The sequence below is a fragment of the Lentzea alba genome (genome assembly GCF_011067745.1).
Classification (GTDB): domain Bacteria; phylum Actinomycetota; class Actinomycetes; order Mycobacteriales; family Pseudonocardiaceae; genus Lentzea; species Lentzea alba.
In genome coordinates this window covers 172,661-288,003 of sequence record NZ_JAAMPJ010000010.1, presented here as the reverse complement: position 1 = coordinate 288,003, position 115,343 = coordinate 172,661, and the positions used below count along the sequence as shown (strand labels likewise).

The 115,343-nt window shown below is 69.1% G+C and carries 95 protein-coding genes and 2 pseudogenes (2 of these 97 running past the window's edge); 45 read left to right on the top strand and 52 right to left on the bottom strand.

The window, feature by feature from the left end; all coding sequences use genetic code 11:
• On the bottom strand, nucleotides 1-1,259 hold the start of the coding sequence (locus tag G7043_RS32475; RefSeq protein ID WP_166052230.1) for a tachylectin-related carbohydrate-binding protein. It extends 1,519 nt beyond the left edge of the window; the window shows 1,259 of its 2,778 coding nt (coding positions 1-1,259); it begins with the start codon at nucleotides 1,257-1,259; the stop codon falls past the left edge of the window.
• Nucleotides 1,260-1,557: 298 nt separating this feature from the next.
• On the opposite strand from G7043_RS32475, the gene G7043_RS32470 reads away from it, so the two are divergent.
• Together G7043_RS32470 and G7043_RS32465 are read left to right on the top strand one after the other, a co-directional pair.
• Nucleotides 1,558-11,265, top strand: a complete 9,708-nt coding sequence (locus G7043_RS32470) for a LamG-like jellyroll fold domain-containing protein (protein WP_166052228.1) — start codon at nucleotides 1,558-1,560, stop codon at nucleotides 11,263-11,265.
• Complete coding sequence (locus G7043_RS32465) at nucleotides 11,262-11,666, top strand: hypothetical protein (RefSeq protein WP_166052227.1); 405 nt, start codon at nucleotides 11,262-11,264, stop codon at nucleotides 11,664-11,666. Before G7043_RS32470 ends, G7043_RS32465 begins: the two co-directional genes overlap by 4 nt.
• An 82-nt stretch (nucleotides 11,667-11,748) precedes the next feature.
• Here the strand turns inward: G7043_RS32465 and G7043_RS32460 are convergent, their stop codons facing one another.
• From G7043_RS32460 to G7043_RS32435, 6 genes are read right to left on the bottom strand one after another with little or no spacing between them, the layout of a single operon-like run.
• A complete protein-coding gene (locus tag G7043_RS32460) occupies nucleotides 11,749-12,615 on the bottom strand; it encodes an NYN domain-containing protein (RefSeq protein WP_166052225.1) in 867 nt (288 codons plus the stop codon).
• A gap of 31 nt (nucleotides 12,616-12,646) precedes the next feature.
• Nucleotides 12,647-12,994, bottom strand: a complete 348-nt coding sequence (locus G7043_RS32455; RefSeq protein WP_166052223.1) for a DUF4279 domain-containing protein — start codon at nucleotides 12,992-12,994, stop codon at nucleotides 12,647-12,649.
• Between the two features lie 34 nt (nucleotides 12,995-13,028).
• A complete protein-coding gene (locus tag G7043_RS32450; RefSeq protein ID WP_166052221.1) occupies nucleotides 13,029-13,547 on the bottom strand; it encodes a hypothetical protein in 519 nt (172 codons plus the stop codon).
• Nucleotides 13,540-14,637 (bottom strand): hypothetical protein, encoded by a 1,098-nt coding sequence (locus G7043_RS32445; RefSeq protein ID WP_166052219.1) that lies wholly within the window; start codon nucleotides 14,635-14,637, stop codon nucleotides 13,540-13,542. The genes G7043_RS32450 and G7043_RS32445 overlap by 8 nt, the downstream gene beginning before the upstream one ends.
• Nucleotides 14,638-14,650: 13 nt before the next feature.
• The gene (locus G7043_RS32440; RefSeq protein ID WP_313888182.1) at nucleotides 14,651-15,037 is read right to left on the bottom strand and encodes a FixH family protein; all 387 of its coding nucleotides are present in this window, start codon (nucleotides 15,035-15,037) and stop codon (nucleotides 14,651-14,653) included.
• The gene (locus tag G7043_RS32435) at nucleotides 15,034-16,371 is read right to left on the bottom strand and encodes a hypothetical protein (protein WP_207312008.1); all 1,338 of its coding nucleotides are present in this window, start codon (nucleotides 16,369-16,371) and stop codon (nucleotides 15,034-15,036) included. Before G7043_RS32435 ends, G7043_RS32440 begins: the two co-directional genes overlap by 4 nt.
• 136 nt (nucleotides 16,372-16,507) lie before the next feature.
• Here G7043_RS32435 and G7043_RS32430 point away from each other — a divergent pair, with 136 nt between their 5' ends.
• From G7043_RS32430 to G7043_RS32420, 3 genes are all read left to right on the top strand, one after another.
• Nucleotides 16,508-17,644, top strand: a complete 1,137-nt coding sequence (locus tag G7043_RS32430) for a sensor histidine kinase (protein ID WP_166052217.1) — start codon at nucleotides 16,508-16,510, stop codon at nucleotides 17,642-17,644.
• A complete protein-coding gene (locus G7043_RS32425; RefSeq protein WP_166052214.1) occupies nucleotides 17,641-18,309 on the top strand; it encodes a response regulator in 669 nt (222 codons plus the stop codon). The genes G7043_RS32430 and G7043_RS32425 overlap by 4 nt, the downstream gene beginning before the upstream one ends.
• 140 nt (nucleotides 18,310-18,449) lie before the next feature.
• The gene (locus tag G7043_RS32420; protein WP_166052212.1) at nucleotides 18,450-20,798 is read left to right on the top strand and encodes an ATP-binding protein; all 2,349 of its coding nucleotides are present in this window, start codon (nucleotides 18,450-18,452) and stop codon (nucleotides 20,796-20,798) included.
• Nucleotides 20,799-20,815: 17 nt separating this feature from the next.
• Here the strand turns inward: G7043_RS32420 and G7043_RS32415 are convergent, their stop codons facing one another.
• The 5 genes from G7043_RS32415 to G7043_RS32395 all read right to left on the bottom strand — a co-directional run bounded on the left by G7043_RS32415 (nucleotide 20,816) and on the right by G7043_RS32395 (nucleotide 28,509).
• Nucleotides 20,816-23,902 carry a PA14 domain-containing protein gene (locus G7043_RS32415; RefSeq protein ID WP_166052210.1) on the bottom strand — a complete coding sequence of 1,029 codons (3,087 nt, stop codon included), beginning with the start codon at nucleotides 23,900-23,902 and terminating at the stop codon, nucleotides 20,816-20,818.
• Between the two features lie 126 nt (nucleotides 23,903-24,028).
• Nucleotides 24,029-26,614 carry an EAL domain-containing protein gene (locus G7043_RS32410; RefSeq protein ID WP_166052208.1) on the bottom strand — a complete coding sequence of 862 codons (2,586 nt, stop codon included), beginning with the start codon at nucleotides 26,612-26,614 and terminating at the stop codon, nucleotides 24,029-24,031.
• Nucleotides 26,615-26,922: 308 nt separating this feature from the next.
• Complete coding sequence (locus G7043_RS32405; protein WP_166052206.1) at nucleotides 26,923-27,186, bottom strand: DUF6510 family protein; 264 nt, start codon at nucleotides 27,184-27,186, stop codon at nucleotides 26,923-26,925.
• Between the two features lie 13 nt (nucleotides 27,187-27,199).
• Nucleotides 27,200-27,940 (bottom strand): ferredoxin reductase, encoded by a 741-nt coding sequence (locus G7043_RS32400; protein WP_166052204.1) that lies wholly within the window; start codon nucleotides 27,938-27,940, stop codon nucleotides 27,200-27,202.
• A complete protein-coding gene (locus tag G7043_RS32395) occupies nucleotides 27,910-28,509 on the bottom strand; it encodes a sulfite oxidase-like oxidoreductase (protein ID WP_166052202.1) in 600 nt (199 codons plus the stop codon). Before G7043_RS32395 ends, G7043_RS32400 begins: the two co-directional genes overlap by 31 nt.
• Before the next feature lie 50 nt (nucleotides 28,510-28,559).
• On the opposite strand from G7043_RS32395, the pseudogene G7043_RS32390 reads away from it, so the two are divergent.
• Nucleotides 28,560-29,341: pseudogene (locus G7043_RS32390) on the top strand (crotonase/enoyl-CoA hydratase family protein).
• Between the two features lie 50 nt (nucleotides 29,342-29,391).
• Here the strand turns inward: G7043_RS32390 and G7043_RS32385 are convergent.
• The gene (locus tag G7043_RS32385) at nucleotides 29,392-32,649 is read right to left on the bottom strand and encodes an NACHT domain-containing protein (RefSeq protein WP_166052200.1); all 3,258 of its coding nucleotides are present in this window, start codon (nucleotides 32,647-32,649) and stop codon (nucleotides 29,392-29,394) included.
• An 81-nt stretch (nucleotides 32,650-32,730) separates the two neighbouring features.
• Between G7043_RS32385 and G7043_RS32380 the strand changes: the two genes are divergently transcribed.
• The 6 genes from G7043_RS32380 to G7043_RS32355 all read left to right on the top strand — a co-directional run bounded on the left by G7043_RS32380 (nucleotide 32,731) and on the right by G7043_RS32355 (nucleotide 38,731).
• Entirely contained in the window at nucleotides 32,731-33,534 is an 804-nt protein-coding gene (locus G7043_RS32380; RefSeq protein WP_166052198.1) for an IclR family transcriptional regulator domain-containing protein, read from the top strand.
• A gap of 89 nt (nucleotides 33,535-33,623) precedes the next feature.
• Complete coding sequence (locus tag G7043_RS32375; protein WP_166052197.1) at nucleotides 33,624-35,054, top strand: amidohydrolase family protein; 1,431 nt, start codon at nucleotides 33,624-33,626, stop codon at nucleotides 35,052-35,054.
• Nucleotides 35,054-36,181 carry a CaiB/BaiF CoA transferase family protein gene (locus G7043_RS32370; protein WP_166052195.1) on the top strand — a complete coding sequence of 376 codons (1,128 nt, stop codon included), beginning with the start codon at nucleotides 35,054-35,056 and terminating at the stop codon, nucleotides 36,179-36,181. Before G7043_RS32375 ends, G7043_RS32370 begins: the two co-directional genes overlap by 1 nt.
• Nucleotides 36,178-36,951 (top strand): citryl-CoA lyase, encoded by a 774-nt coding sequence (locus tag G7043_RS32365; protein WP_313888181.1) that lies wholly within the window; start codon nucleotides 36,178-36,180, stop codon nucleotides 36,949-36,951. Before G7043_RS32370 ends, G7043_RS32365 begins: the two co-directional genes overlap by 4 nt.
• 2 nt (nucleotides 36,952-36,953) lie before the next feature.
• Nucleotides 36,954-37,820, top strand: a complete 867-nt coding sequence (locus G7043_RS32360) for a dioxygenase family protein (RefSeq protein WP_166052191.1) — start codon at nucleotides 36,954-36,956, stop codon at nucleotides 37,818-37,820.
• Complete coding sequence (locus G7043_RS32355) at nucleotides 37,805-38,731, top strand: quinone oxidoreductase family protein (protein ID WP_166052189.1); 927 nt, start codon at nucleotides 37,805-37,807, stop codon at nucleotides 38,729-38,731. The genes G7043_RS32360 and G7043_RS32355 overlap by 16 nt, the downstream gene beginning before the upstream one ends.
• Here G7043_RS32355 and G7043_RS32350 read toward each other — a convergent pair.
• From G7043_RS32350 to G7043_RS32340, 3 genes are read right to left on the bottom strand one after another with little or no spacing between them, the layout of a single operon-like run.
• Nucleotides 38,721-40,880, bottom strand: coding sequence for a penicillin acylase family protein (locus G7043_RS32350; protein WP_166052187.1), 2,160 nt, complete (start codon nucleotides 40,878-40,880; stop codon nucleotides 38,721-38,723). The two genes, G7043_RS32355 and G7043_RS32350, sit on opposite strands and share 11 nt — an antisense overlap.
• Before the next feature lie 16 nt (nucleotides 40,881-40,896).
• Nucleotides 40,897-43,203 carry an ABC transporter permease gene (locus G7043_RS47765; protein ID WP_166052185.1) on the bottom strand — a complete coding sequence of 769 codons (2,307 nt, stop codon included), beginning with the start codon at nucleotides 43,201-43,203 and terminating at the stop codon, nucleotides 40,897-40,899.
• A complete protein-coding gene (locus tag G7043_RS32340; protein ID WP_207312007.1) occupies nucleotides 43,200-43,895 on the bottom strand; it encodes an ABC transporter ATP-binding protein in 696 nt (231 codons plus the stop codon). The genes G7043_RS47765 and G7043_RS32340 overlap by 4 nt, the downstream gene beginning before the upstream one ends.
• Before the next feature lie 102 nt (nucleotides 43,896-43,997).
• On the opposite strand from G7043_RS32340, the gene G7043_RS32335 reads away from it, so the two are divergent.
• Both G7043_RS32335 and G7043_RS32330 read left to right on the top strand, forming a co-directional pair.
• Nucleotides 43,998-44,816, top strand: a complete 819-nt coding sequence (locus G7043_RS32335; RefSeq protein WP_166052181.1) for a sensor histidine kinase — start codon at nucleotides 43,998-44,000, stop codon at nucleotides 44,814-44,816.
• A complete protein-coding gene (locus G7043_RS32330) occupies nucleotides 44,813-45,472 on the top strand; it encodes a response regulator transcription factor (protein ID WP_166052179.1) in 660 nt (219 codons plus the stop codon). The genes G7043_RS32335 and G7043_RS32330 overlap by 4 nt, the downstream gene beginning before the upstream one ends.
• Before the next feature lie 54 nt (nucleotides 45,473-45,526).
• Here the strand turns inward: G7043_RS32330 and lgt are convergent, their stop codons facing one another.
• From lgt to G7043_RS32310, 4 genes are all read right to left on the bottom strand, one after another.
• Nucleotides 45,527-46,414, bottom strand: a complete 888-nt coding sequence (gene lgt / locus G7043_RS32325) for a prolipoprotein diacylglyceryl transferase (protein ID WP_166052176.1) — start codon at nucleotides 46,412-46,414, stop codon at nucleotides 45,527-45,529.
• An 81-nt stretch (nucleotides 46,415-46,495) separates the two neighbouring features.
• On the bottom strand, nucleotides 46,496-48,271 hold the full coding sequence (locus tag G7043_RS32320) for a CocE/NonD family hydrolase (RefSeq protein WP_166052174.1): 1,776 nt from the start codon (nucleotides 48,269-48,271) through the stop codon (nucleotides 46,496-46,498).
• Between the two features lie 122 nt (nucleotides 48,272-48,393).
• A complete protein-coding gene (locus tag G7043_RS32315) occupies nucleotides 48,394-49,506 on the bottom strand; it encodes a fatty acid desaturase family protein (protein WP_166052172.1) in 1,113 nt (370 codons plus the stop codon).
• Between the two features lie 70 nt (nucleotides 49,507-49,576).
• A complete protein-coding gene (locus G7043_RS32310) occupies nucleotides 49,577-50,632 on the bottom strand; it encodes a ferredoxin reductase (protein WP_166052170.1) in 1,056 nt (351 codons plus the stop codon).
• Between the two features lie 98 nt (nucleotides 50,633-50,730).
• On the opposite strand from G7043_RS32310, the gene G7043_RS32305 reads away from it, so the two are divergent.
• Nucleotides 50,731-51,858, top strand: a complete 1,128-nt coding sequence (locus G7043_RS32305; RefSeq protein ID WP_207312006.1) for a PucR family transcriptional regulator — start codon at nucleotides 50,731-50,733, stop codon at nucleotides 51,856-51,858.
• Nucleotides 51,859-52,194: 336 nt separating this feature from the next.
• Here the strand turns inward: G7043_RS32305 and G7043_RS32300 are convergent, their stop codons facing one another.
• Nucleotides 52,195-52,872, bottom strand: coding sequence for a hypothetical protein (locus G7043_RS32300; protein ID WP_166052166.1), 678 nt, complete (start codon nucleotides 52,870-52,872; stop codon nucleotides 52,195-52,197).
• A 63-nt stretch (nucleotides 52,873-52,935) separates the two neighbouring features.
• Between G7043_RS32300 and G7043_RS32295 the strand changes: the two genes are divergently transcribed.
• Nucleotides 52,936-54,363 carry an FAD-binding oxidoreductase gene (locus tag G7043_RS32295; RefSeq protein WP_166052164.1) on the top strand — a complete coding sequence of 476 codons (1,428 nt, stop codon included), beginning with the start codon at nucleotides 52,936-52,938 and terminating at the stop codon, nucleotides 54,361-54,363.
• Here the strand turns inward: G7043_RS32295 and G7043_RS32290 are convergent.
• A complete protein-coding gene (locus G7043_RS32290; RefSeq protein ID WP_166052162.1) occupies nucleotides 54,349-55,626 on the bottom strand; it encodes a lanthionine synthetase LanC family protein in 1,278 nt (425 codons plus the stop codon). The two genes, G7043_RS32295 and G7043_RS32290, sit on opposite strands and share 15 nt — an antisense overlap.
• 42 nt (nucleotides 55,627-55,668) lie before the next feature.
• Here G7043_RS32290 and G7043_RS32285 point away from each other — a divergent pair, with 42 nt between their 5' ends.
• Nucleotides 55,669-58,728: a BTAD domain-containing putative transcriptional regulator gene (locus tag G7043_RS32285; protein WP_313888180.1), complete on the top strand. Its 3,060-nt coding sequence runs from the start codon at nucleotides 55,669-55,671 to the stop codon at nucleotides 58,726-58,728.
• Between the two features lie 13 nt (nucleotides 58,729-58,741).
• Here the strand turns inward: G7043_RS32285 and G7043_RS32280 are convergent, their stop codons facing one another.
• The 4 genes from G7043_RS32280 to G7043_RS32265 all read right to left on the bottom strand — a co-directional run bounded on the left by G7043_RS32280 (nucleotide 58,742) and on the right by G7043_RS32265 (nucleotide 63,238).
• Complete coding sequence (locus G7043_RS32280; protein WP_166052160.1) at nucleotides 58,742-59,515, bottom strand: ABC transporter permease; 774 nt, start codon at nucleotides 59,513-59,515, stop codon at nucleotides 58,742-58,744.
• On the bottom strand, nucleotides 59,512-60,459 hold the full coding sequence (locus G7043_RS32275) for an ATP-binding cassette domain-containing protein (protein ID WP_166052158.1): 948 nt from the start codon (nucleotides 60,457-60,459) through the stop codon (nucleotides 59,512-59,514). The genes G7043_RS32280 and G7043_RS32275 overlap by 4 nt, the downstream gene beginning before the upstream one ends.
• Nucleotides 60,460-60,527: 68 nt before the next feature.
• A complete protein-coding gene (locus G7043_RS32270) occupies nucleotides 60,528-61,646 on the bottom strand; it encodes a MalY/PatB family protein (protein WP_166052155.1) in 1,119 nt (372 codons plus the stop codon).
• 110 nt (nucleotides 61,647-61,756) lie between these two features.
• Entirely contained in the window at nucleotides 61,757-63,238 is a 1,482-nt protein-coding gene (locus G7043_RS32265; protein WP_242642901.1) for an alpha/beta hydrolase, read from the bottom strand.
• A 127-nt stretch (nucleotides 63,239-63,365) separates the two neighbouring features.
• On the opposite strand from G7043_RS32265, the gene G7043_RS32260 reads away from it, so the two are divergent.
• Entirely contained in the window at nucleotides 63,366-64,409 is a 1,044-nt protein-coding gene (locus G7043_RS32260) for a hypothetical protein (RefSeq protein ID WP_166052152.1), read from the top strand.
• On the opposite strand, the gene G7043_RS32255 is transcribed toward G7043_RS32260, so the two are convergent.
• The 5 genes from G7043_RS32255 to G7043_RS32235 all read right to left on the bottom strand — a co-directional run bounded on the left by G7043_RS32255 (nucleotide 64,399) and on the right by G7043_RS32235 (nucleotide 68,890).
• Entirely contained in the window at nucleotides 64,399-65,148 is a 750-nt protein-coding gene (locus tag G7043_RS32255; RefSeq protein WP_166052150.1) for a glucose 1-dehydrogenase, read from the bottom strand. The genes G7043_RS32260 and G7043_RS32255 overlap by 11 nt on opposite strands.
• Entirely contained in the window at nucleotides 65,149-66,654 is a 1,506-nt protein-coding gene (locus G7043_RS32250; RefSeq protein ID WP_166052148.1) for an aldehyde dehydrogenase family protein, read from the bottom strand.
• A gap of 8 nt (nucleotides 66,655-66,662) precedes the next feature.
• On the bottom strand, nucleotides 66,663-67,511 hold the full coding sequence (locus G7043_RS32245; protein WP_166052147.1) for a 3-oxoacyl-ACP reductase: 849 nt from the start codon (nucleotides 67,509-67,511) through the stop codon (nucleotides 66,663-66,665).
• A gap of 23 nt (nucleotides 67,512-67,534) precedes the next feature.
• Nucleotides 67,535-68,620: a Zn-dependent alcohol dehydrogenase gene (locus G7043_RS50060; protein WP_166052145.1), complete on the bottom strand. Its 1,086-nt coding sequence runs from the start codon at nucleotides 68,618-68,620 to the stop codon at nucleotides 67,535-67,537.
• Nucleotides 68,621-68,698: 78 nt separating this feature from the next.
• The gene (locus tag G7043_RS32235) at nucleotides 68,699-68,890 is read right to left on the bottom strand and encodes a ferredoxin (RefSeq protein WP_166052143.1); all 192 of its coding nucleotides are present in this window, start codon (nucleotides 68,888-68,890) and stop codon (nucleotides 68,699-68,701) included.
• A gap of 45 nt (nucleotides 68,891-68,935) precedes the next feature.
• Here G7043_RS32235 and G7043_RS32230 point away from each other — a divergent pair, with 45 nt between their 5' ends.
• Together G7043_RS32230 and G7043_RS32225 are read left to right on the top strand one after the other, a co-directional pair.
• Nucleotides 68,936-70,096 (top strand): acyl-CoA dehydrogenase family protein, encoded by a 1,161-nt coding sequence (locus G7043_RS32230; RefSeq protein ID WP_166052141.1) that lies wholly within the window; start codon nucleotides 68,936-68,938, stop codon nucleotides 70,094-70,096.
• A 12-nt stretch (nucleotides 70,097-70,108) separates the two neighbouring features.
• Nucleotides 70,109-71,026: an acyl-CoA dehydrogenase family protein gene (locus G7043_RS32225; RefSeq protein WP_166052139.1), complete on the top strand. Its 918-nt coding sequence runs from the start codon at nucleotides 70,109-70,111 to the stop codon at nucleotides 71,024-71,026.
• Here G7043_RS32225 and G7043_RS32220 read toward each other — a convergent pair whose 3' ends face one another.
• Both G7043_RS32220 and G7043_RS32215 read right to left on the bottom strand, forming a co-directional pair.
• Nucleotides 71,027-72,115 (bottom strand): NAD(P)H-dependent flavin oxidoreductase, encoded by a 1,089-nt coding sequence (locus tag G7043_RS32220; protein WP_166052137.1) that lies wholly within the window; start codon nucleotides 72,113-72,115, stop codon nucleotides 71,027-71,029.
• Nucleotides 72,096-73,682, bottom strand: a complete 1,587-nt coding sequence (locus G7043_RS32215; RefSeq protein WP_166052135.1) for an acyl-CoA synthetase — start codon at nucleotides 73,680-73,682, stop codon at nucleotides 72,096-72,098. Before G7043_RS32215 ends, G7043_RS32220 begins: the two co-directional genes overlap by 20 nt.
• A 75-nt stretch (nucleotides 73,683-73,757) precedes the next feature.
• Here G7043_RS32215 and G7043_RS32210 point away from each other — a divergent pair, with 75 nt between their 5' ends.
• On the top strand, nucleotides 73,758-74,549 hold the full coding sequence (locus G7043_RS32210) for a crotonase/enoyl-CoA hydratase family protein (RefSeq protein ID WP_166052133.1): 792 nt from the start codon (nucleotides 73,758-73,760) through the stop codon (nucleotides 74,547-74,549).
• A gap of 26 nt (nucleotides 74,550-74,575) precedes the next feature.
• On the opposite strand, the pseudogene G7043_RS32205 reads toward G7043_RS32210, so the two are convergent.
• Nucleotides 74,576-75,458 (bottom strand): annotated as a pseudogene (locus G7043_RS32205) (IS5 family transposase).
• A 168-nt stretch (nucleotides 75,459-75,626) separates the two neighbouring features.
• Between G7043_RS32205 and G7043_RS32200 the strand changes: the two are divergent.
• A complete protein-coding gene (locus G7043_RS32200; RefSeq protein ID WP_166052131.1) occupies nucleotides 75,627-76,619 on the top strand; it encodes an IS481 family transposase in 993 nt (330 codons plus the stop codon).
• On the opposite strand, the gene G7043_RS32195 is transcribed toward G7043_RS32200, so the two are convergent.
• From G7043_RS32195 to G7043_RS32180, 4 genes are read right to left on the bottom strand one after another with little or no spacing between them, the layout of a single operon-like run.
• Nucleotides 76,616-77,266: a M15 family metallopeptidase gene (locus G7043_RS32195; protein ID WP_166052129.1), complete on the bottom strand. Its 651-nt coding sequence runs from the start codon at nucleotides 77,264-77,266 to the stop codon at nucleotides 76,616-76,618. The two genes, G7043_RS32200 and G7043_RS32195, sit on opposite strands and share 4 nt — an antisense overlap.
• A gap of 56 nt (nucleotides 77,267-77,322) precedes the next feature.
• Nucleotides 77,323-79,029, bottom strand: a complete 1,707-nt coding sequence (gene kstD, locus G7043_RS32190; protein WP_166052127.1) for a 3-oxosteroid 1-dehydrogenase — start codon at nucleotides 79,027-79,029, stop codon at nucleotides 77,323-77,325.
• A 30-nt stretch (nucleotides 79,030-79,059) separates the two neighbouring features.
• On the bottom strand, nucleotides 79,060-80,592 hold the full coding sequence (locus tag G7043_RS32185; protein ID WP_166052125.1) for an acyl-CoA synthetase: 1,533 nt from the start codon (nucleotides 80,590-80,592) through the stop codon (nucleotides 79,060-79,062).
• 25 nt (nucleotides 80,593-80,617) lie between these two features.
• A complete protein-coding gene (locus tag G7043_RS32180; RefSeq protein WP_166052123.1) occupies nucleotides 80,618-81,646 on the bottom strand; it encodes an LLM class F420-dependent oxidoreductase in 1,029 nt (342 codons plus the stop codon).
• A gap of 45 nt (nucleotides 81,647-81,691) precedes the next feature.
• On the opposite strand from G7043_RS32180, the gene G7043_RS32175 reads away from it, so the two are divergent.
• The 6 genes from G7043_RS32175 to G7043_RS32150 all read left to right on the top strand — a co-directional run bounded on the left by G7043_RS32175 (nucleotide 81,692) and on the right by G7043_RS32150 (nucleotide 89,123).
• Entirely contained in the window at nucleotides 81,692-82,636 is a 945-nt protein-coding gene (locus tag G7043_RS32175) for a Zn-ribbon domain-containing OB-fold protein (protein WP_166052121.1), read from the top strand.
• 7 nt (nucleotides 82,637-82,643) lie between these two features.
• Nucleotides 82,644-83,696 (top strand): thiolase domain-containing protein, encoded by a 1,053-nt coding sequence (locus G7043_RS32170; RefSeq protein WP_166052119.1) that lies wholly within the window; start codon nucleotides 82,644-82,646, stop codon nucleotides 83,694-83,696.
• On the top strand, nucleotides 83,697-84,839 hold the full coding sequence (locus tag G7043_RS32165) for a thiolase domain-containing protein (protein WP_166052117.1): 1,143 nt from the start codon (nucleotides 83,697-83,699) through the stop codon (nucleotides 84,837-84,839). It abuts the gene before it with no gap.
• Nucleotides 84,836-85,696, top strand: a complete 861-nt coding sequence (locus G7043_RS32160) for a TIGR03619 family F420-dependent LLM class oxidoreductase (RefSeq protein WP_166052115.1) — start codon at nucleotides 84,836-84,838, stop codon at nucleotides 85,694-85,696. The genes G7043_RS32165 and G7043_RS32160 overlap by 4 nt, the downstream gene beginning before the upstream one ends.
• A complete protein-coding gene (locus G7043_RS32155) occupies nucleotides 85,693-86,133 on the top strand; it encodes a nuclear transport factor 2 family protein (protein ID WP_166052113.1) in 441 nt (146 codons plus the stop codon). Before G7043_RS32160 ends, G7043_RS32155 begins: the two co-directional genes overlap by 4 nt.
• 251 nt (nucleotides 86,134-86,384) lie before the next feature.
• Nucleotides 86,385-89,123, top strand: a complete 2,739-nt coding sequence (locus G7043_RS32150) for an AfsR/SARP family transcriptional regulator (protein WP_166052111.1) — start codon at nucleotides 86,385-86,387, stop codon at nucleotides 89,121-89,123.
• Here G7043_RS32150 and G7043_RS32145 read toward each other — a convergent pair.
• Complete coding sequence (locus tag G7043_RS32145; protein ID WP_166052108.1) at nucleotides 89,110-90,336, bottom strand: cytochrome P450; 1,227 nt, start codon at nucleotides 90,334-90,336, stop codon at nucleotides 89,110-89,112. The two genes, G7043_RS32150 and G7043_RS32145, sit on opposite strands and share 14 nt — an antisense overlap.
• 128 nt (nucleotides 90,337-90,464) lie before the next feature.
• On the opposite strand from G7043_RS32145, the gene G7043_RS32140 reads away from it, so the two are divergent.
• A complete protein-coding gene (locus tag G7043_RS32140; RefSeq protein ID WP_166052105.1) occupies nucleotides 90,465-91,592 on the top strand; it encodes a steroid 3-ketoacyl-CoA thiolase in 1,128 nt (375 codons plus the stop codon).
• Here the strand turns inward: G7043_RS32140 and G7043_RS32135 are convergent.
• From G7043_RS32135 to G7043_RS32125, 3 genes are read right to left on the bottom strand one after another with little or no spacing between them, the layout of a single operon-like run.
• Nucleotides 91,576-92,526, bottom strand: coding sequence for a protein kinase family protein (locus G7043_RS32135; protein WP_166052103.1), 951 nt, complete (start codon nucleotides 92,524-92,526; stop codon nucleotides 91,576-91,578). The genes G7043_RS32140 and G7043_RS32135 overlap by 17 nt on opposite strands.
• Before the next feature lie 10 nt (nucleotides 92,527-92,536).
• Nucleotides 92,537-93,391, bottom strand: a complete 855-nt coding sequence (locus tag G7043_RS32130) for an SDR family oxidoreductase (RefSeq protein ID WP_166052101.1) — start codon at nucleotides 93,389-93,391, stop codon at nucleotides 92,537-92,539.
• On the bottom strand, nucleotides 93,388-94,155 hold the full coding sequence (locus G7043_RS32125) for an SDR family oxidoreductase (RefSeq protein WP_313888179.1): 768 nt from the start codon (nucleotides 94,153-94,155) through the stop codon (nucleotides 93,388-93,390). The genes G7043_RS32130 and G7043_RS32125 overlap by 4 nt, the downstream gene beginning before the upstream one ends.
• 63 nt (nucleotides 94,156-94,218) lie before the next feature.
• Between G7043_RS32125 and G7043_RS32120 the strand changes: the two genes are divergently transcribed.
• Genes G7043_RS32120 through G7043_RS32105 form a run of 4 tightly spaced genes read left to right on the top strand, consistent with a single transcriptional unit; the run spans nucleotide 94,219 to nucleotide 97,514 of the window.
• Nucleotides 94,219-94,986, top strand: a complete 768-nt coding sequence (locus G7043_RS32120; protein ID WP_166052099.1) for an enoyl-CoA hydratase family protein — start codon at nucleotides 94,219-94,221, stop codon at nucleotides 94,984-94,986.
• Nucleotides 94,961-95,758 carry a CoA transferase subunit A gene (locus G7043_RS32115; protein ID WP_166052097.1) on the top strand — a complete coding sequence of 266 codons (798 nt, stop codon included), beginning with the start codon at nucleotides 94,961-94,963 and terminating at the stop codon, nucleotides 95,756-95,758. Before G7043_RS32120 ends, G7043_RS32115 begins: the two co-directional genes overlap by 26 nt.
• Nucleotides 95,755-96,468 carry a CoA-transferase subunit beta gene (locus G7043_RS32110; protein ID WP_207312003.1) on the top strand — a complete coding sequence of 238 codons (714 nt, stop codon included), beginning with the start codon at nucleotides 95,755-95,757 and terminating at the stop codon, nucleotides 96,466-96,468. Before G7043_RS32115 ends, G7043_RS32110 begins: the two co-directional genes overlap by 4 nt.
• Nucleotides 96,465-97,514, top strand: a complete 1,050-nt coding sequence (locus G7043_RS32105) for an NAD(P)H-dependent flavin oxidoreductase (protein ID WP_166052093.1) — start codon at nucleotides 96,465-96,467, stop codon at nucleotides 97,512-97,514. The genes G7043_RS32110 and G7043_RS32105 overlap by 4 nt, the downstream gene beginning before the upstream one ends.
• On the opposite strand, the gene G7043_RS32100 is transcribed toward G7043_RS32105, so the two are convergent.
• The 4 genes from G7043_RS32100 to G7043_RS32085 are packed head-to-tail and all read right to left on the bottom strand — an operon-like array spanning nucleotide 97,498 to nucleotide 101,107.
• Nucleotides 97,498-98,643 carry an acetyl-CoA C-acetyltransferase gene (locus tag G7043_RS32100; RefSeq protein WP_166052091.1) on the bottom strand — a complete coding sequence of 382 codons (1,146 nt, stop codon included), beginning with the start codon at nucleotides 98,641-98,643 and terminating at the stop codon, nucleotides 97,498-97,500. The two genes, G7043_RS32105 and G7043_RS32100, sit on opposite strands and share 17 nt — an antisense overlap.
• 12 nt (nucleotides 98,644-98,655) lie before the next feature.
• Nucleotides 98,656-99,285 (bottom strand): TetR/AcrR family transcriptional regulator, encoded by a 630-nt coding sequence (locus G7043_RS32095; RefSeq protein WP_166052089.1) that lies wholly within the window; start codon nucleotides 99,283-99,285, stop codon nucleotides 98,656-98,658.
• Nucleotides 99,282-100,025 (bottom strand): SDR family oxidoreductase, encoded by a 744-nt coding sequence (locus G7043_RS32090; RefSeq protein WP_166052087.1) that lies wholly within the window; start codon nucleotides 100,023-100,025, stop codon nucleotides 99,282-99,284. Before G7043_RS32090 ends, G7043_RS32095 begins: the two co-directional genes overlap by 4 nt.
• Nucleotides 100,022-101,107 carry an acyl-CoA dehydrogenase family protein gene (locus tag G7043_RS32085; protein WP_166052085.1) on the bottom strand — a complete coding sequence of 362 codons (1,086 nt, stop codon included), beginning with the start codon at nucleotides 101,105-101,107 and terminating at the stop codon, nucleotides 100,022-100,024. The genes G7043_RS32090 and G7043_RS32085 overlap by 4 nt, the downstream gene beginning before the upstream one ends.
• Nucleotides 101,108-101,167: 60 nt before the next feature.
• Between G7043_RS32085 and G7043_RS32080 the strand changes: the two genes are divergently transcribed.
• The 11 genes from G7043_RS32080 to G7043_RS32030 are packed head-to-tail and all read left to right on the top strand — an operon-like array spanning nucleotide 101,168 to nucleotide 110,037.
• On the top strand, nucleotides 101,168-102,637 hold the full coding sequence (locus G7043_RS32080) for a FadD3 family acyl-CoA ligase (protein WP_166052083.1): 1,470 nt from the start codon (nucleotides 101,168-101,170) through the stop codon (nucleotides 102,635-102,637).
• Nucleotides 102,634-103,464 carry an enoyl-CoA hydratase gene (locus G7043_RS32075; RefSeq protein ID WP_166052081.1) on the top strand — a complete coding sequence of 277 codons (831 nt, stop codon included), beginning with the start codon at nucleotides 102,634-102,636 and terminating at the stop codon, nucleotides 103,462-103,464. The genes G7043_RS32080 and G7043_RS32075 overlap by 4 nt, the downstream gene beginning before the upstream one ends.
• Nucleotides 103,464-104,555, top strand: coding sequence for an acyl-CoA dehydrogenase family protein (locus G7043_RS32070; RefSeq protein ID WP_166052080.1), 1,092 nt, complete (start codon nucleotides 103,464-103,466; stop codon nucleotides 104,553-104,555). Before G7043_RS32075 ends, G7043_RS32070 begins: the two co-directional genes overlap by 1 nt.
• Nucleotides 104,552-105,355 carry an acyl-CoA dehydrogenase family protein gene (locus G7043_RS48710; protein ID WP_166052078.1) on the top strand — a complete coding sequence of 268 codons (804 nt, stop codon included), beginning with the start codon at nucleotides 104,552-104,554 and terminating at the stop codon, nucleotides 105,353-105,355. The genes G7043_RS32070 and G7043_RS48710 overlap by 4 nt, the downstream gene beginning before the upstream one ends.
• Nucleotides 105,352-106,326, top strand: a complete 975-nt coding sequence (locus G7043_RS32060; protein WP_166052076.1) for an acyl-CoA dehydrogenase family protein — start codon at nucleotides 105,352-105,354, stop codon at nucleotides 106,324-106,326. Before G7043_RS48710 ends, G7043_RS32060 begins: the two co-directional genes overlap by 4 nt.
• Before the next feature lie 27 nt (nucleotides 106,327-106,353).
• On the top strand, nucleotides 106,354-106,806 hold the full coding sequence (locus tag G7043_RS32055; protein WP_166052074.1) for a YbaB/EbfC family nucleoid-associated protein: 453 nt from the start codon (nucleotides 106,354-106,356) through the stop codon (nucleotides 106,804-106,806).
• Complete coding sequence (locus G7043_RS32050; RefSeq protein ID WP_313888177.1) at nucleotides 106,803-107,117, top strand: type VII secretion target; 315 nt, start codon at nucleotides 106,803-106,805, stop codon at nucleotides 107,115-107,117. Before G7043_RS32055 ends, G7043_RS32050 begins: the two co-directional genes overlap by 4 nt.
• On the top strand, nucleotides 107,114-107,815 hold the full coding sequence (locus G7043_RS32045; protein WP_166052072.1) for a WXG100 family type VII secretion target: 702 nt from the start codon (nucleotides 107,114-107,116) through the stop codon (nucleotides 107,813-107,815). The genes G7043_RS32050 and G7043_RS32045 overlap by 4 nt, the downstream gene beginning before the upstream one ends.
• Nucleotides 107,816-107,821: 6 nt before the next feature.
• The gene (locus G7043_RS32040; RefSeq protein ID WP_166052070.1) at nucleotides 107,822-108,610 is read left to right on the top strand and encodes an EndoU domain-containing protein; all 789 of its coding nucleotides are present in this window, start codon (nucleotides 107,822-107,824) and stop codon (nucleotides 108,608-108,610) included.
• Nucleotides 108,607-109,209: a hypothetical protein gene (locus G7043_RS32035; RefSeq protein WP_242642900.1), complete on the top strand. Its 603-nt coding sequence runs from the start codon at nucleotides 108,607-108,609 to the stop codon at nucleotides 109,207-109,209. The genes G7043_RS32040 and G7043_RS32035 overlap by 4 nt, the downstream gene beginning before the upstream one ends.
• Nucleotides 109,210-109,212: 3 nt before the next feature.
• Nucleotides 109,213-110,037, top strand: coding sequence for an SCO6745 family protein (locus tag G7043_RS32030; RefSeq protein WP_166052068.1), 825 nt, complete (start codon nucleotides 109,213-109,215; stop codon nucleotides 110,035-110,037).
• A gap of 3 nt (nucleotides 110,038-110,040) precedes the next feature.
• Here the strand turns inward: G7043_RS32030 and G7043_RS32025 are convergent, their stop codons facing one another.
• Complete coding sequence (locus G7043_RS32025) at nucleotides 110,041-110,421, bottom strand: helix-turn-helix domain-containing protein (protein WP_166052066.1); 381 nt, start codon at nucleotides 110,419-110,421, stop codon at nucleotides 110,041-110,043.
• Between the two features lie 42 nt (nucleotides 110,422-110,463).
• Between G7043_RS32025 and G7043_RS32020 the strand changes: the two genes are divergently transcribed.
• Nucleotides 110,464-111,273 carry a class I SAM-dependent methyltransferase gene (locus G7043_RS32020; RefSeq protein WP_166052064.1) on the top strand — a complete coding sequence of 270 codons (810 nt, stop codon included), beginning with the start codon at nucleotides 110,464-110,466 and terminating at the stop codon, nucleotides 111,271-111,273.
• On the opposite strand, the gene hsaB is transcribed toward G7043_RS32020, so the two are convergent.
• The 5 genes in view from hsaB to dmpG are tightly spaced (at most 10 nt apart) and all read right to left on the bottom strand, a layout consistent with a single transcriptional unit that may run on beyond the window.
• Nucleotides 111,259-111,807, bottom strand: a complete 549-nt coding sequence (hsaB, locus tag G7043_RS32015; RefSeq protein WP_313888176.1) for a 3-hydroxy-9,10-secoandrosta-1,3,5(10)-triene-9,17-dione monooxygenase reductase subunit — start codon at nucleotides 111,805-111,807, stop codon at nucleotides 111,259-111,261. The genes G7043_RS32020 and hsaB overlap by 15 nt on opposite strands.
• Entirely contained in the window at nucleotides 111,807-112,709 is a 903-nt protein-coding gene (gene hsaC, locus G7043_RS32010; protein WP_166052061.1) for an iron-dependent extradiol dioxygenase HsaC, read from the bottom strand. Before hsaC ends, hsaB begins: the two co-directional genes overlap by 1 nt.
• Nucleotides 112,709-113,530, bottom strand: a complete 822-nt coding sequence (hsaD, locus tag G7043_RS32005; RefSeq protein ID WP_166052059.1) for a 4,5:9,10-diseco-3-hydroxy-5,9,17-trioxoandrosta-1(10),2-diene-4-oate hydrolase — start codon at nucleotides 113,528-113,530, stop codon at nucleotides 112,709-112,711. Before hsaD ends, hsaC begins: the two co-directional genes overlap by 1 nt.
• A 10-nt stretch (nucleotides 113,531-113,540) precedes the next feature.
• Nucleotides 113,541-114,707 carry a 3-hydroxy-9,10-secoandrosta-1,3,5(10)-triene-9,17-dione monooxygenase oxygenase subunit gene (gene hsaA / locus G7043_RS32000; RefSeq protein ID WP_166052057.1) on the bottom strand — a complete coding sequence of 389 codons (1,167 nt, stop codon included), beginning with the start codon at nucleotides 114,705-114,707 and terminating at the stop codon, nucleotides 113,541-113,543.
• Nucleotides 114,704-115,343: the 3' portion of a 4-hydroxy-2-oxovalerate aldolase gene (dmpG, locus tag G7043_RS31995; RefSeq protein ID WP_166052055.1), read on the bottom strand. Its footprint extends 371 nt past the window's final position; 640 of the gene's 1,011 nt are visible here — the last part of the coding sequence; the start codon falls outside the window, past its right edge — the gene reads right to left on this strand; it ends in the stop codon at nucleotides 114,704-114,706. The genes hsaA and dmpG overlap by 4 nt, the downstream gene beginning before the upstream one ends.

Below are 115,343 nucleotides of genomic sequence, written 5' to 3'. Positions count from 1 at the left end.
TCCAGCTGGCCGTTGGCCAGCGCGGCGTAGACGTGGTTGTTGCTGTCGACCGTCACGCGGTTGTGATAAGCCGGGTTGTCCCAGCCGACCCAGCCGGTCTCGGCCACCTGACTGATGCCGCCGTTGTCCCAGTAACCCGGCTGTCCCTGGGGTTCCATCCAGCGGTGGAAGCGGAACTCACCGTTCGGCTGGATGAAGAACTTGTACCCCTTGGCTCCCGCCATGAAGCGCCAGCTGTTCCAGCCGTTGCCGAGGTGCTGCGGCTTCTGCCAGCTGTTCACGCCGGTCTCGGGCTCGTTGAGGGCACGCATCCAGAGCTGGTCGTTGTTCTGCGAACCCCAGAGCTTCGCGTTGACCGCACAGTCCACATCGGTCGCGTAGTCGCCGAGCGTGCAGGAGTCGATCGCGGGCGCGATCTCGTCCACGTTGTTCCAGGTCGTGATCTGCGACTTCCAGTCACCGCTGGCGTTGAGCCCCTCTTTGCCCTCCTTCGGCAGGTAGCGGTACCACCAGGTCTCACCACCTGGGAAGGTGCCGTAGATGATGTCGCCGCCCGGAGAGCTGAGCTGCTTGTAGCCGTTCCAGCCGGTACCGATCGAGCGGCCCCACGGCTCGGCCTGCCACGCCTTGGCGTCGTAGTTGAACCACTGGTTGGTGTCGGGGTTGTACTTGAAGCGGTAGAGCGTGCCATCGTTGATGTTCCGGTCACGCGCGTAGATGACGCCGTCGCCCGCCGCGAAGATCTGGTCGTACCTGTTCCAGCCGGTCGCGATCACCTTGCGCGGCAAGGTCTTCGTGGCCTCGTCGTACTTGTGGAAGGTCAGCTCGCCACTCGCCTCGGCGGCGTAGATGTTGTTCTTCTGGTCCACGGTGACGCGGAAGTGGTAGGCCGCCTGGTCCCAGCCGACCCAGCCGCTCGCGATCAGCTCGCTGATGCCGCCGTTGGCCCAGCCGCTACCGGTCCACTGGTGCCGGCGCAGCTCGCCGTCAGTCTCGATGAACCACAGATAACCGTTGGGGCCGCTCATGAAGCGTTCGTTCCAGCCCCAGCCGATGCCGTCGTCGGAAACCCAGTTGGGATAACCGTCCGCCGGGTAGGTCATCTTGCGCAGCCGGAAGTCGTTGCTGTTCGCGATGCCGACGTACACGTTCGCGGTCTGCGCGCACGACACCGTCTCGACAGCGTTCGCGACGTTGTTGGCGCTGTTCAGCACGGGCAGGCCGACGATTCCGATGGCCGCCGCGAGTGAGATCTGCACCAGTCGTCTCCACGACCGGCGCGCGGGTCTGCTCATAGCTCGAAGGCCCCCCAATCCGGACACGCCAAAACACGCGCGGTTCGCGCGTCCGGTAGTAGCTGACATCCCCCACAGGATGCTGACGGAAGGGTTTGTACCAGACGAAACAGCCCAAGTGGAATCCTGCGGCCGCACCTCTCACTCGGCACTTTCGTTACACAAAGTGACCAGGCGCACATGTCTTGTGAAGTCGGCGTTTAGGACTTTATGCTCCGGACCGCCTGCACGTTGGGGCCTCACTGCCTGGGGGAAGATCACTATGGTCGGCCGGAGAGCCGGGCGCTTCCGCGCGCCCAAATACTTGGTGCCGTTGCTGGGACTGTTGCTGACCGTGACGCTCGTCGTCGGTGTCGCCGGCCCCGGGTTCACGTCGTTGCTGCCGTGGTTCGGCTCCGCCGCGAAGGAGCTCGAGAAGCAGCTCGAGAACGCCCGCGGACTGGCCGCCAAACAAGACGGAAGCAGCCCCGACGGACTCGCGTCCGAAAGCGACAGACGCGAGGGCAACCGCGGCATGCCCGTCTCGGAGCAGTCCAAGTACAGCTCTCCCGAGTACAAAAAGGCCGGTGACGGCGCGCGCAACGTCGCGAAGATCGTCACCGGGCCCACCACGCGCACCGGGTTCGACGCCAAGACGAGCGTCGAGGTCCCCGAGCAGCGCGGCCGGCACGAGACCACCTACCGCAACGCGGACGGCACGCTGACCACGCAGTTCAGCGACGGCCCCCTCAACTTCCAGCTCCCGGACGGCAAGTGGGCGCCCGTCGACCCGGCCCTGGTCGCGGAGAACGGGCAGTGGCACAACAAGGCCGACAGCGTCGACGTGCGGCTCGCCGGTGCCGCGAACGCCGCAGACCTGGTCAAGGTCAAGCTCGACGACGACCACGAGTTCGCCTACGGCCTCGCGGGCGCCCGCAACGTCGCCGGCCGGCAGAACGGCACGACCGTCACCTACCCCGGTGTCGCCGACCACACCGACCTGCGGGTCGAGTCGGCTCCCGGCGGTGCCAAGGAAATCCTCGTCCTGCACGACCGGGCCGCCGCCCGCACGTGGAACTTCCCGTTGCGGCTCAAGGGACTCAGCGCCAAGGTCGTCGACGGCGCGGTGACGCTCACCGACCAGAGCGGCCGTGAACGCCTGCGCATCCCGGCCGGCTTCATGACCGACTCGGCCGGACGCGCGGAGGGCGCGGAGGCGTCGCAGTCCCACGGTGTGCGCTACGAGATCGTGGACAGCGGCCGCACTTTGCGAGTGTCGCTCGATTCCGCGTGGCTCGACGACCCGGCGCGCGTCTACCCGGTTCTGGTCGATCCCAGCGTGTTCGAGGGCGGTGCCACCGAGAGCAAGCGGATCCGGACCGGCGGCGGTGCGCCCGGCGCGAGCGAGCTCCACATCGGACGGGACACCGGCGGCGGCAACAACACCGCGCTCATCAAGTTCCCGACCGTCGCCCAGCGCCTGGCGAACCACAAGATCTTCGGCGCCTCGCTGCAGGTCGTGAACTACGACTCGACCACCTGCAAGCCGACGCCGATGACCGTGCACCAGGTCGCTGCGGGCTGGTCCAGCACCAACGGCCCCGACGGCGCCCCGCCGCTCGGCCCGGCCATCGGTGGCGCGTCGTTCTCGCACGGCTACATGTCGACCGGCCAGACCCGTTCGGCCTGCCCCGCGGCGCCCGAGCTGATCACCCTGGGCGACGGCGGCACGGACATGGTGCAGTCGTGGGTCCGCGGTGGCCCGGACAACGGCATCGCACTGCGCGCGGGCACGTACGCGAACACCAGTGGCTTCAAGAAGTTCACCGGCACGGCGTCGGCCAACCCGCCGAAGCTGTACGTGACGCACAGCCCGTACGACGCGAAGTACGAGATCAGCCAGCCGATCCCGGACCCGCCGGTGACGAGCCAGCTCGACGGCAAGATCAAGGTCAAGGTCACCAACACCGGCGCGAACACCTGGGACTCCGGCTACAACCTCGCGTACAAGATCTTCAACACGAAGAAGAACAACCAGCACGAGGGCACACCCCAAGCCGCGCCGCTGCCGCGCACCATCGCGCGCAACGAGTCGGTCGAGCTCGAGGCGACGATCGGCAAGCTGCCGATCGGCAGCTACATCCTCGAGTTCACGATGCGCCACGGCACCAAGACCTTCACCGACGAACAGGTCGCACCGGCGCGGATCACGCTGGAGGTCTTCAACATCCCGCCGGTCGTCACCGGCCAGTACCCGCTCGCCGGGCACAGCACCGAGACCCTGCAGCCGCAGCTGTGGGCCAAGGCGGAAGACCACGAGAACGACCCGCTCACCTACAAGTTCCAGGTCTGCGAGCAGGACGAGGCGGGCAACCCGGTCCGCTGCTTCGACTCCGGTGTGCAGCCGAACGTCTACTGGACCGTTCCCGCGGGCAAGCTGCGCTGGGACCGCGTCTACTACTGGCGCACCTTCGCCTACGACACCGCCGGCGGCGAGAGCGAACCCATCAAGTTCTCCGCGCTGATCACCTCGGTGCCGCAGCCGGAGGTCACCTCGCGGATGGGCAACGCGCCGTACACCGGCAACGGTCTCGGCTTCGACCCGATGGTCGGCAACTACACCACCGCCGCCGTCGACGCGGCGGCCGCGACCGTCGGCCCCGAGCTCAACGTGGCCCGCACCTACAACAGCCTCGACCCGCGCGCCGACCTGACGTTCGGCAGCGGCTGGTCGTCGCGCTACGACATGCGGGTCGTGCCGGACGCGGACGGTTCCGGCAACGTCGTCGTCACCTACCCGGACGGCCAGCAGGTCCGCTTCGGACAGAACCCGGACGGCAGCTACACCGCGCCGCCCGGCCGGGCCGCGACGCTCACCAGAGTGGACGCGGACTGGAAGCTGATCGACAAGGACCGCACGGTCTACACGTTCCGCTTCGACGGCGCGCTGGTGTCCATCAAGGACAGTGCCGGTCGGCTGGTCGACCTCACGCACGACACCGAGGGCAGGCTGTGGAAGGCGATCAGCCGAACCAGCAACCGCACCCTGACGTTCGCGTGGACCGCTGACGGCAAGCACGTCGAGTACGTCCGCACCGAACCGGTGGACGGCTCCGCGCTGGAGTGGAAGTACGTCTACGACAACGACCGGCTGCTGGAGGCCTGCAACCCGACCGGCAAGTGCACCCGTTACACCTACGAAGACGGCTCGCACTACCGCAGCACGGTGCTCGACTCGCGGCCGGACTCGTACTGGCGTCTCGGTGAGGCCGGCGGCGCCGACGCGAACAGCCAGATCGGCGTCAAGCTCGGCAAGGACGTGGCGAAGTTCGTCGGTGTCGACGCTTCGAACTACTACAAGTCGGGTGCACTGGGCGGCAGCGACGACCGCGCGGTCCACCTGAACGGCAACAGCTTCGTGCAGCTGCCGGAGAAGAACGTCAACAAGCACCGCGACCTGTCGATCGAGCTGTGGTTCAAGGGCACGTCCGCCGGACCGCTGTTCGCCTACCACGACAAGGCGGTCGACCAGTCGCCGGGCGCGGGTGTGCCCGTGCTGTACGTCGGCTCGGACGGCAAGCTGCGCGGCCAGTTCTGGAACGGCGTGATCGACCCGATCACCTCGTCCGCGGCGGTCAACGACGGCAACTGGCACCACGTGGTGCTCTCCGGTTCGCTTGCCACCCAGACGATGTACCTCGACGGCAAGGAGGTCGCCAGCCGCCAGGGCGTGATCGACCACCCGCGCCTCGAGTACGCCTACGTCGGCACCGCGTTCACCGTCGGCTCGTTCCCGGCGATCAGCGGTGGCCGCACGCACTTCAGCGGTGACGTCGACGAGCTCGCGTTCTACGCGCGCCCGCTCGGCCCGAACCAGGTGCGCACGCACTGGGAAGCGCGCAACCCCGGCGACCAGATCACGTCGGTGCGCCTGCCGAGCCAGCGGGTCACGGCGACCGTCAGCTACGACCACGTCCACGACCGCATGCGGGAGTACGTCGACAGCGACGGTGGTCGCTGGCAGCTCGGCGTGCCCACGGTCGGCGGCGACGAGCGCAACATCATCCGCTCGGTCCGCATCGTCGATCCGGGCGGCCGCCCGCAGTACTTCGACTTCGACGGCCTCAAGGGCCGGATCCTGCGCCAGGTCACGCCACTCGGCGCCGCGACGAGGCCGGAAGACATCGTCGGCCGCGACTGCACCACGAACGCCGACGGCTTCGTCACCTGCTCCGGTCTCGTGGTCGCGCTCGGCGTCCGGCTGTTCGACTACGACGAGTCGGGCTTCCAGCAGAAGATCATCGACGAGAACGGCGAGACGGCCACCCTCGTCCACGACGACCGCGGCAACCTCTCCCGCAAGATCAGCTGCCGGGAGGAGAACAACTGCCAGACGACCTACTACACCTACCAGGCACCGACGGCCGACCCGACCGACCCGAAGACCGACAAGCTGATCGAAACCCGGGACGCGCGGTCGTCCGGGCCGACCGACGACACGTACCTGACCAGGTCCGTCTACACCGACTTCGGTGACCTCCAGCAGGAGACGAACCCGGACGGCGGGTCGACGTTCCACACCTACACCGACGGCAGCACGCTGGCGTACGGCAGCACGACGGCGAAGGAACCGGCGCGACTGCTGAAGTCGACCTCCGACCCGCGCGGTGCGGCGACGATCAACAAGTACTACGCCAACGGTGACCTCGCGGAGACGACGTCCCCGTCCGGTCTGCGCACCGTCTTCACCTACGACGTGCTGGGCCGCAAGAAGACCGCGACCGAGTTCTCGGACGCGCAGCCGCAGGGCGTCCGGACGTCGTACACCTACGACAAGCTCGGCCGCGTCACCGAGGTGACCTACCCGTCGACGAAGAACGCGGTCTCGGGTGCCACGCACACCGAGACGGCGAAGACCTCGTACGACGACGACGGCAACACCTTGTCCGCCGAGCTGGTCGACTCGGCCGACCCCACCAACCCGCGCAAGTCGACGTTCGAGTTCGACGAGTTCGGCCGGATGACCAAGACCGTCGGGCCGGAGGGCAACGAGGCCTCCTTCGGTTACGACAACTTCGGCAACCGCACGTGGGCGGTCGACGCGAACGGCGTGAAGACCGTCTACACCTACACCGCCCGCAACAAGGTGGCGCAGGTGCGGCTGGTCGGCTGGCACGGCAAGGCGATCACGCCGGGTGCCACCGGGTTCGAGCCGCTCGACCCGGACGACCCGCTGCCGGACCTGGTGCTGGAGTCGAACCAGTACGAGCACAACGGCAGGCTGCTGATCCAGGCCGACTCGATGGGCCGGCGCACCGAGTACACCTACTACCGCGACGGCCTGGTCAAGGAGATCAAGGCCAGGGCGGACGGCGGCATCGAGACCGACCCGGTCACGATCCAGCAGAACACCTACGACGCCGCGGGCAACCTGATCCGTCAGGTCGGCCTGGGCGGCAAGGTCACCGTGCACGAGGTCGACGCGACCGGTCGCCTGAAGTCGACCACGCAGGAACCGGACACCCTGCGCCGCCGCACCGACTACAGCTACGACCTGAGCGGCAACATCACCCAGGTCGTCCGGACCGGCAAGCACTCGAACACCGGGCCGTTCGGCGCGGCGTTCGGTGAGACCGTCGAGTTCGAGTACGACGCGCACGGCCGGCAGATCAGGGAGACCCTGAAGGGCGCCAACGGCCCTGTCACCACGCGCAAGTCCTACGACCAGCGCGACCTGGTCACGGCCGTGACCGCGCCGCGCGGCAACGTGAGCGGCGCTACCGTGGCCGACCACACCACGGACTACCGCTACGACGAGCGCGGACGGGTCACGTCCGTCCTCTCGCCGCCGGTGATGACCGAGGAGCACGACACGGCGCCGTCGGTGAAGAGGCCGACGACGACCACGGGGTACAACGCGTTCGGTGACGTGACCGAGGTGCGCAACCCGGCCGGTGGCGTCATGAAGATGGCGTACGACAAGGCGGGCCGCACGGTCCGCACCGAGTCGCCGGGCTACCAGGCACCGGGTTCCAGCCAGACGACCACCGCGACCGTGCTCGCCGAGTACGACGCGATGGGCCACCCCGTCAAGACGACCGACCCGTCCGGCGCGACCATCTGGATGTACTACGACCAGCGCGGCCGCCTGGTGGAGAAGCGCGACCCGAACCCGGAGGCACCGGGCGAGGCCGGTGGCAGCTGGCGGTACAGCTACACCCACAACGGCGAGCTGCTGTCCACAACGGACCCGACGGGCGGCGAGAACCGGCGCACGTACGACCAGTTCAGCAGGCCGATCACGCAGACCGTGCTCGAACTGCGCCCGCAGCCGGCGGCGTACGAGACGAAGCTCGGCTACGACGCGGCGGGCAACCTGTCGACCGTCACGTCGCCGAAGAACGAGATCACCCGGATCGGGTACGACCAGCTGGGGCAGAAGACCAGCGTCACCGACGCGGCGGGCGTGACGACCCAGTTCGGCTACGACAGCTTCGGCAACCAGGTGTACGCGAAGGACGGCGAGGGCCGTGCCTCGTACCAGATGCTCGACCAGGCGGGGAACAAGACGGTCGACGCCGACCTGAACCCGGCCGGCCAGGTCATCCGCACCGGCAGGTACACCTACGACATCGCCGGCAACCGGCTCACGTCCACGGACGCGCTGGGCAAGGTGACCAAGTACGCCTACGACGCGCTCGGCCAGCTCACCTCGATGGAGGAGCCGGTCTCGGCGTCGGAGACGATCACCACGTCGTACGGCTACGACACGTCCGGCCGGCGCACCCGCGTCACCGACGGCCGTGGCAACGCGACGTTCTACACCTACAACTCGCTGGGCAAGCCGGAGTCGGTGGTCGAGCCGTCGACCACGGCTCACCCGAACGCGGCCGACCGCACGTGGACCACCGCGTACGACGGCGTGGGCAGGCCGACGGTGCTCACCGCACCCGGCGGCGTGACCAGGACCCGCACCTACGACGCTCTCGGCCGCCTCACCAAGGAGACCGGCGCGGGCGCGGCGGTGTCCACTTCGGACCGGGAGATCGCGTACGACCTCGTCGGCCGTCCGACGTCGGTCAGCGCACCCGGCGGGGTCAACACCTACCAGTACAACAACCGGGGTTTGATGACCTCGGCGACCGGCCCGTCCGGTGACTCGTCGTTCGGCTACGACGAGGTCGGCAGGCTGACCTCCCGCACCGACGCGGCGGGCACCACGTCGTTCAACTACACCTCGGGGCGCCTGTCGTCCGTGGCGGACGGCATCACCGGTGGCGGGATCGCGTTCGGCTACAACGCTTCCGGCCGCATCGAAACGATGAACTACGGCGCCGGCCGGGTGCGCACGTTCGGGTACGACGACTTCGGTCGCGAGACCTCGGACGTCACGAAGAACTCCACCGGTGGCGTGATCGCGTCGGTCGCCTACTCCTACGACCTGGCCGACCGGCTGAAGAAGAAGGTCTCGGCGGGCACCGCGGGTGCCGGTGAGCAGACCTACGGCTACGACGACCTGGGCCGCATGACGTCGTGGACGTCCGGTGGCACCACGACGGAGTACGCGTGGGACAAGTCCGGCAACCGGGTTCGCAACGGTGCCAAGACGTCGACGTTCGACGAGCGCAACCGCGTGCTGTCGGACGGCGACTACACCTACAAGTACTCGGCCCGCGGCACCCGTGACTCGCGCACCAGCTCGGGCCACGAGGAGAAGTTCGAGTTCGACGCGTTCGACCGCCTGACGAAGGTCGGCGCGGCCACCTACGCGTACGACGCGCTGGACCGCCCGGTGACCCGCGGCAGCCAGCAGTTCAAGTACGCGGGCATCGAGATGGACGCCGTCAAGGACTCGGACGCCACCTACGCCCGCGGTCTGTTCGGCGAACTGCTGTCGCTCGCGTCCGGTGCGGACAAGCGCGTGCTGCTGTCCGACAAGCACGGTGACGTCATCGGCGGCCTGGACGGCGCCGAGGTCAAGGACTCCACGTCCTACGACCCGTGGGGCAAGGTCACCGCGTCCTCCGGTGCCAAGCGCAACGTCGGCTTCCAGGGCGACTGGACGGATCCCGACAGCGGCCACGTGAACATGGGCGCCCGCTGGTACGAACCGACCTCCGGTTCGTTCGTGTCGCGCGACTCGGTGGACCAGGGCGGCCCGGGCTCCGGCGGCTTCAACCGCTACGCCTACGGCGTCGGCTCCCCCGTGAACGGCTTCGACCCGGACGGCCACGGCTGGTTCAGCGACGCGGTCTCGTGGGTCGGCGACAACATCTCGACGATCGGCCACACCGCACTGGACGTGGCGGGCCTGGTGCCCGGCCTGGGCGAGATCGCCGACGGCATCAACGCCGTCTGGTACCTCGCCGAGGGCAACTACACCGACGCGGCCCTGTCGGCGGCGGGCATGATCCCGTTCGGCGGCTGGGGAGCCACCGCGGCGAAGTGGGGCAACCGCGGCTACGACGCCCTGCGCGGAGCCGACAACGTCCCGACCCCGCGCACCCCCGACGCCCCGCACCCGAGGCGCCCGGACGGCCCCAACGCGGGCAAGGGCCCGGACGGCATGCCGCTGAAGAAGGCAGATGCCCCGTCCGCCGGCAAGTCGCTGCCAGACCCGCGCAAACTGGCGGCCGAAGCGGCAGCCCGCCAAGCCGCCGCGGCGGCAGCAGCGCTACAAGCCGCGATCCGGCGAACAGCCGCGGCCAAGGCAGCGGTCGCCAAGGCGGTCAAGTCCAACCCGATCCCGACCCTGAAGGCGGCCCTGAAGCCGCGCATCGCCAACGCCAAGAACATCATCTCGGCGATGCCCAACGCTCCTGCGCGCGTCGTGCAGACGGTCGTCACCAACGTGCAGGACCTCAACAAGGTCTACGAGACGATCAAGACCGCGATGCTCGGCGTCGGCAAGGAGGTCGTGAAGGAGGCCGCGCAGGCCCAGGTGTCGGAGACCCTGAACATGCTCGGGGCTCCGTATCTCGGCGACATCCTGGATCTCGCGGGTGGCGGCAAGAAGAAGAAACGCACGCAGGACAAGGTCTCGAACGCCAAGCAGGAAGCGTCCGGCGGCGCGTCGTGCCCCGTCTCCTGGGACTCGAACAGCTTCGTGCCCGGCACGCTGGTCCTGATGGCCGACGGCTCGCGCAAGAAGATCGAAGACCTGCGCAAGGGCGAGTTCGTCCTGGCGACCGACCCGACCACCGGCAAGTCCGGTGCCCGCAAGGTCACCCAGGTCCGCACGAAGGTGTCCAAGCGGACCATGGTCGAGGTGTCCGACTCGTCGGGCGGCAAGATCAAGGTGACCGATGAGCACCCGTTCTGGGTGGAGTCGGAGAAGCGCTGGGTCAACGCGATCGACCTGAAGCCGACGTACCGGTTCCTCGCCGCCGACAACCGACCGGCGGAGATCTCGGGAACGCGGACGTGGAGCGGGATCGAGAAGGTCCACAACTTCGCGGTCGACGAGCTGCACACGTACTACGTCGCGAGCTCGCAGGAGTCGGCGCCCGTCCTCGTCCACAACGAGGACGCTCGCAAGTCCAACGGCAACCCCTGTGGCCCGACCGTCTTCATGACGCCGGACGACCCGGTGCAGAAGAGCATTCCGCGGCAGAAGTCGCTGAAGGGCTTCGGGGATTACCACGACGTGTGGATTCACGGCAACATCGACGCCGTCAGCCCCGACTACGATTCGGCGGAGTCCAACAACAACACGATCAAGGCCAGGTCGCTCGCCCGCGCGATCCGGGCGTCGTCGAACTACCCTGGAGGTCCGGTACGGCTCTGCTCCTGCAACACGGGCTCGGCACGTGGTTCGTTCGCCCAGCATCTGGCGAACGCCCTGGGGCAGAACGTCCTGGCACCCGAGGGCTATCTCTACGTGTGGCCGGATGGTGGCCACAACATCGGTCCTGATGGTGCCCCGTTGAAGAAGAACGGCGACAGCGGCGGCAGGTGGAAGATGTTCCGACCAGAGGAGCGTCGCAGGTGAACCCCGGTGTTCCGTTGAAACGAGCTGGGTTCTTCGAGTCCGCGGACGAGGTGACCGCCGCCAGAGCCGCTGCTGAGCACGACTGGGAGTCGTCGGCGGTCCGTTACCTCGAACACGGAACGGTCTTCATGGCCTCACCCAGCTGGGAGGACGATCTGCTGGACGAGCAGGCGGGAGAGATCTGCCAGCTCGCGCTCAGGACGGACGGGGAATGGATCTGGCCGAATTCGCTGGCGTACTACGTGCGGAACTATCACGTGGAACTGCCTCGCGAATTCCTCGACCGCATGGCAGCCCGCAGCTGGGTGGCGCCGGAACTCGAGCAGGTCGAGGTCGACGAGATCAGCAGACGGCACCGAGGTGAGCAGGGCCTTGAGGACTCGGCGCCGGTGGCGCTGTGACTGAAGGTCACAACTGAAGATCGCGGGCCCCTCGGCGAATGCCGAGGGGCCCGCGATCATTCCGAGCAAATTGCCAGCAGCCTCATTGCGGAATACTTGATCGCCCAGAATCGTCGAGCCGCACCAGCTGCGCCCGCGGGTACTTCCGCCCCGCCACCGGCACCGGCGACCCGGTGAACGACACCGGCGTCCCCGCGAGCAACAACGTCAACCCCTCCGGCAAGTCATCCCGAGAAACGAACCAGGACCCACCCCGCGTATCGGTGATGAACCCGTGCGACTGCCCGGACTTCCAAGTAGCAACGGTCCCCCGCCGCCGCCCCCGAGGCGCCCCCACCGGAGAAGCAACCGCCTCCGAAGACCGCACGAACGCCCGCCGCAACGGATAGTCGGCAGCATCAGCAGGCGCGAACAACGAGTCGAACCCTGGCGTGAAATGCGTGGCCGCCCGCAGCGGCGCGGCGGTGCGCGGCGTCCAAGCAGGCGCCTCCACCGCCGGAACGTCCACAACCGGCACGACCACGTGCACACCGCGGTCGCCGAGCCGCGTCACCAGCGGGGTGAAGTCGGCGTCCCCGGTGAGCAGCACGACCCACTGCAGCGGCACCGACATCGCGCGGTCCCACGCTTCGAGCGCCAGCTGGACGTCGACGCCCTTCTCCTTGCCGCCGTGCAGCGGCAGGTCGTGGCGGGCAATCCCGGCGGCAGCCAAGGCCGCGTCGAACGACTGAGCCGGCGTGTCGATGCGGCCGCGGGCGTAGTGCGCTTCGGCGATCACGCAGGAGTCGAGCGGCAGGCCCGTCTCGGTGTGGACGTACCAGCGCACGGCGTCGTGCAGGCCGTCCAGCGAGATCCGGGCCGCCCGCCGGTGCGCGGTGGCGTAGAAGTCGCTCAGATAGGCGAACCAGGTGCCGTCGTAGAACACGCCGATGCGGACGATCTTTCCCACCGGATCGACACTACCTTCGCGGCCGGTCCGGTCAGGAGCCGGTCCAGGTGTCCAGTTTGACGTGGGCGCCCATCTCGCCGAGCAGCTTCATCAGGTTCGCACTGATCAGGAGGTGGTCCTGGCCGTCCTTCGGCGTCCAGGAAACGAAGAGGTCCATTTCGCACGTGGCCGCGAGCTCCACGAAAACCTCCCTCTTCTCCGCCAGGACCGCCTCCACCAGCTGCAACCTGTCGTCGAGAGGCACGTCCGGCGGCCCGACGTCGAGCATCCACAGCCGAGAGGACCGTTCTCCGATTCCCAGCGCGGAATGGATTTCGGCAGCGGTGCGCCCGTCGGCCCACACCCTGAGTGTGGCCTTCGACCACGATTCGCTGTCCACCGCCGATGGACTCTGCGTCAGTCCGCCTTTGCGGTCAATTCGAATTCACCCGGGTCCGGCGCCATGCGACCACGATGAGTCCGATCAGGCCGAACAACGGGATGGTGCTGATCGCCCACGACAGGCCCATCGGCGGTCCCGGCTGCTCCATCACCTGGAGGTTCCTCAGCTCACCGGAAGCCGGACCCGCCGGGCCGGAGATGTCGAACCGGAACGTCCACGTGCCCGGCTCGGGCAGCGCGTGGATGTCCAGCCCCCACACGTCCCGCTTGCGGGGATGGCGCGCGAGCGGGGTGTCGTCGGGCTCGCCATGGGCCGGAACCATGGTCAAGGTGCCCTTCTTGCCCGCGATGCCGTCCTCGGGCGCGAACGTGAAGTCCAGCGACTGCATGGCTTTCACGGGCCACGTGCTGAAGCCGACGGTCAGGTTGTACGGGCCCGCCTGCACCTTCTCGGTGTGCACGACGTTCACCGGCTCGAACGCGAGCGCCGGAGAGGCCAGGCCGAGCAGCAGGAAGCAGGTCCCCAACAGTCCCAGCAACGTCTTACGCATGGCGATCTTCCTTTGCTGGTGCGAGGTGGCGCAGCATCTGACCGAACCGCCGCCCGAGCAGCGCGGCGCCGGCGCCGAACGCGGCCGAGAGCACGACGGTGGCGAGGTACCTGCCGTTGGGGTGGAACGGGGCGCCGTAGACGAGGACGGCCTGCAGCGGCACGCAGGCCGCGATGAGCGCGCCGCCGAGCGCGCCGGGGATCCACGCCGGCAGCCGGTGCAGCAGCTCCACCGCCACCGCGACGACGATCAGGCACATCGGGATCGTGTAGGGCAGGCCGGGGATGCCGTCGGCGTAGTCGCGCAGCGGCAGGCCGGTGGCGTCCGCGTAGACCCTGGCCGCCCACGGCGAGAACCACCAGAACACCGCCTGCAGCACCGCGACCGACAGACCGACGGCGAGAGCACCACCGCGCCGGTTCAGCGCGTGAGCCGCCATGAACAGGATCATCACCGAGGTGAACGCCGTGCCCGCGGCGACCGGGTTGGCGAGGCCGTCGGGCACCGCGCGCAGGCCGAGCACGGTCACCATGCTGAACACCAGTAGCACGGCCGCGGTCGCGACCACACCGTAGACGCCCCAACGCTGGTCACGTGCGACCGCGAAGATCATGACCGTGCCGACCATCGTGATCGAGATCGACAGCAGCAGGCCGATGTGCGGCGGTGACTCGATCACCGCGTCGAAGCCGTACAGGCCGTGCCACCACTGGTCCCACAGGCCGTACACCAGGAACAACGCGGCGCCGGTGCCGGAGATCAGGTAGCCGACGGGTGCCGCGAACGTGCGGCCGAAGACGCCGACCGCGCGGCCGCCGACGATCGGGTCGATCGCCTTGTCGCGCTTGGCGTTCGCGGTCGTGATCAGCACGACCGCGAGGCTCGCGATGCCGGAAAGCGCGCTGCCCGTGTACAGGAACAGGTGCGGCATCGTGAAGAACGTGTCCGGCCCTACGTCGGAGTGCCACTGGATGTCCCAGGTCAGGCCGATGAGCGAGAGCAGGGTTCCGCCGAGCACGAAGCTCGCCGGGACCAACCCCCTCGGGACGACGAACCTGGCCTGCGTCGTCGTTGTCGCGGCGATTGCCACTGATCCTCCCCTTTCAGGTGAGCAGCAACGGGATGACGACCCGTTCCGCATTGAGTGACACGGTGATCTCCCATTGCCCGGCCATCAGCAGGTCGACGTCGCCGACCTCGTAGCGGCCGGGTTCCGCCGGGCCCGCGGTGATCGGGGCGAGCGCGTGGCCCATCTGCGGCATCGCCGGTTCGACCGTCACCGCGCCCTGGGCGGGGTGACCCGACCGGTCGGTGACCCGCAGGTCGAACGAGTTCCTGCCGGACTTCGTGCTCGCGGGCGTGAGCACGAACCGGAGTTGCGCGCTTTCCGCGAGCTGCGGCTGTGCCTCCACGGTGCGCGGCCACACCACCACGAGCACGCCGGCCAACGCGATCACCGCGGCCAGAAGGACGAGCGCAGAACGCTTCACTTCTCCGAAACCCCCTTCGCCGCGGGAACGTCGACGACCGTCGGCACGGTGACGATCTCGTAGTTCCGTTCGGCCTGGATCCACACGAAGTACTTGCCCGGCAACGGGAACGAGTAGGTGAACGGCACGTCCGGCCCGTATGCGGCCACGCTCTCGTCCGGCTTGTCGGGCAGGCCCGGCGTCGGCGGGATCATCGAGTGCACGTGCGCCCAGATCGGTGCCTTCGCGGGGCTGTCGGTGACGGGCCCGATGACGATCATGTGCCCGAGCATGCCCAGCCACGGCTGCAGATCCCGTTCACCGAAGCCCGCGGTGATCGTGCTCGGCCGGCCCGCCTCCCGGATTTCCGTTGCCAGCGCTGCCTTTCCGTCCTGCGGCCGAGCAGCGGACGTGCCGGAGACCTCGATGCTGGACCGCAGCAGCTGCACTCCCCCGCCGCGCCGGGCGATCTCGGCGGCGAGCGCGTACGTGCCCCGTTCCGCAGCCTTCAGCCGGGCGCGGTACTCGCCCGGTGCCGTGCGAATCGGGTGCAGGTGAAGGAGATTCCCGGACGGCGACACCACGACGAGGTGGATGAACGCGCTGTCGTGCACCAGCAGGTCGTCCACCGGCCGCCCTGACGACCCGTCCGTCAGACTGAGCACGAGATCATCGCCACGAACACCAGGAACGAGGTTCACCGGCGGCCGCGAGAAGTCCACTATGGACGTTCGCTGGTAGGGATCGTTGACGTTGTCGAACGTCGGATCCAGCTGCGTGCCGGGCGGCGCGAGCGGCGGAATGCTCGGCGAGAGCAACGCCGCCGTGGCCGCGACGGCGACCGCGGCGATCACGCCCGCTGTCGGCACGAGCGCGAGTCCGGGCCTCCCGAACACCGCCAACAGCAGTGCCACGAACAACAGCACGCCGGCCGCGATGAACCCGCCGTAGGTCGCGTTCTCCCACGGCGACGGCACCAGCGCCGGAACGACGAACGGAATGGTCGCCTCGTCGACCGCCAGCTCCCACGGCCCGGGCCGGTCGATCCGCAGGACACCCGAGTGGAAACCGGGCTTCTCCCCCAGAACCACCTTCGTGGTGCTGGTCGCCGCGCCCGCCGCCCGCGCGGTCAGCGTGATCTCCCCCGCCGGCGAACCGGCGTGCGTGACCACGTCGACGTGCACTGGTCCGGGCACCTCGGCGACCCGTCGGATGATCACCGTGAGGTCGCGGTCGCCGAGCGTCTGCGCGACGTGGACGTCCGCACCGGCCTGGGCGCCGTCGGCGAGCGCCGGGCCCGCGATTCCGAGGATCGCACCCAGCGTGAGCAGCAGGATCGAGACGCTTCGTTTCATCGTGGCCGAACGTAACGATCACCACCGGCCCGAAGCGTCACTGCCGCGACGGAAATCGGGTCCCCCGCGCGGGGGATTTCCGGCCCCCGCGAAGGATGACGAACCCGGCGCCCGGATGCGGCAAGATTCCTCAGCGATGCACCCGATCAAGCTCCCTCTCAAGCACCAGTCGTGGCTGGTGGCGGCCACCTGCATGCTCGCCGACGGCGGTTTCGTGCTGTTCTCCGACGGCACGCCGGGACAGACGGCCGGGGTGCTGATCATGACCCTGGCGGTCGACCTCATGCTCGCGGGCCCGACCAGGTACTCCGGCTGGGTCGCCGCGGCCCAGGCGGCCGTCCCGCTGATCGTCCTGTTCGCCGTCGGCGACCAGATGTACGCCAACGAGGCCGGCCTGCTGATCGCCGGCTACCGCGCCGGCGCCTGGCTGCGCGGCACACCGGCCTACGCCTCTCTCGGCGTGCTGGCCGTGAGCGCGTTCATCTGCCCGTTGGTGATGCGCACGGAGGTCGTGCTGTCGCTGCTGGTGGTGGCGAAGATCGCGGTGCTGCCGTGGCTCGTCGGCCGCTACACCACGGCCCGCCGCTCCTACTTCGCCGAACTCGAGAAGCGTTCCGCGATGGAGCAGGCGGACGCGCAGGCAGCCGTCACCAAGGCCATCACCGAGGAACGCAGCGCGATCGCCCGCGACCTGCACGACGTGATCGTGCACCACGTCAGCGCGATCGGCCTGCACGCCGGCGCGGCCCGCCTGGGTCTGCCCAACGGCAACGGCGGCCTGGAGAAGTCGTTGCGCTCGGTCGAAACTTCCAGCCGTGCCGCGATGGTCGACCTGCGCCACCTCCTGGACCTGTTGCACGGCGACAAGTCGGAAGGCGCCCGCCAACCGGGCCTGGACAACGTGGACGAGCTGCTCGACGGCGTGCGCGCGGCCGGCACCCCGGCGCGCCTGGAGGTCCGCGGCTCGCCCCGAGACGTGCCGGAGTCGTTGGACATCACGGTCTACCGGATCATCCAGGAGATGCTGACGAACGCCCTGCGGCACGGCGACGCGTCCGGCGTGACGGTGACCTTGGACTACGCCCCGGACGCGCTCACCATCTCGGCCTCGAACGCCGTGGGCAACGGCAACGGGCGCTCCGGCTCGGTGCGCCGAGGCCTGGCAGGCATGCGCAACCGCGCGGGCATGTTCGCCGGCACCACCGAGTCCGGCCTGGCCACCGACGGACGGACCTGGCGCACCGTCGTCACCTTCCCGCTGGAGGCGTCATGACCCTCACCGTGCTGCTGGCCGACGACCACGCGATGCTGCGCTCGGGCCTGCGCGCCATCTTCGACACCCAGCCCGACCTGCGGTGCGTCGCCGAGGTGGCCGACGGCCGGGCCGCCGTCACCGAGGTGGCCCGTCTGCGCCCGGACGTGGCCGTGCTGGACATCCGGATGCCCAAGCTGGACGGCCTGGGCGCGACCGAGATGATCCTGGCCGATCCCGCGAACCGCACGAAGGTCCTGCTGCTGACCACGTATGACACCGACGAGTACGTGTACCGGGCGCTGTCCGCGGGCGCCAGCGGGTTCCTCCTGAAGTCGCTTCCGCCCGAGGAGCTGATCTCCGCGGTCCGGGTGGCGGCACGAGGCGACGCGTTGATCGACCCGTCCGTGACGCAACGGCTCATCGCGCGCTTCGCCGTCAGCCTCGCCACACCACCCACTCCCCCGGAGCTCGCCCTGCTCACCGCACGCGAGCGGGAGGTGCTGCTGCTGGTGGCAGCGGCGCACAGCAATGCCGAGATCGCGGCTCAGCTGCACGTCGGAGACGAGACCGTGAAGACGCACGTCTCGCGGGTGCTGGCCAAGCTGGGACTACGGGATCGCGTGCACGCCGTCGCCTACGCGCACGTCAACGGACTCGTGGGAACAAGACAGCCGGGGCGGTGACGAGTTCTCGAACCAGCACGAATCCACGCCGACCGGAATTCGGATTCACACCTTCCCGGTAACACGAATGGGGCGGCGCTCGCCGCTTGATAACCTGTTCGACCTCCAGCGGTCCGGCGTGAGCTGATGTGAGGTTCGAAGTGAGTGAGGACGACTCGACCTCCTTGGTCACCGAGAATTCCAATGTCGGTGGCAACATCGTCCAAATCGGGATCGTCCGCGGCGACGTCAGCCTCGCCACCGACTCACCCACGACGGTCGTCCCGCGGCAATTGCCGGCCGACGTCGCCTTGTTCACCGGACGAGTGGACGACATGGGCCGGCTGGAAGGCTTCCTGCAGGACATCGCCGGGGCGGACACCTCGGCGCTGGTGATCTCCGCCATCGCCGGCACGGCGGGCGTCGGCAAGACCGCCCTCGCCCTGCACTGGGCGCACCGCGTCCGGAAAGAATTCCCCGACGGGGATTTGTACATCAACCTCAGAGGCTACGATCCGGAGCCGCCGGTCACCTCGGAAGAAGCCCTGAGCCACTTTCTCCGGGCACTCGGCACACCCGCTTCCGACATTCCCCCGAGTGTGGCGGAGAAGAGCGCGCTCTACCGGTCCTTGCTGGCGTCCCGGAAAATCCTCGTCGTTCTGGACAACGCCTCCTCCGAGGACCAGGTCCGGCCGCTGTTGCCCGGGAACGCCGGCTGCGTGGTCGTGGTGACGAGCAGGAACGCGCTGGCGGGTCTGGTCAGCCGGGACGGAGCCCGGCGCATCACACTCGACCTCCTGTCCACGGCGGAGGCCGTCACACTGCTGCGGGAGGTTCTCCGTGTCGTCCACGAGGACGCGGACGACACGATCCTCGCGGAGCTCGCGGCGCTGTGCTCCCATCTCCCCCTGGCACTGCGGATCGCCGGCGAGATCGTCGCCTTCAGGCCCCAACGACCGATCGCGGCTCTCGTCGCGGAGCTGGCCGACGTGCGGGAGCGCCTTCGGGTCCTGTCCTCGCCCGAGGACAAGACGGTCGCCGTGCGTGCGGTCTTCTCGTGGTCCTACAAGACGCTCTCAGACGAGACCGCCCTGTTGTTCCGGCGCCTCGGACTGCACGTGACCCCGGACTTCGGCGGCCCCGTCGCCGCCGCGCTGGCGGGCATCAGCGTGCCGGACGCCCAAACCGGTCTCGAGGAACTGGCGCGAGCACACCTGGTCGAAGAACCCACCCCGGGCCGATTCCGCTTCCACGACCTCCTCCGCGCCTATGCGACTGAGATGGCACACGCGGACGACTCGGCCGAGGACACCACCGATGCGGTGAAAAGGATGCTCGCCTTCTACCGCAACGGCGCCGAGGAGGCCGCCGCCACAACTCCACATCAGCCCCACGAGCCGCCGAAGCTCGCGCCCGATGCAGCGGCGCTGATCTCGTTCACCGATGCCCGCGAGGCGCAGTCCTGGTGCGAGTCCGAACGCGCGAACCTCATCGCCGCCTTGCAGCTCGCGAAGAGCCTCACCGACGAGGCCGCGTGGCGCATCCCCGTCGCGTTGCGTGGATTCTTCGGGAACACCTTGCCGCGCAACGAGTTCCTCGAAGTTGCCGAAGGCGCGCTCGTCGTCGCCGGCGCGCTCGCGGACAGCCACGCACACGCGTGGTCACACCAGATCCTGGCCGACGTCTACCACGGCTACCGGGAGTTCAAGAAGGCAGCGCATCTCTACGACCAGGCCGCCCTGCGGTGGCAGGCCCTGGACGACCTCCGCGGTCATGCGATGAGCACGTACTGCTGCGGGGTGGCGGCGTGGAACATGGGCAACCTCAGAGTCGCGGAAGAGCAATGGCAAACGGCTCTCCAGCTCTGGCAGTCCGTTGAGGACGCCAGTGGCGTCGCCATCGCCCACCACGCACTTGCTTACTACTACTGGTTGCAGGAGAAACCCGATCAGGCGTTGGAGCACCACGAGGCGGCCGAAGCACTGGCCGCCGCACACGTGCGGTACGACGACTTCCTGCCACAACGCCTGCCGAGATCGGTCGTCGGGGACACGGACGAGCGGATCAGCTACCTGCTGGAGAGTCTCAAGACCCACCAGCAGTCGAAGAACAGACTGGCCGAGGCGTGGGCGCTGTGGGATCTCGCCAACGCGGACACGTTCAAGGCCACCCCGTATCTCGAGAAGGCCGTCGAGATCTTCGCCGACCTCGACGGTGACATGCACCGAAAAGCGCAGAAGATGCTCGACGACCGCCGTTGCGGGATCCGGCGTTCGGATGACACGACCGTCTTGCCTGTTCAGGCCGCGGTCAGCCGCCCGCCGGAAACGTCCGCCCACGACCTCACCCCACCGGCACCGTCGGCGGACGGAGGGCTGCGGTTCCTGCTCGTCGCCGGGCCTTGCGCGTTCAGCCTCCTCCTGTGGGTGCTGGACTTCCGAGTCGCGGCCGGCCTCGGCCTACTGGTGACAGCCTTGATCCTGTGGGCGCTGATCCGACGACACCGGTGAGGCCGACCGCGACAACATCAAGAGGTGACCCGGACGTCCTTGATCGCGCCTCGCCAGAAGTCGACGTTCTGACCTCCGAACTTGGCCCGCCCCACCGCGAGCGCGCCGGTGCTCACGATCGCCGGCCCGGCCGGAGCCGTGGCGACCAACGACCCGTCCACGTAGAGCCGGATCTCGTCGCCGACCCGTTCGCCCTTGAGCTCGTACCAGCGGCCGAGCTCCGGCGTGATCTCGAACCGGGCCCGGTTGCCGCCCGGCGTGCTGAACGCGAACGCGCCCTGCCCGTACTGCAGGTAGAACGGATTTTCGCGCTCCCTGCCATCCTGGCTGACCGCGGTGGCGTAGTTGTCCGGCAGCTCGTCCAGCCGCACCTTCGCGGACACCGAGTAGTCGCCGGTCGTGTCGATGACCGGGCCGTAGGTCTCCGCCGAGCCGTTGCGGAACTCCAGCGCGCCGTCCTTCCAGGTGGCGCCGGTCGGGCTCAGCGTCAGCGGATTGCCGCCACCGCTCGAGTCCTTCGCCGCCGTTCCCTTGCCGTCGTTGAGCTTCCACTCGCCGCGCTCGGCGTACGGGTACGGCTTGCCGGCGTTCGCTCCTGCCTCGATCACCCGCCGGTTGATCTCGCGCACCGGGCCGGGATCGACCTTGATGCGCTTGCGATCGTAGGTCCAGAGCCCGTTGAGCTCGCCCTCCAGATCGGTGACCTGCGTGTAGACCGACGCGGACAGCTCCGCGCGGGCCTGGCCCAGGTAGAACGTGCGGGTGTTGTCGACGTACTTCGCCGTCAGCGCCGCCTTGCTCGCCACACCGCTGTAGATCGCGATCGGCGCACCGGGCCACTGGTGTCCAGGCGTGCGCAACGTGAAGCCGCCGTGCTCGCCGTCCATCACGACCCGCTTGCCGTCCGGACGCGCCGGGTCGGTGTTGTTGTAGTCGTGGTGGTCGATGACGTCGCCCTTGCCCGAGTCGCCCTTGGAGGCACAGCAGTTCACGCCGCTGTGCGCGTTGACGATCCGGCTCGGGTCAGCGGCCTTGACCTCGTCGGTGATCTGTCCCGTGACGGTGCGGTCCCACTCGCCCCAGCCCTCGTTGAACACGATCCAGGCGTAGATCGACGGGTAGTTGTGCAGCTGCTGCATCAGCTCACGGCTCTCGTTGAGGAACGCCTGCTGTGCCTTGGGGTTGTTGCCGTCCTCAATGGACACGAAGTCCTGCCACACCAGCAGTCCCAGCCGGTCCGCGTGGTAGTACCAGCGGGCGGGCTCGGCCTTGATGTGCTTGCGGACCGAGTTGAAGCCGAGGTCCTTCTGCGCCTTCAGGTCGAACACGAGCGCCTCGTCGCTCGGCGCCGTGTTCAGCCCGTCCGGGTAGAAGCCCTGGTCCAGCTGCATCAGCGAGAAGATCGGCTGGCCGTTGAGGGTCAGCTTGGGCGTTCCGCCGACGGTGGTGATCCCGGTGGACCGCATGCCGAAGTAGCTTTTGACTCGGTCGCCGCCCAGCCTGATCTCCAGCTGGTACAGGTACGGGTCGTCCGGCGTCCACAGGTGCGGGTTCGGCACCGGCAGCGTGAGGTTCGAGTTCGCCGGTCCGGTGACCGTGCCGACCTGCCTGCCGCGCGCGTCCTTCGCGACCGCCGTGACGGTGGCGTTCCCGGCGGACCTGACGGTGACCGCCAGCGAGCTCGTGGCGAGGTCCGGCGTCGTCTTGATCTCGTCGATCCCCTTGTCCGGCACCGGTTCCATCCACACCGTCTGCCAGATGCCCGACGACGGCGTGTAGAAGATGCCGCTGGGGTTGCGCGACTGCTTGCCCTTCGGCTGGTGCGGGCCGGTCGTGTCGGTGACCGCGACGACGATCTCCTGCTCACCGCGTTTGAGCGCATCGGTGATGTCCGCGCTGAACGCCGTGTAGCCCCCGGAGTGCTCGGCGACCAGCTTGCCGTTGACCCACACCTTCGCCTCGTGGTCGACAGCGCCGAAGTTGAGCTTCACCCGTTGCCCGGACCAGTCCCGCGGCACCGTCACCGTGCGGCGGTAGAACATGTGGTCCTCGTGCCGCTCCAGCCCGGAGAGCTGCGACTCGATCGGGAACGGCACGATCACCTTCTCCGGCAACCGCTTCCCGAACACGGGCTGCTGCCCTGCCTTCGCCGCCGCGAACTCCCACGGGCCGTTGAGGTTGACCCACCTGTCCCGTTCGAGCTGCGGCCGCGGGTACTCCGGCAACGGGTTGCGCGTGTCGACCTTCTCACCCCACGGCGTCCTGAGCCGTTCCACAGAGGCGTTCTTGACGGTGCGAGCGGTCTTCTCGACCTTCTTGCCGTCGACGGCCAACGCGCCCGCGCCGTCGTAGTAGATCCTGACCCTCTGGTCCTTCAACACTTCCTCGGCGAGCCGGACCGTGGCCCGGCCGCGACTGGCCGTGATCACCGAGACCGGCATAGGCGTCGCGTCGACCTCGACGCGCAGGTGCTCCTTGAGGTCGCCCGTGCCCGAGACGCGGCCGCCGAAGTCCGCCGTCAGCACCCGGCCGTCCTTCGAGACGCCCGCCGCGCGCGGCACGACCTGGAAGTCCGCCGGCGGCGTGAACGCCGACTCCGGCACGATCTGCTTGGGCGTGGTCGCGCTCGACCAGCGCAGGAACATGTTGGCGCCACCGGTGTCCTGGAACATCTCCAGCCGGAAGTCGTACTGCCTGCCGGCGGTCAGCGCGACCGGCGCGCTGGTCTGCTCGCGATCCCAGTCGCCGACCCAGTGGTCGATCACCGGCCGGCCGTCGACGAACAGCCGGAACCCGTTGTCCCCGATGGCGTGGAAGGTGTACTCGCCGGTCTGCGGCACCGCGATGCTTCCGGTCCAGCGTGCCGTGGTGTGCTCGGTGCGTCCGGCGAGGAACCCGAACACACCGGTGAGGTCCTGGTGGTTCACCTCGGCGTCCAGCACGGTGCCCGCGAGGTTCGCGAAGTCCCGCGCGCCCGGCGCCGACATGCTGAAGTACTCGCCCTTCAGGCCGTGCACGGGCTCGGCGGCACCCGCCGGCGGCGTGCCGGGCGCGACGCCCAGCGCCAGCAGGAGAGCGACGAGTACGGGGGCGGCTTTTCTCATCGGCGAGATCCCCTTCGTTTTACAACGTTGTAAGAGCGCTCCCATCTATCCAGGCACAGGCAACGGATGCCGGATACGGCCGTTCGGAGGCATCGGACAGGTCAAACAGGACAGAATCTCCAGGACTTATCGACCGCGCAGCAGTTCGGCGATGTCCTCTGGCCCGGTGGGGCGCGCGAAGTACCAGCCCTGTCCGGCGTCGCAACCGATGCGGTGCAGCCGCTTCACCTGCGTGGGTGTCTCGACGTCGACAGCGGTAACGCCCAGACGCCGAGCGTGTGCGAGTTGGACGAGCGCAGCCACGACCTGCGCGTCGACCGGGTCGACCTCGTCGGCGGACAGGCCCAGCAGCACAGCGCCGGAGATCTTCACCTCGTGCACGGGCAGGTGTTTCAGCATGGTGAGGTTCGAGGAGCCGCCACCGAAGTCGTCGATCGCGATCCGGACTCCCAGGTCGGACAACCCTTCCATCCCATCGAGCAAGTCGTGGTCCGCCGCGGTGATCGCACTTTCGGTGATCTCCAGTTGGAGGAGATGCGGCGGTAGCGCACAGTCGTCCAGGATGCTCTTCACGTCATTGAACAGATCCAGGGCTCGCAACTGGCGCGCGGACACGTCCACCGACACGAACGGCGCCCGAGCGCCGAACTCGTCGAGCCAGCGTCGCGCCTGCACGCACGCCCTGTGCAGCACCCGGCGGCCCAGCGGCACGATGAGACCGGTCTCCTCGGCCTGGGGGATGAACCGATCAGGCGAAAGTCTTCCGAACTCGGGGTGCTCCCAGCGCACCAGCGCCTCCACCCCCAGCACGGCTGTGTCCTCCAGCCGCACCATTGGCTGGTACTCGACGATGAACTCTCCGCGTTCCAGCGCCCTCGGCATGCTGGACAACATGGTGAACCTGGCCACCTCGCGGGCGTTGCGCTCCGGGTCGTAGAGCACCCAACGCGCCTTGCCGTCCGCCTTCGCCCAGTACAGCGTGACGTCCGCGTCCCTCATCAGGTCCGTTGAGGTGGTACCGGACAGTTGCCGTTCGACGATGCCGATGGACGCCGAGAGCGCCAAATCGTGGCCGCCGACGCGGATCGGCACCTCCAGTTCGGCCAGCACGCGGTCCGCCACGTCGATGACGTCCTGCACGCCGGCTGTGCCCTCGACCAGGATCATGTACTCGTCGCCGCCCATGCGCGCGACCAGCCTGCCCTCGCCGGACGCGCACTCGTCCAGCCGACGGCCGATCTCGACCAGCAGCTGGTCGCCGACGTCGTGGCCGAGCGAGTCGTTGACGACCTTCAAGCCGTCCAGGTCCAGGTAACACAGACCGGCACGCGCGTGCTCGGTCCTGTTGTTCATCACCCGTCCGAGGCGTTCGAGGAGCAGCGCGCGGTTCGGCAGGCCGGTCAGCGGGTCGTGCAGAGCCTGGTACCGCAGACGGTTCTGCAGCAGGTGGCGGTCGGTGACGTCCTCGACCATCGCGACCTGGTACTGCGGCTCGCCGTGATCGTCGCGCACCAGCGAGAAGGTGCACAGCGTCCAAAGTCTTTCGCCGTCAGGCCGGTACAGGTCTGCCTCGGTGCGCAGAATGCTCTTTTCCTCCGCGCTGAACTCCTCGTAGCTGCGCAGGGCTCCGGACTGTCCGGGAAGCAACGCGTCCCGGACGTTCCGCCCGCACATTTCCCGCTCGTCCAACCCGAGCATGTCCTGCAAGGCACTGTTGACTTCGAGGATCCGCCCCTCCAGGTCCAGGACGGCCATCCCGGTCACCGAATCGGTGAAGATCGCGCGATACCTGGTGCCTTCACCGGCGCGCGTCCCTGTTCCGGTTTCGGGACGCTCGGTCTCGAGCTCGGTCAGTTCCCTGTCCTGCTGGTCCAGAAGTCGCTGCACCCGATCCAGGCCTGCCGCCATGTCGAGAAGCACGTCATCGGGAGAAGGCGCCACCACGTCGAGCGCGAGATCACCGCTCTGCACACCGACAGGACCGTCCTCACCGCCGAGCCGCTCCTCGAGCAAGCGGATCTTCGCGCGCGCCTCGCCGGTCAGCGCGGTCGCCCGCCGCCGTTCCTCCTGGGCCTGGTCCAGCTGGGTTTCCGCGCGTCCACGCTCGTGCTGGGCCTCGTCGAGCCGGCGTTGGGTCGCGTCGAGTTCGGCCCGGTACCTGGTCACCTCGGCTCGATAACGGTCGCGGTCGCCGGTGAGGCCCGAGATCAGGGTGGAGAGCCGCGAAAGAACTATCTGCAGGACCAGGATCACCTGCGACGCCTGGAACTCGACCTGTGCGCTCTCCGCGAGTTGTTTGTGCGCCCTGCTCAGCTCCTCGGTGACCTTGAGGAGCTGTTGCTGTGCCGAAATGGTTGCCGCCTGGGCCTGCACGATCATGGCGTGCGCCTCGATCGGCACGGGTTCGGACGCCGGTCGCCGGTAGTGCGACTGGGCCGCACGATTCCAGATGCCGCGCGCCGCGATCCTGCGGTCCTCCGCCTGCGACCCGGAGGACGTGCACGCCTCGATCAGAGCAGCGACGAAATCCCAGTGGGGCAGCTGATCTCCACCCAGCATCTTGGACACGGTCGAGTCGCTGCAGCCGCAGCGCTTGCCCACCTCTTTCGACGTGAGGTCCGAACTGTCCATCAGGCCACGCAGGTAGCGGGCCAGATCGTGCAGCGCGGGGTCGTCCCCTTTCAGCTGTCCCCACGGACGACCAGAACGCATGACCCACCTTCCTCATCCACACCGGGACCAGCGAACCGTCCGGCCTTCACCACCACGGGCGGAACACGACAAGGTAGATCAGCCCCATCACCAACGCGATGGCGCACAGGCGAAACGTGTGATTCCACGTCGTCAGCGCAAGTCGGAGGGTTCGGCAAATCTCGCGGACAACAGCAGTCATGGTGTCCTTCTCTCCTCGTCACGAGCTCTGGTAGCGCAGAGCATCGCCGGGAAACGGGACCTCTTGCCCTTGTCCGCGCGGACAAGCCGGTCGCCGCGGACAACCCCCGGTTGTCCGCGGACGGCCCTCAGGACGAGAGCGGGATCTCCAGGCTCACCGTGCCGCGCAGGTCCAGCCACGCCCGCCCCGGCGCACGCACCAGCCGCAGCACGACCTCCTCGCAGTGCGGGCATCGCGCCACCAACCCCGGCGCGTTCTGGTAGACCCGCAAGGTCGCCACCGACCCGCGATACCCGCAGCCCGCGCACTGCCCGGTCGCCACGGTCAGGTCCACCGCGAAGATCTCCCGCAGGTCGCCCGCGAGCGCGTTGCCGTCCACGTGATCGCTCATCGTCGGTCTCCTGTCAGCCGAAACGCTCGGTGCGGACGCGGCGCGGGTCGTGGCCGAGCGCCACGAAGACGTCGGACACCGTCTCGACGAACCCGGTCGGTCCGCACACGAAGACGTGGGGATTGAACTCGGCGGGCCAGCCGTACGTGTTCAGGGTGGCCACACCCAGCCGGCCCGGCGGCTCCGGAGAACCTTCCGGAGCTCGCCGGGTGTACACCAGCCGGACGTCGAGGCCGGGATCTTCGCGGGCGCGCCGCCGCAGTTCGTCGGCGAACATCACGTCTTCGGGCGTGCGCACCGAGTAGACCAGGCGGAACGGCACGCGGCTGCCTTCCAGGGCCCGCACCCGGACCATCGCCATCAGCGGCGCGATGCCGGAGCCGCCCGCCACGAGCGTCACCGGCGCGGGATCCGTTGCACGCCACACGAACCAGCCGCCGACCGGGCCGCGCAGTTCGAGCTGGGAGCCCACGGTGAGCACGTCGCACAGGTACGGCGACACCTCGCCGTCGTCGACCCGCTGCACCGCCAGCTCGACCAGGTTGCCGTCCGGTGCCGACGAGATCGAGTAGCTGCGCTGCACCGAGTAGCCGTCCTCGGCGGTCAGCCGCACGTCGACGTGCTGACCGGGCAGGTGGCCGGGCCAGCCGGGCACCTCGAACACGAGCCTGCGCGCACTCGAAGTCAGCTCATCGGACGAGGCCAGTGACGACACCCGCCAGGTCAGTCGCCCTGATACCGCTGCTCGCGCCATGGGTCTCCGTAGTCGTGGTAGCCGGCGGTTTCCCAGAAACCGGGTTCGTCCTCGAGCAGCAGCTGGATCCCGCGAACCCACTTCGCCGACTTCCAGAAGTACAGGTGCGGCACCAGCAACCGCGCCGGGCCGCCGTGTTCGGGCGTGAGGTCATCGTCGTCGTAGCGGTAGGCGATCCACGCCTGGCCGTCGAGGAGGTCCTCCAGCGGCAGGTTGGTCGTGTAGCCGCCGTACGAGTGGACCAGCGCGAAGTCCGCCGCCGTCTCGACGTCCTCCAGCAGGACGTCCAGCGAGACGCCCTTCCACCGGGTGCGCAGCTTGGACCACTTGGTGACGCAGTGGATGTCCGTCGTGATCTTCTCCGCCGGCAGCTCGATCAGCTGCTGCCACGACCACGTGTGCTTCTGCCCGGCCTCGGTGCTGACGGTGAACTCCCACCGGTCCGTCGGCACGCGCGGGGTCGGGCCCGCGGTGAGCACCGGGAAGTCCTCGGTGAGGTACTGGCCGGGCGGCAGCTGCACGTCTGGTGACTGGCGTCGCCCGGTGAAGCCGGGAGAGACGATCGGCATGGCGTCAGTACACAGCACCGACTTCAAATGCGCACCACTAACCTCGACGAATGGAAGACGTGCGAGTGGAGACCGCGGGCACCACGACGGTGATCTGGATGAACCGCCCGGACCGGCGCAACGCGGTGGACCGCCGGATGGCCGCTGAGCTGCACGACGCGTTCCAGGCGTTCGAGGCAGACCCCGCCCAGCGCGTGGCGGTGCTCGCGGGAGAAGGCGGAACGTTCTGCGCGGGCGCGGACCTGACGGCGGTCAACGATCCTCCTCGACGCAACGTCCTCGATCCCGACGGCGGCGGCACGGCCCGATGGGACCGACCCGGCTGCACCTCGGCAAACCGCTGATCGCCGCCGTCAGCGGCCACGCCGTCGCGGGCGGGCTCGAACTGGCCCTGCTCGCCGATCTGCGGGTCGCCGAGAGCGACGCGGTGTTCGGGGTGTTCTGCCGGCGGTGGGGTGTGCCGCTGATCGACGGCGGCACCGCCCGGCTACCCCGGATCGTCGGGCTGGGCCGTGCCCTGGACCTGATCCTCACCGGCCGTCCCGTAGCCGCCGACGAGGCCCTCGCGATGGGCCTGGCCAACCGCGTCGTCGAACCCGGCCAGGCGGTGGCCGCCGCGATCGACCTGGCCGAGCAGATCGCCGCGTTCCCGTTCGAGTGCGTGCTCGCGGACCGGGCCTCCACCTACGCCGGGCTCGACCTGACGTTGGCGGAGGCACTGCGGGCGGAGGGCGCGGCCGGGGTGCCGATCGTGGCGCGGGAAGGTGCTGACGGGGCTGCCCGCTTCGCGGCGGGAGCCGGGCGGCACGGCAAGTTCGGCGACACGCGCTAACCGATGCCGCGCAACCGAAGCAGCTCGGCGCGCGCATGCGCTACCCGCAACTAGAGCAGTTCGTCGTCCTCCAGCTTCGACAACCTCGTCAGCAGGTCCGGCCGGTGCGCCAGCAGCTCCTCGCGCGCGGGCCAACGGAGGCGGTGGGCCTCGTCGAGGAGTGCCTCCGGATACTCCGAACTCGGGATCCCCTTGTCCGCCAGCGCACACCAGATTTCGGCCACCTGTTCGACGTTGACCGCCTCGCGATCCAGCAACCCGTTCACGAAGTCCATGAACCACCAATGTTCTTCGGTCCGCGCCAAGAGCCGCAGGAAGAGCGCGAGGTTCTCCGGCCCGCTCGGTTCGTCCAGGATCAGCAACCCGGTCAGCTTGTCGACGACATACTCCGCCGTCACCAGTTCATCGTTGACCAGCAACTGGACGAGATACCTCTCCAGCTCGGCGTCCACCACGACATCGAGGCCGAGATACGGCGCCCCGGCGAAGTCCGCGAGCCGGTCGTACACGACCATCCGCTCTTCCAACGCGGTCTGGTTGGTGTGGAAGAACGATGCGTGGAGCAGGTCAGCGGCGACAGATCGAAGTTGATCGTCACGATGCATGTAGTACGGAAGCAGGCTGGTGAACAACGTGCCCGGTCCGTTGAGCGCCGTCACCACAACGTCCGTGTCCCACTCGCACAGGAGCTCAGCGGACCGGAAGAAGTTGATGCTGAACCCGTAATCCGTGACAACGCCAGAGATGTTCGGATCCCGTGCCCACATCGTCTCAACACGAGGTGCGGACGCCGAACGGCGCCAGCTCAGCCTCACGGACTGCCTCTCGTCCGGATCACGATCACGGTCGGCTCTCAACAGCTCTGTCACGCCGTCCCACTCACCCGTCCTCAGCTGGGACATCCACAGGTGCACTGACCTGGTCCACTCGGCGGCGTGGTCGACCACACCGGGAAAGAGTTCGGCCGATGACACTTCGTCGCGAACAGTCATGAGCAGCAGGAGCAGATTGGCGCCGTAGGTGGCGATCTGTGCGGTCTGGGTCCTCTGCAAGGGCCGGTAATTCTGGTAGACCGAGTTGACCGTCGGCTCGTGCACGTTCCGGAACGCGGTCAGCAGCGCCTCACCGATGTCCTGGAGCTCCGCCCCGGAGGCGCGAGCCGCCAGCTCGGACAGGAAGTCGAGTGTGGTCGTGCGTGTGGAGAGCAGCGCCCAGGACAGGAACGTCCGCAGTTGGGTGTCGTCGACACCCTGATGACCGGAGAACATGCGCGCCTTCTCCGCTCGGGCCTGCTCCACCAGTTCCATCAGACAGCGCCACGTCAGCCGGGCGACGAAGAACTCGCCGAAAGTGGCGTGCAGGAACTCGTACGTCCCCAAGACTTCGTCTTCGAGTATGGACCTGGCACGGTGGATGTAGAAGAAGCGCCCGAGCGCGTCCTTGGCCTCACCGGCCAGCCGCTGGTGCGCCGCCGTGACGCCCTGACCCGCAGGCGGCGTGATGCCCAACGCGGTGAGGTCGTGAGCCACCGTGGCGTCGGTGACCCACTGCACGGACCTGTTGAACATGCCGAAAGCAACGATCGAGAGGATCAGCAGCTCCCGCTCGACGGCGGAATCGGCGGCCTGGCTGTCTGTTTTGGACACTTCACGGTGGGCGAACCGGCGCACCAACCGCTCGTACAACTCCGATTGGCTCAACTTGTGCTTGTCCGACAGCAGCGCGCCGCTCTCGGCGTCGTAGATCGCCAGCATCAGCAGGAGGAGCGGCTGCTGGGCGAGGTCCAGATACTTCTCGATGACCTCGAGGTCGAACCAGCCGCGTCCGAGCTCCCGCAGGTAGGAACCGTTGGTTCGGTACCACTCCTCCAGCCAGTCCTCGACCTGGCCGATCTCGAACGGTTCGAGCCGCACCGCCAGCACGCCCGCGGGGACCTGCATCCGATCGGCCACGGTCACCCGGCTCGTCACGATCACCGCTACGTGCCGCCCTTGCGTCTCCTCCACCTGCTGGAACTTCCTGACCCTCATCAGGTAGTCCGACCGGCTGACCCCAGTGGCCTGGAGCAGCTCGTCGAACCCGTCGAGCAGCACCACCAGCAGCGAGTCACCGGCGGCGCGGGCGAAGTCGGGCCATGACACGGTTTCGTGGGTCGACAGCCTGATCGCGCGCTCGATCTGCTCGTGGATGTCGGCGTCCGCGGGGACGTCGCGCAGCGGCACGCGCACCGACACGAAGTCCGGCGACGGCAACCGCGCCGCCACCACCTCAGTGAGCAGCGACTTGCCCGCGCCGGGGTGCCCGAGGATGAGCAGCGGGCTGGTCCACGCCCACGGCGTCGAGAGGTGTCCGAGCAGGAACTCGTTGAAGTCCTTGCGAACGTCTACCTGTGCCCAGAAGTCCTCGTCGTTGATCGGTGCCTGGGCGGTGACCTCGACCAGGCGGAAGTCGGGGTCGATGTACGCGCGGCCGATCTCGGGCGTCGCCAGGCCGTCGGGCAGTTCCTCCGCCGGGAGCAACGTCCTGGTCAGTGCCGACCGGTTGAACCGCACGATCCCTTGCAGCACGGGCGACACCGACTCCACCGGCTCCGCCCGGTCGAGCAGCTCCCGCACGGCGTCACCAATTGTGCGCTGACCGGACAGGGTCAACCAGATCGCGAACTCCGGACACTCGCCACCGAGCCGGTAAATCGAGGATTCGAACAACCGCAGTGCCTTCGGCGCAACGCGATCCAGCGCTTCAACTGTGTCCAACTGCTTGATCAAACCGAGGTCCTCCCACAGGCTCAGGCCTTGGAGGAACCGCGTGACGTTCACGTGCAACTTCTCGTAGAACCGGCCGAGCTGCTCCTGGGCATCGACGCTGGCCGCCTGCACGCCGAGCAGCGGCAGGTCCGTGTCCAGCAGCGACGTCGCCACGTCCGCAAGGGTTCGGCCCTCGAACGCGTCCGTCGCGAGGCCTACCGCCTCCGCGCGGGAGATCCGGGCGTCGTCCAGCCGGAACGGCAGGTCGGCGTCCTCGAGGGCCTCGAAGTACGCGACGACCATCAGCACGCCGCGGGCCGCGTGCAGCCGCTGGATCCGGTCGAACTGGCCCAGCCGGTGCCGCCGGTCGATCCCCTTGGCCACCAGCTCGTAGGTGAGCCGGACGAGCTCGCTCTTCGCGTCGAAGAGCGACAGCAGGTCGGGCGCGAGCGGCGTGGCGCCCAGCAGGAGGCCGCCGAACATCTTGTCCAAGGCCGACACCAGCGGGCTCTGGCCGGCGCCGAGGATCTTGACCGCGTCCCGGTACGTCAAGCGCGTCACCGCTACACGTTCTCACGCCGCGCGCCTCGCTCGTACGGGCATTGACGAACTGAACGGACAAGTGTCCGCTACCGTGTCCACATGCCTGCGCGTCCTGACACCGGCCCCGACTTCATCGAGGCGCTCGCCCGCGGGCTGGACGTGATCCGCGCGTTCCAGCCCCGGCGCCCGGTGATGCCGCTCAGCGAGGTCGCCGCGGCCACCGGGCTCGCCCGGCCGACTGCGCGCCGCATCTTGCTCACCCTGGTCGAGCTGGGGTACGTGCGGCAGGGCGAGAGCGGCTTCGCGCTCACTCCGAAGGTGCTCGAACTCGGCGTCGCGTACATCAGGTCGACCGGGTTGTGGGAGGTCGCGCGGCCCCACATGGAACGACTGGTCGAGCGCACCAACGAGTCCTGCTCGATCGCGCAGCTCGACGGGTCGGACATCGTCTACGTGGCGCGGGTCGCGGTGCCGAAGATCGTCACGCTGTCCGTGCAGATCGGCACGAAGTTCCCGGCGCTGCAGACCTCGCTGGGCAAGGTGCAGCTCGCGGCGCTCACCCCGGCCGAGCTCGAAGAGGTCCTGAAGCAACCGACCCGGTCCGGGCTCACCCCGAGGTGGCAGCCCGACCAGGCCGAGCGCGACGCCGAACTGCGGGACGTGCGGGCGCGCGGATGGGCGATGACCGACGAACAGCTCGCGCCGGGCATCCGGTCGATCGCGGCGCCCCTCAGGGACGGCAACGGCACGGTCGTGGCCGGGCTCAACGTCAACTGCCACGCCGCCGAGACGTCGCTCGAGTTCATGCTCGACCACCACCTGCCGCTGTTGCTGCAGGCCGCCGGCGACATCAGTGCGGACTTCGCGCGGCTCGACACGGTGCCGCACATCGTCGTGGCCTGAGCCGGGGGCCTGAGCGGGGTTGACGCGCGCCCGGCGAAGGTTGACGATTCAACGGACACTTGTCCGCATGCCGGTCGAGGAGGCTCCCGATGGTCGGCGAACGACGTTCTGTTGTGCTGCGAAACGGCACTGTCCTGACGATGGACGGCCAACGAAGGGTGCTCACCGACCACGACGTGCTGGTCGTCGACGACAAGATCGCCGCGATCGGGCCGCAACTGGTGGTGCCGGCGGGCACCGAGGAGATCGACGCGAAGAACGGCATCGTCATGCCGGGCATGATCGACACGCACCGGCACATGTGGCAGACGGCGATGCGCGGGTACGGCGCCGACTGGACGCTCACGCAGTACTTCGTCTGGTACTACCTGGAGTGGGGCAAGGTCTTCCGGCCCGAGGACATCCACGCCGGCAACCTGCTCGGTGCCGCCGAGGCGCTCGACGCCGGGGTCACCACCACGGTCGACTGGTCGCACGGGCTGCAGACGCCCGATCACGCCGACGCCGCGGTCGACGCGCTGCGGGCAGTGCCCGGCCGGTTCGTGCTGGCCTACGGCAACATCCAGGACAGCCCGGCGTCCTGGACCGCCAAGCCGGAGTTCCGCGACTTCGTCAGCAGGCGCATCACCGGCGACGACATGCTCGGCTTCCAGCTCGCCTTCGACGTCACCGGCGACCCCGAGTTCCCGGAGAAGCCCGCGTTCGAGGTCGCCCGCGAGCTCGGCGTCCCCGTCACGACCCACGCGGGTGTGTGGGGCGCGACCAACGACGACGGCATCCGGCTCATGTACGACAACGGGTTCATGACCGAGCAGTCCATCTACGTGCACGCCGCGACGCTGTCGGCCGACTCCTACCACCGGATCGCGGCCACCGGCGGGTCGATCTCCGTGTCGACCGAGAGCGAGCAGAGCGCGGGCCAGGGCTACCCGCCCACCTGGGCGATCCGCGACCACGGCATCCCGGTGTCGCTGTCGACGGACACCTCGGTGTGGTGGAGCGGCGACCTGTTCTCCGCGATGCGGTCGACGCTGGGCGCCGACCGGGCGCGCGAGCACATGGCCGCACACGCCAAGAACGACACCGTCACCCACTCGTCGCTGAGGGCGGAGCACGTCGTCGAATGGGCGACCATGGGCGGTGCACGCGCACTCAAGCGTGACGACATCGGCAGCGTCGAAGTCGGCAAGAAGGCCGACCTCGTCCTGCTGCGCAACGAGCACTCCCCCGCGATGTTCCCGATCCTCAACCCGTACGGGCACATCGCGTTCCAGGCGCAACGGTCCGATGTGGACACGGTGATCGTCGACGGCCGGATCGTCAAACGCGACCACAGGCTCGTCGGCGTCGACCTGCCCAAGATCCGCTCTGAAGTCGAGCAGACGGTCGAGCACCTCCGCGCGCAGCTCGGTGACGAGGCGTGGGAGAAGGGCATGAACCCGGACATCCCCGAATCGAAGGTGCTGGACAACCCCTACACCTACACCGAGTACCGCGGCGACACCCGGACGTCCGTCTGATGGGCCCACTGGAAGGCCTGCTGGTCGCCGACTTCTCGCGCGTGCTCGCGGGCCCGTACGCGACCATGCTGCTGGCCGACATGGGCGCGTCGGTCGTGAAGGTCGAAGGGCCGCAAGGGGACGAGACCCGCACGTGGATGCCGCCCGTGCGGGACGACGTCTCGACCTACTACCTCGGCATCAACCGCGGCAAGCGGTCCATCGCACTGGACCTGCGCGACGAGACCGACGCCGAACTGGGCCGCGAGCTCGCGCGCAGAGCGGACGTCGTGATCGAGAACTTCAAACCGGGCGGCCTGGCCAAGTACGGCCTCGACTACCCGAGCGTCAGCGCCGAGAACCAGAAGGTGATCTACGCGTCGATCACCGGATTCGGTTCCGGCGACGGCCGGCACGTGCCCGGCTACGACCTGATGGTGCAGGCGATCTCCGGCCTGATGAGCCTCACCGGTGATCCGGACGGGCCGCCGTACCGCGCGGGCATCTCGGTGTTCGACGTCATGGCGGGCAACCACGCGGTGATCGGGATCCTCGCGGCACTGCGCCACCGCGACGCCACCGGGCAGGGCCAACTCGTGGAGGTGAACCTGCTGTCGTCGGCGCTGACCGGGCTGGTGAACCACAGCTCCGCCTACGTCGCGGGCGACACCGTGCCGTTCCGGATGGGCAACGCGCATCCCAGCGTGTTCCCCTACGAACCGCTGCCGACCGCCGATAACGACCTGATCGTCGCGGCGGCGAACGACGGCCAGTTCCGCAAGTTGTGCGATGTGCTCGGCCTCGAAGACGTTCCGGACGATCCGAGGTTCGCCCGCAACGCCGACCGCACGAAGAACCGCGAGGAGCTGCGGCCGATCCTGCTCGAACGGCTGAAGACGCGGGGCGCGGTCGAGTGGTTCGACCTGCTCGTCGCGGCCGGGGTGCCGTGCGGGCCGATCAACACCATCGACGGCGGGTTCGCGATGGCCGAACGGTTCGGTCTCGACCCCGTCGTCGTGGTCGGTGACGTGCCGACGACGAGGCATCCCATCCGGTTCTCGGAAACACCGGCGGTGTACCGGCTGCCGCCACCAGAGCTGAACGAGCACGGTGACGAGTTGCGGGCGTGGCTGAAGGAGGACCGGTGACCTACGAGACCGCGCTGGGAGCGTCCACGCCCGACACGATCACGTTGCTGGGCCACGACCTCGCCAAGGACGTGATGGGCAACGTCGGGTTCGGCGAGCTGGCGTTCTGGCTCGCCACCCAGCGCCGGCCGAGCCCCGGTGAGACACGGGTGTTCGAGGCCGTGCTGGCCGCGCTCGCCGACCACGGGTTCACGCCGACCGCGATCGTCAGCCGTCTCACGTTCCTCTCCGCCCCCGACTCCGTGCAGGGCGCCCTCGCGGCCGGGCTGCTCGGCGGCGGGTCGAGGTTCCTCGGCGTCACGGAGGACGCCGGCCGGTTCCTGAACGCCGTCATCAGCGGAACCGAACTGCCCACCGACGATGACGGGTGGGACGCGTTGGCGTTGGAAACCGTGAAAGCACAAGGCAAAGCACGCATCCCCGGGCTGGGCCACCACGTGCACAAGAACGGCGACCCGCGCACCGCCCGGCTGTTCGAGATCGCGGCCGAGGAAGGCGTGACCGGCCCGCACCTGAAGCTCTTCGCCGCGATCGGCCGCGTCCACCCCCAGGCGCTCGGCAAGACGTTGCCGCTGAACGGCGCCGGGACGTGCGGCGCGGCGCTGGCCGATCTCGGGCTGCCGCTGGAGTTGTTGCGCGGCTTCGCCCTGCTGGCCCGCACGGCCGGGTTGATCGGGCAACTCGCCGAGGAGTTGCGGCATCCCGTCGCGAACGACATCTTCCTTTCCGTGGACACGAACACGCGGTCCGTCGCGCCTCCAGAGGAGTAGGCATGCAGCTGGTCACCGAGGACAACATCACCGAACTCGCGGAGCAGCGCTGGGCCACCGCGAAGGACCCGCGGACCGCGCAGCTCATGACCGCGCTCGTCCGGCACCTGCACGACTTCGCCCGCGAGGTCCGGCTCACCGAGGCCGAGTGGATGGCCGCGATCGGGTGGCTCACCGCGACCGGGCAGATCAGCGACGAGAAACGCGAGGAGTTCATCCTCGCCTCGGACGTGCTCGGGCTGAGCATGCTGATCGTGCAGATGAACCACCGGTTCGCCCCGGACGCCACGCCCGCCACCGTGCTCGGACCGTTCCACATCGACGGCTCCCCCGAGCTCGGCTTCGGCGGCGACATGTCCGACGACGTGCCCGGCACCCCGCTCTACCTCACCGGAACCGTGCGGTCGCTGGACGGAACCCCGGTGCCGGGCGCGGTTCTCGACGTCTGGCAGGCCGACGCGGACGGCGCCTACGAGGCCCAGCTCGACGTCGACGAGGCCAGACTGAGGGCGAAGTACCGGGCGGAGGCCGACGGCTCCTACTGCGTCCGCACGATCACGCCCAAGGGGTACTCGATCCCGATGGATGGCCCGGTCGGCGACCTGATCGGGCAAACCGAGATCAGCCACTTCCGGCCCGCGCACGTCCACTTCCTGCTCACCGCCGAGGGCTTCGAGCCGCTGATCACGCACCTGTTCGAGGAGGGCGCCGAGTACCTCGACAGCGACGTGGTGTTCGGCACCAAGCAGGAGCTGGTGGTCAGGTTCGAACCGCGCGAGCCCGGTCCCACGCCGGACGGCGGCACGAGCGCGGTGCCGTGGGTCGAGGCCCGGTTCGACTTCGTGTTGCAGCCGTGCGCGCCGCACTGATCACGCGTCCCGGTCAGCCTCCGTCGCTCGCTCACCGGGACGAGCCCGCCGCCCAGCCCGACGAGGTGCTCGTCGACGTGCTCGCGGCGCCGATCACGCCGCTGGACCTGTTGTGCGCCACGGGAACCTCGTACTTCGGCGTGCCCGCGACGCCGTACGTGCCCGGCGTGCAGGGAGTCGGGACGGTCGACGGACGGGCGGTGTGGTTCCCGACCAGCGCCGGCATGGCCGCGGGTGACGGGAGCATGGCCGCGAAGGCGGTGGTGCGCAAGGAGGATCTGGTCTTCCTGCCGGACGGCGTGGAACCGGCCGCGCTGGCCGCGCTCGGGCTGTCCGCCGTCGCCGCGCACCTGGCGCTGACGTGGCGCGGTGAGCTCAAGCCCGGCGAGTGCGTGATCGTGCTCGGCGTCGGCGCGGTCGGCCAGGCCGCGATCCAGCTCGCGCGCCTGGCCGGAGCCGGCCGAGTGGTGGCCGCGGCCCGTTCGGAGGCCGGCCGCCGCCGGGCCGTGCGCGCCGGTGCCGACGCGGTGGTGTCGTTGGACAGCGATCACCTGGCGCTGCAGTTCGTCGAGGCCGCCGAGGGCGCGGACCTGCTGCTCGACCCGCTGTTCGGCGCCCCCGCCGCCGCGGCCGCCCAGGCGCTGCGTCCCGGCGGACGGTGGGTGAACCTCGGCGGCTCGGCGGGCGAGACGTGTCCGATCAGCTCGTCCACGTTGCGCAGCCGGTCGTTGCGGATTTCCGGCTACACCAACAACGAGCTCACCGCGCAGCAGCGGGCGGAGGCCATCTCGACCGTGGCCCGGCATGCGGCGCGCGGTGAGCTCGTCGTCGATCACGAGGTGGTGCCGTTGGACGACGTCACCGACGCCTGGCACCGCACCACGCACGGCCGAGTAGTGCTCATCCCCTGAGCACTTTCACCGTGAGATCGGGATTGCGGGCGATCTCCCGTTCGGTGAACGCACCGGTGACCCACTTCTTCTGCGCGTAGAGGTGTGCTTGGTCGGTGTGGTGCGGTGACGAACGATCAGCGGACTGGCCGTAGATCAGCAAGGAGCTCATCCGCGGGCCGTTCTTCGTCAGCTCGACCGCCATGACGAAGCTCGATCCGTGCGTGATCGGGCCGACCGGTTGTGGTGCACCGGGTACCGAGATGACGTTGAAGCACCCTTCCGGGCCGCGGCAACCGTGGATCGGGATGCCCTCGTACTGCTGGACGTCGTCCAACCGCAGGTCCACCGGCCGGCCCGCCACCTCGAACGCCCTGACCGCGTCGGCGAAAGCCCGCTGGACACCGGGATCGGCCGCGTTGAGACCGCGCGGGGTGTGCGCCGGGTCAGCGGGGTCGAACGGCACCAGCCACCTGGTGGCTCCGGCCCGGCCGGTGAACTGGATGAACGTGCGCCAGAAATAGGCGCCTCGGCTGCTTTTCCCGGTGTCCCCGGTACCGGGCCACGTCGACAGCGTCGCGCAGGCCGCGCGCACGTCCACCGGACGGCCGTCGCTCGCGGGCAACGTCGGGTTGGCCTGACACATCGCCACGACGGCCGCGAGGCCCTGTTCGGCGGTGAGGTTGCGGTTGCCGAACATCGCACCCTCCAAAGAGGACAGCGTGAACGGCGTGCCGCTGGTGATCATGTCCAACCCCATGCGGGTGCGCGCCGAGCGTTCGGTGCCGACGTCACCGACGATCGACGGGTAGCCCGTCAGCGGTGCGGCCGGATTGGCCAGCCACGGGCTGTCGTTCATGTTGCTGACGTGGTCGTTCCGGACGAGTTTCGGCAGGCTGCTCGCGCTGAGCCGGCCTTCCCAGCCGCACGACGCACGGCTGCCGTCGAGGATCACGAAGCCGATGTTCGGACCGGTGGCGCACCGCGTCCGCAGCTCGTCGGTGACGTTCGGGACGACCTGCACGTCGCTGTAGTACGTCGTGCCGGTGGCGTCCGCGGCGATCGTGTTGACCCACGGCAGTGCGTGGTGGCGCACGAGTGCGGCGTTCAGGTCCGGCACGCTGCGCGCACGGGCGATGGCGAGCCACTGGTCGATCACCCGCAGGTTGCCCCGGTTCGCGTCGCGCAGGACGTAGGCCGTGGTGTCGGTCCACTGCAGTGCCTCGGCGTCTTCGACCAGCGGGCCGTCCGGAGTGCGGTACAGCGTCCTGGTGGTGCCGCCGACGGTGACCTGCTCGGCGATCATCTTGTGCGCCTGGCCGTCGACGACGTAGCTGGTGGGGTCACCGGGCACGAGCGTCAGCTTCGAGAGCGTCATCGTCTGCGCCTCGGACGCCGTGTGGGTCCAGCCCAGCCTGTCGTTGTGGCCGATGTTGACCAGCGGCACGCCGAACAGGCCCGCGCCGCTCACGTTCAGCTCGCCCGGGATCGTGAGGTGGTGCTGGTAGAACCGGTAGTCGTCGCCCCAGTAGAAGTGCGGGTTGCCCAGCACCATGCCGGTTCCGGCCGCGGTCGCCGACCGTCCCAGCGCGACGCCGTTGCTGCCCGGCCGTTGTTCGGAACGTTGCACCAGCTGGGTGGCGGCAACGGGAGCGCCCGGTGGCTGGGCCGCGGCGATGGCGTCGTGGAACCCCTCGCTGCCGGTGAGACCGGCGATCTGGTGGGCACGCCGCCACACGTCGAGCTCGGTGATCGGCCGCACCCATTTCGCGCCACCGCAGGCGTTCGGCGTCTGGCTGAGGTAGCGGTTGAACCCGGCCGCGTAGCCGCGCACGAGGTCCCGTGCCTGCCTCGACTGGGCGGGGATCTCCCGTTCGACCACTTTGGACTCGTTGAGCCGCTGGTGGTAGAGGTCGCGGTCCAGGTTCTCCGGACCGAACCACTTCGAACGCTCCGCCGACAGCGTCACCACGATGTCGGCCATCACGCACGCGTTGTCCTCGGCGAACGCGTACCCAAGACCCAGCCCCAGGCTCCGGTAGTCCGACGCCAGGACGTGCGGGATGCCGTACGAGGTCCTCCTTATCTTCGTGCCGCCGTCGGCCGTGGCGGGCGGCGACGTGGCCACGACTCCGGCCAATACGAGTGACAACGCCAGTGATCGACCCACTTGAGTTCCCCCTGGTTCATTCGTTGTGCAGGACGGTGGCGATGGAGAGCCGAGCCGCTCCCCTGGCCGGGACGACGGCGCCGAGCACCGCGATGACGACCCCGGTGAGTGCCAGCAGAGCGAGCGTGGGTGCGTGGTAGACGTTCATGAGGATGTCGACGGCGTCGGCCTGGCCCGCACGTGCCATGGCCGGTACGACGACCTGGTGCACGGCGATGCCGACCGGCACCCCGATCAGGCCACCGACCACTCCCAGTGCGCCCATCGACGTCACCAGCAGCACGGTGACCTGACGTGGGGTCATGCCGATGGACTTGAGCATGCCGAGATCACGACGCCGTTCGCGGGCGTTCAGGACAACGGTGTTGAACACGCCGAGCGCCGCGACCGCACCGAGCACCAGCGTCAGCATCACCGCGGCGCTGATGATGATCACGGCCGTCGAAGACGTGCCGTCACGCGGCGGCAGAACGCGCAGTCCCGGATCCCGCGCGAGCACCGCGGCGGTGAAGGTGTCGCGGTTCGTGCCGGGTGCCGTCCGAACCTGGTAGGAGTCGGCGCGAGCACCAGGTACGAGACGGTCCAAAGTGGACCAGTCAGCGAAGATCTGGTCGGCGTTGTTGGTCAGCACGACACCGACGATCCGCACCTGCGTCCGGTTGCCGCGCGCTGCCACCGTGATCGTGTCGCCGACCGACAGGCCGCGCTGGTTCAGGAACCGCGACGGGACGACGACCTGACCTGGCCCGTCCGGCCACTGACCGGTGAGCACGCGCGGGCCGAGCGTGGCGCCGTCGCCGCGGTAGAAGGAGATCATGGCCTTCTGGGTGCCGCCGGCGACCTCGGTTTCGAGTTGCGACATGGCCAGCAGGGCGGTCGTACCGGGCAACGAGCGCAGCATCGACTCGTCCTCGGCGTCGCTCAACCGGGCGGCCGGGGCCTCCTCGCCCGGCACGCGCAGCCCCAGTGGTGGTCCGGCCAGCAGTTCGACCCGATCGGCGTGGTTCGGCCGGACGGCCTCGTTGTAGGCGGTCATCGACATGGTCACGCCGACCGCCAGAGTCACCGTCATCACGCCGAACACCACCGCGGCCAGCGTCAAGGCGCTGCGCCCCGCCCGTGCGAACGGCAGGCCGAGACCCAGGCTGACCGAGCGCGGCAACCGGGTGCCGCTCAGCCACCGCTGGATCCGCAGCGCCCGCCCGGTGTGCGCGGTGGTGCCCGCGCTGATCACCCGCGCGGCCGGCAGCCGGCGCGCCCGCAGCGCCGGGACGAGTGCGGCCAACGCCACGAGCACGGGCATCCCCAGCGCCGCCACCACGTTCACCCACGGCGCGAAGCTCAGTTCGTCCACGCCGAACCCGTCGACCGCGTCCTGCACGACCGGTTTCGCGAAGAGGTTGCCCGCGACCGTGCCGAGCGCGCAGCCCGCGACCGCCGGGATCGAGACCATCACGAGGTACACGGCCATGACCTGGTTCGGGGTGAAGCCGATCGCCTTGAGCATCCCGATGTGCCGCAGCCCCGCGACCACCGCTCCGCTCACCACGTTGGCGACGATGAGGACCGCCACGACGAGCCCGAGCACCCCGAAGATCATCAGGAACGGGATGAACACGCCGAGCTCGGACGTCGCCTTGTCCTTGACGGTCAGGTGCGAGAGCGTGCCGAGCAACGCGCCCGCGGGGAGCCCTGCGGTGACGCGGGCCTGGCCCGCGTCGACGTCGGCGGCGGTGTCCGCCTTGGCGAAGCGGTACAGCATCTGCAGCGCGGTCGGTCCGAGTTCCCTCGCCTGTGCCGGAGTCACCCAGGCGTCGGCGGACCCGGTCACCGAGTGGGCGAATCCCACGACGGTGAGCGCCGGCCGGTCCGGCAGCGAGATCCGGCTGCCCACCTCGGTCCGGCCGGTGGTGCCCGGTGCACGGTTCAGGACGATCTCGCCGGGGTTGGTCGCCCATCTCCCCTGCCACACCGAGACGCGATCGACCGCGCCGCCGGGATCGGGCCGTCCCACCACGGTGAGGGAGCCCAGGAAGACATCACTGCTGGAAGTGTCCACAGTGGTCTGGAGGAACGGCCCGGCCGAATCTGTGCCTTCGCGTTCGAGGTCGGCCTCGGAGACCTTTTCGGGGTCGAAGGCGGCGGACAGGTGCGCGCCTTGCTGGGCGGCGAAAGCGCGATCGAACGGCGCGGCCGCGGCCTCCAGCAGACCGAGCGCCATCACGAGGGTCGCGCTGGCGGCGCACACCACGACGCCGATCACGATCGTCTGCAGCTTGCGGCGGCGCACCGCGGCCCAGGCCGCCTGCCAGACGGCGTTCACAGAGCGCGCTCCAAGCTGTGTTCGCGCGCGATCCGTCCGTCCACGACCTCGATCAACCGCGTCGCGCACCGCGTGGCGAGCCGTTCGTCGTGCGTGACCAGCAACAACGTCTGGCCGATCTGGTTGAGGTCGAGCAGCAGGTCCATCACCTGCTCGCCGGACCTGCTGTCCAACGCACCGGTGGGTTCGTCGGCGAGCAGTAGTGCCGGGCGGTTCATCAACGCCCGCGCGACCGCGACGCGCTGCCGTTCTCCGCCGCTGAGCTGCGCCGGGTAGACGTTCTTGCGGTGCGCGATGCCGAGCTCGCCGAACAGTTCCACCGCGCGTTTGCGCGCCTGCCCCGCCGACGTGCCGGTCAGCTGCGCGGCGAGCGCGACGTTGTCCAGCGCCGACAGGTCGTCCAGCAGGTTGAAGAACTGGAAGACCATGCCGATGCCGCGCCGCCGGAACAGGGCGAGGCCCGTCTCGCTGAGCACCCCGAGATCGGTGCCGTGCACCACCACCGAGCCGGACGACGGCCGGTCGAGGCCCGCGATCATGTTCAGCAGCGTCGACTTGCCGCTGCCGGACGGCCCCATGACCGCGACCGCCTCCCCGGCCCGGACGGTCAGCGACAGCCCGTCCAGTGCGACCGAGTCGCTGTACTCCTTGCGCACGTTCGTCATCTCGACGACCGCGTCCCCGTTCTGCATGACCGCCATCCTGCTCAGCTCAGCGGCGGGAAGCGTCAGTCCGGGGAGGTAATCTCGCGGCCGGGGTCATCCTGGAGATGTAGGGGCTGCATCCGGGGTTTGATGCGCGGCCGCGGCCCGCTCTGGGAGAGTGGCGGGGTGTGGGAGCTGGTGGTGGCGGTCGTCGCCGGTGTGGTCGCGGTGTTCCTCGCGACGCGGCTGGCAGCGGCACGACGTGCGTACACCCGTGCGGTGGAAGAACGAGGATGGCTGCTCGAACGGGAACGGGAAACCGCCGCCCGCACCGCCGTGGACGCCGAACGCGCCAGGATCGCGCGCGAACTGCACGACATCGTGAGCCACAACGTGAGCGTCATGGTGGTGCAGGCCGGGGCGGCGCGCCGGGTGCTCGACACGAGCGCGGGCGAGGCGACCGACGCGTTGCTGGCGGTCGAGAGCGCCGGCCGCGACACGATGACCGAGCTGCGGCACATGCTCGGTCTGCTCGCCCCGGCCGCCGACAGCGATGATCTGCTGTCGCCCCAACCCGGACTGAGCCGGCTGAGCTCCCTGATCGACCGGATGTGCTTCGCCGGCCTGCCGGTGGAGGTGCGCATCTCCGGCGAACCGCGGCCGCTGCCGTCCGGTGTCGACCTGACGGCGTACCGGATCGTCCAGGAGGCGCTGACGAACGCGTTGAAGCACGGCCACGGCCAAGCCGAGGTCATGGTGCGCTACCAGGACAACTACCTCAGGATCGAGGTGCTCAACAGCGGCCCGAGCGTGCTGTCGGGCGCACCGCCGTCCACTGAGGACGGACCCGGTCGCGGTCTGCTGGGCCTGCGCGAACGCGTAGCGGTGCTGGGCGGCGACTTCGACGCGCGCCGCCGGCTCGGCGGCGGGTTCCGGGTCCGCGCCAAGATCCCGATCGAGCGCCCGTGACCGCGCCCCGCGTCGTGATCGCCGACGACCAGGCGTTCGTGCGCATAGGTTTCCGCATGATCCTCACCTCGGGCGGCATCGAGGTCGTGGGCGAGGCGGCCGACGGCGTCGAGGCGGTGGCCGCCGTGCGCGACCTGAAACCCGACGTCGTGCTCATGGACATCCGCATGCCCACCATGGACGGCCTGGAGGCCACCCGTCAGATCATGCGCTCGTCGAGTGACTGCCGTGTCCTCATGCTGACCACGTTCGACCTCGACCGCTACGTCTACGACGCGCTCGCCGCGGGCGCCAGCGGGTTCCTGCTCAAGGACGTCACGCCGGAACACCTCGTCGCGGCCGTGCGCCTGATCGAGACCGGTGACGCGTTGCTCGCGCCGTCGATCACCCGCCGGCTGGTGGAACGGTTCGCCGCCGACGCGCCTCCCGCACCCGCTGTGCACCGGGATCTGGCCGTGCTGACCCCGCGGGAACGGGAGGTGCTGACGTTGGTAGGGCACGGCCGGTCGAACTCCGAGCTCGCCGGCGATCTGACGTTGAGCGAGGCGACGGTCAAGACGCACGTGGCGCGCATCTTCGCGAAGCTGGAACTGCGGGACCGCGCGCAGGCCGTCGTCCTCGCCTACGAGACCGGTCTCGTCACGCCCGGCGCATGAGTCACGCAGCTTCAAGTACGAAGAACAGGAAGCTCGCTGAGTTGACCGACGCGATCAGCCGCCCGCCGGGCCACTCGGCGCCGAAGCCGAGCTGAGCTCCTCGCGGCCCGGATGCCGCCGTGCCGACAGCAGGGTGAGCGCGGCGGCACCCAGGCCCACCAGCAGGGAGGTCCAGATGTTCAGGCGCAGGCCCAGCACGGTGTTCGCCGGGTCGACGCGCAGCGCCTCGATCCACAGCCTGCCCGCGGTGTAGAGCACCACGTACAGCCCGAACGCCCGGCCGTGCCCGAGCCGGAACCGGCGGTCCGCCCAGATCACCACGGCCGCCACCCCGAAGTCCCACAGCAGTTCGTAGAGGAACGCGGGGTGGAAGGTGCCCAGCACGACCGGCAGTCCGTCCGCTCCGACGACGGCACGGCCGGCGCCCTGGTCCCACTCGTAGATCCGCAGCGCCCACGGCAGGTCGGTCGGGCCGCCGTACACCTCGTTGTTGAACCAGTTCCCCAGGCGCCCGATCCCCTGTGCCAGCACGATTCCCGGCGCGGCCGCGTCGGCCAGCGGCGGCAGGCTCACCCCGGCCCGGCGCGCGCCGATCCAGCCGCCGAGGGCGCCGAACGCGATCGCGCCCCAGACGCCCATGCCGCCCTCCCAGATGTACAGGGCGCTGATCGGGTCGCCGTCCGGGCCGAAGTACGGCTGCCAGGACGTGGCCACGTGGTACAGCCGGGCGCCGACGATCCCGAACGGCACCGCCCACGTCGCGATCTGGTTGACGACGCCGGGTCTGCCGCCGCGCTGCACCCACCGTCGTTCGGTGAGCCACACCGCGACGAGGACGCCGGCGATGATGCAGAAGGCATAAGCCCGGATGGGCACCGGTCCGAGGTGCCAGACCCCTTGAGTCGGACTCGGTATGACAGCGAGCGCTTCCCCCAAAACCATCGCGCCACCCTAGTCCGGCCACGACGTTGATGAGGGGAGCTTTCCTCAACCTCAGGTTTGGGAAAGCTCCCCTCATCAACCTCACTCGGTGTTCAGCGCGCCCCCGACGATCGGTAGGGCCACTTTGCTCACGCCGAGCGAGAGGTTCAGCGCGATACCGCTCGCGCCGGTGTCCCGGCCGATGTACCCGTTGTGGTTGGTGACGATCACGATGCCGATGCGGTGGCCGGCGGGGATCAGCGCGTCCCTGGGGTGCAACCGCCAGCTGACCTCGGCGGTCCCGTCGGTGGGCACCGGCGTCGGTGACTCCAGCGACAACCGGTTCTTGGCGTCGATGGCGCCCTTGGTCAGCATCGTCGCGGTGACCGCCTGCACGGAGACGTCCGGTGGACGGGCACAACCGGTGCGGTTGCGCAGGTCCGTCTTCCCGCACGTCTCGGTGGAGAGCTGGAACGGGCTGCGGTCGGTGAGCACGGCCTGGGTGCTCGGACCGTAGTCCACCAGCAACGCCGTGAGCGGCGTCGACGGCCGGTTCGACGTGATCTGAGCGGTCACGCGCACCTCACCGGACAGCCGTACGTCCTTGGTGAGCGGTGCCGTCGTGTAGACGAGCCGGCGCGAGTCGGCCGTCTCCGGGTTGGCCATCATGATGGACTCGCTGAGGTTCGCGTTGTCCCCCAGACGTTGCGTCCCGCTGGCAACCGGCGTGGCGGTCAGCGAACCCGCCATGCCCTCGGCGGCCGGGCCGAAGTACAGCGTGGTGTCCTTGGTGTCCGGACGCGGCCAGGCGGCGGCCTGTTCCCAGCTGCCGTCGGGCTTCTGGACGTCGGCCATGGGCTCGTTCATGATCCCGTTGTCGGCGCCCTTGAGCCAGTGGTCCATCCACAGGCCCATCACGCGCTGCCACTCGGCCTGGCGGAACGAGATCGGGTCGAGGTGACCGCCGCGGTGCAGCCAGATCTTGCGCGGCACGTCGCGGTCCGCGAGTTCCTTCCACCAGCGGCCGAACTGCGACGGCTTGACGTTCCAGTCCGACTGGCCGTGCACCACGAACGCCGACGCGGACACGTTCCGCGCGCCCACCCGGTAGTCGCGGGCCTTCCAGAACGACGTGTAGTCGTAGGACTCGTCGCCGTCATCGGCGGACAGCTTGTCGAACACCGGCTTGCACTTCGCCTTCTGCGTCGAACTGACGACGTAGTTCGCGAGGTAGGTCGGATAGTTGGTGTCCCAGCCCTTGTAACCGATGCCCTGGTCACGGGCGTACTCGTACCAGCTGGAGATCGCCGCGATCGGCACGATCGTCTTGACACCGGGGATGTTCGCCGCCGCGGCCGCGTTGGGCAGGGTGCCGTTGTAGGAGACGCCGAGCATGCCGACGTTGCCGGTGCTCCAGCTCGCGACCGCGGGACTGCCGTCGGCGTAGAACGCCTTGGCGCGGCCGTTGAGCCAGTCGACGACCGCACGCACGCTCGCGGTGTCCTCGGGACCGCCCGTGGTCGGGCAGCCGGTCGAGCGCGCGGTGCCTTGCATCTCCATCTCCACGACGGCGTAGCCGCGCGGCACGAAGTACTCGTCGTACCAGCGTTTGAAACCGCGCGGCACGTTCATCGCCGTGGTGGTGGGCTCCCCGTAGTAGGGGCTGGCCTCCATCACGATCGGCACCCGCTCGGCCGAGTCCGGACGCATGACGTCCGCGGCTATCCGGTCGAGCCTGCCGTCCGCGTCACTGTCGATTGTGGACTCGACGTACACCGTCTCGGTGATCGCGGCAGGGACCGCGTTCGCGTTCGAGACAGGCGTGATGATCGTCGCGGCCGTGAGCAGGGCAGCCGCGACGAGATGGACCCTTCGCATGAGTTCCTCCGTCGGAGGGCCCGGTCAAGCAGCAGGGGTACAACATCCGGGCCCCACGAACGGATCTCACCGAACCCGGCGGTGTCGCCGGTACGGCCGAAAGATCTAAATCATTACCGGGATCAGGCGGCGACGAGCTCCTTCTCGGGCTCGGGCGTCTTGACCTTCTTGTTCGGCAGCGACAGGCGGAACACCTTGCGCCACGCGGAGAAGACCTGCTTGGGCAGCGGGCCGGTGACGTACTCCAGCTCGTACTTCTCGAACAGCGCGCGCACCTTGACCGCGACCTCGGCGTACCGGTTGCTCGGCAGGTCCGGGAACAGGTGGTGCTCGATCTGGTGCGACAGGTTGCCGGTCATGAAGTGCATGGCCTTGCTGCCGCTGATGTTCGCGGAACCCATCATCTGGCGCAGGTACCACTGGCCACGCGTCTCGCCCTTGATGGACCGGCGTTCGAAGACCTGGACGCCCTCGGGGAAGTGCCCGCACATGATCACCGAGTGCGACCAGAGGTTGCGGATCAGGTTCGCGGTGAACGTCGCGGCGAGCGTGGTGAGGAACGACGGGCCGGACAGCAGCGGGTGGATCACGTAGTCCTTGAGCACCTGCTTGCGGATCTTGCGGCCGACCGCCTTGGCCCGCGCGCGGAACTCGGGGTTGTTGCGGCGGCGCTTGTGCAGGTTCTTGCCGAGCTCCAGGTCGTACGCGGCGATGCCGTACTCGAAGAAGCAGGCGTTGATGAAGTTCCACACCGGCTGGCCGAGGTGGATCGGGTGCCACTTCTGGTCCTCGTCGACGCGCATGATGCCGTAGCCGAGGTCGTTGTCCTTGCCGATCACGTTGGTGTACGTGTGGTGCAGCTCGTTGTGCGAGTGCTTCCACTGCTCGGCGGGCGAGACGTGGTCCCACTCCCAGGTGGTGGAGTGGATCTTCGGGTCACGCATCCAGTCCCACTGGCCGTGCAGGATGTTGTGGCCGATCTCCATGTTGTCCATGATCTTCGCGACGGACAGACCGGCGGTGCCGATCAGCCACGCCGGCGGGAAGAACGAGAACAGCAGGATGCCGCGGCTCGTCAGCTCGAGCTTGCGCTGCGCCGAGATGACCTTGCGGATGTAGGCGGCGTCTTTTTCGCCACGGCTGGCGATCACCTCGTCGCGGATCGCGTCGAGCTCGCGGCCGAGCTCCTCGATCTGTTCCGCGGTCAGGTGGGCGGTGGGGTCGATGGCGGTCATGAAGCTCGCTTTCGGAGTGCAGTGGCTGGGGATGGGGCCACTTCGCGGGGGAGGGAAAGTTTGTGGTGGGTCAGCGTTCGAGGTCGCAAGGGCCCGCCGCGGCGGACACGCAGGTCTGGATGAGGACGCCGGTGTCGCCTTCGGTGATCTCGCCGGTGCGCAGGTCGCGGACGGCGCCGGAGCGGAGCGGCGTGACGCAGCCGAAGCAGATGCCCATGCGGCACCCGGACTTCATCAGGACGCCGGCCTCCTCGCCCACGTTCAGCAACGGCGTGGCGCCGTCGGCGGCGACGGTCTTGCCGGTGGTGCTGAAGGTGACCTCGCCACCCTCGCCGGCGACGACGACGGTGGGCCGGAAGCGTTCGGTGTGCAGACGCTCGGTGACGCCGTGCCGGGCCCAGTGCTCCTCGGCGGCGTCGAGCAGGCCGGCCGGGCCGCAGGCCCAGGTCTCGCGTTCGGCCCAGTCGGGCACGAGCTCTTCGAGGCGGGTGACGTCGAGCATGCCGTCGGTGTCGGTGTGCAGCTCGACCAGGCGCAGCTTCTCGTCCGCGACCAGGTCGTGCAGGTCGTTGCGGAAGATCACGTCTTGTTTGCGCGGCGCGGAGTGGACCATCACGACGTCGTCGAACTCGGTGTCGCGCAGCATGCCCATGGCGGGCGTGATGCCGCTGCCGGCGGTCAGGTAGAGCACCTTGGCGGGCTTGGCCTTCGGCAGCACGAACTCGCCGCAGGCCTGGTCGAGCTGGATGACCGTGCCCGGCTTCATCCTGCGGACCAGGTGGTTGCTGACCTTGCCGTCCGGGATGGCCTTCACGGTGATCGTGATGCGGCCGTCTGTCCGGCTGGTCGGTGAGGTCACCGAGTAGGCACGCCACAGGCGCACGCCGTCGACGTCCACGCCTATCCGGACGTACTGGCCGGCGACGTGACCGCGCCAGCCCTTGCCGGGCCGGATCACGATGGTCGCGGCGTCATCGGTCTCCCGATGCACGGCCTCGATGCGTCCTCGCAGGTCAGCACCCGCACGGAGGGGGCTGACCAGGTCGAGGTAGTCGGACGGCAGCAGCGGCGTCGTGACCAGCTCAAGCAGTTTCCACGCCCTGCTGCGGAGGGCGGCACTCGTCATGACTCCAGCTTGATGCGCCCCAGGGCGTAAAGTCCTGTCCGTAGGACGTGAATCTGGCCAGCCGAATTGTTCGCAGGGAACAAAACGTGAGTCACGCAATGCAGAGGGCCACCGAATTGGCCCTCGATGAGAAGACCGTCACCGCGTTGCGGGCGGTGCTGAGGACCACGGCGGACGAGGTCGTCCAGGCCATCATCGACGAGGTCCCGAGCTATGCCAACGCGCTGTCCGGACGCATGGGCGGCACTATCCGCCGTGCGGTTCGCACGGCGCTAGGACACTACCTGGACCTGGCTGGAGGCAAGGCCACCGGTGGTGACGCCAGCGACGCCGCGTACGAGCTGGGACGCGGCGAGGTGCGGGACGGCCGGTCCATGGACGCGCTGCTCAGCGCCTATCGCGTCGGCGCGCGGGTGGCGTGGCGCGGGCTGGCCGAGGGCGCGGTGCCGGCGGGTCTGCCGGCCGCGGAGGTGGCGAAGTTCGCCGAGCTGACCTTCGCCTACATCGACGAGTTGTCCGCCGCGAGCGCCGCCGGGCACGCCGACGAACTGGCCGCCCGTGGCCTCGCCCACGAGCGTCACCTGGAACAGCTGGCCCGTGACCTGCTCGCGGCCGCCGGCGCCGAGGTGTTGCTCGCCGACGCCCAACGGGCCGGGTGGCAGCCGCCGAACTCGCTGACCGCCGTCCTGCTGCCCGCCGCGCAGACCCGGCCCGCGTACCGGCTGCTCGACTCGTCCACCCTGGTGCTCGACGACCTGCCGGACGCCATGGGAGTGCTGCTGGTGCCCGACACCGACCGCGCACACCTGCTCCGGCAGCTGAAAGATCGCACGGCCGTTGTCGGTCCTGCCCGCCCGTGGATGCGTGCGTCCGCTTCCTACGCACGTGCGATGCGCGCGCGCCTGGTCTCGCCTGACATCCGCGACACCGAGAACCACCTGGTCGAACTGGTGCTGACCGCTGATGCGGACGCTTACGCAGACCTGCGGGCGCGCGCGCTCGCGCCGTTGCGGACGTTGCCCGCCACCACGGCCCGACGGCTGGAGGAGACGCTCCGCGCGTGGTTGCTGCACCACGGCCGTCGGGAGGAAGTCGCGACCACGCTGTTCGTGCACCCGCAGACCGTCCGCTACCGGATGGGCCAGCTACGAGATCTCTTCCCCGACCTGGCCTCACCACAACGCGTGCTCGAACTAACCCTCGCGCTCGGCCTCCCCCGCCACTAACGCCAGCACCGAAGCAGCACCCTGTTCACTCACACAACCCTCACCAGCCCCACTTTTCGACACGCGGGGACCCCGCGTACCACTACAGCGGACGAAAGGCTCCCGCGTACCCGACCGACCTCGCGCTCAGCCTGCCCCGCCAAGGCCGACGCCGAACCCGCACCCGTTCACCCACACAACCCCCACCAGCCCCATTTTTCGGTACGCGGGGACCCCACGTACTACTAGAGCGGACGAGAGGGCCCCGCGTGGCCGTTGGCAAGCGAGGGTGGGTTGCGGAGTGTGATGGGGGGTGGCGGCGGTTCACTCGAAGAGGCGGCGTTGAGGTGAGGCTCGTCAGGCGCCTAGCGGTTTGCGGACCTCGGCGGCCTTCGCCGGGCCGTACATCGAGACGAGCACCTGCTCGACCAGCTGGTCGGGGGTCAGGTTCTTCTCCTTGGCCAGCCCGGTGAAGGCGGCGTCGGCCATGTCGAGCACCGGCATCATGTCGAACTTCCACTTGCCGTCCTCACGGACGAACTTGAGGCCGAACGGTGCCTTCTGGCCCTGGGACGTCACCTCGGCGGACGCGGTGTCGCCGGAGACCGTGACCTTGCCGAGTTTGAGATTGCCGATGCCCTGCTCACCGACCAGGCCCTTGTCGATCGAGGCCTTGACGACGTCCTGGGCCGACCCGGTGCGCAGCGTCGCCGCGTCCAGGCCGCCGCGCATGGTGTAGACGGTGACCCGCGTGCTCAGCTTGCCCGCGGCGAGCTCCTGCTCGGTCCCGGTGAGCGCCAGCTTCCGGACGTCCTCGAAGTAGGCGAAGACCGGGGTCGCCACCACCGACACGGCGGTGGCACCGTCCTTGGCCAGCGCGGCCTTGGTGTAGGTCTCGAAGGCCGCGGTGACGGCCGGCGACTCGTCGGCGGGCGTGGAGGCCGGGGGCGAGGGCGGGGTGGACGTGCCGGTCGGCGCCGACGTGCCGCACGCGGCCGCGAGCAGGCACAGGGACGCCACGATGAGTCGCTTCACACGCGGAGTTTAGGGCCTCTTGAGAAACCGGCCTCCGCTGCACCGAGCCGATCTTGTGCCACCATGGCCGACGTGGACCGCCGCGGGTTTCTCCGAGTCGCGGGCCTGGCGGGCGCGGGTGCGGCGATCTCGAAGTGCACCACCTCACCGGCACCTCCGTCCGGTTCGTCCGTCCCAAGTGGACCGCCGGACTGGACCGCCTTGCGCGCCAAGCTTTCCGGCCGGCTGCTGCTGCCCGGCGACAACGGTTTCACCTACCAGGGCTTCAACCCCGTGTGGGACGTCCGCAAGCCCGCCGCCGTCGCCCGCTGCGCCTCGGCGTCCGACGTCCAGGCTTGCGTCTCGGCGGCACGGTCACGGGTCCCCGTCGCCGCCCGCGGTGGTGGCCACAGCTACGCCGGGTACTCCTCGCCGGAGAACGGCCTGCAGATCGACCTTCGCGGCCTGGCCGGCGTCGAGGCGTTGCCCGGTGACCAGGTCCGCATTGGTGCCGGCGCCCTGCTCGGCGAGGTGGCCGAGGTGCTCGCGCAGTCCGGCCGCTGCCTGCCGACCGGCACGTGCCCGTCCGTCGGCGTCGCGGGTCTCACGCTCGGCGGCGGCATCGGCGTGCTCGCCCGCAAGTACGGCCTGACCTGCGATCACCTCGTCTCCGCGACCGTCGTGACCGCTGATGGCCGGCAGCTCACCACCTCCGCGCAGGAGGAGCCCGACCTGTTCTGGGCGCTGCGCGGTGGTGGCGGCGGCAACTTCGGGATCGTCACGTCGTTCGTGTTCGCCACGCTGCCCGCCCCCGACGTCACGGTGTTCTCCCTGCAGTACCCCGCCGGTGCCGCCGCGGACGTGCTCGGCGCGTGGCAGGGGTGGATCGCGCAGGCACCGCGTGAGCTCTGGTCGAACGTCGTGCTGCGCGGCGGCCCGCAGCCGACCTGCCGGGTCGGCGGTTGCCTCATCGGGTCCGCCGGCGCCGCGGCCGACCTGCTGGCCGCGCTGCCCGCCGCTCCCGAGCGGTTCGTCCAGCCGAGGAGCTACCCCGAGGCCACCCGCTACTTCGCGGGCGCCCCGGTCGACCGCGAGTCGTTCGTGGCGTCGTCACGGATCGTGAGCACGCCGATCGCCGACCCCGGCTGGGCCGCGAACCTGATGGCCGGGCAGTCCGACGAGTCGTACCTGATCTTCGACAGTCTCGGCGGCGCGGTGTCCGACGTCGCGCCGGACGCCACCGCGTTCCCCCACCGCACCGCGCTCGCCTGCGCCCAGCTCTACTTCAAGACGCCGCCCGACGCCGCGGGTGAGGCGGCCAAGGCGATGGGACAGGCCCGGGACGGGCTCGGCGCGCTGGTCGGCGACACCGGGTACGTCAACTACCTCGACCCGCAGCTGCCGAACTGGGCCGAGGCGTACTACGGCGGCAACCTCGCGCGGTTGCGGGAGGTCGCCGCCAAGTACGACCCGGACCGGGTGTTCGCGTTCGCCCAGTCAGTTTCCCGCTGACTGCGCCCACCAGGTGTCCAGGCGCGGCACCACAGAAAAGTCGCCCTGAGCAGCGCGGCCGGCGTGGAACAGGAACCCGGCGATGCCCGCCGCGCCCTGCATCCAGCCGAGGCCCGCGGGCAGCAGCGGCTCTTCGTTGCGGTGCTCGATGAACCGCCAGCACACGCCGTCGCCGTCCGGAATCGCCCGTTCGACCAGCACGTCGGCGAGGTGCAGCGCGAACTCCCGCTCCCCCGAGTCCAAAAGGACGTCACCCACGCCCGCGGTTCCGCAGCAACGACCATCGTTGTCCCAGAAGCCCGGATAACGCCTTTCGGGCAGACCGGACACACGGATGCTGTGCATGCAACGGCTGTGCCAGTCCATCACCGGTGTGTTCGCCACTTCTCGCACGCCTGCACGGTGTAGAGCCGGCCACAACAACGACGTCCCGGTCGGGCCGTGGCACCAGCCGTAGCTGAACCGCTCCAACTCCTCCAGGTGCGGAATGCGCAGCTGGACCCGGAAACCCCCGTCGCTCTGATCCGACAGAGCCACGAGGTGCTCGGCGCCCGCGGCAGCGGCATCGACGAGGTCAGGGCGATCGAACTCCACACCGGCCACGGCGAGCGCGGTCGCGATGCCCGACAGGCCGTGTGAGAAGTTGGGGGACTCGCGTTGCACGACGCAGAAGCGTTTGGGCACCGCACGCCAGTTCAGGCCGGTTGGCATTTCCTCACGTTCGGCCAGCAGGATGTCGGCGGACACCTTGGCGAGTTCCTCCGCGCCCGCCACCCCGTGCCGCCGGGCCCACACCGCTGCCAGCAGGACTCCCGCCGTGCCCACCGTGACGTCGTGGTCCCGGGCGCCCTCCAGGAAGTTCGGCGGTACCAGCCACTCATTTGGCCATCCGTCCGGTGTGGACAGTTCGAGGATCCGGGCGACGACCTCGTGGGCTCCGGGCGCGTCCAGTGCCGTCAGCACGCCGATCGAGCTGACCAGGCCGCTGAAGTAGTTGACCTCGCTGATCGTGGCGATGCCCGCCCGGACCTGGCCGGCGATCGCGTCCGCGAGCCGGTGTTCCTCGGCCGTCCACTCGCGGCTCAGCCGGATCTCGGCCAGCGTGTGAGCCAGTCCCCCGACGCCCGCGTGCATGCCGTCGCGCACGCCCGCTACCGGATCCTCGCCGACCGACACCGGCATCCAGACGGCGTCGTCGTCATATCGAACTTGATCAAGCACCCATCGCCAAGCAGCCTCGGCGGTCCCCCAGTACTTCGCCATGCCTCAATCATCTCATCCGTGGAAGTGAGACGGACACCGCGAGTGATCTGGAAAGCTGGACCTGTGCGCGTGGCGTTGCTGGGACCGACGACCGTGGTGGCCGAGGACGGCACACCGGTCGACATCGGTGGTGCCCGCGTCCGGATGCTGCTGGCCAGGCTCGCGCTCGACCCCGGCCGCCCGGTGCCGACCGCGACCCTGATCGACGACCTGTGGGGTGAACAGCCGCCCGCGGACGCGGCGAACGCGCTGCAGTCGCTCGTGTCGCGGCTGCGCAAGGTCTGCCCGGACGTGACGCTCGAACCGGGCGGGTACCGGCTCGGCATCGCGCCCGACAACGTCGACGTCTTCCAGTTCGACCGGCTGCGCGCCGCCGGCCGGCCGGCCGAGGCACTCGCCCTGTGGCGGGGCGATGCGCTGGCCGACGTGCGGGAGGCGCCGTTCGCGCAGGTCGCGGCCACCAGGCTGGACGAAGCACGCGTCGCGGCCGAGGAGGACCGGTTCCGGACCGGTGAGCTCGACGTCGCCGCGCTCACCGCGATGCACGAGAAGCACCCGCTGCGGGAACGCCTGGCCGGGCTGCTGATGCGCGCGCTGTGCCAGCAGGGCCGGCAGTCCGACGCGCTGCACGTCTACGAGCAGGTCCGCGGCAGGCTCGCGGACGAGTTGGGCGTCGACCCGTCGGCCGAGTTGCAGCAGATCCACGTCGCGGCGTTGCGCGGCGAGCTGGGGCCGCGCCCGGTGGTCGACCGGTTGCCCGTGCGGCTCACCAGCTTCGTCGGGCGCGACGCCGAGCTCGCGGAGATCGCCGGACTGCTCGCCCAGGCCCGGCTGGTGACGCTGGTCGGACCGGGCGGCGCGGGCAAGACCCGCCTCGCCACGGAGGCGGCGGCCCGGCATCCGTTGCACGGCAAGGGACGCGTGTGGTTCGCCGCACTGGCCGGGGTGCGCGCGGCCGAGGACCTGGCCGGCGCGGTGCTCGGCGCGTTCGAACTGAGGGTCGGCGGCGATCCGTTGCGGCGCGCGAGCGAAGGCATGGACCGGATCGCCGAGGTGCTCGGCGCCGGCGAGTCGTTGCTGGTGCTGGACAACTGCGAGCACCTCATCAGCTCGGCCGCCGAGTTCACCACCGAACTGCTGCGCCGGGTGCCGAACCTGCGCGTGCTCGCGACCAGCCGGGAACCGCTCGCGATCGACGGCGAGTCGCTGTACCCGGTCGGCCCGCTCAGCGTGCCCAACGGTCAAGCCGACGTGTCGGGGTTCGGCGCGGTGCGACTGTTCCTGGACCGGGCGAGCGCGGTGAAGCCGGGCTTCCTGCTGGACGAGTCCACTGTGGACGACGTGCGGCAGATCTGCCGCGGGCTCGACGGCATGCCGCTCGCGCTGGAGCTGGCGGCCGCGCGGCTGCGGTCGATGACGGTCCGGCAGATCACCCAGCGCCTCGACGACAGGTTCCGGTTGCTCACCTCGGGCAGCCGCACCGCGCTGCCCCGCCAACGCACGCTGCGCGCGGTCGTGGAGTGGAGCTGGGACCTGCTGACCGAGGAGGAACTCCGGCTCGCCAGGCGGATCTCGGTGTTCCCCGCCGGTGCCGACCTCGCCGCGATCGAGCAGGTCTGCGTCGAGGACTCGCTGTACGTGCTGACCTCGCTGGTCGAGAAGTCCATTGTGGACGTGATCGAGCTCGACGCCGAACCGCGGTACCGGATGCTGGAGACGATCCGGGTCTACGCGGCCGAGCAGCTGGAGGCGTCCGGCGAGCAACAGGAGATCGTCGGCCGGTTCCGGCGCTACTACCGCGAGCTGACCGAGAAGTGGGAACCGCTCAACCGCACGGCCAGGCAGCTGGAGGCGATCGCGGTCTACGAGGCCGAGCAGGACAACATCGCGGCCGCGTTGCGCGGCGCGATCGACGACCGCGACGTCGACCTGGCGGCGGCCCTGCTCGGCGGGGTGTTCTGGTACTGGCTGCTCAAGGGCGACAACGAACGCGCACAAGTGGCCGTGCGCGACCTGCTCGCGCTCGGCGGGCAGTTGCCGGACGACGTCCACGCCTCGTTCCGGGCGATGCAGCTGATCATGGCGGCGATGCCCGGCCTGCCCGCCACGGAGGAGGCCGCGCAGGTCATCGAGGACTGCGTGAACACCGGCGCCACCCAGAAGTGGCCGCCGCTCGCGATCGCGCTGCCGATGCTCGCGTTCCTCAGCCAGAACCCCGAACTCGCGCGCCGTGAGGTGAAGCGGGCGGCCGCGAGCGAGGACGCCTGGGCGCGCGCCGCCGCCGACTGGGCGCTGAGCTTCATCCTGGTCGACGAGGGCGAGTTCGACCTCGCGGAGGAGGCCCGCGACCGGGCGTACGAGCAGTTCATCGCGGTGGGCGACCGGTGGGGTTCGGCGATGACACTCGGCATGAAAGCCACGTTCATCTCGCACACCGGCGACAACCGGGCGGCGATCGAGTTGTTCGAGCGCGGTCTCGCGGTGGCGCTGGAACTGCGGTCGCAGGACGACGCCGTGCAGCAGCGGTGGCGGCTCGCGGTCGAGTACGCCCGGCTCGGCGACCACGCCGCGGCCGAACGCGAGACGATCGAGGCAGAGCGGTACGTCCAGGCCATCGGCAACGACCAGATGTCCATCATGATCGACTACGCGAAGGCCGAGGTCCTGCTCCGCGCGGGCCGGCTCGCCGAGGCACGCGAGTTGAGCGACCGCTTCAAACGGCGTGCCACCACCTCGGCCGTGCTGCATTCGTTCGTCACGGAGTGGTCGGCCATGCTCGAAAGCCGCCTCGCCGTCGCCGAGGGCAATCCCGCCGAGGCCGAGGCGCGCATCGCGATCGCGGTGGGGACGACGTCGGACCGCAGCGACATGCCGGACCTGGCGACGGTCACGGAACTGCTCGCCCAGGTGCGGTTCGCCGAGGGCCGCCGCGACTCGGCGGCCCGGCTGCTCGCACTGGCCAAGCGCATCCGCGGGCGGCTCGACCTGGGCGATCCGGACGTGCGGATGCTGGTGGCCGAACTGGGCGAGCCGGAACCGGTGCAGCTCACCAAGGCAGAGACGGTGCGGGAAATACGCGCGGAGGCGGGCATCAGCGACTGATGCCCGCCTCACCTCACACCCGCCGGCGGTAAGCCCACATCGCCAGCGGGAAGAACACCGCGACCGCGGCCACCATCCAGATCAGAGACCCGGCCAACGGTCCTGCGATCGCGCCGCCGTTCAGCAACCCGCGCAGCGCGTCCGCCATCAGCGTCACCGGGCTGATGTCCGCCCACGCCTTCAGCCAGCCCGGCATCGTCGAGGTGCCGACGAACACGTTGCTGCCGAACGTCAACGGCATGATCAGCACGAACATCACGCCCTGCACCGCCTGCGGTGTCTTGAGCAGCATGCCCACGAACACCGACGCCCAGCAGAAGCACAGCCCGAACGCCAGCGCGAGCCCGACCGCGATCAGCAGCTCCGCCGGGCCGGTCTGCACCCGGAAGCCCATGACCGTCGCGACGACCAGCAACACCAGGATGCAGACCACGTACCGCACGACGTCCGCGAGCACCGCCCCGATCAACGGCGCGGACCGGGTGATCGGCATGGCGCGGAACCTGTCGAAGACGCCCTTGGACACGTCCGTGTTCAGCTGCACGCCCGCCGTCATGCTGGCCTGCAGGATGTTCATCACCAGGATGCCCGGCACGAGCATCTGCAGGTACGCGTCGGTGTTCCCGGCGAGCGCCCCGCCGAACAGGTAGGTGAACATCACCAGGAACACGATCGGCGCGATCGTCACGTCCGCCAGCTGTTCGGGGTTCTTGCGGATCTTCAGAATGCCGCGCCAGGCCAGCGAGAACCCGTGCCGCACCCCGCGGTCCAGTGCGATCGTGCTCATACCAGGCTCCCTTCTCGCTTGCCGGTCAGCGCCAGGAAGACCTCGTCGAGCGAGGGCAGCCGCAGCGCCAGTTCGTCCGCGGTGATCCCGGCCTCGTCGAGCTTGCGGACCAAAGTGGACAGCAGCACCGGATCGTTCACCGGCGCCGTCAGCAGGCCGGTGTCGTCGTCGCGCGTCGGCCGGACCCCGGTGAGGTCACCGAGAATCCGGTGGACCACGTCGAGATCGCGTGCCGACGTCGGCCGCACCTGCAGCGTCTGACCACCGACCCGCCGCTTGAGCTCGTCGGGCCGTCCCTCGGCGACCACCCGGCCGTGGTCGAACACCGTGATCGTGTCCGCGAGCTGGTCGGCCTCCTCCAGGTACTGCGTGGTGAGCAGGACCGTCACACCGTTCGCCACGAGCTTGCGGACCACGGCCCACACCTCGTTGCGCGCGTGCGGGTCCAGTCCGGTGGTCGGCTCGTCCAGGTACAGCACGGACGGGTTGCCGACCAGGCTCGCCGCGAGGTCGAGCCTGCGCCGCATCCCTCCCGAATACGTCTTGGCGGCCCGCCCCGCGGCGTCGGTGAGTTCGAACTGCTCCAGCAACTCGGCCGCCTTCGCCCGCGCCCCCGCACGGGAGAAGTCCAGCAACCGGGCCAGGAGCACGAGGTTCTCTCGACCGGACAGGTCCTCGTCCACCGACGCGTACTGCCCGGTGAGCCCGATCAGTGACCGGACCTCCCTCGGGTTCTTCACCACGTCGTGCCCGTGGACCGTGGCGCGTCCCGCGTCCGGGCGCAGCAACGTGGCCAGCACCCGCACCGCCGTGGTCTTGCCCGCGCCGTTCGGCCCGAGCACACCCACGACCTTCCCCTCCGGCACCTCGAGGTCCACCCCGTCCAGGGCTTTGGTCTCCCCGTAGTGCTTGACCAGGCCTTCCGCCCTGATGGCCAGCGACATCGTTCGTTCCTCCCTGTGTCGGGGAGAACTGTGCGCGTGGCCGCTGGCAGCACGCGCACAGCGGGCTGTCAGCGGCTGGCAGCCATCCTGCGCACACCTTCGGCGATGACCTCGGGGGTTGTTCCGAGGTTGAGCCGCGCGAACCCCGCGCCGCCGGTGCCGAAGTCGTTTCCCGAGGTCAACGCCACGCGGCCGCGTTCGAGGAAGACCGCAGCCGGATCGTCGAACCCCAGGTTCCGGCAGTCCAGCCACGCCAGGAAGGTCCCGGGCGACGGCCGGTAGCCGATCTCCGGCAGGTGTTCTGCCAGCAGACCGGCCAGCAGCTTCCGGTTGTCGTCGAGGCCTTCGAGCACCGCGTCGAGCCACTCCCCGCCCTCCCTGAGCGCCGCGGTGTGGGCGATCGCGCCGAGGTGGCTGGGGCCGTGGCTGACCTCCTCGGGCAACCGGGCGAGGTCACCGGCCGCCGCCGGACCGGCGATCGCGACCGCGGCCTTGAGCCCGGAGAGGTTCCAGCCCTTCGAGGCGGACATCAGCGACAGCCCGTGCTCGTCGACGCTGAGGTACGGCACGAACGTCGTGGCCGGGGAGACGATCGGCGCGTGGATCTCGTCCGCGATCACACGAACCCCGTACGTCCGGGCGGGCTCGGCGAGAGCGGTGAGCTCGTCGGCGGAGTGGACGGTGCCCGTCGGGTTGTGCGGGCTGCACAGCAGGAACACCGGCCGTTCGGCGCGAATGAGCTGGAAGGTCCGCTCCAGCACTTCGAGGTCGAGGCGATCCTCCTTGAGCGGCGCCTCCACGATCGGCAGGCCCATGCTGCGCACGAACATGTAGAACGGCGGATACACGGGCGGGGTGACGACCACGAGGTCGCCGCCGACCAGTTTGATCATCTCGACGACGCCGAGCATCACGTCCGGGACGATCGCCGTGCGCTCGATCGCGATCTCGTGGCCCCAGCGGGACCGGGCGAACCCGGCGAGCGCCTCGGCGTACGCGGTGCCGGCCGGATAGCCCGTGTCGCCGTCGCGCACCGCTTCGATGATCGCCCGCGCGACCGGTTCGGCCTGGTCGACGTCCATCTCGGCCACCCACAGCGGCAGCACGTCCTCCGGGTACCGGCGCCACTTCACGCTCGTGCGCCGCCGCAACCGTTCGAGCGGCACCTGGCTCAGCGGGTTCATCATGAACCCAAGTTAGGTCATGGGTTGGCGGTGACAGGCTGTTGATGAGGGGAGCTTTCCTAAACCTGAGGTTTAGGAAAGCTCCCCTCATCAACATCAGCGCAACGAGACGGTCAGGCGAACGGGCCCTTGTCGATGCCGCACGTCTTCTGCACCGGCAGGACACCGGTGAAGAGGTACTCCCGCTTCACCTTCTCCGCGCACGCGCTGCGCACGTACATGGAGGTGTGCCCGTAGCCCTCGACCGTCAGGAACCCGGTGCGGGCCATCTCCGCGGCACCGTCGTGCGCACCGTGCAACGGCGTCGACGGGTCGAACCTGTTGTTGATGAACAGGATCGGCGCCGACGTCCAGCGGTTCCACGGACCGGTGTAGCGGTCGTCGTCACGGCCCTGCCAGAACGCGCAGGCCATCATGTCGTAGACCACGGCGCGACCCCAGTAAGGAACGCGCTCGTCCTCGCTCTTGCCGTACTTCGTGTAGGCGGCGGTATCACGCGGGAAGTCGCTGTCCGAGCACTGAACCGCGTTGAACCCCTCGAACCGGTTCGTGACGTAGTCGGCCGACGCGGTCAACGACGGCTGGGCCTCCCACACGCCCTGCATGATCCGGGCGGTGTCCTGCCAGGTGTCCGGCTGCGCCAGCGCGTCCCAGAGCAGGGTGATCAGCGAGACGCGGTCGAACCGGCCGTCCGGCGTGGTGACCGGAGAAGCCGTCACCTTCGCCACCAGGTCCGCCCACTTCTGCTTCAGGTCGCCGCCCGCGAACGCACACTTCGCGCCCGGTGCCGCACAGAGCTTCAGGAACTGGTCGAACGTCTCGGCCACACCGCGCGGCACGTCCTGGCGCGTGTCCAGCGGCACGGTCGTGCCCTGGTCGCCGTGCCCGGTCGCGTTGCCGACGAAGTCGAGCGAGCCGTCGAACGCGAGCGCGCGAACCTTGTCCGGGAACATGTTCGCGTAGATCGCGCCGAGGTGCGTGCCGTACGAGATGCCGTGGTACGTCAGCTTCTTGTCGCCGACGGCCTTGCGCAGCAGGTCCAGGTCTCGTGCCGTGTTCGCGGACGAGACGTGGTCGAGCAGATCGCCGGACTTCTCCTCACAGCGGCGCACGAACTCGCGGTACGAGTCGTAGAACGCGGGCTCGTCCGCCGCGGTGTTGGGATACACCGGAATGGCGTTGAGGAACGCCTGCTGCTCCTCAACGCTGTCGAAACAACGCACGGTCGCGGAACGGCCAATGCCGCGCGGATCCCACGACACCACGTCGAACCGCGCCCGCAGCTCCGGCGAGAACAGCCACTCCCACTTGCCGCGCCCCCGCAGCCGGTCGACACCGGACGCACCGGGGCCGCCGAAGTTCACGAACAGCGAGCCGATCTTCTTGCCCGGATCGGTCGCGGGCAGCCTGATCAACGCGAGGTCGATCTTCGTGCCGGACGGCTGGTCGTAGTCGAGCGGCACCTTCGCGGTCGAGCACTGGAACCCGTCCTGACAGTCCTGCCAGCTCAGAACGGGTGTCTGCGCCTCTTCCGCGGCGACGGCGGCCGGTGCCAGCCCGATCAGCAGCGCGGCCGTCACCAATATCGATTTCAAATACAGCTCCCCAGGTCTGACCTCTCCGATCATCAAGACGCCATCTGAACCGAACGGGTTGCCTTCGCCGGGCAACCGCTTTCCGGTCTGCGGCGTGATCAGTTGGACGTCGACTGAGGGGGCTTCGATGAGACGCGCGTTGGGGGCGCTCGCCGTGACCTTGGCACTGACCGCCGCGGTGGCACCACCAGCCGCCGCCGACCTGACCGGGTGGGCGGTCGGCTTTCTGCCGATGCCCGAGGGATATCCGGCGCAGGCGTACATCTCGGGCACGGACCACAAGGGGAACTATTCGGGCGACATCCTGACCGACGAGGGCAGCGTGCTCGTCACCTGGACCGACAGCACCGCCACCGTGCACGGGAGACCGCCCGGCTTCACCTCGGCCGAGGTGACGGGTCAGAACAGGGCCGGGACGATCATCGGTCTCTCCTTCGATCTCGACGAACCTCGCACAGCACGGGCCTGGACGTTCGACACACGCGGATTCACCCTGCTCACAGTGCCGGAGGGATACGCCTGGACCTACGCGACCGCACTCAACGACCGAGGGGACGTCTTCGGTGGCGCGAGCAGGAACGGGGACACGTGGGAGGCCTTCGTGTGGCCCGCGGACAACCCCGCGGCGCCGAAAGCCGTTGTGCTGCCACGTGAGTTCGCGGAGCGGCTCCACGGCTTCGTGGACATCGACCACGACGGCAGCCTGATCTACAACACGCAGGACGGCGCGGGACGGTGGAAGGACGGCAGGTTCACGCCGCTGCCCACCTACGTGACCGGTGACCTGTCGGGCACCACGGCGGGCGCGGTCGACGGTGGTCAGTTCATCGGATCCGCCAGGGTCACCGATGTCCCGCCCGTCCGGACCGGGTGCCTCTACTGGCCGGCGCCGGACGTCCGCCCGCAACCACTGCCCGGCTGCAAGTGGGCCTTCGCGATGAACCGCGACCGCCTGGTGCTCGGCGACGAGGAGATCGCGGGCGGCCTGCCGCGCAGGTACGCGGTCTGGCAGGACGGCCGACACACCGGACTGCTCCCGTCCCCCGCCGGTCACCCGTCGATCGATCCGAAGCTGGTCTCGGACACCGGCGCGATCGTCGGCGTGGCCAGGGAGGAAGGGAACAACTCGGCGCTGGGCAGGCCGGTGATCTGGCGGCGGTTCAGCGGCTGAGCGCGTGGGTCGCGGTCGCCCCTCCGTCCACCGCGATCTCCGCACCCGTGCAGTAGGCGCTGTCGTCGCTCGCCAGGAAGAGGACGACGCCCGCGACGTCCTCGGGCTGACCGATGCGGCGCAGCGCCACCTTCTTCCCGATCGGGGAGATGTCGATCGGGTGCCCCAGCGTCTCGCTCACCATCGACGTGTCGATGGCGCCGGGGTGCACCGAGTTGACCCGGATGCCGTGCTGGCCCAGTTCCAGCGCGGCGACCTTGGTCATGCCGCGGATCGCGAACTTCGACGCCGTGTACGCGACCAGGTAAGGCATGCCGGCCAGGCCTTCGACGGACGACACGTTGACGATCGAACCGCCGCCCGCCCTGGTCATGGACTCCACGACCGCCCGCATGCCGAGGAACGTGCCGACCTGGTTGATGCCGATCACCCGCTGGTAGTCGGCGAGCGTGGTCTCGGCCAGCGCGGAGAAGTGCAGGATCCCCGCGTTGTTCACGAGAACCGTGATGTCGCCGAACGTTTCCACCGTGAACGCGACGGCCGACGCCCAGTCTTCCTCCGAGGACACGTCGAGGTGGCAGTACTCGGCGCCCAGTTCGGCGGCGAGTTCCTTGCCCTGGTCGTCGAGCACGTCGGTGAGCACGACCCGTGCGCCCTCCGCGACGAACCGGCGCGCGGCCGCCGCGCCCTGACCACGGGCGGCGCCGGTGATCAGGGCGATCTTGCCGTCCAGCCGCATCTACATCAGCTCGTCGGTCAGCGGCATCATCACGGTCTTCAGCTCGGTGTAGGCCTCGTAGGCGCTCTGGCCGCCCTCACGGCCGAGGCCGGACTGCTTGAAGCCGCCGAACGGCACGTGCGGTTCGAGCTGGAACCCGTTGATGCCGACCATTCCGACGCGCAACCGCTTCGAGACGCGGAACGCGCGGCGCACGTCGTTCGTGTAGACGCCCGCGCCCAAGCCGTACTCGGTGTCGTTCGCCATCCGGATGGCTTCTTCTTCGTCGTCGAACGGCACGACGGTGAGCACCGGGCCGAAGATCTCTTCCCGGGCGATCGCCATGTCGTTGCTGGCGTCGGCGAAAATCGTCGGTGCAACGAAGTTTCCGGCCGCGAGGTCGCCTTCGAGCCGGGTGCCGCCGGTGACCAGCCGGGCGCCGTCCTCCTGGCCGCGTTCGATGTACCCGAGCACGCGTTCGAGCTGCTTGCCGTTGATCAGCGGGCTGGCCAGCACGGCGGGGTCGAACGGGTCGCCGAACGTCACCGCGCCCGCGAGCATCGACGCGGTCGCCACGAACTCCTCCTGGACGTCCCGCGCGACCAGCGCCCGCGTGTGCGCCACGCAGGCCTGCCCGGACAGGCCCATGGTCACCATGCCCATGCAGGTCATCGCGGCGAGGCCGACGTTCGGGGCGTCCGCGAACACGATCGCCGGCGACTTTCCGCCCAGTTCCAGGGAAACGCGCTTCATCGTGCCCGCGGAGGCCTCGACGATCCGGCGGCCGACCGCGCGGCTGCCGGTGAAGCTGATCTTGTCGACGCCGGGGTGCGTGATCAGCGCTTCGCCGGTCGGGTTGCCGGGGCCGGTGACGAGGTTGACCACGCCCTCCGGGAGTCCGGCCTCGATCAGCAGCTCGACCATCCGGATCACGCAGAACGACGCGTACTCCGAGGGCTTCACGACCACCGTGCACCCGGCGGCGAGCGCGGGCGCGAGTTTCTGGGCGAACAGCACGAACGGCGCGTTCCACGGCAGGATGGCCGCGACCACGCCGACCGGTTCGCGGAACGTCATCGCCAGGTGGTCGCCGCCCTGGTACGGCGGCAGGGTCTGACCGCCGACCTTGTCGATCCAGCCCGCGTGGTGGTCGAAGATGTCCGCCGCGATGCCGACCGAGGTGGCGTAGATCTGGCCGAACGTCAGCGGCACGCCGTTGTCCAGCGCCTGCAGGCCCTTCAGCTCGTCGGCGTGCTCCCGCAGCAGGTCGCCGTACCTGCGCAGGACCTTGATGCGCTCGCCGGCCTTGGACCGCGGCCACGTGCCCTCGTCGAACGCCTTGCGGGCGGCGCGGACGGCGGCGTCGACGTCCTTCTCGGACGCGACGGCGAAGCTGCCGATCTCCTCCCCTGTCGCGGGGTGGTGGTGCGTCCAGGTCTCGTCGGACTCGCGGAACTCGCCCCCGATGAGGAGCCGGCCGTCCTTCAGACCCAGCGTCTCGCGGTGCGGTTGGACGGTGAGCGTCACAGCTCCTCCTACAAAGACATCGTTTCCGTACAGGCGAAGGTCCTTTGTGGATCGCGATCGGCGAAGTAGCCGTCGAGATCGGTGAACGCGCCGAACTTCTGCTCGACGGTCGGTGGTGCCATCAGCGCGACCATGCCGCCGTGCACGACGAAGACCTGTCCGTTGATCTTGTCGCCGGACGGCCCCGCCAGGTGCGCCACGAACTTCGCGACGTGCTCGGGCGCCAGCGAGTCGTCGCCGTCCGGTGCGTCCCCGAACACGTGTGCGGTCATCGCGGTGCGGGCGCGCGGGCAGATCGCGTTGGCGCGCACGCCGTAGCGGGACGTGCCTCGCGCGGTCGCGACCGTCAGCGCGGCGATGCCGGCCTTGGCCGCCGCGTAGTTGGCCTGGCCTTCGGAACCGAGCAGGAACGCCTCGGAGGAGGTGTTCACGATCCGCCCGTAGACAGGTGCGCCCGCCGCCTTCGACTGCTGCTTCCACAGCGAGACAGCGTTGCGCGACAACAGGAAGTGGCCGCGCAGGTGCACCCGCACGACCAGATCCCACTCCTCGTCGGACATGTTGAACAGCATCCGGTCGCGCAGCACGCCGGCGTTGTTCACGACGACGTGCAGGCCGCCGAACTGCTCGACGGCCGCGGTGACGAGGGCGTCCGCGGTGCTCCGCTCCCCCACGTCACCCTCGACCACCACGCACTTCGCGCCCAGTTCCTCGATCTCGGCCGCGGCGGCGTCGGCCGACCCCGGCAGGTCGTTCAGCACCACGGACGCACCGGCTCGCGCGAGCTCCAGTGCTTCCGCCCGGCCGAGTCCGGCACCCGCGCCGGTGACGACGGCGACCTTCCCCGCAAGGTCCACAGAAGACTCCAATGGAAAACGTGTCAGTCGAAGAGAATGACCTGGCGGATCAGGGAACCTCCGCCGCGCAGGGCCTGCAGGCCCTCGTTGACGTCCTCGAGCCTGATCCGCTTGCTGATCATGCCTTCGAGGTCGAGCCGGCCCTGCCGCCACAGCGCGATCATGCGCGGCACGTCCCGGCGGAAGTTCGCCGTCCCGTAGAACGATCCGTGCAAGGTCTTGTCGTGCAGGAAGAGTTCCTGCGCGCTGAACGAGACCATCGCGTCCGCCCGTCCCGCGCCGACGACGACCGTGTGGCCGCCGCGCCGGGTCAGGTCCCACGCCTGGCGGATGGTGGCCGGGATGCCGACCACGTCGAACACGTAGTCGAAGCCCATGCCCATGTTCAGCTGGTTGTTGAGGTCCGCGACCCCGTCGGGCGTCGTCGCGTGCGTCGCGCCGAACTTCTGCGCCACCTCGTGCTTTTCGAGAACCGGGTCCACGGCGACGATCCGCGCCGCGGCAGCCAGCCGCGCGCCCTGGATCACCGCGACGCCGACGCCACCGCAGCCGATCACCGCGACGCTGGAGCCAGCCTCGACCTTCGCGGTGTTCAGCACGGCACCGACACCCGTCAGGATGCCGCAGGACAACAGTGCCGCGATCTCCCACGGCACGTCATCGTCGATCTTCATCGCGGCGTCGGCGGGCACGACCATCTCCTCGGCGAACGCGCCGAGACCCGCGTACCCGAAGACCGGGTTGCCACCGACGACGAACCTCGGTGACGTGAACGCCGAGAGCGTGTGGACGAGGCACAGATGCGACTGGCCCGTGACGCATTGAGCGCACTTCCCGCACGGCGGCACGAACGTGATCGCCACGTGGTCGCCGACCGCGAGCTGCGTCACGGCGCTGCCGATCTCGACGACCTCGCCGGCGCCTTCGTGGCCGACGATGCCGGGCGTCAGCGCGGGCAGGGTTCCGTCCATTGCGGACAGATCGCTGTGGCACACCCCGCACGCCTTGATCTTGATGCGGATCTCCTGAGGCCCCGGCGCGGTCGTCGTCACGTCGTCCCGGAGCTCTAGCTTGTCGTCGCCTACCTGGTTGAGCACGGCTGCCTTCACCGGGATCACTCCTCGCTGAGCTCACGGCTGAGGTACCCGTCGCACACTAGAATCTGTTCTTGTTCATGACAAGACCCATCAGCGTGAGAGGCGCAGCGCGCCCATCGGGCAGGCCGCGACCGCACGTTCCGCCGCCGCCACCTCGTCATCGGCCAGCTCACCCTCCCGGATCTGCAGAACCTCATCGTCGTCAAGGTCAAACACCGCGGGCAAGATTGATACGCACTCACCGTGCGCCTCACACAGCGCAGGGTCGACGGCGACCTTCATCCCGGCCTCCTGACATCAAGTAGAACTTGTTCTAGAGTAGCCGTCATGCGCATCGGTTTCACGCCCGAACAGGAGCAGTTGCGCCAGGAGTTGCGGGCGTACTTCGCCGCGCTCATGACGCCGGAACGCCGAGCCGGCCTCGCCGGAGGCAGCGACTACGGCGATGCCGAGGTGTACAAGGACACCGTCCGTCAGATGGGTCTCGACGGGTGGCTGACCATCGGCTGGCCGCAGGAGTACGGTGGCCGCGACCGTCCGATGATCGAGCAGCTGATCTTCCTGGACGAGGCCTCCGCGGCCGGTGCGCCGGTGCCGTTCCTGACGCTGAACTCGATCGGGCCGACGATCATGGCCTACGGGACGCCCGAGCAAAAGGCCTTCTACCTGCCGAAGATCGCGTCCGGCGAGATCCACTTCGCGATCGGCTACTCGGAACCCGAGGCGGGCACCGATCTGGCCGGGTTGCGCACTCGGGCCGTGCGAGACGGTTCCGACTACGTCATCAACGGCCAGAAGATGTGGACCAGCCTCATCCAGTACGCGGACTACGTCTGGCTGGCCTGCCGCACCGACCAGGAGTCGCAGCGGCACAGGGGTTTGAGCATCATCATCGTGCCGACGACGGATCCGGGCTTCTCCTGGACCCCGGTGCCGACGATGTCCGGCCCCACGACCAGCGCGACCTTCTACGACAACGTGCGCGTGCCGGCGGCGAACCTGATCGGCGAGGAGCACAAGGGCTGGAAGCTCATCACCAACCAGCTCAACCACGAGCGCGTCGCGTTGTGCTCCGCCGCGCCGCTGCAGACCGCGCTGCGCGAGGTTCGTCAATGGGCTGACGAAACCGGTGCCGCCGAACACGAGTGGGTGCGCCTGCACCTGGCTCGCGTGCACGCCAAGACGGAGTTCCTCAAGCTGATCAACTGGCGGATCGCGTCCGGCGGTGACGAGGCGCCCTCCCCCGCGGAGGCCTCGGCCACCAAGGTGTTCGGCACCGAGTTCGCCACCGAGGGCTACCGGCTGCTGATGGAGGTGCTGGGCGCCAACGGAATCGTGCGGACCGGCTCGCCGGGTGCGTTGCTGCAGGGCCGTGTGGAGCGCATGCACCGTTCGTCGCTGATCCTCACGTTCGGCGGCGGCACCAACGAGATCCAGCGGGACATCATCGCGCGGGCGGGCCTCGGTCTTCCCGCCGTGCCTCGATAGTCGGGAGACGCCATGGACTTCACGCTGACCGAGGCGCAGCGCGAGCTGGCCGCGCTGACCCGGAAGATCCTCGACTCGTCGGACACGCCGTGGCTCGACCTGGTCAAGTCCGGCGTCTTGCCCGAGTCCCCGGACGAGTTCGGTGTCCTGGAGCAGTGTTCGGTGCTGGTCGAACTGGGCCGTGCGGTCTCCGCCGTCCCCTATCTGCCGACCGTGGTCGCGTCCTCCGCACTGGCGTCCTTCGGCACGCCGGAGCAGCGTTCTCGCTGGCTGACGCCCGGAACCGTGCTGTCCGTGGCACTCGCTCAGGATTCCGGCGGCGCGAAGACGACCGTGCCGTCCGCCTCGGCAGCAGCCGCGTTCCTGGTGGCGCACGGCGAGCAGGTGTTCCTCGTCGAGGCCGACCAGCTGTCGATCACCGCGCAGGAGCTGGTCGACGGGTCCGAGGCGGGCTGGTTCGAGTTCACGGGTGCCGGCGAGGTCGTGCCGGGCCTCACCCCGGAGTGGCTGGTCACGCGCTACACGTTGGGACTGTGTGCTTTGCAGCTCGGCGTGACCGAACGGGCGTTGGAGCTGACGGCGGAGTACGCGCGGACTCGGGTGCAGTTCGATCGGCCGATCGGCAGCTTCCAGGCGGTGGCGCAACGGCTCGCTGACGCGTACATCGACGTCGCCGCGATCCGTTTGACGCTCTGGCAGGCGGCTTGGCGGCTTTCTGAGGGACTGGAGGCGGACGCCGAGGTGGCGACCGCGAAGTTCTGGGCGGCCGACGCGGGTCACCGCGTGGCGCACACCGCCGTGCACGTCCACGGCGGGACGGGCATCGACATGAGCCACGAGGTGCACCGCTACTTCACCGCGGCGAAGCGCAACGAGTTCGAGCTGGGCGGGGCGACCGCCCAGCTCTTGAAGCTCAGCACCTCGTGGTGATCAACGGGAGAGCTTGTTCAGCCTCTCGACGGTCTCGCCGTACTCCCTCAGCAGGTCGGTCATCACGTCCGCGACCGGGCGCACCTCGTTCATCCGCCCGACGACCTGACCGACCGGCATCGACACCACGGACGGGTCGTCGGACCGGGCGATGCGCAGGTGCGCCTCGCTGACCAGCAGGTTCTGCAACGGCATCGGCAACGGCTCCGGCGCACCAGGCTCGGCCCACGCCTCGGTCCACCGGGTCTTGAGCAACCGCGCCGGTTTGCCGGTGTAGATCCGCGTTCGCACGGTGTCGCTCGAACTGGCTGCCAGCAACGCTTTCTGGGTGAGTGGACTCTGCGTGTACTCGGCTGTCGTCAGCCAGTACGAGCCCATCCACACACCCGACGCACCGAGAGCCATCGCCGCGGCGGCCTGCCGTCCCGAACCGATCCCGCCCGCCGCCAGCACCGGAACGTCCACGGCGTCCACGATCTCCGGCACGAGCACCATCGTGGCGACCTCGCCGGTGTGTCCGCCGGCCTCATAACCCTGCGCCACCACGATGTCGACGCCGTTCTGCACGTGCCGGCGCGCGTGCTCCGCCTTGCCGGCCAGGGCCGCGACCGGAACCCCGGCCGCGTGCACCCGTTCGATCACGTCGGCAGGCGGCGAGCCCAGGGCGTTCGCGATGAGCCGGATCGGGTGTTCCAGCGCGATGTCGACGTGGGATCGGGCGACCGAGTGCAGCCAGCCGAGCACGCCCTCGCCGCCCTCGCCGTCCGGCAGCGGGGGCACGCCGAGCTTCAGCAGCGTCTGCTGCACGAAGTCCTTGTGGCTCTGCGGAATGAGTCCGGCGAGGTCGACCTGGGTGCCCTCGGTGGGCACCTTGGCGGGCATCACGATGTCCACACCGTACGGTTTGCCGTCGGTGTTCTCGTCCATCCACGTCAACGCGCGGTCGAGGTCCTCCGCGTCGTTGAACCGCACGCACCCGAGGACACCGAGCCCACCGGCCCGGCTGATGGCCGCCGCGACGTGCTCCGACGGCGTGAAGCCGAAAACCGGGTGCTCGATGCCCAACTGGTCACACAGGCTGGTGCGCATGTTCCTCCACGTGGCGCTTTGCCCACTGGTAGTCGGGTTTGCCGCTGGGGGTGCGGCCGATCTGGTCGACCAGCCACAGCGACCGCGGCACCTTGTAGCCCGCGAGCGTCTCGCGCACGTGAGCGTCCAGTTCGGACAGTGTCGGCGTCGCCCCCTCACGAGGATGCACGATGGCGCCGACGCGTTGGCCGAGCAGGTCGTCCGGGATGCCGATCACGAGCGCGTCGAACACGTCCGGGTGCGACTTGAGCGCCGCCTCGACCTCTTCGGGGAACACCTTCTCGCCGCCGGTGTTCACGCAGGTGTTGCCGCGGCCCAGCAACGTGATGTCGCCGTCGGCCTCGAACCGCGCGTAGTCGCCGGGCACCGTGAACCGCTTGCCGTCGACCTCGACGAACATCCGCGCGGTCTTCTCGGGGTCCTTGTAGTAGCCGAGCGGGATGTGCCCGCCGCGCGCCAGCTTGCCGATGACGCCCGGCGCCGGTTCGAGCTTGTTGCCGTCCTCGTCGATGACGATGGTGTCCTCGTTGAGCTTCACCTTGGTGCCGTCGGTCTTCTCGATCTCCTTGGGCACCGCGCCGATGCCGGTGGACCCGGTCTCGCTCGACCCGATCGACTCCAGCAACGTCGTGTGCGGCAGCAGCTCCTGGTACTGCTTCTTCACGGTGAAGGAGAACAACGCGGCGCTGCTGTTGATGATGAACAGCGACGAGCCGTCGTACTCGCCTCGCTGGAACTCCTCGATCAGCGGCCGGCCCATGGCGTCGCCGGTGATCGCGGCGACCTGGACCTTCTCCCGTTCGATCACGCGCCAGATCTCGGCGGGGTCGAACTTCGGCACGAGCACCACCGTGCTGCCGCAGAACAACGCGCCGAGCACGGCCCACTGGGCGGCGCCGTGGATCAGCGGGGGCAGGCAGAGCCGGACCAGCCCGTAGTCCTTGCCGGCGCGGGCCTGCTGCCACTCGTCGGTGAGCCGTTCGCCGGTCACGAAGTCGATGCCGCCGCCGAGCGTGCGCCACACGTCCTCGTGCCGCCACATCACGCCCTTCGGCATGCCGGTCGTGCCGCCGGTGAACAGGATGTAGAGGTCGTCAGGGCTGCGCGGCTCGAAGTCGCGCTCGCCGGACTCCGCCGCCAGCGCCGTTTCGTAGTCGACTCCGGCGAAGTCCTCGTCGGACTCGTCGTCGATCACGACGGTGGGGCCGGGAGCGCCCACTTCCGCCACGAGCGGCGAGTACCGCCGTTCGTGTATGAGTGCGACCAGATCCGATTCGCCGAACAGGTACTGCAACTCGTTCTTGGTGTACCGGTAGTTCACGTTGATGACCACCGCGCGCAGCTTGTAGACCGCGAGCATCGCCTCGACGAGCTCGATCGAGTTGCGTGCGTAGAGCCCAACGTGCGAACCCTGCGTGACGCCGTTTTTTGCCAGGTGGTGAGCCAGTTTGTTGGCTCGCTCCTCAAGCTCGGCGTAGGTGACCCTCTTGGAGCCGCACACGAGCGCGGTCCGGTCGGGCACGGTGTCGACGGCGTGTTCAACGAGGTCTGCGACGTTGAGGGCCATGGTGAGCAAAGTAGAACGTGTTACTGTTCTGGACAATCCCCCGTGCGGTCAGACTCGATCCAGGAGGCGCCCGAAATGACCACCACGACAGAACCACACGCGTTGGTGGACCTGGTCGACAACGTTCTGGTCGTCACGATGAACCGCCCGGAGGTCCGCAACGCCTTGTCGGGCCCGATGATGGCGATCATGCGCGAGGCGTGGGACCGCGTGGACAACGATCCCGACGTCCGCGTCTGCGTCCTCACCGGCGCCGGCGGCTCCTTCTGCGCGGGCGCCGACCTGAAGGCCATGACGTCCAACCACCCCAGCGAATCGGCGGGCAAGTACGACTTCTCGGTCATCGAACCGCTGCTGAAAGGTCGTCGATTGACGAAACCTCTCATCGCGGCGGTCGAGGGCCCTGCGGTCGCCGGCGGCACCGAAATCCTGCAGGCGACGGACATCCGCGTGGCCGGCGAGAGCGCCCGGTTCGGCGTCTCCGAGGCGCGCTGGGGCCTGTTCCCACTGGGCGGCTCGGCCGTCCGCCTGCCACGCCAGATCCCGTACACGGTCGCGGCGGACCTGCTGCTGACCGGGCGGCACATCTTCGCCGCCGAGGCCAAGGAGATCGGCCTGATCGGTCACGTCGTGCCGGACGGCCAGGCGTTGACCAAGGCGCTCGAACTGGCCGCGTTGATCACGGCCAACGGACCGCTGGCGGTGCGGGCGATCTTGCGCACCATGCGGGAGACCGAGGCGATGCACGAGAACGAGGCGTTCAAAGTGGACGCTCGGCTGGGCATGGAGGTGTTCACGAGCGAGGACGCGAAGGAAGGGCCGCGCGCCTTCGCCGAGAAGCGGAAGCCGGAGTTCAAGGGCCGCTAGCAGCGTGTCGCTGCTAGGGCCTGTCCTCAAAGCCAGAGGGTGAGGGTGGCCAGGTCGATCATGGCTTGGTAGGACAGGGCGGTCTTGTCGTAGCGGGTGGCGATCGCGCGGAACTGCTTGAGCCGGTTGAAGCAGCGTTCGACGACGTTGCGGCGCTTGTAGATCACCGAATCGAAGGCGGGTGGGCGGCCACCTGCCCGGCCGCGGCGGGCCCGGTTGGCGCGTTGGTCGCGGCGTTCGGGGATCGTGGCCCGGATGCCGCGGCGGCGCAGGTGAGTGCGGATGGACTTGCTGGAGTAGCCCTTGTCCGCGATCACCCGCGCTGGCCGCGTCGTGAGCCGGCCCGATCGTGCCGGCGGGAACCACACGCCCGCCAGCACGGTCTCGAACATGGTGCAGTCGTTGATGTTCCCGCCGGTCAAGACGGTCGTGAGCGGGCGTCCGTGCCCGTCGCAGGCCACATGAATCTTGGTCGAGGCGCCGCCGCGTGACCGGCCGATAGCATGATCATCTGGTTCGGTCTGCCCGCCACACGACCCGCTCGCCCCCTGTGTGAGCACGCGTGGGGCGGCGGGCACCGGCAGCGTGCTGGTGGGCGCGCACGATGCTCGAGTCGATCGAGACCTCACGATCGAGTTCATCGATCGCCTCCGCGATCACCCGCACCTTGGCGACCAGCGTGGTCAGGGTGCCGTTGCGTGACCAGCGCCAGAACCGGTTGTAGACCGTCTTCCACGGCCCATATCGCTCCGGTAGATCACGCCACGACACCCCGGTTTTGGCTTTGAACAACATCCCGTTGATCACGCGCCGGTCGTCCATACGAGGACGGCCCTTCGCCCCTGACGGCGGCAACAACGGCTCGACCACACGCCACTGCTCATCAGTGAGCTCATGCCTGCGCACCACGACACAAGATCAAACCACGTCAGCCATACCAGCTTTGAGGACAGGCCCTAGCTGTACTGCCCACTGAGGTTGCGAACGGTTCGACACGTAGTCGGATGATGTTGGAATGAGGAGGGCCTCCGGGTTCGGTGTGGATTGCGACGTCTACACCGACCAACGGAGGCTCTCGTGACCCACGCTAACGCACCGCTGACTCCGGTGGGCAGGCTGCGCCTGGCCCGGTGTGTCGTGGACGAGGGCTGGCCGCTGCGGCGGGCCGCGGAGCGGTTCCAGGTCTCGGTCAGCACCGCGAAACGATGGGCCGATCGTTACCGGGACGAGGGCGAGCCGGGCATGGCTGACCGGTCGTCGCGTCCGCACACGAGTCCGGGCCGCACTCCGACTCGGATCGAACGGCGGATCATCAAGGTCCGCCTGGCGCGGCGGTGGGGGCCGGCCCGCATCGCGTTCCTGCTGCGACTGGTGCCCTCGACCGTGCACCGTGTGCTGACCCGGTTCGGCCTGGCGCGACTGGCCTATCTCGATCGGGCCACCGCGCAACCGGTGCGCCGCTACGAACGCGCGACGCCCGGCGAGCTGGTACACGTGGATATCAAGAAGCTCGGCAACATCCCCGACGGCGGCGGGCACCGGGTGACCAGCCGTCAGGCCGGGAAGCGTCACCGCACCCGCACACCGGGCAAGACCCTCGACCGCAACGGCAACAGTCACGTCGGCTACAGCTACCTGCACAACGCCGTGGACGACCACTCCCGGCTCGCCTACAGCGAGATCCTGCCCGACGAGAAGAAGGAAACCGCGGTCGCGTTCTGGCAGCGAGCCCAGATCTTCTTTGATACCAACGGGATCACCGTCGAACGGGTACTCACCGACAACGGCGCGTGCTACAAGTCCCTGCTCTGGCGCGACACACTGACCACCGCCGGGATCACCCACAAACGCACCCGCCCTTACCGGCCACAGACCAACGGCAAGGTCGAACGCTTCAACCGCACCCTGCTCGACGAGTGGGCCTACGCCCGCCCCTACCGCACCGAGACCGAACGACGAGCCGAGCTGCCGCGGTGGCTGCACACCTACAATCACCACCGCGGCCACACCGCGCTCGCAGGCCTACCACCCGCCAGCCGCGTTCCTAACCTCTCGGGTCAGTACACCTAGCGGTCCACCGGCCCGTAGATCGCGTGGTCGGCACCGGTGGCGTAGGCCCAGTACCGGTCGCCGTAGGACCAGTGCCACCACTCGGTGGGATAGTTGACCAGCCCTGCTCCGTCCAGCACGTCGGCCAGGAGCGTCCGGTTGGCACGGGCCGCCGGGCCGATGTTCCGGGCCGCCGTGTAGCAGGCGCCGTCACTTTCCTCGGGGCTGGCGTTCACGCGAGTCCCCATGTCGAGCTCCTGCCCGTCACGGGAGACGAGAGTCAGGTCGACGGCGGCGCCGGCGCTGTGCGGAGCGATCTCCGGCGGCGACACGTACCTGCTCGCGGCCGTCCGCACCTGTTCCGCGGACCAGTCCGGGTGGCCCGCCCGCAACTCGTCGGCGTAGCGCTCGAAGTAGAAGCGCTGCAGCGAGAGTGGCCGGTACCCCTCGACGAACAGGAGCCGGACACCTTCCGGAAGCAACTCCTGAGCGCGCAGCAGGCGCTTCAGGAGGTTCTCCCTCAGATGCGCGAACGCGCCTCGATCATCGTGCTTGCGCGCGTCGACGGCGATCGCCTGGTGCTGCCGCACGTCGAGCAGAGGATCACCGCGATCCACGACCGGGATCGCGGTGATCCGCGCATCCGACATCAGCACGACTTCGCCCACGTTCGCCCCCAAAGATCACCGTTGCGTCCGCGGTGATCGTATGTCGGGCGACCAGGCTAGATGTCGTTGGCCGCGATGTACCCGAACGTCATGGCGGGCCCGATCGTCGATCCGGCCCCCGCGTAACTCCGCCCCATCACGGCCGAACTCACGTTGCCCGCCGCGTACAACCCCGGAATCACCGACCCGTCCGGCCGCAGCACGCGAGCGCGCGCATCGGTGACCATCCCGCCCTTCGTCCCGAGATCACCCGGCACGATCTTGAAGGCGTAGAACGGCGGTGCCCACAACGGTGCCAAGCAGGAGTTCGGGAACACCGCCGGGTCGGTGTAGTAGTGGTCGTAGGCGGAATCGCCGCGCTTGAAGTCGGGGTCGCGTCCGGTCATCGCCTGATTGTTGAACCGGCTGACGGTGTCCTTCAAAGCGGTGCCGGGAACCCCGATTGCCGACGCCAGGCCGTCGAGCGACCAGTTCTTCACCACCGCGCCGGACTGGTACCAGCCGTCGGGCAGCGGCAGGGCAGGGGCGATGTCGGCGAACAGGTACTTGTTGCGGTAGTTCTGGTCGACGACCAGCCACGCCGGGATGCACGGCGAGGTGGGGTTCTTGTCGTACATGACGTGCACGACGTCGCTGTAGGGCGCGGCCTCGTTGACGAACCGCTGGCCGGCGGCGTTGACCATCAGGCCGCCGGGCAGGGTGCGTTCGGCGAGGCAGAAGTACGGGGAGCCGGGCGTCGGGATGGCCGGGCCCCACCAAGCGTCGTCCATCAGGTCGAGTGCGGCGCCCGCGCGCAGGCCCGCGCGGTGGCCGTCGCCGGTGTTCTCCTTGGCGCCGACGGTCCAGGACGTGCCGATGGGCTGGCGCTGGTACTGGGCGCGCATGGACGCGTTGTGCTCGAAGCCGCCGGAGCCCATGATCACGCCGCGCCGGGCGCGCACGAGGCCGCGCGAGGTCTGGACGCCGCGCACCGCGCCGTTCACCACGTGCAGGTCTTCCAAGCCCGTGTTCAGCCACACGGGCACGTTCGACTGCATCAGGCCCGCCCGCAGGCCGCCGGCCAACGCCTGGCCCATCGTCAACGGCTTCTGGCCCGCCAACGCGGCCGCCGTGCCGCGGGCCAGGGCGGCGGCCGCCGTGGCGGCGCCCTTGGCGTTGACCAGGGCCAGGGCGAGCCACTTGTAGTCGGCGCCGTAGATGACCAGGCCCGCCGGGGTGGCGAGGTACGGCGCGTTCAGGTGAGCGAGCTCGGCGCCGAGGATGCGGCCGTCGAGCATCTCGGGCTCGATCGAGCGGCCCTGGGCGATGCCGCCGGGGAGTTCCGGGTAGTAGTCGCTGTAGCCGTCCATGTGCCGGAAGCGCAGCGGGCTGTTGCGCATGACGAACGAGAGCATCCGTGGCCCGTGCGTCAGGTAGGCCTGTTGCCGCACCAACGGAATGTTGCCCACGACGGCGGCCAGGTACTGCGCTGCCTTCGCGGGCGTGTCCGGGATTCCGGCGGCGAGGATGACCTCGTTGTTGGGGATCCAGATGCCCGCGCCGGACCGGGCGGCGGAACCGCCGTAGGTCGGCGCCTTCTCCAGCACCACGCAGCTCAGGCCGCGTTTGGCCGCGGTGAGCGCGGCGGTCATGCCGGCCGCGCCCGCGCCGACCACCACGACGTCGAACTCGCCGAGGTCCGCGCTGGCGGCAGGGGGTTTGACGAGTCCGGAGGCCAGCGCGAGACCGGCTCCGGCGAGCACCTGGCGGCGGTTCAGGGTCATGGGGTCGCTCCAGACATCGTCTTCCGGGGGTCAGGCACCGGTTGAGCTTCCTTCTTGGCTGCGGAGCTTTCGCTTGTACAACTTGCCGTTCGGGTCGCGCGGCAACTCGGCCAGGTAGGAGATGGTGCGCGGCAGCTTGAACTTCGCGAGCCGCGTGCGGGCGAACTCCAGCAGTTCCTCGGTCAGCGCGTCGTCACCGACCACCCCGTCCGCGGGCTGGACCACGGCCTTGATCTCCTCGCCCCAGTCCGGGTGCGGCACGCCGAACACGGCCACGTCCGCCACCTTGGGGTGACAGACGAGCTCACCCTCGATCTCCGCCGGGTAGATGTTCACGCCACCAGAGATGATCATGTCGTTCTTTCGGTCGCACAGGAACAGGTAGCCGTCCTCGTCCAGATAGCCGATGTCCTGCAACGTGAAGAGCCGGCCGACTCGCGCGGCACGGGTCTTCTCGGCGTCCTTGTGGTACTCGAACGTCGCGTCGCCCATCCGCATGTAGACCAGGCCGCGCTCACCCACCGGGAGCTCGCTGCCGTCCTCGCCCAGGATCTTGATCTCCGACGTGGGCCACGGCAGGCCGACGGATCCGGGCTTGCGCAGCCATTCCTGCGCGGTGATCGCGGTGCCGCCGCCCTCGGTGGCCGCGTAGTACTCGATCACCACGGGACCCCACCAGTCGAGCATCCGGCGCTTGACCTCCACCGGGCACGGCGCGGCGCCGTGGATCATCGCGCGCAACGACTTCAGGTCGTACTTGGCCTTCACGTCGTCGGGCAGCGCCAGCAGGCGGTGGAACTGGGTCGGCACCATGTGGCTGTGGGTGACCGCGTACCGGTCGATCAGCCGCAGCATCTCCTCCGGCGACCAGTGGTCCATCAACACCGCGGTGTGGCCGAGCTGGATCGAGATGACGACGAAGTTGAGCACCGCCGTGTGGTAGAGCGGCGACCCGCACAGGTGCACGTGCCCGTCGTGCGGCTTGATTCCGAAGATGCCGAAGAACCAGGGGGCGGACGGTGGAACGACATCCGGGTCAGCGCCGGTCAACGGCCTGCGCACGCCCTTGGGCCGCCCGGTCGTGCCGGAGGTGTAGAGCATCGGCGACCCGGCGGTGCGGACGTCCGGCCTGCCCTGCTCGCCCTCGCCGAGCTTGGCCAGCGGCTCGAACCCGGCGATGTCGCCGACGGCGAACCGGGCGTTCGCCGGCAGGCTCGCGGACGCTTCCGTTGCGGCGTCGGCGAACCGTTCGTGCGAGACGAAGGCCTTGGCGCCGCTGTCCTGGACGAGGTACGCGACCTCGGCGCCGGTCAGGTGCCAGTTCGCCATGACGACGTAGAGGCCGGTCTGGTACGCGGCGAAGTACACCGCGACCAGGTCGGCGCTGTTGGGCAGCATCAGCACGATGCTGTCGCCGGGTTCCAGCCCCAGGGCCCCGAACCCGCGCCCGTAGCGGTCGGCCTGCGCCGAGAGCTCTCGGTAGGTGATCTCGCGACCGCTCGGATCGACCAGCGCGGTCAGGTCCGGCTGATCGGCGGCGATGTTCCAGAGTCCTGTGACCACACCCTAAAAGTAGAACGCGTTTCACCTACTGACAAGCCTCCGCGACGGCCTTGATCGAGGCAACGTCGCGGCAGCCGACGAGCAGCATCGTGACACCCGCCTTCTCCCAGCGGCCGACCTCCTCGCGGACGTGCTCGGCGCTGCCGACGATCGTGATCTCGGCGACCAGCTCGTCCGGAACCGCCTGCGCGGCCTCCTCTTTGCGGCCGGACAGGAACAGCCTGCCGATGTCCTGCACCGCCTCGCCGTATCCCATCCGGGTGAAGACCTCGGCGTGGAAGTTCATACCGGGCGCGCCCATTCCGCCGATGTACAAAGCGACGAACGGCTTGAGCCGGGCCCTCACCCCCACCGGATCGTCCGTCACGACGACCTGACAGGTAGCCGCCACCTCGAAGTTCTCCCTGGTGCGACCAGATTTCGCGAAACCCTCGTCAAGCCACTCGTCGTACATGCCGGCGAGCCTGGGCGCGTAGTAGATCGCGAGCCAGCCGTCGGCGATCTCCGAGGTCAGCGCGACGTTCTTCGGCCCCTCGGCACCGAGCCAGATCGGCAGATCGGCGCGCAGCGGGTGGGTGATGGGCTTCAACGGCTTGCCGAGCCCGATCGATCCCGGCCCCTGGTAGGGCAACGGGAAGTGCGGACCGTCGTTGGCGACCGGGGCTTCGCGCGCCAGCACCTGACGCAGGATCGAGACGTATTCCCTGGTCCTGGCAAGGGGTTTGGCGAACGGCCGGCCGTACCAGCCCTCCACGACCTGTGGCCCGGACACGCCCAGACCGAGCACGAACCGTCCACCCGAGAGGTGATCGAGCGTCAACGCGTGCATCGCGCACGCCGCCGGTGTGCGGGCCGACATCTGCACGACGGACGTGCCGAGCCGGACCCGCTGGGTGTCGGATCCCCACCACGCCAACGGGGTGAAGGCATCCGATCCCCACGCCTCGGCGGCGAACACCGCGTCGAAGCCGAATTCCTCTGCCGCCGCCACGAGTTGGGGGGCGTTCGGGGGTGGCGCGGCACCCCAGTAGCCGAGCTGCAGACCGAGCTTCATGCAGCCATCTTGCCACCATTTCGAGAACCTGTTTCACTTTGATCTGTGACCAGGCCGCTGAGTGCACCACTGGACGTCGGCTTCGACTACACGCGCTCGACGGGCCCCACGCTGGGCCGGTTCCTCTCGGATCTGCGCCGCCGCAAGGTGACCGGGATCCGCGGTTCCGACGGCCGCGTGCACGTGCCGCCGCTCGAGTACGACCCGGTGACCGCCGAGCGGTTGTCGGAGTTCGTGGACGTGGCGGCGACCGGCGTCGTGCGCGGGTGGTCGTGGATTCCCGAACCGCTCGAAGGTCAGCCGCTCGACCGGCCGTTCGCGTGGGCGCTGATCCAGCTCGACGGCTCCGACACCTCGTTGCTGCACGCCGTCGACGCCGGAACCCCGGACCAGATGGCAACGGGCACGCGCGTACGGGTGCGGTGGCGCGATGAACGCGTCGGGGCGATCACCGACATCGAGTGCTTCGAACTCTCCGACGGTCCCGCGGCCGATCCGGTGGAAGCTGACGACGTCACCATGGTCACCACACCGGTGAACCTCCATTACACGCATTCCGCGTCACCGACCGAGGACCCGTTCCTGCGCGGCCTGATGGACGGCCGGCTGATCGCGCAGCGCTGTCCGGCGTGCTCGAAGGTCTACTTCCCGCCGCGACCGGCCTGCCCCACCGACGGCGTGCCGACCACCGAGCAGATCGAGCTGTCCGACCGCGGCACGATCACGACGTTCTGCGTGGTCAACGTGCCGTTCCTGGGCCAGCGGATCCCGCCGCCGTACGTCTCGGCCTACGTGCTGCTGGACGGCGCGGACATCCCGTTCCTGCACCTGCTGCTCGGCGTCGCGCCCGAGGACGTGCGGATGGGCATGCGCGTGGAGGCGGTGTGGAAGCCGCGCGAGGAGTGGGGACCGACGATGCGGAACATCGACCACTTCAAGCCTTCCGGCGAGCCGGACGCGTCGTTCGACTCCTACTCCCAGCACCTGTGAGGCTCGCATGCGTGACGTCGCGGTAGTGGGGTTCGCGCAGACGCCCTGCGTGCGCGAGACCGACGGCACCACCAACGGTGTCGAGATGCTGGTGCCGATCTTCCACGAGGTGCTCGGCTCGCTGGGGTTGACGAAGTCCGACATCGGGTTCTGGTGCTCGGGCTCGTCGGACTACCTGGCCGGACGCGCTTTCTCGTTCGTGTCGGCGGTCGACGCGATCGGCGCGTTCCCGCCGATCATGGAGTCGCACGTCGAGATGGACGCCGCCTGGGCGTTGTACGAGGCCTGGGTGAAGCTGCTGTGCGGCGAGATCGACACGGCCCTCGTCTACGGCTTCGGCAAGTCGTCGGCCGGTCACCTGCGCAGGGTCATGGCGATGCAGCTCGATCCTTACGTCGTGACGCCACTGTGGCCTGATTCCATTGGCCTCGCCGGAATTCAGGCGCGGGTGGGCATCGAGGCCGGGTTCTGGGACGAACGAGCGATGGCATCCGTGGCGGCACGAAGTCGTGCGGCCGCGCTCTCGAACCCGTTGGCGCAGCTGTCCGGCAACGTCTCCGTCGACGAGCTGCTGGCTTCGGACTACGTCGCGGACCCGTTGCGGCGGCACGACTGCGCGCCGATCACCGATGGCGCCGCGACGATCGTGCTCGCGGCCGGTGACCGCGCGCGGGAGCTGTGCGAACGGCCGGCGTGGATCACCGGGTTCGAGCATCGGGTGGACTCACCGTCGTTCGGCGCACGCGACCTGTTGACGTCTCCCTCGACCGTGGCCGCGGGCAAGGCGGCCGGTGCGGACGGCGTCGAGGTGGCGGAGCTGCACGCGCCGTTCAGCCACCAGGAGATCCTGCTGCGCCAGGCACTCGGTCTCGGCGACATCACCGTGAACCCGTCCGGCGGCGTGCTGGCCGGCAACCCGATGTTCGCGGCCGGGCTGGCGCGGATCGGTGAGGCGGCCCGGCGCGTGCACGACGGAAGCGCTTCGAAGGTGCTCGGGCACGCCACCAGCGGGCCGTTGCTCCAACAGAACCTCGTCTGCGTCATGGAAGGGCGGGAGTAGATGCGACCGGCAGCTGTGGTCGGCACCGGCCAGACGCACCACGCCGCGAAGCGCCTCGACGTGTCGATGGCGGGTTTGTGCCGCGAGGCGATCGACCGCGCGATGGCCGACGCCGGCGTGGACTGGCCGGACATCGACGCCGTGGTGCTCGGCAAGGCACCGGACCTGTTCGAGGGCGTGATGATGCCCGAGCTGTTCCTCGCCGATGCGCTCGGCGCGGTCGGCAAACCGTTGCTGCGCGTGCACACCGCCGGTTCGGTGGGTGGTAGCACCGGCAACGTCGCTGCGTCGCTCGTCCAGTCCGGCGTGCACGACCGTGTGCTGGCCGTGGCGTTCGAGAAGCAGTCCGAGTCCAACGCGATGTGGGCACTGTCCGTGCCGACACCGTTCACGATGCCCGTGCACGCCGGTGCGGGTGGTTACTTCGCACCACACGTGCGCGCCTACATCCGCCGTGCGGGCGCTCCCGAACACGTGGGTGCGATGGTGGCGGCCAAGGACCGTCGAAACGGTTCGCTGAATCCGTACGCACACCTGAAACAACCCGACATCACCGTCGAATCGGTTCGAGCGTCCACGATGTTGTGGGACCCGATCCGGTACGACGAAACGTGTCCCTCCTCGGACGGCGCCTGCGCGGTGGTGATCTCCGCCGAGCCCACGTCCTCGCGAGCCGCGTGGATCCGTGCGACCGCGATGCGCACCGAGCCCACGACGTTCGCCGGACGCGACCAGGTCAACCCGCAGGCCGGCCGGGACGCCGCCCGCGCGTTGTGGCAGCAGGCGGGGATCACCGACCCGTTGTCCGAAGTGGACGCCGCCGAGATCTACGTGCCTTTCTCGTGGTTCGAGCCGATGTGGCTGGAGAACCTCGGCTTCACCGACGTCGGTCAGGGCTGGAAGCTCACCGAGGCGGGCGAGACCGAGATCGGCGGCCGGCTGCCGGTCAACCCCAGCGGCGGGGTGCTCTCGTCGAACCCGATCGGCGCGTCCGGCCTGCTGCGGTTCGCCGAGGCGGCCATGCAGGTCATGGGCACCGCCGGTGACCACCAGGTCGACGGCGCACGTGTCGCGCTGGGCCACGCGTACGGCGGTGGCTCGCAGTTCTTCGCCATGTGGGTCGTCGGATCGGAGAGGCCATGAAGTTCACCGTCGGTATCGCCATGAGCCCGCTCGACCAGCTGACGTCGCTGGCTCAGTGCGCCGAGGAGTGCGGTTACTCGTCGATCGCCCTGCCGGACTCGCTCTTCTTCTCGGAGAAGGTCTCCGCGGACTACCCCTACACCCCCGACGGCTCCCGGATGTGGAACGCCGACACGCCGTGGGTGGACCCGTTCGTCGCGGCCGCCGCGATGGGCGCCGTGACGTCCCGCATCCACTTCTACACCCAGGTCCTGAAACTGGGCTCCCGCAACCCGTTGCTGCTCGCCCGGCAGGTGGGCTCGGTCGCGCACCTGACCGGCAACCGCTTCGGCCTCGGCGTCGGACTCGGCTGGTCGCCGGAGGAGTTCGAGTGGTGCGGCGCGCCCTACAAGAACCGCGGTCCGCGCGTCGACGAGATGATCGACGTTCTGAAACTCGTGCTCGGCGGCGGAATGGTCGAGTACCACGGCGAGTACTTCGACTTCGACCGGCTGCAGATGTCGCCGGCACCCACTTCGCCGGTGCCGTTCTACGTCGGTGGCCACTCCCCCGCCGCGCTGAAGCGCGCCGCCCGCGTCGGTGACGGCTGGACGTCCGCGATGATCAAGTTCGCGGACCTCAAGTCGGTGATCGCGCAGCTGGAGGACCTCGGGGCGTTCGAGCGGCCGTTCGAGATCCAGGCGGTGTGCATCGACCGGTTCGGGCTCGACGGCTACCGGCAGCTCGACGAGATCGGTGTGACGGACGTGATCGTGGTGCCCTGGCTGTTCTACGGCGTCGGGTTCGACGGCAGCCTGGAGGCCAAGAAGGACGGACTTCGGCGCTTCGCCGACGAGGTGATCGGAGAGTTCGCATGACTGCCGTGACGTGGAAGGCTTCCAAGACCGAGACGCCGGCGCGCGTGGCGTCGTGGCGGTCGATGGACGCGGTGACGCGGGGCGCGAAGGACGAGTGGCTGGCGCTGTTCGCCGAGGACGCCGTGGTCGAGGACCCGGTCGGCCCGTCGATGTTCGACGCCGAGGGCAAGGGCCACCACGGCAAGGAGGCGATCGCCGCGTTCTGGGATCTCGCGATCGCAGGCGTCGAACGCTTCGAGTTCGCGATGCACGACTCGTTCGCGGCCGGATCCGAGTGCGCCAACGTCGGGACCATTTCAGCGTTTCTGCCGGGCGGGATGCGGGTCGACACCGAGGGCGTGTTCGTCTACCGCGTCGGGGAGGACGGGCTGATCCGATCCGTGCGGGCGTTCTGGGAGACCGAACGCGCGATGGCCACCCTTCGCCAGGACGGCTGAGGGACTGGCACGACCCCTCCGACGTGCCAGTCCCCGGCGACGCACCGCGAGCCGGCCATGCTCTGGATCGGTGGCCGGCGCCGATGCCGGGCGGCGACCAGCACGGCGGCCACGCCTGCCTTCCGCGGTGCGCTCCCCAACTGTGTGCCGCCGTCCCCGTGAATCTTCAGCGATTTTCCACAATCCGCTGCTCAGAGCTGATATCACCGATCACACACACGCGAACTCGTCACCTTTTCTGGAACGAGCAGATGGAATTTGTTCTTCTGGGTGGAACAGCGGTGCTCGCCGACGGCACCGCACTCGATCTCGGACCGGCGCGGCAGCGGTGCGTGCTGGCCGCGCTGGCGGTGGACGCGGGCCGCGTGGTGTCGGTGGATCGGCTGATGCAACGGGTGTGGGGCGACGAGCCACCGCTGCGGGTCAGGGCGACGTTGCTGAACTACCTGTCCCGGCTGCGGTTGCTGCTCGGCGGAGCCGTGGTGCGAAGACCTGGGGGCTACGCGCTGGAGGTCGACCGATCCGATGTCGACCTGCTCCAGTTCAGCGCCCTGTGCGTCCGAGCCCGTGCTGCTGACGACCGGCAGGCGGAGGCGCTGCTGCGGCAGGCGCTGGACCTGTGGCAGGGCGAGGCACTGACAGGTGTCGAGGGTGACTGGGCGGCAGCCGAACGCGATCGGCTGCACCAGCAACGCCTCGACGCCGAATGCGACCTGACCGAGGTTCTGCTGCGGCTGGGACACGGCGAAGACCTCGTGGCCGCCCTCACCGCTCGCGCCGCCCAATGGCCGTTGGACGAACGAGTTGCCGCCCAGTTCATGCTCGCCCTGCACCGCGCCGGCCGCACCGCCGACGCCCTGGCGCACTACCGGCAACTGCGCGACCGGCTGGTCGGCGAACTGGGCACCGACCCCGGCACCGCAGTGCGGGAACTGCACCAACGGATCCTCGACGCCGACGCCGCCCTCACCCGGTCCACGCCGGAGACGCCGGTGCCTCGGCAGCTGCCGGGGCGGCCGCGGTGGTTCACCGGCCGCGGCACCGAACTGGCCCGTCTGGACGAGGCGCTGGTGGACAGGGACACGGTGGTGATCTCGGCGATCGGCGGTGCCGGAGGAATCGGCAAGACCTGGCTGGCGCTGCACTGGGCGTACCAGCACGCCGACCGGTTCCCCGACGGGCAGCTGTTCATCGACCTGCGCGGCTTCAGCCCGACCGAACGACCTGTCACGCCCGACACCGCGTTGTTCGGCTTCCTCACCGCACTGGGCATCGCCCCGGATCGCGTACCCGTCGACCGGGATGCCAAGTCGGCGTTGTACCGCAGCACCGTCGCTGACCGGCGGATGCTGATCGTGCTCGACAACGCGGCGACCGCCGACCAGGTGACACCGCTGCTGCCCGGCGGTACCAGCTGCACCGTCCTGATCACCGGTCGCACCCGACTCGCCTCCCTGATCGACCGGCACGCCGCGCGGGATCTCCGGCTGGACGTGCTGGACCGCGGCGAGGCGCGTGCACTGCTGGCCGCACGTCTGGGCCACAGTCGCGTCACGGCCGAGCCCGACGCGGTCGACGAGCTGATCGACCTGTGCGGCGGCTACCCGCTCGCACTGGCGATCACCATCCGCCAGGCCGCAGACCACTCCCTGGCCGAGGTGGCCGCGGAGCTGCGCGAGGTGGGCCTCGAGACACTCGATCACGACACGGACCCCGCCGCGAGCCTGCCGGCGGTGCTGTCCTTGTCCCTGGGTCGGCTCACCGACGAACAACGCACCCTGTTCGGGCTGCTGGGCATCACCCCCGGCCCCGACACGACCCTGCCCGCCGTGGTCGCACTCACCGGCCTGCCGCAGGCCCGCGCCCGCAAGGCGTTGTCGGCGTTGCAGGAGGCGTCTCTGGTCGAACGCCGATCGAACGGCCGGTACGCGATGCACGACTTGATCCGCGCCTACGCCGCGAGCACCGCTCACGATCTGCCCGACGAAATACGCGAGGCAGCGTTGGTGCGGGTGATGGACTTCCACCTGCACACGGCTTTCGCCGCCGACCGCCTCCTGTCCCCCTCCCGCCCGCTCGTGGAACTCGATCCGCTCGCACGGGGTGTCCGCCCGCACCCGTTACCGGACGCAGCGGCCGCACTGGCCTGGTTGGAGGCTGAACACGCCATCCTCCTGGCCACCCAGCGCACCGCCACTCTCCTGGGCCGCCACCACGTCGTCTGGCACCTCGCCCGGGCACTGGACACGTTCCACTACCGGCAGGGGAACTTGGGTGACGCGATCGCCGTGTGGCGTGCCGCGCTGGACGCCGCCGCTCACCTGCCCGACCCCACCGCCGCAAGCGTGGCCCACCGACTGCTCGGCGACGCTTGCTGCCGGCTGGGCCTGCACGAGGAGGCCGTCGAGCACCTGGACCAGGCACTCGCCCTGACCGTGCGCCACGGCGACCTCGCCGGACAGGCACGCTCCCACCAGGTGCTCTCGTTCACCTGGGAGCTGCGAGGGGACGACCGGCAGGCCTTCGACCACGCACGACGTGCCCTCGACCTCTACCGCGCCGTCGGCCGACCCGTGCAGGAAGCCGACGCGCTCAACACGGTGGGCTGGTGCGCCGCGCGTCTGGGCGACTTCGACACCGCGCGCGACCACTGCCGCGCCGCCCTCGCGTTGCAGCGGCGCCACGGGTACGTCGAAGGCGAGGCGGCAGCGTTGGACAGCCTCGGGTTCATCGCCCACCGCACCGGCGACCACGAGGACGCCCTCACCCGCTACGGCCAGGCCCTCGACCTCTACCGGAGCCTCGGCAACTCCTGGGAGACCGCGGACACCCTCAGCAACCTCGGCCACCCTCACGCCGCCCTCGGGCAACGCGATCAAGCCCGCGAGGCGTGGCAGGAGGCGCTGGAGCTGTACCGGGAACAGGGCCGCGACGAAGACGCCGAGCGGGTGCGGCGTGAGCTCGACGCCTTGTCGCCTACGCGTACTTGACCTGGAACTCCTTGATGCCGTTGAGCCAGCCCGACCGCAGCCGGCGCGGTTCCGCCACCTGCCTGATGTTGGGCATGGCGTCGGCGATCGCGTTGAAGATCAGGTCGATCTCCAGCCGGGCGAGGTTCGCGCCGATGCAGAAGTGCGCGCCGCTGCCGCCGAACCCGAGGTGCGGGTTGGGGTCGCGGAGGATGTCGAACCGCCAGGGATCGGTGAACACCTCCTCGTCGAAGTTGGCGGACGAGTAGAACATCCCGACCCGTTGGCCCTGCTTGATCTCCACGCCGCTGAGCTCGGTGTCCACCATCGCGGTGCGCTGGAACGACATCACCGGCGTGGCGAACCGGACGATCTCGTCGCCGGCCGTCGCGGGCCGTTCGGACTTGAACAGCTCCCACTGGTCGGGGTGGTCGAAGAACGCCTTCATGCCGTGCGTGATGGCGTTGCGCGTGGTCTCGTTGCCGGCGACGGCCAGCAGCAGCACGAAGAACCCGAACTCCTCCGAGGCGAGGAAGGCACCGTCCGCGTCGGCCTGGACCAGCTTGGTGACGATGTCCGAGCGCGGGCACTTGCGGCGGTCCTCGGCCATCGTCCACGCGTAACCGAGCAGTTCGGTGGCCGCGGCGAGCGGTTCGATCTCGAACTCGGGATCGTCGTAGGCCACCATCTGGTTGGACCAGTCGAAGATCTTGCGGCGGTCCTCCTGCGGGATGCCGATCAGCTCCGCGATCGCCTGCAACGGCAGCTCGCACGCCACGTCGGTGACGAAGTCGCCGTTCCCCTTCGTGAGCGCCTCGGACACGATCCGCTCCGCGCGTTCGGTGAGGGCGTCGCGCAGGGCGTTGACCGCCTTCGGGGTGAAGCCGCGGGAGACGATGCCGCGCTGCTTCGTGTGCGTCGGGGGGTCCATGTTCAGCAGGAGCAGCCGCTGCATCTCGATGTTGTCGCGCGGCATGTCGTCCTTGAACCGGATGATCGCGGTGTTCTCCCGGCTGGAGAAGACCTCGCTGTTGCGCGAGACCTCCTTGACGTCGTGGTGCCTGGTCACCACCCAGTAGCCCTCGTCGGGAAAACCGCCCTGGCCGTGCGGTTTGGAGTTCCACCAGATCGGCGCGGTCTTGCGCAGTTCGGCGAGCTCCTCGACGGGCAGACGATTCGCGTACATGTCGGGGTCGGTGAAGTCGAAGCCTTCCGGGATGCGCGGCTTGCCCACAGGAACCTCCTAGGTGGAACGCGTTCTATCTGATTCAAACACGGTTGCGCCTTGTGTTGAAGCCCTCGTGCGGCCAATCTGGAGACTCACAGGAACGTGTTCTAGTTTTCTGGTCTGAGGAGGCTCGCGTGGGCAGTCCGGTGATCGTGGGAGCGGTGCGCACGCCCATCGGGAGGCGCAACGGCCGCCTGTCCGGCCTGCACGCCGCCGAGCTCCTCGGTGCGGCACAACGAGGTCTGCTCGACCGGACCGGTGTCGATCCGTCCAGTGTCGAACAGGTCATCGGCGGCACCGTGACGCAGGCGGGCGAGCAGTCGAACAACATCACCAGAACGTCCTGGCTGCACGCGGGCCTGCCGCAGACCACCGGCTGCACCACCGTCGACGCGCAGTGCGGCTCGGCGCAGCAGTCCACGCACCTGATCGCGGGCCTGATCGCGGCGGGTGCCATCGACGCGGGCATCGCGTGCGGGGTCGAGGCCATGAGCCGGGTTCCGCTGCGGTCGAACATCGGCGAGACCGGCATGCCGCGCCCCGACTCGTGGACCATCGACCTGCCGAACCAGTTCGTCGCCGCCGAACGGGTGGCCGCGCGGCGCGGCATCGGGCGCGAGGAGGTCGACCGGTTCGGCGTGCAGTCGCAGAACCGGGCGCGGGCGGCGTGGGCGGCCGGGCGGTTCACCGCGGAGGTCGTGCCGGTCAAGGTCGGCGAGGACCTGGTGGACATCGATCAGGGCCTGCGGGAAACCTCGCTCGAGGCGCTGGCCGCGTTGAAGCCGGTCGTGCCGGACGGTGTGCACACCGCCGGGACGTCGTCGCAGATCTCCGACGGCGCGTCAGCCGTGATGGTCGTGGACGAGGAGTTCGCCCGAGCGCACGGGCTGAAGCCACGCGCACGGATCGTGACGCAGTGCCTGGTCGGGTCGGACCCGTACTACCACCTGGACGGGCCGGTGGACGCGACCGCGCGGTTGCTCGAACGCAGTGGCATGAAGATGGCGGACATCGACCTGTTCGAGGTCAACGAGGCGTTCGCGTCGGTCGTGTTGTCGTGGGCGGCGGTGCATCGGCCGAACCTGGACCGGGTCAACGTCAACGGCGGGGCGATCGCGATCGGCCACCCCGTCGGCAGCACCGGGACCCGACTGATCACGACCGCGCTGCACGAGTTGGAGCGCAGGGACGCGACGACGGCGTTGATCACGATGTGCGCGGGCGGGGCCATGGCCAGCGGCACGATCATCGAACGGATCTGAGGTCCGCTGCGGGGTACGGGGGCCGCCTGCTCTCGTGCTGGAACCTGCGGTAGAAGTCCTTCATCACCGCGGCGACCTCGTTGTGGCGGTTCAGGATCGCCGCGACCCGCGGCGGAACCCCCTGGTAGCGCAGGGCGTACGCGAACCACATCACCAGGTGTGTGACGGTGTAGGCACGGTCGTAGTCCTGGTTCTCGGTGAAGAACGCGATCTCCTCCTCGGACAGGTCGAACTCGGAGGAGATCGCGAGGCCGTAGTCGGCGAAGTAGAGGCGCTCGCCGTCGGTCAGGACGTTCTGGAAGTGGCCGTCGAAGTGCAGCAGGCCCTGGGAGTTCATGAACTCGACGCCGGCCGCCAGTTCCCGTTCGACCATCTCGCAGGCGGTTTCGAGGTCGTCCTGGCGGTTCAGCCAGTCGTGCAGGTTGTGCGGGAAGTACTCCAGGAACAGCGCGATGCTGCACTTCGACGCTCGCAGTGCCTCGATCCGGGGGCCGATCTCCGGTCCCCAGTAGTCGACCGCCTGGTCCAGCTCCTCGGGCAGCGTCTGGCCTGGGTGCGGCAGCACGCGCCAGTGGTACATCAGCGGGAAGCCGTCGTGCTCGCCCTGCAGCACCCAGTTCGTGGTCATGGTGTGCGCGGCCAGTTCGCGCCACGCCCCGAAGCCCGCTGCCCCGATCAACCCGACGCCGTAGTGCGTGTGCACGGGCAGGTCGAAGAGGTTCGCGGTCGACCCGATGTGCTCCGGCCGCAGCTCCAGGTCGGTCAGCGGCAACCGCTTCACGAACACCGGGGTGCCGCCGACCTCCAGCAACGCCGTCGGCCCGCCGATCCCCGCCCCACCCGGCTCGGCCCGTTCCAGCAGATCACTCAAATCCTGATCGCCGAGCCGCGACAAGGCGGCCGAGAGGGTGGCGTGGGTGTGCAGGCGGGTCACATGATCGAAGTTACTCGGCCCCGTAGACCGGCACCGGGTGGTCGTCGGCGACGAGTTTGCGCACGACGTCGCCCAACTCGTCCGGCGACCAGCGCGCGCCCTTGTCGACCTCCGGGCCGCGCTGCCAGCCGTGCACCACGCAGACGCGGCCGCCGTCGACCTCGAACATCCTCCCGGTGACGTCCCCGGCTTCCTCACTGCCGAGCCACACCACCAGCGGCGAGATGTTCTCGGGGGCCATCGCGTCGAACCCGTCCTGTGGCGCCGCCATCGCGTCCGCGAACGTCGCCTCGGTCATCCGGGTGCGGGCAGCGGGGGCGATCGCGTTGACCGTGACGCCGTACCGGGCCAGTTCCGCGGCCGCGACCAGGGTCATGGAGGCGATACCCGCCTTGGCCGCCGAGTAGTTCGTCTGCCCGACACTGCCGAACAGTCCGGCGCCGGACGAGGTGTTGATCACCCGGCCGGAGACGTGCCCGCCGGCCTTCGCCACGCCACGCCAATAGGCCGCGGCGTGGTGCAACGGCGCGAAGTGGCCCTTCAGATGCACACGCACTACCTCGTCCCACTCGTCCTCGCCGCAGCTCACGATCATGCGGTCACGCACGATGCCGGCGTTGTTGACGAGCACGTCCAAGCCGCCGAACTCGGACACCGCCGTGTCGACGAGCCGCTGCGCGCCCGCCCAGGTGCCGACGTCGTCGGTGCTGGCGACCGCTCGGGGTCCGATCAACGCGGCCACCTCGCCTGCGGCCTCCGCGGACAGGTCGTTCACCACGACCCGTGCCCCGGTGGCGGCGAACGCCAGTGCGTGCGCACGGCCGATGCCCCGTCCGGCGCCTGTCACGATCACGACCCGGCTCATGACGAACCCCCATCGGTGTCGGCGGCGGCGAGGAACGCGGGGACTTCTCCCCCGCCGTGCACCACCAAAGTCGAACCGCTGACATACGACGCCAACGGAGAAGCGAGAAACACCGCGCACGCGCCGACCTCGTCCGGTGACGCGAGACGGCCCAACGGCACGGTGCGAGCAACGGCCGCGATGCCTTCCTCGGAGCCGTAGTGCAGGTGGGACTGTTCGGTGCGCACCATGCCAACGGCCAGAGCGTTCACACGGACGCGAGGTGCCCACTCGACGGCCAACGACGCGGTCAGGTTGTCCAGCCCGGCCTTCGCGGCGCCATAAGCAGCGGTTCCGGGCGAGGGACGGCGACCGGACACGCTGCTCACGTTCACGATCGACCCGCCGGACGGCTGCGACTGCATCACCGCGTTCGCCGCCTGCGACACCAGCAGCGGCGCCAGCAGGTTCAGCTCGACGATCTTCTGGTGGAACCGCGGCGAGGCCTGGTCGGCCAACGCGAACGGCGCACCACCCGCGTTGTTCACGACAACGTCCAACCGGCCGTGCTCGGCCACGATCCCGGCCACCAGTTGGGAAACCTGGTCCGCATCCCGGACATCGCACGCCGCAAAAGAAGCACCAGCCACCTCAGCAGGACGCCGAGCACAGGTCACGACGACGGCTCCAGCGCTGAGGAACGCGCGGGTGATCCCGAGACCGACTCCTCGCACCCCGCCCGTCACGAGGACGACTGCTCCGTCGAGGTCCAGTTCCACAAGCACCTACCCCGGTCGCTCCGGCACTGCTAAATTACCAAGCAATCGCTTGGTTCGGAAGGCGGCGCGATGGGAATCTCCAGCAGCCACACCGAAAACGGCATCATCGAAGTCACCATCGACTATCCCCCGGTCAACGCCATCCCCTCGCGCGGCTGGTTCGAGCTGGCCGAGACGATCACCCGCGCGGGCGAGGACCGGGACGCGCGGGTCGTGATCCTGCGGGCCGAGAACCGCGGGTTCTGCGCGGGCGTCGACATCAAGGAGATGCAGCGCACCACCGGTCACGAGGCGCTCATCGCCGCGAACCGGGGCTGTGCCAAGGCTTTCGCGGCCGTGTACGACTGCGAGGTGCCGGTGATCGCCGCGGTGAACGGCTTCTGCCTCGGCGGCGGCGTCGGGCTGGTCGGCAACGCGGACATCATCGTCGCGTCCGACGACGCCACGTTCGGACTGCCCGAAGTCGATCGAGGAGCACTGGGCGCGGCGACGCACCTGGCCCGGCTCGTGCCGCAGCACCTGATGCGGACGCTCTACTACACGGCCCGCAACGTCAGCGCGCAGACCCTGCACCACCACGGCAGCGTCGTCGAGGTCGTGCCGCGTGCACAGCTCGACGACGCTGCCCGCGAGATCGCCAAGGAGATCGCGAAGAAGGACACCACGGTGATCCGCGCGGCCAAAGAAGCCATCAACGGCATAGACACGCAACGAGTGCACACCAGCTACCGCTTCGAGCAGGGCTTCACCTTCGAGCTGAACCTCACCGGTGTGTCGGACCACGCCCGGCAGGCCTTCCTGGACGGAAACCATGCGCGACAAGCGAACGACAGCTGACGAGGTCGTCGGTCAGATCAAGGACGGCATGACCGTCGGCATCGGCGGCTGGGGTTCCCGGCGCAAACCGATGGCCCTGGTCAAGGCGATCCTGCGGTCAGATCTGAGCGACCTGACGATCGTCACGTACGGCGGACCGGACGCCGGTCTGCTGTGCGCGGCGGGCAAGGTGCGCAAGCTGGTCTACGGGTTCGTCTCGCTCGACACCATCCCGTACGACCCGTGGTTCAAGCGGGCCAGGGAGACCGGCGCGATCGAGGTGCTGGAGCTGGACGAGGGCATGTTCCAGACCGGGCTGAGGGCAGCGGCCCACCGGTTGCCGTTCCTGCCGATCAGAGCGGGCCTCGGCTCGGACGTCCTCAAGTACGCCCCGCAGCTCAAGACGGTTCGATCACCCTATGACGACGGTGAAGAGCTGGTCGCCATGCCCGCGCTGAAGCTCGACGTGGCGTTGGTGCACCTCAACCGCGCGGACAAGCACGGCAACGCCCAGTACCTCGGGCCCGACCCGTACTTCGACGACCTGTTCTGCCTGGCCGCGGACCGGCGTTACGTCTCGTGCGAACAGATCGTCGAGACGTTCGACGGACCACCGCAGACCTTGCTGCTCAACCGGATGATGGTCGACGGCGTCGTGGAAGCGCCCGGTGGAGCGGGGTTCACGAGCTGCGTCCCGGACTACCCGCGCGACGAAAAGCTCCAGCGCGAGTACGCCGACGCGGCCAGTGACCTGGAGAAATGGCCGGACTTCTACGAGAGGTTCCTGGGTTGAGCGACATCACGAGAGCCGAAGTCTGCGTCACCGCCTGCGCCGACCTGTTCCTCGGCGCCGGCGAGACGCTCGCCAGCCCGATGGGACTCATCCCGTCCCTCGGCGCGAAACTCGCCCGCCTCACCACCGAACCCGACCTGCTGCTGAGCGACGGCGAGGCCTTCCTGCTCACCCCCGAGTCCACTGTGGAGGGCTGGCTGCCGTACCGCAAGGTGTTCGACGTCGTCGCGCACGGCCGCCGGCACGTCGTGATGGGCGCGAACCAGGTCGACAGGTTCGGCAACCAGAACATCTCCGCGATCGGCGACCACGCCCGGCCCACCCGGCAGCTGCTCGGGTTCCGCGGCGCGCCCGGCAACACGATCAACCACCGCACCAGCTACTGGGTGCCGCGGCACAGCCCGCGCGTGCTGGTCGAGGCCGTCGACGTGATCTCCGGCGTCGGCTACGACCACGCCGTCGGGCCGTTCCACGACATCCACCGCGTGGTCACGAACCTCGCCGTGCTCGACTTCGACACGCCGGACCACTCGATGCGCATCCTCTCGGTCCACCCAGGCGTTTCCATAGACGAGGTGCAGAAGCAGACGTCGTTCCCGCTCACCGCCGACAACGTCACCGAGACGCGGCTGCCGACCGAGGAGGAGCTCGACCTGCTCCGCACGAAACTCGACCCGGACAGCAAGCGGGACAAGGAAGTTCCGTCGTGAGGACCGCACTGACCGACCTGGTCGGCGTCCGGCATCCGGTGGTGCAGACCGGCATGGGCTGGGTCGCCGGGCCGCGCCTGGTGTCCGCGACCGCCGAGGCGGGTGGGCTCGGCATCCTCGCGTCGGCCACGATGACCTACGCCGAGCTCGAAGCCGCCATCAAGGAAACCCGTTCCCGCACGGCACAACCGTTCGGCGTGAACCTGCGCGCCGACGCCCAGGACGCACCGGAACGCGTCGACCTGCTGATCCGCGAACAGGTGAAGGTCGCTTCCTTCGCGCTGGCCCCGAAACCCGACATGATCGCCAAGCTGAACGACGCCGGCGTGGTCGTGATCCCGTCGATCGGCGCGGCGCGGCACGCGGAGAAGGTCGCGAAGTGGGGCGCTCACGCGGTGATCGTGCAGGGCGGCGAGGGCGGCGGCCACACCGGTGGCGTGGCGACGACCCTGCTGCTCCCGAGCGTGCTCGACGCCGTGGACATCCCGGTGATCGCCGCGGGCGGGTTCTTCGACGGACGAGGTCTCGCCGCCGCGCTCGCGTACGGCGCGGCCGGGATCGCGATGGGCACGAGGTTCCTGCTCACCCAGGAGAGCACGGTCCCGGACGCGGTCAAACAGGCGTATCTGCAACGAGATCTGAACGGCACGGTCGTCACCACCCGCGTCGACGGGCTGCCGCACCGGGTCCTGCGCACCGACCTCGTCGACCACCTCGAGAAGTCCGGGCGCCTCAGCAGCCTCACGAGGGCGGTCACCAACGCGGCCAAGTTCCGGCAGCACACCGGCCTGTCCTGGCGCGCGATGATCAAAGAAGGCCTGGCCATGAAGCACGGCAAGGACCTCACCTGGTCGCAGGTGATCATGGCCGCGAACACGCCGATGCTGCTGCGCGCCGGCCTGGTTGAGGGCAGGACCGACGCGGGCGTGCTCGCGTCCGGTCAGGTCGCCGGCCTGCTCGGCGACCTGCCCACGTGTCGCGAACTCATCGAGAACATCGTCCGAGACGCCGAAACCGCGATCGACCGGCTCAAAGACGTTCGATGATCGTCACGTTCGCCTGACCGCCGCCCTCGCACATCGTCTGCAACCCGTACCGGCCACCGGTCCGCTCCAACTCGTGCAGCAACGTCGTGAACAGCTTCGTCCCGGTCGCCCCGATCGGGTGCCCCAGCGCCAGTGCTCCCCCGTTGACGTTCACCCGGCCGAGGTCGATCTTGAGTTCCTTCGCCCAGGCCAGCGCCACCGAGGCGAACGCCTCGTTGATCTCGAACAGGTCGATGTCCGAAATGGACATCCCGGCGCGTTCCAGCGCGTAGCGGGTGGCGCGGATCGGCGCGGTCAGCATGTAGATCGGGTCCGAACCGCGCGCGGACATGTGGTGCACCCGAGCCCGCGGCGTCAGCTTGTGCTCGCGCACCGCCCGTTCCGACACGACCAGCACCGCCGAAGCACCGTCGGAGATCTGCGACGACAACGCGGCCGTCGTCCGCCCGCCCGGCCGCAACGGTTGCAGCGCGGCCATCTTCTCGGCCGAGGTGTCCGGACGCGGGCACTCGTCGGCCGCGACGCCGTTGACCGGCGCGATCTCGCGGTCGAACCGGCCCTCCTTGATCGCGGTGATCGCCCGCAGATGGCTCTGCAACGCGAACTCCTCCATCTCCCGCCGCGACAGGTCCCACCGCACGGCGATCAGGTCGGCCGCCCGGAACTGGTTGACCTCCTCGTCGCCGTACCGGTGCTGCCAGCCTTCGCACCCCTCGAACGGGCTGCCTGTTTGTGAACCGAACGTCATGGCCGACCCGATCGGCACCTGCGACATGTTCTGCACGCCGCCCGCGACCACGACGTCCGCCGTGCCGCTCATGACCGCCTGCGCCGCGAAGTGCAGCGCCTGCTGGCTCGACCCGCACTGCCGGTCGACCGTCACGCCCGGCACCTGCTCCGGGAAACCCGCCGCCAGCCAGGACGTGCGCGCGATGTCGCCCGCCTGCGGTCCCACGGTGTCCACGCACCCGAAGATAACGTCGTCCACGTCCGTGGGATCGACGTCCACCCGGTTGAGCAGCGCGGTGATCACGTGCGCGCCGAGATCGGCGGGATGCACGCGGCTGAGCTCGCCACCGCGCCTGCCCGCCGGAGTCCGCACAGCCTCGATGATGTACGCCTCGGCCACGAGGGCCCTCCTCTACTTCTTCGGCCGTGCCGGTTTCCGTTTTGGCTGCCGAGCCGTGGCAATGCCGTCGAGCAGGATCGCGAGGTACTGGTCGGCGACCGTCTCCGCGGACAGTCCGCCGTCCGGCCGGTACCACCGCACGGCCACCCACACCGTGTCGCGGATGAACCGATAGGCGAGATCCACGTCGAGATCGGCGCGGAACACGCCCGCGCCCATGCCGTCCTCCAGCAACACCGTCCACAGCTTGCGGAACTCCACGCTGCGGTCCTCCAGGTACGAGAACCGCTCCAGCGGCATGAGGTGCTTCGACTCGTTCTGGTAGATCGCGACCGCGGCGTGCCGGGAGTCGATCGCCTCGAACGACGCCACGACCAGCGCCTTCAACGTCTGCTTGGGCTCCAGGCCGGCGTCGACGATCTCCCGGTAGCGGGTGAACAGCTCGTCCAGGAACGTCCGCAGGATCTCGTCCACCATCGACTCCTTGGAGTCGAAGTGGTGGTAGAGGCTGCCGGACAGGATGCCCGCCGCGTCCGCGATGTCCCTGACCGTGGTCTGCCCGTAGCCACGTTCGGCGAACATCCGCGCTGCCAGTTCCAGCAGCTCGGCTCTCCTGTTGCTCACCGGTCGTTCCTTCCTCATGGGTGCTGACTGCTCACCGAGACGACCTCGCCCGTCAGGTAGGACGAGTAGTCGCTGGCGAGGAACACGATCACATTCGCGACCTCCCAGGGCTCGGCGGCGCGCCCGAAAGCTTCTCGGGACGCCAGTTCGGTCAGCAACTCCTCACTGGTGACCTTGGCGAGGAACGGGTGCGCCGCCAAGCTCGGAGCGACCGCGTTCACCCGGATGCCGTGCTCGGCGACGTCCATCGCGGCACATCTGGTCAGCGCCATGACCCCTGCTTTCGCCGCCGCGTAGTGGGCTTGGCCCTGCTGGGCACGCCAGCCGATCACACTGGAGTTGTTAACGACAACACCGCTTCGTTGGCCGACCATTTGGCGTAGTGCGGCCCTGGTGCAGCGGAAGGTGCCGTTCAGCGTCACGTCCAGCACCCGCGACCACTCGTCGTCGGTCATGTCCAGCACCGACTTCTCCCCGCCGAGGCCGGCGTTGTTGACCATCACGTCGATCCGGCCGTAGCGCTCGACCGTGTCGTCGATCAGCGTCTGCACCTGCTGCTCGTTGGTGACGTCGCACGGGATCGCGTGATCGGTGCCGAGCGCCTCGTGGGTTTCCTTCAGGCGGCGCTCGTGCCAGTCGCTGATGATCACCGTCGCGCCTTCTTCGAGGCAGCGTTTCGCCGTGGCCGAGCCGATGCCGGTGCCCGCGGCCGCCGTGACGACGACGATCTTGTCCTTGAGCAGGTCGTGGCCGTTCACCTGTGTTCCCCTCTGGGCAGCCTCAGGATGCGGTGGGCGATGATCTCGCGCTGGATCTCGTCCGAGCCGCCGTAGATCGTCTCGGCGCGGCTGAACAGGAACAGGCGCTGCCACTCGGCGCCGTCGATCATCGACTCCGGTCCGAGGGTGTCCATCGCGAGCTCACCGAGCCTGCGGTGCCAGCCTCCCCAGAACAGCTTCAGCACGGACGCCTCCGGTCCCGGCTCGTCGTTCAGCGTTCTCAACGTGTGCGAGCGCATGACGTGCAGTTCGAGCCACGCCCTGGTGAGCCGCTCGTCGTCCGGGGCCTTCGCCATGATCGCGTCGAGCTGGCGCCGGAAGCTCACCTGGTGGCCGAGCATCGCGGTGCCGCGTTCGAACCCGAGCGTGGCCATCGCGATCTTCCAGCCCTCGCCGGGTTGCCCGACGACGTTCTCGGCGGCCGTGACGGCGCCGTCGAAGAAGACCTCGTTGAACTCCGACGTGCCGGTGAGCTGGCGGATCGGCCGCACCTCGACGCCCGGCTGGTTCATCGGCACGAGCAGGTACGACAGGCCCTGGTGCCGCCCGGACCCCGGTTCGGTGCGGCACAGCACGAAGATCCAGTCCGAGTAGTGCGCGTTCGACGTCCAGATCTTCTGGCCGTTGATCACCCACCGGTCGCCTTCGAGGTGAGCCTTCGTCCGCACGTTCGCGAGGTCGGAGCCCGCGTTCGGCTCCGAGTAGCCCTGACACCACAGCTCGTCGAGGCTGCGGATCTTCGGCAGGAAGCGCTCTTTCTGCTCGGGGGTGCCGAACGCGATGAGCGTCGGGCCGAGCAGACCCTCGCCGACGATGTCGACCTTCGCGGGCGCGTCGGCCTCCGCGTACTCCTCGTGGAAGATCACCTGTTCCTCGACGCTGCGCTCGCCGGGCCAGCCGAGGCAAGTCCACCCGTGCGCCGCCAGGTGCCGGTGCCACCGCAACCGGCCCTCGAGCGCCTCGTGCTCGCGGCCGGGTCCACCCAGGCCGCGCAGCTGCGCGAACTCACCGACGAGGTTGGCGGACAACCATTCCCGCACCTCGCGCCGGAAGGACTCCATGCGCCATACTCTAACCTACCAAGCACTTGCTTTGGAGGCCTTCTGGAGGTCGCTGTGGCCATGGATCCAAGCAGGCAAACGGTTTCAGCCGTGCTCGACCGGGCGGCTGCTTCGTACATCGACGCGGAAGCGTTGGTGGACGGGCAGGTTCGCCTCACCTACACCGAGTTGCGGTCAGCGGTGCGCACGGCCGCTCGAGCGCTCGTGGGGATGGGCGTGCGGCCGGGTGATCGGGTGGCTTTGTGCGCGCCCAACTCCTATCACTGGGTGGTCGCCGCGCTCGGGGCGTTGCACGCGGGGGCGGCTTTGGTGCCGATCAACACCCGGTTCACCGCCGCCGAGACGCTGGACGTCCTGCAACGCAGTGCCGCGCGCGTCTTGATCGTGGAAGGCGAGTTCCTCGGCCGCGACCGGCTCGCGGAACTGGAGGCGTTGTCGCCGGAGTTGCCCGACACCGTGCGATTACCAGTCGACTGGGTCGCGGCCGCCGTCGAACTGCCCGAACTCGTGCCGGATCAGCTCTGCGACGTGATGTTCACGTCGGGCACGACCGGGCGCAGCAAGGGAGCGATGAGCGCGCACCGGCAGTCGCTCGGGGTGGCCGAGGCGTGGGCCGCGTGCGGTGAGCTGACCTCGGCGGACCGGTACCTGATCGTCAACCCCTTCTTCCACACCTTCGGGTACAAGGCGGGCATCCTGGCCTGCCTGCTGACCGGCGCGACGATGGTGCCGCAGCCGGTGTTCGACGTCGTGGAGACCATGCGGCTGATCGAACGGGAACGGATCACCGTGCTGCCCGGGCCGCCGACGATCTTCCAGACGTTGCTCGACCATCCGGAACGCGGCTCGTTCGACCTGTCCAGCCTGCGGCTCGCGGTGACCGGCGCGGCGGTGGTGCCGGTGGCGATGATCGAACGGATGCAGTCCGAGCTCTCGCTGACCGTGCTCACCGCCTACGGGCTGACCGAGGCCGTCGTCGCCACCATGTGCCGCCCTGGCGACTCGCCGGAGACCGTCGCGCACACGTGCGGGCGCCCGATGGCGGAGTTCGAGCTACGCCTGGGCGAGCAGGACGAGGTGTTGCTGCGCGGGCCCAACGTGATGCTCGGGTACCTCGACGATCCGGAGGCGACCGCCGCGGCGATCGACACCGACGGGTGGCTGCACACCGGCGACGTCGGGCGCGTGGACGAACGCGGTTACCTCTCGATCACCGACCGGCTCAAGGACATGTACATCTGCGGCGGTTTCAACGTCTATCCCGCCGAGATCGAACAGGCGCTCGCCCGGCTGCCGGGCATCGCGGAGTCCGCCGTCGTCGGGGTCGCCGACGCACGGCTCGGCGAGGTCGGCGTCGCCCACGTCGTGACGTTGCCCGGTTTCGAGCTGACCGAGGACCAGATCATCGAGTTCTGCCGAGGCCGGCTCGCGAACTACAAGGTGCCGCGCGCGGTCGAGTTCCACCCCGTGCTCCCCCGCAACGCCGGTGGCAAGGTCCTCAAACACCTACTGCGCAAGGAGAACGCGTGACAGTCTCGTATGAGCGGCGGGACGCGGTCGCCGTCGTGACCATGAACCGCCCCGAGTACCGCAACGCGCAGAACTCGGCGATGACCTACGCGTTGGACGAGGCCTTCACGCGCGCGGTGAACGACGACGAGGTCAAGGTGATCGTGCTGGCCGGTGCCGGCGACCACTTCTCCGCGGGCCACGACATCGGCTCACCCGGCCGGGACGTCGACGTGTCCTTCGAACGCAAGGCCGTGATGTGGTGGGACCACGTCGACCGCGAGGGCGGTGATCTCCGGTTCGCCCGCGAGATGGAGGTCTATCTCGGGATGTGCCGGCGGTGGCGGGAGATCCCGAAGCCGACGATCGCGATGGTGCAGGGCGCGTGCGTCGCGGGCGGCCTGATGCTCGCCTGGGTGTGCGACCTGATCGTGGCCGCGGAGGACGCGTTCTTCGCCGATCCCGTGGTGCGCATGGGGATTCCGGGTGTCGAGTACTTCGCGCACCCGTGGGTGCTCGGGCCGCGCGCCGCGAAGGAGGTGCTGTTCACCGGCGACCGCTTCTCCGCCCAGCGCGCCTACGAGTGGGGCATGGTGTCGAGGGTCGTGCCGCGCTCGGAGTTGGAGTCGTCTGTTTTCCAGCTGGCCGGTCGGATCTCGGCGATGCCGCGGTTCGGGCTCGCGCTGGCCAAGAAGGCGGTGAACCAGTCCGAGGACCTCATGGGCCTGCGGGCCGGGATGGACTCGGTGTTCGGGCTGCACCACTTCGCCCACGCGCACAACGCCGAGGTCAGCACGGACGCGTTGGGCGGCATGGACGCCCGTGCGATGAAGAAGGCCTCCAGCTGATGGATCTTTCTCTGGACGCTTCGACTCTCGAGTTCCAGGCCGAAGTGCGGTCGTGGCTCGTCGCGCACGTGCGGCCGTTGTCCTCTATGGACACCGCGGTGGGCTTCGAGGAACACCGCTCGTGGGAACGTCTGCTGGCTTCTTCTCAGCTGTCGGTGGTCTCGTGGCCTCGCGAGTTCGGTGGCCGGGAGGCGTCGCTGCTGCAGTGGCTGGTGTTCGAGGAGGAGTACCACGCGGCGGGCGCACCGGGCCGTGTCTCGCAGAACGGCATCTTCCTGCTGGCACCGACGTTGTTCGCACACGGCACCGACGAACAGCGCGCGCGGATCCTGCCGTCGATGGCACGCGGCGACGAGGTCTGGGCGCAGGCGTGGTCCGAGCCCGAAGCGGGGTCCGACCTGGCGTCGTTGCGCAGCACGGCGGTGCGGACCGACGGCGGCTGGCTGGTGCGGGGTCAGAAGACCTGGAGCTCGCGGGCGGCGTTCGCGGACCGCGCGTTCGGGCTGTTCCGCACCGGTCCGGGCGAACGCCATCGCGGCCTGACCTACCTGCTGTTCGACCTGCGGGCTCCCGGTGTCACGGTCCGGCCGATCAACCAGCTCGACGGCGAGCCTGGTTTCGCGGAGATCTTCCTGGACGACGTGTTCGTGCCCGACCGGGACGTCGTGGGCGCGGTCGGCGACGGCTGGCGGGTCGCGATGAGCACCGCGGGCAACGAACGCGGGTTGACGTTGCGCAGCCCCGGCCGGTTTCTGGCCGCCGCCGGCCGACTGGTCGAGCTGTACCGGAAGAACCCCGATCCGGCGCTGCGTGATCGGGTCGTGGACGCGTGGATCGGCGCGCAGGCGTACCGGCTGCACACGTTCGGTGCGCTGGCGAACCCGCCGTCCGGACCGGCCGCGAGCGTCACCAAGGTGTTCTGGTCCGAGCTGGACGTGTCGATCCACGAGACGGCGCTCGACCTGCTCGGGGAGGTCGCGCCGGGGTGGCAGGACGGGTGGCTGTTCTCGCTGTCGGGGCCGATCTACGCCGGTACCAACGAGATCCAGCGCAACGTGATCGCCGAACGGATCCTGGGGCTGCCGCGATGATGTTCACGCTGTCCGCCGAGCAGATCGACTTCGCCGGGGTGCTGCACGACTTCCTCGGGGCGGGGAAACGGGATCTGGCGGCGCTCGGGGTCGACGAGGTGACCGATCCGGTCGACCTCGTGGTGGTGTTCGAGGAGTTGGGGCATCACGCGGTGACCGGACCTCTGATCGAGTCGCTGGCCGTGCTGCCGGCTTTCGGTCTCGGAAGCGGTTCGATCGCGTTCCCGCCGGAGAGTCCGCATGCCGTCGAAGGGGATCGATACTTCCTCGTCGAAGGCGACACTCTCCGCGAGGCCTCCCCGACCACCGAGATCACCTCGGTCGACCCCGGTCGCCGCCTCGTCGAACTCAGCGCCGGCCCGGTGATCGCCACCGACGTCCCGGCCGCCCACGCCTTCAACCTCGGCGTCCTCACCTGCTCCGCCCAACTCCTCGGCCTGGGCCGCGCCCTGCTGGAGATGACCACCGCCCACGCCCTCGCGCGCACCCAGTTCGGCCGGCCCATCGGCCAGTTCCAGGCCGTGAAGCACCACCTCGCGAACGTCCTGATCGGCCTCGAACTGGCCCGCCCGCTGGTGTTCGGCGCCGCCGTGACCATGACGACCCGTGACGTCTCGGCCGCCAAGGTCGCCGTCTCGGACGCCGCCTGGCAGGCTGCCCGCACGGCTCTGCAGGTGCACGGCGCGATCGGGTACACCGCCGAGCACGAGCTGAGCCGGTTCCTGCTGCAGACCCGAGCCCTGCGCACCGCGTGGGGCAGCCCGTCGATGCACCGAGCGCGCGTGCTGGAGGCGTTGTGACACCGGAACAAGAGGCCCTCCGCGCCGCCGTCCGCAGCCTGCTGGAGAAGCACTCGGACGTCCGGTCGGCGATCGAGACCCCGCACGGTTATGACAAGGCGTTGTGGGCCAGGCTGTGCGACGTCGGCGTGCTGCCGATCCCCGAGCGGTACGGCGGATCCGGAGCGGGCCTCGAAGAAACCGCTGTAGCGCTGGAAGAACTCGGACGCACCCTCACACCGGCACCCCTGCTGTCGTCGACCATCGCCGTCCAAGCGCTCCTGGCCACTGGTAACGAGGAAGCGTGCGGGCGGTTGCTGCCGCGGATCGCGAACGGGTCCGTCGCGGCGCTCGTCTGGCCGTGGGACAACTCCGAGATCAGCATCGACGGCACGGCCCACTACGTCCTCGACGGCGATCTCGCGGAGATCCTCCTGGTGAGCGACGGCGTCTCGACGTACGAGGTCGACCTGAACCAGCCCGGCGTCACCCGCGAGCACACGCCCACCATGGACCTCACCCGCCGCCTCGCCACCATCCGTCTGGCCGCCGCGTCAGCGAACCGTCTGGGCCCTTGGTCACCCCGAGTCCGCGACATCGCGCTGGCCGCCCTGAGCGCGGAACAGGTCGGTGCCGCCGCGAGGGCTCTCGAACTCACCGTCGAGTACACCAAGACCAGGGTCCAGTTCGGCAAACCCATCGGCTCGTTCCAGGCGCTCAAACACCGCATGGCCGACATGCACGTCCTCGTCGAAACAGCGCGGTCGGCCGCGGCGGCCGCCACCGACGAGGTGTCCGCGGCGGTGGCGAAGGTGTACTGCTCCGAGGCCTTGTTCAAGGTCGCGTCCGAGATGGTGCAGCTGCACGGCGGGATCGCGATCACCTGGGAGCACGACGCGCACCTCTACTTCAAGCGGGCGCACGGAAGCGGCCAGTTGTTCGGCAGTCCGCGCGTCCACTTGGAGCGACTGTCCCGCTATACCCGAAAGTGATCGTTCCGCTGCCTACACTGCGGCCTCGTGGACGAACGCATCCTGGATCCGGACGGCGCGCGCGAACGCCTGGCCGCGTGGAAGGGCCGGATCGACAAGCTGGCCGACGACACGTTGTCGATGAGCCAGCAGCTGCAGGGGGTGCGGATCGTCGCGAAGGACCCCGCGGGGATGGCCGAGGTCACCATCGACTCGACCGGCGCGATGGTGAACCTGAAGCTCACCGACCGGATCACCCCGGCCAGCCCGGAGGCCGTGGCGGCGGCGATCATGGCCACGCTCGCCGACGCGCGCAGGCAGCTCGCGCAGCGGTCCAAGGAGATCGTCGCGGACACCATCGGCACCGACACCGCGGCGGGGCGCGCCATCGTGGAGAGCGTCAGCCGGTCGCTGGGCGTGGAAGAGGAGAAACCCGTCCGCCGACCCCCACGAGATGATGACGACGACAGCGCCGAGATCTACACCGAGGAGCGCTGGTGACCGGGTTCAACGTCGAAGCGGAACAGCTGCGCTCGCACGCCGCCAACATCGACAAGATCAAGCAGCGGTTCGCGAAGGTCAAGTCCGCCAGCGCCCACATCACGGCCGACACCCAGGCGTACGGAAAGCTGTGCGGGTGGATCTCCGGTGTGCTGGAGGGCCGGCACACCGACATCGACGCCGTGATCGCCACCGTCGAGCGCAACCTCGAGCTCGTCGCGAAGGAACTGCGCGCGAGCGCCGACACCTACGCGGCGGCCGACCAGGACAACGCCGATCGGGTCCGCGCGGCCGGAGGTGGTGGGCAGTGACGGAAGGATCCCTGGTCGCGCCGGTCCAGTCGTCGCGCGAGGTCTGGACGGGCTCCAGCCTCGCGGACAGCATCGAGGGGCTCGTCGACGCGATCAAGAGCGAGGGCTGGGTCGACGACGCGATCGCCGGGGCGTCGCTCGGCGTCGAGGTGGCGTCGACCGTCATGGACCCGATCAGCGCGTTGCTCGCCAACGGGCTCGGCTGGGCGATCGAGTACTTCGAGCCGTTGCGCGAGATGCTCGACGAACTGACCGGCAAGCAGGACGTCGTCAGGTCACACGCCGCGACGTGGAACAACATGGCGACCGAGCTCGCCGACATGGCCACCGACCTGCGCGCGGACCTCGAGAGCGACCTGCTCGGCTGGGAGGGGACCGCGTCGGAGGCCTACCAGCGGCTGATGGTCAACAACGTGGACGCCATCGGCGGGCTGTCCGCGATCTCGGCGGCGATGGCGGCCGCGACGGAGGGCGCGGGCGGCCTGGTCGAGATGACCCGCGAGATCGTCCGCGACCTGATCGCCGACCTGGTGGCCAGGGTGATCGTGTGGGTCGCCGAAGCGATCTTGGTGTTCACGATCCCGGCGATCGTGCCGCAGATCGTCGCGGCGGTGGTGAAGTGGGCCGGGCGCATCCTCACCTACACCACGGCGCTGGTCAACAGCCTGTCCAACCTCATGAAGCTGCTGAACGGGTAGGGCTCGATGACCGGGAAACCCAGGACTCCGGGCGGCGGCGGAAACCCTCCGGGCACGCCGAAGAAGAAGCCGTCGCAGCAACACGGCAACATCAACGCGGGCGCGGGTCTGACCAGCGCGACGAAAGCCGCCGCCGCGTCCGCCTCGGCCGGCACGCCCGGTGGTGGCTCGGGCAGCACCGGCACCCCGGCGAACAAACCGGGCAACCAGAACACCCCGCCGACCAAGAAACCCCTGCCGACCAAGCCGACCGCGCCGCCCAAAGCCGACGACATCCACCACAGCGCGACGTCCAAAGAGCACATCATCCACGGCGACGGCGGCAAACAGGGCGGCCACCTCGCGGGCACGGGGTTCTCGAACAAGACGGAGTTCCCGAAGTCCTGGGACGAAGCCAAGATCCTCGACGCCGCGCACAAGGTCACCCAGTCCGGACAACCGGTGGCGGGCCCGATGCCCACCAAGGACGCCAACGGCGACCCGGCGTGGGCCTACAACTACGAGGGCACGGTCGACGGTGTCCTCGTCCGGACCACGGTGCTGTCGAACGGCGAGATCCGCACGTCGTTCCCGCCCGACGCGACGAACCCCGGCGTGATCCTCAACCCGCCCGCCCCCACCCCGGCGCCGCAGGGCATTCCGCAGGGCAACCCGCCGCGCTACAGCAACCCCGCCGCCGGTGGTGACGGCAGCTGGACCTGGGAAGGCCCGAAGGGCGACCGTGTCATCAGGATCGTCCAGGACGATCAGGGTAACGTCACCAAAACCGATCTCGGCCCGTACAAGAAGAAATGAACACCATGGACGTGAAGACCTACGCGACGGTCACCGACCTGTGCGCGCGGCTCGCCGGCCGGTTGGCCGACGACACCCTGCGTTCGGTGCGCGAGGACTACTTCGGTGGCGAGCCCGCGCAGGCCGAGGCGACGCTGCTGCTGTCCATGGCGTACGAGAACATCGGCATCACGGCCGAGGAACGCGAGCTCATCGCGTCCACTTTGGATGATCCGCACAGCGACGACCTCGCCGCCGTGCCGAGCATCGACGACGTGCCACCGGTCCCCTACCGCTTCAGCGCTCAGGCTCCTGCCTCGGCACCGGACCCGAGCAAGGCGGACGTAGTGCTGTCCGCCGACGCCGCACGTCACGGCGGCCGCCGGTTGCGCCGGGCCTGGCGTGAGCCGCTGGACGGCGCGCCGGACGTGGCGAAGTGGGTGTACGTGTTGCAGGCGCACGAGAACGCGAACCTGCTGGGCGCGTTCGCCGGGCTCTCCGGGCGGTTGTGGGTGGTGCTGCAGGAGAAGTGGCCGCTCGAGGTAGTGGTCGAGGGCAAGCTCCTACCGCCCTACCAAGCCGCCGCGGTGACCGTGGCCCCCCAGGTCTGGAGCCTGTGAGCCGTGACCAGCATCGCCCGTCGGCTGCACGATCTCCTGGAACCGATCTGCCTGGTCACCTTCTTCGCCGACGAGTGCGGTGACGAGCTGGCGGCGCTCGGCCACCCGAACTACTGGGCCGGCTACTTCGCGAGCCGGGCCGCGCCGCTCGGCCGGGTGCCGGCGGAGGTGGTGCACGCCGCGTTCTACAGCTTCGCCGACGGAGAGGCCGCGCGCCACATCCCGAGCGCGTGGGAGAAGATCACGCCCGAGGCGTCCCTCGCCGCCCGCGAACGGGGCAGCGCGGCTTCCGTGCGGCGGATCCTCGGCGACGAACTGGTCAGCTCCCCCGGCCTGGTGCGCGCCGCCGACCTGGTCACCAAAGCCGCCACGAGCGCCCCCACCGCGGGCCGGATCATGTACGCCGGACTGCGCAGCCTTCCGGTGCCGAGCGACCCGGTCGCGCGGCTGTGGCACTCGGCGAACATGCTGCGCGAACACCGCGGTGACGGGCACATCGCCGCTCTTGTCAGCGCGCGCATCGGCGGCACGGAGGCCCACGTCCTCAGCGCGATCGCGATGGGCATCCACCCGCCGGAGTCGTTCGGGCGCATCCACCACCTGCCGAAGAAGCGGCTGGCCGAGGTCGTGGACGGCCTGCGCGAGCGCGGACTCGTCGTGGACGGCCGGTTCACCGACGCCGGACGCGAGCTCCAGCAACGCGTCGAAGCCCTCACCGACGAGCTCGCCGCCCCGCCGTACGACGCGCTGTCGCCGGCCGAACTCGACGAGCTGGTCACCGTGCTCGAACCCATCACCGCGAAGCTGGTCGCCGCGGGGTCGAAGTGAGCACTACTGACCCAGCACCCTCCGGAACGACGGGCACTCCATGTGCGACGGTGCCGGGCACGCTGCCGCGTGCCGCAGGTCGTCGCGCATGGACGTGAGCTTGCGGATGGTCGCGTCCAGCTCGTCCGCCTTGGCCGCGAGCATCGCGCGGTTCGGGCTCGGGCGGCCGTCCGGGGCGAACATCAGCAGGATCTCCTCCAGCGAGAACCCGGCCGAGCGGCAGACCGCGATCAACGCCAACTGCTCCAGCACGCTCGTCCTGAACACCCGCGCGAGGCCCCGCCGGCGCACACAGGTGATCAGGCCGCGTTCCTCGTAGTAGCGCAGGGTGGACGCGGGCACGCCGGAGCGTCGCACCACCTCGCCGATTCCGATCTCGTCCACGACACTTGACCTCAAGCCGACTTGAAGCGGGACGGTGTGAGCATGACATCAGAGGTCAACAGCGCCCAGGCCGAATGGTGGAACGACGCGGGCAAGGGCTGGGCCCGCGCACAGGACATCGTGGACCTGGTGCTTCGGCCGTTCCAGGACCTGCTCGTCGAAGCCGCGCGGGCACGGCCGCGCGAGCAGGTGCTCGACGTCGGGTGCGGCACCGGAGCCGTGACGCGGGCGATCGCGGAGGCCACCGGGGCCCGCTGCGTCGGCGTCGACATCTCCGAGTCGATGCTGGTCGCGGCGCGCGAGCACGGAAAAGCCGAGTTCGTCCGGGCCGACGCGCAGGTCCACCGGTTCGAGGAGAGCTTCGGCCTGATCGTCTCGCGGTTCGGGGTCATGTTCTTCGACGACCCGATCGCCGCCTTCGCGAACCTGCTGCGTGCCACCACGCCCGACGGTGAGCTGTGCTTCATCACCTGGCGAACGCCGGAAGAGAACCCGTTCATGACGACGGCCACGCGCGCCGCCGCGTCGTTGCTGCCGGACGCGCCGGCACCGGATCCCGACGCGCCGGGACCGTTCGCCCTCGCCGACGCCACCAAGACCCGGAGGATCCTCGAACAGGCCGGGTGGAGCGGGATCGACATCAGCGCGGTGGACCGGATCTGCACGATGCCCGAGGCGTTGCTGGAGCCGTACCTCAGCAACCTCGGCCCGATCTCCCGCGCTCTCAAGGAGGCCGAGGACCCGGCCGAGATCCTGGCGCGGGTCCGGGGTGCGTTCGACGAGTTCGTGCACGGCGACGAGGTGCGCGTGCCCGGCGCGTGTTGGCAGGTCACGGCCTCAAATCCACTCTGATTGGCGTTGCCACGTCATCAGGTTGTCGAGCACTTCGCCGGACCAGCCGCGCGTGTCGAGTTCGGCGTGCGAGGCGTAACGGCCGCGGTAGAACAGCAGCGGCTGTGCCTCGCGCGTCGGGCCGAGCTCGACGACCGAGCCGACGACCACGTGGTGGTCGCCGGCGTCGTGCACCACCGACACCCGGCAGTCCACCCACGTCAGAGCCCCGTCGAGCACTGGAGCACCGGTGCTCGACGGGGTCCAGGACACGCCGGCGAACTTGTCCGCGCCGGCCTTCCCGAACACCGTCGACACCTCGCGCTGGTCCTCCGCCAGCACGTTCACGCAGAACACGCCGGACGACGCCATCGCCGCCCAGCTGCGCGAAGTCCGTTGTGGACAGAACAGCACCAGCGGCGGGTCCAGCGACAGAGCCGCGAACGACTGGCAGGCGAACCCGACCGGCCCGTCCGCGGACATGCCGGTCACCACGGTCACCCCGGTGCAGAAGTGTCCGAGAACAGATCGGAACCGGGCTACTTCTGACTGCACTACTTCTGGTAGCCCACGCTGAAGTCGTGTCCCCACAGGCTCACCGCCGTGCTCTCGCGTGCGATCCAGTCCTCATCGGACACCTGCCGTCCCTCGCAGCCGAACTCGACGTCGAACCCGCCGGGTGTCTTCATGTAGAACGACAGCATCAGGTCGTTGACGTGCCGGCCCAAGGTCGCCGACATCGGTACCTTCTTGCGCATCGCCCGGTCCAGCGTCAGCCCGACGTCGTCGGTGTTCTCGACCTCGACCATGAGGTGCACGATCCCGCTCGGCGTCGGCATCGGCAGGAACGCCAGGCTGTGGTGGCGCGGGTTGCAGCCGAAGAACCGCAGCCACGCGGGCGGTCCGTCGGCCGGGCGACCGACGAACTGCGGTGGCAGCCGCATCGAGTCGCGCAGCCGGAACCCCAGCACGTCGCGGTAGAAGTGCAGCGCGGCTTCATCGTCCGAAGTGGACAGCACGACGTGCCCGAGGCCCTGCTCCTCGGTCACGAACCGGTGTCCGTACGGCGAAACAACCCGCCGGTGTTCCAAAGCCGCGCCGTGGAAGACCTCCAGGGTGTTGCCGGACGGGTCCTCGAACCTGATCAGCCCGTTCACCCGCCGTTCGGCCAGGTCCTCGGCCGATCCCTCGACGTAGGAAACCCCGGCCGACGCCAGCCGTTTCGCCACCTCGTCGAGCTCGGCCTCGGTCGCGGCCTCCCACCCGGAAGCCAGCAACCGGTCGGACTCACCGGGCACGATCACCAACCGCGCCGGGAAGTCGTCCATCCGCAGGTACAAAGCGCCTTCGGTGGCCCCCTTGCCCTCGACCATGCCGAGGACCTTCAACCCGAACTCACGCCACCGAGCCATGTCGGTGGCCTCGATCCGGAGATAGCCCAGCGAACGGATCCCCATCACGCCTCCGTCAGGAAGTCGGTCGCGAGCCGGTTGAACTCGTCGAACTTCTCCAGTTGAGCCCAGTGCCCACACCCGCCGAACACGTGCAGCTGCGCGCGCGGGATCAGCTTCAACGCCAGCAACGCGCCGTCCAGCGGGTTCACCCGGTCCTCGCGGCCCCACACCAGCAGCACCCGCTGGCGCAGCTTGTACGCCTCCCGCCAGAGCATCCCCTGCTCGAAGTCGGGCCCGGCGAACGACTTGCCCAGCGCGGCCATGGCGCGCAACGCCTCCGGCTGGCGCGCGGCCTCGAACCGTTCGTCGATGAGCTCGTCGGTGATCAGCGACTGGTCGAACACCATGATCCGCAGGAACTCCTCGATCTTCTCCCGGGTCGGCGTGCGGGCGAACGCGCCGAGCTTGCGCACGCCCTCCGTCGGATCCGGGGAGAACACGTTGAGGGACAACCCGCCCGGCCCCATCAGCACGAGCCTGCCCGCTCGTTTGCCGTGGTCCAGCGCGAACCGGACCGCGGTACCGCCTCCGAGCGAGTTGCCCAGGATGTGCGCCCGCTCAACGCCCAGATCGTCGAGCAGGTCCTTCAAAGCCCTTGCCGCGAAAGTGAAGTACTGGTCGTGCTCCGCGGGCTTGTCGGACTGCCCGTAGCCGGGCAGGTCGACGGCCAGCACGCGGAACGACTTCGCGAACACCGGGATGTTGCGGCCGAAGTTGCTCAGCGACGACGCACCGGGCCCGCCGCCGTGCAACAGGACCAGCGTCTCCGCGTGGTCCGTGCCCGATTCTGGGCCCGCTTCGTGGTAGTGCAACCGAACCTTCACAGCACTCCCCTCAGAACAGCCCGTCGCGGACCTGGATGCCGAGCTCGTTCTTGCCGTACAGGACGAGCACGCGCTCCGGGTCGTTGGCCGCGTGCACGCGTGCGGCGTGGGCGTCGCGCCAGAACCGGGGCAGCGGCGCGCTCTGGTTGATGGCCTTGCCACCCGCGCTCTCGAAGAGCCGGTCGATCGCGGAGATCGCCCGCGCGCTGCCGAGCACCTGGTCACGTCGTGCCCGCAGGCGCAGGTCGATCGGGATCTTCGTACCGGCGACGGCGTGTTCCCACTCGTCGTTGATGTCCTTCTCGAGCTGCCACCACGCGGTGTCGATGTCGTTGGCCGCGGTGGCGATCCGCACCTGCGCGAACGGGTCCTCGACCGACTTCTCGCCGAGGTAAGCGGCCCGGACGCGTTCGCGGGTCGCGCCGACGTGCAGGTCGTACGCGCCGGCCGCCATGCCGATCATCGGCGCGGTGATCGCGTACGGGTGGATCGTCCCGTACGGCATCCGGAACAGCGGGCCGGGATTGACGTCCTGGCCGGGACAGACGCACCGCGCGGTGTGCAGCATGCTCAGCGCCCGGTGTTCCGGCACGAACACGTCCTCGACCACGATGTCGTTGCTGCCGGTGCCGCGCAGGCCGACCGTGTCCCAGACGTCGTTGATCGTGTAGTCGGCGATCGGCAGCAGGAACGTGCGGAAGTCGACGGGCTTGCCCTCGTCGTTCATCACCAGGCCGCCGAGCAGCACCCAGGTGGCGTGGTCGCAGCCGGACGAGAAGCTCCACTTGCCGCTGAACCGGAACCCGCCCTCGACCGGCGTCGCACGGCCCGTCGGCGCGTAGGACGACGAGATCCGGGTGTCCTGGTCCTCGCCGAACACCTCGTCCTGCGCCTGGACGTCGAACAACCCGACGTGCCACGGGTGCACGCCGAGCACGGACGCGACCCAGCCCGTCGACCCGCACGCGCTCGCGATCAGCTTCACGGCCGTGTAGAAGTCGAGCGGATGTGACTCGAAACCGCCGTACCGAACGGGCTGCAGCATCCGGAAGAACCCGATCTCCTGCAACGCCTTCACCGACTCCGGCGGCACCTTGCGCAGCTCTTCCGCCTCCGCCGCGCGTTCCCGCAGGCTGGGCAGCAGCTCCCGCACCTTGCCGAGGATTTCCTCGCTCATCGGACTTTCTCCCTGCTCAGCTCCAGTGCGATGTCGATCAGCTGGTCCTCTTGCCCGCCCACGAGCCGGCGTTCGCCTGCCCGGATGAGGATCTGCGCGCCGGACACGCCATAGCGTTGCGCCTGCGTGTAGGCGTGTTTGAGGAAGCTGGAGTAGACGCCCGCGTAGCCCATCATCAGCGCCATCCGGTCGAGCAGGCACTCCTCGGGCATGACGGGCCGGACGACGTCCTCGGCCGCGTCCACGATCTTGAAGAAGTCGACGCCGGTTTCGAACCCGAGCTTGTCGCACACGCCGACGAACGCTTCCAGGGGCGTGTTTCCCGCGCCCGCACCGAATCCGCGCACGCTGCCGTCGATCTGCTTGGCGCCGGCCCTCGCGGCAGCCACCGAGTTCGCCACGCTGAGGCCGAGGTTCTCGTGGCCGTGGAACCCGACCTGGGCGTCGTCCCCCAGTTCCGCGACCAGCGCTTCGACGCGATCGGAAACCTGTTCCAGCACCAGGGCTCCGGCCGAGTCCACCACGTAGACGCACTGGCAACCGGCGTCCGCCATGATCCGCGCCTGCTTCGCCAACGCCTCTGGCGGTTGCGAATGGGCCATCATCAGGAACCCGACAGTCTCCAGCCCACGCTCG

What these genes read in the sequence shown, in the direction of transcription:
- G7043_RS32470 (WP_166052228.1), top strand. Translation starts at nt 1,558, where the DNA reads ATGGTCGGCCGGAGAGCCGGGCGCTTCCGCGCGCCCAAATACTTGGTG.
- G7043_RS32450 (WP_166052221.1), bottom strand. Translation starts at nt 13,547, where the DNA reads ATGCGTAAGACGTTGCTGGGACTGTTGGGGACCTGCTTCCTGCTGCTC.
- G7043_RS32435 (WP_207312008.1), bottom strand. Translation starts at nt 16,371, where the DNA reads ATGAAACGAAGCGTCTCGATCCTGCTGCTCACGCTGGGTGCGATCCTC.
- G7043_RS32430 (WP_166052217.1), top strand. Translation starts at nt 16,508, where the DNA reads ATGCACCCGATCAAGCTCCCTCTCAAGCACCAGTCGTGGCTGGTGGCG.
- G7043_RS32425 (WP_166052214.1), top strand. Translation starts at nt 17,641, where the DNA reads ATGACCCTCACCGTGCTGCTGGCCGACGACCACGCGATGCTGCGCTCG.
- G7043_RS32415 (WP_166052210.1), bottom strand. Translation starts at nt 23,902, where the DNA reads ATGAGAAAAGCCGCCCCCGTACTCGTCGCTCTCCTGCTGGCGCTGGGC.
- G7043_RS32410 (WP_166052208.1), bottom strand. Translation starts at nt 26,614, where the DNA reads ATGCGTTCTGGTCGTCCGTGGGGACAGCTGAAAGGGGACGACCCCGCG.
- G7043_RS32405 (WP_166052206.1), bottom strand. Translation starts at nt 27,186, where the DNA reads ATGAGCGATCACGTGGACGGCAACGCGCTCGCGGGCGACCTGCGGGAG.
- G7043_RS32400 (WP_166052204.1), bottom strand. Translation starts at nt 27,940, where the DNA reads ATGGCGCGAGCAGCGGTATCAGGGCGACTGACCTGGCGGGTGTCGTCA.
- G7043_RS32395 (WP_166052202.1), bottom strand. Translation starts at nt 28,509, where the DNA reads ATGCCGATCGTCTCTCCCGGCTTCACCGGGCGACGCCAGTCACCAGAC.
- G7043_RS32380 (WP_166052198.1), top strand. Translation starts at nt 32,731, where the DNA reads ATGCCTGCGCGTCCTGACACCGGCCCCGACTTCATCGAGGCGCTCGCC.
- G7043_RS32375 (WP_166052197.1), top strand. Translation starts at nt 33,624, where the DNA reads ATGGTCGGCGAACGACGTTCTGTTGTGCTGCGAAACGGCACTGTCCTG.
- G7043_RS32370 (WP_166052195.1), top strand. Translation starts at nt 35,054, where the DNA reads ATGGGCCCACTGGAAGGCCTGCTGGTCGCCGACTTCTCGCGCGTGCTC.
- G7043_RS32360 (WP_166052191.1), top strand. Translation starts at nt 36,954, where the DNA reads ATGCAGCTGGTCACCGAGGACAACATCACCGAACTCGCGGAGCAGCGC.
- G7043_RS32340 (WP_207312007.1), bottom strand. Translation starts at nt 43,895, where the DNA reads ATGCAGAACGGGGACGCGGTCGTCGAGATGACGAACGTGCGCAAGGAG.
- G7043_RS32335 (WP_166052181.1), top strand. Translation starts at nt 43,998, where the DNA reads ATGCGCGGCCGCGGCCCGCTCTGGGAGAGTGGCGGGGTGTGGGAGCTG.
- lgt (WP_166052176.1), bottom strand. Translation starts at nt 46,414, where the DNA reads ATGGTTTTGGGGGAAGCGCTCGCTGTCATACCGAGTCCGACTCAAGGG.
- G7043_RS32320 (WP_166052174.1), bottom strand. Translation starts at nt 48,271, where the DNA reads ATGCGAAGGGTCCATCTCGTCGCGGCTGCCCTGCTCACGGCCGCGACG.
- G7043_RS32315 (WP_166052172.1), bottom strand. Translation starts at nt 49,506, where the DNA reads ATGACCGCCATCGACCCCACCGCCCACCTGACCGCGGAACAGATCGAG.
- G7043_RS32310 (WP_166052170.1), bottom strand. Translation starts at nt 50,632, where the DNA reads ATGACGAGTGCCGCCCTCCGCAGCAGGGCGTGGAAACTGCTTGAGCTG.
- G7043_RS32305 (WP_207312006.1), top strand. Translation starts at nt 50,731, where the DNA reads ATGCAGAGGGCCACCGAATTGGCCCTCGATGAGAAGACCGTCACCGCG.
- G7043_RS32295 (WP_166052164.1), top strand. Translation starts at nt 52,936, where the DNA reads ATGGCCGACGTGGACCGCCGCGGGTTTCTCCGAGTCGCGGGCCTGGCG.
- G7043_RS32290 (WP_166052162.1), bottom strand. Translation starts at nt 55,626, where the DNA reads ATGGCGAAGTACTGGGGGACCGCCGAGGCTGCTTGGCGATGGGTGCTT.
- G7043_RS32280 (WP_166052160.1), bottom strand. Translation starts at nt 59,515, where the DNA reads ATGAGCACGATCGCACTGGACCGCGGGGTGCGGCACGGGTTCTCGCTG.
- G7043_RS32275 (WP_166052158.1), bottom strand. Translation starts at nt 60,459, where the DNA reads ATGTCGCTGGCCATCAGGGCGGAAGGCCTGGTCAAGCACTACGGGGAG.
- G7043_RS32270 (WP_166052155.1), bottom strand. Translation starts at nt 61,646, where the DNA reads ATGATGAACCCGCTGAGCCAGGTGCCGCTCGAACGGTTGCGGCGGCGC.
- G7043_RS32260 (WP_166052152.1), top strand. Translation starts at nt 63,366, where the DNA reads ATGAGACGCGCGTTGGGGGCGCTCGCCGTGACCTTGGCACTGACCGCC.
- G7043_RS32255 (WP_166052150.1), bottom strand. Translation starts at nt 65,148, where the DNA reads ATGCGGCTGGACGGCAAGATCGCCCTGATCACCGGCGCCGCCCGTGGT.
- G7043_RS32235 (WP_166052143.1), bottom strand. Translation starts at nt 68,890, where the DNA reads ATGAAGGTCGCCGTCGACCCTGCGCTGTGTGAGGCGCACGGTGAGTGC.
- G7043_RS32230 (WP_166052141.1), top strand. Translation starts at nt 68,936, where the DNA reads ATGCGCATCGGTTTCACGCCCGAACAGGAGCAGTTGCGCCAGGAGTTG.
- G7043_RS32225 (WP_166052139.1), top strand. Translation starts at nt 70,109, where the DNA reads ATGGACTTCACGCTGACCGAGGCGCAGCGCGAGCTGGCCGCGCTGACC.
- G7043_RS32220 (WP_166052137.1), bottom strand. Translation starts at nt 72,115, where the DNA reads ATGCGCACCAGCCTGTGTGACCAGTTGGGCATCGAGCACCCGGTTTTC.
- G7043_RS32215 (WP_166052135.1), bottom strand. Translation starts at nt 73,682, where the DNA reads ATGGCCCTCAACGTCGCAGACCTCGTTGAACACGCCGTCGACACCGTG.
- G7043_RS32210 (WP_166052133.1), top strand. Translation starts at nt 73,758, where the DNA reads ATGACCACCACGACAGAACCACACGCGTTGGTGGACCTGGTCGACAAC.
- kstD (WP_166052127.1), bottom strand. Translation starts at nt 79,029, where the DNA reads ATGACCCTGAACCGCCGCCAGGTGCTCGCCGGAGCCGGTCTCGCGCTG.
- G7043_RS32180 (WP_166052123.1), bottom strand. Translation starts at nt 81,646, where the DNA reads ATGAAGCTCGGTCTGCAGCTCGGCTACTGGGGTGCCGCGCCACCCCCG.
- G7043_RS32170 (WP_166052119.1), top strand. Translation starts at nt 82,644, where the DNA reads ATGCGTGACGTCGCGGTAGTGGGGTTCGCGCAGACGCCCTGCGTGCGC.
- G7043_RS32165 (WP_166052117.1), top strand. Translation starts at nt 83,697, where the DNA reads ATGCGACCGGCAGCTGTGGTCGGCACCGGCCAGACGCACCACGCCGCG.
- G7043_RS32160 (WP_166052115.1), top strand. Translation starts at nt 84,836, where the DNA reads ATGAAGTTCACCGTCGGTATCGCCATGAGCCCGCTCGACCAGCTGACG.
- G7043_RS32155 (WP_166052113.1), top strand. Translation starts at nt 85,693, where the DNA reads ATGACTGCCGTGACGTGGAAGGCTTCCAAGACCGAGACGCCGGCGCGC.
- G7043_RS32150 (WP_166052111.1), top strand. Translation starts at nt 86,385, where the DNA reads ATGGAATTTGTTCTTCTGGGTGGAACAGCGGTGCTCGCCGACGGCACC.
- G7043_RS32130 (WP_166052101.1), bottom strand. Translation starts at nt 93,391, where the DNA reads ATGAGCCGGGTCGTGATCGTGACAGGCGCCGGACGGGGCATCGGCCGT.
- G7043_RS32120 (WP_166052099.1), top strand. Translation starts at nt 94,219, where the DNA reads ATGGGAATCTCCAGCAGCCACACCGAAAACGGCATCATCGAAGTCACC.
- G7043_RS32115 (WP_166052097.1), top strand. Translation starts at nt 94,961, where the DNA reads ATGCGCGACAAGCGAACGACAGCTGACGAGGTCGTCGGTCAGATCAAG.
- G7043_RS32095 (WP_166052089.1), bottom strand. Translation starts at nt 99,285, where the DNA reads ATGAGGAAGGAACGACCGGTGAGCAACAGGAGAGCCGAGCTGCTGGAA.
- G7043_RS32085 (WP_166052085.1), bottom strand. Translation starts at nt 101,107, where the DNA reads ATGGAGTCCTTCCGGCGCGAGGTGCGGGAATGGTTGTCCGCCAACCTC.
- G7043_RS32080 (WP_166052083.1), top strand. Translation starts at nt 101,168, where the DNA reads ATGGATCCAAGCAGGCAAACGGTTTCAGCCGTGCTCGACCGGGCGGCT.
- G7043_RS32070 (WP_166052080.1), top strand. Translation starts at nt 103,464, where the DNA reads ATGGATCTTTCTCTGGACGCTTCGACTCTCGAGTTCCAGGCCGAAGTG.
- G7043_RS48710 (WP_166052078.1), top strand. Translation starts at nt 104,552, where the DNA reads ATGATGTTCACGCTGTCCGCCGAGCAGATCGACTTCGCCGGGGTGCTG.
- G7043_RS32040 (WP_166052070.1), top strand. Translation starts at nt 107,822, where the DNA reads ATGACCGGGAAACCCAGGACTCCGGGCGGCGGCGGAAACCCTCCGGGC.
- G7043_RS32035 (WP_242642900.1), top strand. Translation starts at nt 108,607, where the DNA reads ATGAACACCATGGACGTGAAGACCTACGCGACGGTCACCGACCTGTGC.
- G7043_RS32020 (WP_166052064.1), top strand. Translation starts at nt 110,464, where the DNA reads ATGACATCAGAGGTCAACAGCGCCCAGGCCGAATGGTGGAACGACGCG.
- hsaC (WP_166052061.1), bottom strand. Translation starts at nt 112,709, where the DNA reads ATGGGGATCCGTTCGCTGGGCTATCTCCGGATCGAGGCCACCGACATG.
- hsaA (WP_166052057.1), bottom strand. Translation starts at nt 114,707, where the DNA reads ATGAGCGAGGAAATCCTCGGCAAGGTGCGGGAGCTGCTGCCCAGCCTG.